The organism is Variovorax sp. GW821-FHT10B04 (genome assembly GCF_059415645.1).
The window spans coordinates 408,639-520,787 of record NZ_JBWKNQ010000002.1; the positions used below are offsets into that span (position 1 = coordinate 408,639).

Annotated in this window: 102 protein-coding genes (1 of these 102 cut by a window edge); 56 read left to right on the forward strand and 46 right to left on the reverse strand. The window is 67.9% G+C overall.

Annotated elements, in window-relative coordinates; translation table 11 throughout:
• Positions 1–9 precede the first annotated feature (9 nt).
• The 8 genes from sucD (at position 10) to AC07PZ_RS07035 (ending at position 8,615) form a co-directional block, all read left to right on the forward strand.
• Positions 10–903, forward strand: coding sequence for a succinate--CoA ligase subunit alpha (gene sucD / locus AC07PZ_RS07000; protein ID WP_495294325.1), 894 nt, complete (start codon positions 10–12; stop codon positions 901–903).
• Positions 904–999: 96 nt separating this feature from the next.
• The gene (locus AC07PZ_RS07005; RefSeq protein WP_495294326.1) at positions 1,000–1,680 is read left to right on the forward strand and encodes a TerC family protein; all 681 of its coding nucleotides are present in this window, start codon (positions 1,000–1,002) and stop codon (positions 1,678–1,680) included.
• A gap of 41 nt (positions 1,681–1,721) precedes the next feature.
• Positions 1,722–2,513 (forward strand): Stp1/IreP family PP2C-type Ser/Thr phosphatase, encoded by a 792-nt coding sequence (locus AC07PZ_RS07010; protein ID WP_495294327.1) that lies wholly within the window; start codon positions 1,722–1,724, stop codon positions 2,511–2,513.
• A gap of 96 nt (positions 2,514–2,609) precedes the next feature.
• Positions 2,610–3,041, forward strand: coding sequence for an FHA domain-containing protein (locus AC07PZ_RS07015; RefSeq protein WP_495294328.1), 432 nt, complete (start codon positions 2,610–2,612; stop codon positions 3,039–3,041).
• Between the two features lie 45 nt (positions 3,042–3,086).
• The gene (locus tag AC07PZ_RS07020) at positions 3,087–5,354 is read left to right on the forward strand and encodes a CHASE2 domain-containing protein (RefSeq protein WP_495294329.1); all 2,268 of its coding nucleotides are present in this window, start codon (positions 3,087–3,089) and stop codon (positions 5,352–5,354) included.
• A 15-nt stretch (positions 5,355–5,369) separates the two neighbouring features.
• The gene (locus tag AC07PZ_RS07025) at positions 5,370–6,176 is read left to right on the forward strand and encodes an MBL fold metallo-hydrolase (protein ID WP_495294330.1); all 807 of its coding nucleotides are present in this window, start codon (positions 5,370–5,372) and stop codon (positions 6,174–6,176) included.
• A 213-nt stretch (positions 6,177–6,389) separates the two neighbouring features.
• Positions 6,390–6,884 (forward strand): pilin, encoded by a 495-nt coding sequence (locus AC07PZ_RS07030; RefSeq protein ID WP_495294331.1) that lies wholly within the window; start codon positions 6,390–6,392, stop codon positions 6,882–6,884.
• Between the two features lie 81 nt (positions 6,885–6,965).
• Positions 6,966–8,615, forward strand: a complete 1,650-nt coding sequence (locus AC07PZ_RS07035; protein WP_495294332.1) for a PglL family O-oligosaccharyltransferase — start codon at positions 6,966–6,968, stop codon at positions 8,613–8,615.
• Between the two features lie 86 nt (positions 8,616–8,701).
• Here AC07PZ_RS07035 and moaC read toward each other — a convergent pair whose 3' ends face one another.
• A complete protein-coding gene (gene moaC, locus AC07PZ_RS07040) occupies positions 8,702–9,181 on the reverse strand; it encodes a cyclic pyranopterin monophosphate synthase MoaC (protein WP_495294333.1) in 480 nt (159 codons plus the stop codon).
• Positions 9,182–9,371: 190 nt separating this feature from the next.
• Between moaC and AC07PZ_RS07045 the strand changes: the two genes are divergently transcribed.
• Positions 9,372–10,916: a M48 family metalloprotease gene (locus AC07PZ_RS07045; RefSeq protein ID WP_495294555.1), complete on the forward strand. Its 1,545-nt coding sequence runs from the start codon at positions 9,372–9,374 to the stop codon at positions 10,914–10,916.
• 15 nt (positions 10,917–10,931) lie between these two features.
• Here the strand turns inward: AC07PZ_RS07045 and AC07PZ_RS07050 are convergent, their stop codons facing one another.
• The 3 genes from AC07PZ_RS07050 to AC07PZ_RS07060 all read right to left on the reverse strand — a co-directional run bounded on the left by AC07PZ_RS07050 (position 10,932) and on the right by AC07PZ_RS07060 (position 12,770).
• A complete protein-coding gene (locus AC07PZ_RS07050) occupies positions 10,932–11,285 on the reverse strand; it encodes a phage holin family protein (protein ID WP_495294334.1) in 354 nt (117 codons plus the stop codon).
• Positions 11,286–11,525: 240 nt separating this feature from the next.
• The gene (locus AC07PZ_RS07055) at positions 11,526–11,990 is read right to left on the reverse strand and encodes a hypothetical protein (RefSeq protein WP_495294335.1); all 465 of its coding nucleotides are present in this window, start codon (positions 11,988–11,990) and stop codon (positions 11,526–11,528) included.
• 45 nt (positions 11,991–12,035) lie between these two features.
• Positions 12,036–12,770, reverse strand: a complete 735-nt coding sequence (locus AC07PZ_RS07060) for a TerC family protein (RefSeq protein ID WP_495294336.1) — start codon at positions 12,768–12,770, stop codon at positions 12,036–12,038.
• Between the two features lie 412 nt (positions 12,771–13,182).
• Between AC07PZ_RS07060 and AC07PZ_RS07065 the strand changes: the two genes are divergently transcribed.
• Positions 13,183–13,641, forward strand: a complete 459-nt coding sequence (locus AC07PZ_RS07065) for a DUF3717 domain-containing protein (RefSeq protein WP_495294337.1) — start codon at positions 13,183–13,185, stop codon at positions 13,639–13,641.
• A 5-nt stretch (positions 13,642–13,646) separates the two neighbouring features.
• Positions 13,647–13,952 (forward strand): putative signal transducing protein, encoded by a 306-nt coding sequence (locus AC07PZ_RS07070; RefSeq protein ID WP_495294338.1) that lies wholly within the window; start codon positions 13,647–13,649, stop codon positions 13,950–13,952.
• Between the two features lie 15 nt (positions 13,953–13,967).
• Here the strand turns inward: AC07PZ_RS07070 and AC07PZ_RS07075 are convergent, their stop codons facing one another.
• Positions 13,968–14,528: a YaeQ family protein gene (locus AC07PZ_RS07075; RefSeq protein ID WP_495294339.1), complete on the reverse strand. Its 561-nt coding sequence runs from the start codon at positions 14,526–14,528 to the stop codon at positions 13,968–13,970.
• Positions 14,528–15,907 carry an adenylosuccinate lyase gene (gene purB, locus AC07PZ_RS07080; protein ID WP_495294340.1) on the reverse strand — a complete coding sequence of 460 codons (1,380 nt, stop codon included), beginning with the start codon at positions 15,905–15,907 and terminating at the stop codon, positions 14,528–14,530. Before purB ends, AC07PZ_RS07075 begins: the two co-directional genes overlap by 1 nt.
• A gap of 165 nt (positions 15,908–16,072) precedes the next feature.
• On the opposite strand from purB, the gene AC07PZ_RS07085 reads away from it, so the two are divergent.
• Positions 16,073–16,684, forward strand: coding sequence for a glutathione S-transferase N-terminal domain-containing protein (locus AC07PZ_RS07085; RefSeq protein WP_495294341.1), 612 nt, complete (start codon positions 16,073–16,075; stop codon positions 16,682–16,684).
• Between the two features lie 80 nt (positions 16,685–16,764).
• On the opposite strand, the gene AC07PZ_RS07090 is transcribed toward AC07PZ_RS07085, so the two are convergent.
• Positions 16,765–20,379: an indolepyruvate ferredoxin oxidoreductase family protein gene (locus tag AC07PZ_RS07090; protein WP_495294342.1), complete on the reverse strand. Its 3,615-nt coding sequence runs from the start codon at positions 20,377–20,379 to the stop codon at positions 16,765–16,767.
• Between the two features lie 183 nt (positions 20,380–20,562).
• Here AC07PZ_RS07090 and AC07PZ_RS07095 point away from each other — a divergent pair, with 183 nt between their 5' ends.
• Together AC07PZ_RS07095 and AC07PZ_RS07100 are read left to right on the forward strand one after the other, a co-directional pair.
• A complete protein-coding gene (locus tag AC07PZ_RS07095; RefSeq protein ID WP_495294343.1) occupies positions 20,563–21,060 on the forward strand; it encodes an Lrp/AsnC family transcriptional regulator in 498 nt (165 codons plus the stop codon).
• Between the two features lie 11 nt (positions 21,061–21,071).
• The gene (locus AC07PZ_RS07100; RefSeq protein ID WP_495294344.1) at positions 21,072–22,694 is read left to right on the forward strand and encodes an MFS transporter; all 1,623 of its coding nucleotides are present in this window, start codon (positions 21,072–21,074) and stop codon (positions 22,692–22,694) included.
• Between the two features lie 10 nt (positions 22,695–22,704).
• Here the strand turns inward: AC07PZ_RS07100 and otnI are convergent, their stop codons facing one another.
• The 7 genes from otnI to mltA form a co-directional block, all read right to left on the reverse strand.
• Complete coding sequence (otnI, locus tag AC07PZ_RS07105) at positions 22,705–23,505, reverse strand: 2-oxo-tetronate isomerase (protein WP_495294345.1); 801 nt, start codon at positions 23,503–23,505, stop codon at positions 22,705–22,707.
• A 20-nt stretch (positions 23,506–23,525) separates the two neighbouring features.
• Entirely contained in the window at positions 23,526–24,194 is a 669-nt protein-coding gene (locus tag AC07PZ_RS07110) for a class II aldolase/adducin family protein (protein ID WP_495294346.1), read from the reverse strand.
• Positions 24,191–25,474: a 3-oxo-tetronate kinase gene (gene otnK, locus AC07PZ_RS07115; RefSeq protein ID WP_495294556.1), complete on the reverse strand. Its 1,284-nt coding sequence runs from the start codon at positions 25,472–25,474 to the stop codon at positions 24,191–24,193. The genes AC07PZ_RS07110 and otnK overlap by 4 nt, the downstream gene beginning before the upstream one ends.
• Positions 25,475–25,533: 59 nt before the next feature.
• A complete protein-coding gene (gene ltnD / locus AC07PZ_RS07120) occupies positions 25,534–26,433 on the reverse strand; it encodes an L-threonate dehydrogenase (protein ID WP_495294347.1) in 900 nt (299 codons plus the stop codon).
• A 171-nt stretch (positions 26,434–26,604) separates the two neighbouring features.
• On the reverse strand, positions 26,605–27,390 hold the full coding sequence (locus tag AC07PZ_RS07125) for a FadR/GntR family transcriptional regulator (RefSeq protein WP_495294348.1): 786 nt from the start codon (positions 27,388–27,390) through the stop codon (positions 26,605–26,607).
• A 114-nt stretch (positions 27,391–27,504) separates the two neighbouring features.
• Positions 27,505–29,511, reverse strand: a complete 2,007-nt coding sequence (locus AC07PZ_RS07130) for a PhoX family protein (RefSeq protein WP_495294349.1) — start codon at positions 29,509–29,511, stop codon at positions 27,505–27,507.
• A 199-nt stretch (positions 29,512–29,710) separates the two neighbouring features.
• Positions 29,711–30,856: a murein transglycosylase A gene (gene mltA, locus AC07PZ_RS07135; protein WP_495294350.1), complete on the reverse strand. Its 1,146-nt coding sequence runs from the start codon at positions 30,854–30,856 to the stop codon at positions 29,711–29,713.
• Here mltA and AC07PZ_RS07140 point away from each other — a divergent pair.
• Positions 30,855–31,025, forward strand: coding sequence for a hypothetical protein (locus AC07PZ_RS07140; RefSeq protein WP_495294351.1), 171 nt, complete (start codon positions 30,855–30,857; stop codon positions 31,023–31,025). The two genes, mltA and AC07PZ_RS07140, sit on opposite strands and share 2 nt — an antisense overlap.
• Positions 31,026–31,284: 259 nt before the next feature.
• On the forward strand, positions 31,285–31,926 hold the full coding sequence (locus AC07PZ_RS07145) for a YiaD family glycine zipper/OmpA-like lipoprotein (protein WP_495294352.1): 642 nt from the start codon (positions 31,285–31,287) through the stop codon (positions 31,924–31,926).
• 28 nt (positions 31,927–31,954) lie between these two features.
• Here the strand turns inward: AC07PZ_RS07145 and AC07PZ_RS07150 are convergent, their stop codons facing one another.
• The 4 genes from AC07PZ_RS07150 to AC07PZ_RS07165 are packed head-to-tail and all read right to left on the reverse strand — an operon-like array spanning position 31,955 to position 39,555.
• The gene (locus tag AC07PZ_RS07150) at positions 31,955–32,581 is read right to left on the reverse strand and encodes a response regulator transcription factor (RefSeq protein ID WP_495294353.1); all 627 of its coding nucleotides are present in this window, start codon (positions 32,579–32,581) and stop codon (positions 31,955–31,957) included.
• Positions 32,582–32,588: 7 nt separating this feature from the next.
• Complete coding sequence (locus AC07PZ_RS07155; protein WP_495294557.1) at positions 32,589–34,643, reverse strand: two-component system sensor histidine kinase NtrB; 2,055 nt, start codon at positions 34,641–34,643, stop codon at positions 32,589–32,591.
• A gap of 47 nt (positions 34,644–34,690) precedes the next feature.
• Entirely contained in the window at positions 34,691–35,506 is an 816-nt protein-coding gene (locus tag AC07PZ_RS07160; RefSeq protein WP_495294354.1) for a carbon-nitrogen hydrolase family protein, read from the reverse strand.
• Positions 35,503–39,555 (reverse strand): YhdP family protein, encoded by a 4,053-nt coding sequence (locus AC07PZ_RS07165; RefSeq protein ID WP_495294355.1) that lies wholly within the window; start codon positions 39,553–39,555, stop codon positions 35,503–35,505. Before AC07PZ_RS07165 ends, AC07PZ_RS07160 begins: the two co-directional genes overlap by 4 nt.
• A 25-nt stretch (positions 39,556–39,580) precedes the next feature.
• Between AC07PZ_RS07165 and glnE the strand changes: the two genes are divergently transcribed.
• Positions 39,581–42,382: a bifunctional [glutamate--ammonia ligase]-adenylyl-L-tyrosine phosphorylase/[glutamate--ammonia-ligase] adenylyltransferase gene (gene glnE, locus AC07PZ_RS07170; protein WP_495294356.1), complete on the forward strand. Its 2,802-nt coding sequence runs from the start codon at positions 39,581–39,583 to the stop codon at positions 42,380–42,382.
• Between the two features lie 4 nt (positions 42,383–42,386).
• Complete coding sequence (locus tag AC07PZ_RS07175) at positions 42,387–43,499, forward strand: septal ring lytic transglycosylase RlpA family protein (protein ID WP_495294357.1); 1,113 nt, start codon at positions 42,387–42,389, stop codon at positions 43,497–43,499.
• A 28-nt stretch (positions 43,500–43,527) separates the two neighbouring features.
• Here the strand turns inward: AC07PZ_RS07175 and AC07PZ_RS07180 are convergent, their stop codons facing one another.
• On the reverse strand, positions 43,528–44,385 hold the full coding sequence (locus AC07PZ_RS07180) for a ferritin family protein (RefSeq protein ID WP_495294358.1): 858 nt from the start codon (positions 44,383–44,385) through the stop codon (positions 43,528–43,530).
• 118 nt (positions 44,386–44,503) lie between these two features.
• On the opposite strand from AC07PZ_RS07180, the gene AC07PZ_RS07185 reads away from it, so the two are divergent.
• From AC07PZ_RS07185 to AC07PZ_RS07235, 11 genes are all read left to right on the forward strand, one after another.
• Positions 44,504–45,124: a glutathione peroxidase gene (locus AC07PZ_RS07185; protein WP_495294359.1), complete on the forward strand. Its 621-nt coding sequence runs from the start codon at positions 44,504–44,506 to the stop codon at positions 45,122–45,124.
• Positions 45,125–45,414: 290 nt separating this feature from the next.
• Entirely contained in the window at positions 45,415–46,749 is a 1,335-nt protein-coding gene (locus AC07PZ_RS07190; protein WP_495294360.1) for an NAD(P)/FAD-dependent oxidoreductase, read from the forward strand.
• A gap of 56 nt (positions 46,750–46,805) precedes the next feature.
• A complete protein-coding gene (locus AC07PZ_RS07195) occupies positions 46,806–47,609 on the forward strand; it encodes a DUF1365 domain-containing protein (protein ID WP_495294558.1) in 804 nt (267 codons plus the stop codon).
• On the forward strand, positions 47,606–48,820 hold the full coding sequence (locus AC07PZ_RS07200) for a class I SAM-dependent methyltransferase (RefSeq protein WP_495294361.1): 1,215 nt from the start codon (positions 47,606–47,608) through the stop codon (positions 48,818–48,820). Before AC07PZ_RS07195 ends, AC07PZ_RS07200 begins: the two co-directional genes overlap by 4 nt.
• Positions 48,820–49,377 carry a chalcone isomerase family protein gene (locus tag AC07PZ_RS07205; RefSeq protein WP_495294362.1) on the forward strand — a complete coding sequence of 186 codons (558 nt, stop codon included), beginning with the start codon at positions 48,820–48,822 and terminating at the stop codon, positions 49,375–49,377. Before AC07PZ_RS07200 ends, AC07PZ_RS07205 begins: the two co-directional genes overlap by 1 nt.
• A gap of 9 nt (positions 49,378–49,386) precedes the next feature.
• Entirely contained in the window at positions 49,387–50,715 is a 1,329-nt protein-coding gene (locus tag AC07PZ_RS07210; protein WP_495294363.1) for an MFS transporter, read from the forward strand.
• A 34-nt stretch (positions 50,716–50,749) separates the two neighbouring features.
• The gene (locus AC07PZ_RS07215; RefSeq protein WP_495294364.1) at positions 50,750–51,559 is read left to right on the forward strand and encodes an SDR family NAD(P)-dependent oxidoreductase; all 810 of its coding nucleotides are present in this window, start codon (positions 50,750–50,752) and stop codon (positions 51,557–51,559) included.
• A gap of 208 nt (positions 51,560–51,767) precedes the next feature.
• Positions 51,768–52,097 (forward strand): preprotein translocase subunit YajC, encoded by a 330-nt coding sequence (gene yajC, locus AC07PZ_RS07220; RefSeq protein ID WP_495294365.1) that lies wholly within the window; start codon positions 51,768–51,770, stop codon positions 52,095–52,097.
• Between the two features lie 39 nt (positions 52,098–52,136).
• Complete coding sequence (secD, locus tag AC07PZ_RS07225; RefSeq protein ID WP_495294366.1) at positions 52,137–54,020, forward strand: protein translocase subunit SecD; 1,884 nt, start codon at positions 52,137–52,139, stop codon at positions 54,018–54,020.
• A gap of 12 nt (positions 54,021–54,032) precedes the next feature.
• Positions 54,033–54,986, forward strand: a complete 954-nt coding sequence (gene secF / locus AC07PZ_RS07230) for a protein translocase subunit SecF (protein WP_495294367.1) — start codon at positions 54,033–54,035, stop codon at positions 54,984–54,986.
• 58 nt (positions 54,987–55,044) lie between these two features.
• Positions 55,045–57,360 carry a DUF1631 family protein gene (locus tag AC07PZ_RS07235; protein WP_495294368.1) on the forward strand — a complete coding sequence of 772 codons (2,316 nt, stop codon included), beginning with the start codon at positions 55,045–55,047 and terminating at the stop codon, positions 57,358–57,360.
• A 12-nt stretch (positions 57,361–57,372) separates the two neighbouring features.
• On the opposite strand, the gene AC07PZ_RS07240 is transcribed toward AC07PZ_RS07235, so the two are convergent.
• The 3 genes from AC07PZ_RS07240 to AC07PZ_RS07250 all read right to left on the reverse strand — a co-directional run bounded on the left by AC07PZ_RS07240 (position 57,373) and on the right by AC07PZ_RS07250 (position 60,393).
• Positions 57,373–57,888: a Smg family protein gene (locus tag AC07PZ_RS07240; protein WP_495294369.1), complete on the reverse strand. Its 516-nt coding sequence runs from the start codon at positions 57,886–57,888 to the stop codon at positions 57,373–57,375.
• A gap of 79 nt (positions 57,889–57,967) precedes the next feature.
• The gene (gene dprA / locus AC07PZ_RS07245) at positions 57,968–59,119 is read right to left on the reverse strand and encodes a DNA-processing protein DprA (protein WP_495294370.1); all 1,152 of its coding nucleotides are present in this window, start codon (positions 59,117–59,119) and stop codon (positions 57,968–57,970) included.
• A 50-nt stretch (positions 59,120–59,169) separates the two neighbouring features.
• The gene (locus AC07PZ_RS07250) at positions 59,170–60,393 is read right to left on the reverse strand and encodes a LysM peptidoglycan-binding domain-containing protein (RefSeq protein ID WP_495294371.1); all 1,224 of its coding nucleotides are present in this window, start codon (positions 60,391–60,393) and stop codon (positions 59,170–59,172) included.
• 165 nt (positions 60,394–60,558) lie between these two features.
• Here AC07PZ_RS07250 and def point away from each other — a divergent pair, with 165 nt between their 5' ends.
• The 6 genes from def to AC07PZ_RS07280 all read left to right on the forward strand — a co-directional run bounded on the left by def (position 60,559) and on the right by AC07PZ_RS07280 (position 64,907).
• Positions 60,559–61,089, forward strand: coding sequence for a peptide deformylase (def, locus tag AC07PZ_RS07255; RefSeq protein WP_495294372.1), 531 nt, complete (start codon positions 60,559–60,561; stop codon positions 61,087–61,089).
• A 2-nt stretch (positions 61,090–61,091) separates the two neighbouring features.
• Entirely contained in the window at positions 61,092–61,583 is a 492-nt protein-coding gene (locus AC07PZ_RS07260; RefSeq protein WP_495294373.1) for a hypothetical protein, read from the forward strand.
• A gap of 16 nt (positions 61,584–61,599) precedes the next feature.
• Positions 61,600–62,550, forward strand: coding sequence for a methionyl-tRNA formyltransferase (gene fmt, locus AC07PZ_RS07265; protein ID WP_495294374.1), 951 nt, complete (start codon positions 61,600–61,602; stop codon positions 62,548–62,550).
• Positions 62,550–63,287, forward strand: a complete 738-nt coding sequence (locus AC07PZ_RS07270; RefSeq protein WP_495294375.1) for an AzlC family ABC transporter permease — start codon at positions 62,550–62,552, stop codon at positions 63,285–63,287. The genes fmt and AC07PZ_RS07270 overlap by 1 nt, the downstream gene beginning before the upstream one ends.
• Positions 63,284–63,622, forward strand: a complete 339-nt coding sequence (locus tag AC07PZ_RS07275; protein WP_495294376.1) for an AzlD domain-containing protein — start codon at positions 63,284–63,286, stop codon at positions 63,620–63,622. The genes AC07PZ_RS07270 and AC07PZ_RS07275 overlap by 4 nt, the downstream gene beginning before the upstream one ends.
• A 91-nt stretch (positions 63,623–63,713) precedes the next feature.
• Complete coding sequence (locus AC07PZ_RS07280; RefSeq protein WP_495294377.1) at positions 63,714–64,907, forward strand: phosphoglycerate kinase; 1,194 nt, start codon at positions 63,714–63,716, stop codon at positions 64,905–64,907.
• Positions 64,908–64,910: 3 nt separating this feature from the next.
• Here the strand turns inward: AC07PZ_RS07280 and AC07PZ_RS07285 are convergent, their stop codons facing one another.
• Positions 64,911–66,011: a fatty acid desaturase gene (locus AC07PZ_RS07285; RefSeq protein WP_495294378.1), complete on the reverse strand. Its 1,101-nt coding sequence runs from the start codon at positions 66,009–66,011 to the stop codon at positions 64,911–64,913.
• A 179-nt stretch (positions 66,012–66,190) separates the two neighbouring features.
• On the opposite strand from AC07PZ_RS07285, the gene pyk reads away from it, so the two are divergent.
• The 4 genes from pyk to AC07PZ_RS07305 all read left to right on the forward strand — a co-directional run bounded on the left by pyk (position 66,191) and on the right by AC07PZ_RS07305 (position 70,659).
• The gene (gene pyk / locus AC07PZ_RS07290) at positions 66,191–67,639 is read left to right on the forward strand and encodes a pyruvate kinase (RefSeq protein WP_495294379.1); all 1,449 of its coding nucleotides are present in this window, start codon (positions 66,191–66,193) and stop codon (positions 67,637–67,639) included.
• A gap of 145 nt (positions 67,640–67,784) precedes the next feature.
• Positions 67,785–68,762 carry an alpha/beta hydrolase gene (locus tag AC07PZ_RS07295; RefSeq protein WP_495294380.1) on the forward strand — a complete coding sequence of 326 codons (978 nt, stop codon included), beginning with the start codon at positions 67,785–67,787 and terminating at the stop codon, positions 68,760–68,762.
• A complete protein-coding gene (locus AC07PZ_RS07300) occupies positions 68,759–69,646 on the forward strand; it encodes a fructose bisphosphate aldolase (RefSeq protein ID WP_495294381.1) in 888 nt (295 codons plus the stop codon). The genes AC07PZ_RS07295 and AC07PZ_RS07300 overlap by 4 nt, the downstream gene beginning before the upstream one ends.
• A 107-nt stretch (positions 69,647–69,753) precedes the next feature.
• Complete coding sequence (locus AC07PZ_RS07305) at positions 69,754–70,659, forward strand: phosphoribosylaminoimidazolesuccinocarboxamide synthase (RefSeq protein WP_495294382.1); 906 nt, start codon at positions 69,754–69,756, stop codon at positions 70,657–70,659.
• Positions 70,660–70,678: 19 nt separating this feature from the next.
• Here the strand turns inward: AC07PZ_RS07305 and AC07PZ_RS07310 are convergent, their stop codons facing one another.
• The 3 genes from AC07PZ_RS07310 to AC07PZ_RS07320 all read right to left on the reverse strand — a co-directional run bounded on the left by AC07PZ_RS07310 (position 70,679) and on the right by AC07PZ_RS07320 (position 73,505).
• On the reverse strand, positions 70,679–71,119 hold the full coding sequence (locus AC07PZ_RS07310) for an META domain-containing protein (protein ID WP_495294383.1): 441 nt from the start codon (positions 71,117–71,119) through the stop codon (positions 70,679–70,681).
• Between the two features lie 125 nt (positions 71,120–71,244).
• Positions 71,245–72,543, reverse strand: coding sequence for an aspartate carbamoyltransferase (locus tag AC07PZ_RS07315; protein ID WP_495294384.1), 1,299 nt, complete (start codon positions 72,541–72,543; stop codon positions 71,245–71,247).
• 41 nt (positions 72,544–72,584) lie between these two features.
• Positions 72,585–73,505 carry a tetratricopeptide repeat protein gene (locus tag AC07PZ_RS07320; protein ID WP_495294385.1) on the reverse strand — a complete coding sequence of 307 codons (921 nt, stop codon included), beginning with the start codon at positions 73,503–73,505 and terminating at the stop codon, positions 72,585–72,587.
• Positions 73,506–73,541: 36 nt separating this feature from the next.
• Between AC07PZ_RS07320 and purE the strand changes: the two genes are divergently transcribed.
• Positions 73,542–74,051: a 5-(carboxyamino)imidazole ribonucleotide mutase gene (gene purE / locus AC07PZ_RS07325; protein WP_495294386.1), complete on the forward strand. Its 510-nt coding sequence runs from the start codon at positions 73,542–73,544 to the stop codon at positions 74,049–74,051.
• Positions 74,048–75,238, forward strand: a complete 1,191-nt coding sequence (locus AC07PZ_RS07330) for a 5-(carboxyamino)imidazole ribonucleotide synthase (protein ID WP_495294387.1) — start codon at positions 74,048–74,050, stop codon at positions 75,236–75,238. Before purE ends, AC07PZ_RS07330 begins: the two co-directional genes overlap by 4 nt.
• A gap of 215 nt (positions 75,239–75,453) precedes the next feature.
• On the opposite strand, the gene AC07PZ_RS07335 is transcribed toward AC07PZ_RS07330, so the two are convergent.
• Together AC07PZ_RS07335 and dacB are read right to left on the reverse strand one after the other, a co-directional pair.
• Complete coding sequence (locus tag AC07PZ_RS07335; protein ID WP_495294388.1) at positions 75,454–76,767, reverse strand: lipase family protein; 1,314 nt, start codon at positions 76,765–76,767, stop codon at positions 75,454–75,456.
• Between the two features lie 115 nt (positions 76,768–76,882).
• Positions 76,883–78,319, reverse strand: a complete 1,437-nt coding sequence (dacB, locus tag AC07PZ_RS07340; RefSeq protein WP_495294389.1) for a D-alanyl-D-alanine carboxypeptidase/D-alanyl-D-alanine endopeptidase — start codon at positions 78,317–78,319, stop codon at positions 76,883–76,885.
• Positions 78,320–78,402: 83 nt separating this feature from the next.
• Between dacB and AC07PZ_RS07345 the strand changes: the two genes are divergently transcribed.
• The 5 genes from AC07PZ_RS07345 to pyrF are packed head-to-tail and all read left to right on the forward strand — an operon-like array spanning position 78,403 to position 82,328.
• Positions 78,403–79,440, forward strand: a complete 1,038-nt coding sequence (locus AC07PZ_RS07345; RefSeq protein ID WP_495294390.1) for a DMT family transporter — start codon at positions 78,403–78,405, stop codon at positions 79,438–79,440.
• The gene (gene tsaB / locus AC07PZ_RS07350; RefSeq protein WP_495294391.1) at positions 79,433–80,143 is read left to right on the forward strand and encodes a tRNA (adenosine(37)-N6)-threonylcarbamoyltransferase complex dimerization subunit type 1 TsaB; all 711 of its coding nucleotides are present in this window, start codon (positions 79,433–79,435) and stop codon (positions 80,141–80,143) included. Before AC07PZ_RS07345 ends, tsaB begins: the two co-directional genes overlap by 8 nt.
• Entirely contained in the window at positions 80,127–80,630 is a 504-nt protein-coding gene (rimI, locus tag AC07PZ_RS07355; protein ID WP_495294392.1) for a ribosomal protein S18-alanine N-acetyltransferase, read from the forward strand. The genes tsaB and rimI overlap by 17 nt, the downstream gene beginning before the upstream one ends.
• On the forward strand, positions 80,627–81,466 hold the full coding sequence (locus AC07PZ_RS07360) for a uracil-DNA glycosylase family protein (protein WP_495294393.1): 840 nt from the start codon (positions 80,627–80,629) through the stop codon (positions 81,464–81,466). Before rimI ends, AC07PZ_RS07360 begins: the two co-directional genes overlap by 4 nt.
• A 34-nt stretch (positions 81,467–81,500) precedes the next feature.
• A complete protein-coding gene (pyrF, locus tag AC07PZ_RS07365; RefSeq protein ID WP_495294394.1) occupies positions 81,501–82,328 on the forward strand; it encodes an orotidine-5'-phosphate decarboxylase in 828 nt (275 codons plus the stop codon).
• A 43-nt stretch (positions 82,329–82,371) separates the two neighbouring features.
• On the opposite strand, the gene AC07PZ_RS07370 is transcribed toward pyrF, so the two are convergent.
• Positions 82,372–83,214 carry an IclR family transcriptional regulator gene (locus tag AC07PZ_RS07370; RefSeq protein WP_495294395.1) on the reverse strand — a complete coding sequence of 281 codons (843 nt, stop codon included), beginning with the start codon at positions 83,212–83,214 and terminating at the stop codon, positions 82,372–82,374.
• A gap of 120 nt (positions 83,215–83,334) precedes the next feature.
• Between AC07PZ_RS07370 and hmgA the strand changes: the two genes are divergently transcribed.
• Both hmgA and fahA read left to right on the forward strand, forming a co-directional pair.
• Positions 83,335–84,648, forward strand: a complete 1,314-nt coding sequence (hmgA, locus tag AC07PZ_RS07375) for a homogentisate 1,2-dioxygenase (RefSeq protein ID WP_495294396.1) — start codon at positions 83,335–83,337, stop codon at positions 84,646–84,648.
• Complete coding sequence (gene fahA / locus AC07PZ_RS07380; protein WP_495294397.1) at positions 84,645–85,922, forward strand: fumarylacetoacetase; 1,278 nt, start codon at positions 84,645–84,647, stop codon at positions 85,920–85,922. Before hmgA ends, fahA begins: the two co-directional genes overlap by 4 nt.
• A 24-nt stretch (positions 85,923–85,946) precedes the next feature.
• Here the strand turns inward: fahA and AC07PZ_RS07385 are convergent, their stop codons facing one another.
• The gene (locus AC07PZ_RS07385) at positions 85,947–86,390 is read right to left on the reverse strand and encodes an acyl-CoA thioesterase (RefSeq protein ID WP_495294398.1); all 444 of its coding nucleotides are present in this window, start codon (positions 86,388–86,390) and stop codon (positions 85,947–85,949) included.
• Positions 86,391–86,619: 229 nt separating this feature from the next.
• Between AC07PZ_RS07385 and AC07PZ_RS07390 the strand changes: the two genes are divergently transcribed.
• Positions 86,620–87,516 carry an acyl-CoA thioesterase gene (locus AC07PZ_RS07390; protein ID WP_495294399.1) on the forward strand — a complete coding sequence of 299 codons (897 nt, stop codon included), beginning with the start codon at positions 86,620–86,622 and terminating at the stop codon, positions 87,514–87,516.
• The gene (locus AC07PZ_RS07395) at positions 87,513–88,625 is read left to right on the forward strand and encodes an NADH:flavin oxidoreductase/NADH oxidase (RefSeq protein ID WP_495294400.1); all 1,113 of its coding nucleotides are present in this window, start codon (positions 87,513–87,515) and stop codon (positions 88,623–88,625) included. The genes AC07PZ_RS07390 and AC07PZ_RS07395 overlap by 4 nt, the downstream gene beginning before the upstream one ends.
• A 3-nt stretch (positions 88,626–88,628) precedes the next feature.
• Here the strand turns inward: AC07PZ_RS07395 and AC07PZ_RS07400 are convergent, their stop codons facing one another.
• From AC07PZ_RS07400 to andAc, 8 genes are all read right to left on the reverse strand, one after another.
• Entirely contained in the window at positions 88,629–89,345 is a 717-nt protein-coding gene (locus AC07PZ_RS07400) for an ABC transporter ATP-binding protein (RefSeq protein WP_495294401.1), read from the reverse strand.
• A gap of 61 nt (positions 89,346–89,406) precedes the next feature.
• Entirely contained in the window at positions 89,407–90,162 is a 756-nt protein-coding gene (locus AC07PZ_RS07405) for an ABC transporter ATP-binding protein (RefSeq protein ID WP_495294402.1), read from the reverse strand.
• On the reverse strand, positions 90,159–91,151 hold the full coding sequence (locus tag AC07PZ_RS07410; protein ID WP_495294403.1) for a branched-chain amino acid ABC transporter permease: 993 nt from the start codon (positions 91,149–91,151) through the stop codon (positions 90,159–90,161). The genes AC07PZ_RS07405 and AC07PZ_RS07410 overlap by 4 nt, the downstream gene beginning before the upstream one ends.
• Positions 91,152–91,182: 31 nt before the next feature.
• A complete protein-coding gene (locus AC07PZ_RS07415; RefSeq protein WP_495294404.1) occupies positions 91,183–92,103 on the reverse strand; it encodes a branched-chain amino acid ABC transporter permease in 921 nt (306 codons plus the stop codon).
• Between the two features lie 114 nt (positions 92,104–92,217).
• The gene (locus tag AC07PZ_RS07420; RefSeq protein ID WP_495294559.1) at positions 92,218–93,357 is read right to left on the reverse strand and encodes an ABC transporter substrate-binding protein; all 1,140 of its coding nucleotides are present in this window, start codon (positions 93,355–93,357) and stop codon (positions 92,218–92,220) included.
• A gap of 88 nt (positions 93,358–93,445) precedes the next feature.
• Positions 93,446–93,799, reverse strand: a complete 354-nt coding sequence (locus AC07PZ_RS07425; protein WP_495294405.1) for a non-heme iron oxygenase ferredoxin subunit — start codon at positions 93,797–93,799, stop codon at positions 93,446–93,448.
• Positions 93,800–93,802: 3 nt separating this feature from the next.
• Complete coding sequence (andAd, locus tag AC07PZ_RS07430) at positions 93,803–94,306, reverse strand: anthranilate 1,2-dioxygenase small subunit AndAd (protein ID WP_495294406.1); 504 nt, start codon at positions 94,304–94,306, stop codon at positions 93,803–93,805.
• Positions 94,307–94,427: 121 nt separating this feature from the next.
• On the reverse strand, positions 94,428–95,714 hold the full coding sequence (gene andAc, locus AC07PZ_RS07435; protein WP_495294407.1) for an anthranilate 1,2-dioxygenase large subunit AndAc: 1,287 nt from the start codon (positions 95,712–95,714) through the stop codon (positions 94,428–94,430).
• Between the two features lie 240 nt (positions 95,715–95,954).
• On the opposite strand from andAc, the gene andR reads away from it, so the two are divergent.
• Complete coding sequence (andR, locus tag AC07PZ_RS07440) at positions 95,955–96,971, forward strand: anthranilate 1,2-dioxygenase regulatory protein AndR (protein WP_495294408.1); 1,017 nt, start codon at positions 95,955–95,957, stop codon at positions 96,969–96,971.
• 37 nt (positions 96,972–97,008) lie between these two features.
• On the opposite strand, the gene AC07PZ_RS07445 is transcribed toward andR, so the two are convergent.
• The 5 genes from AC07PZ_RS07445 to uvrA form a co-directional block, all read right to left on the reverse strand.
• Positions 97,009–97,788: a TerC family protein gene (locus AC07PZ_RS07445; RefSeq protein WP_495294409.1), complete on the reverse strand. Its 780-nt coding sequence runs from the start codon at positions 97,786–97,788 to the stop codon at positions 97,009–97,011.
• 100 nt (positions 97,789–97,888) lie between these two features.
• Positions 97,889–98,767, reverse strand: a complete 879-nt coding sequence (locus tag AC07PZ_RS07450; RefSeq protein ID WP_495294410.1) for an ABC transporter permease subunit — start codon at positions 98,765–98,767, stop codon at positions 97,889–97,891.
• Positions 98,760–99,548, reverse strand: coding sequence for a taurine ABC transporter ATP-binding protein (locus tag AC07PZ_RS07455; RefSeq protein ID WP_495294411.1), 789 nt, complete (start codon positions 99,546–99,548; stop codon positions 98,760–98,762). Before AC07PZ_RS07455 ends, AC07PZ_RS07450 begins: the two co-directional genes overlap by 8 nt.
• Positions 99,549–99,574: 26 nt before the next feature.
• Complete coding sequence (tauA, locus tag AC07PZ_RS07460; RefSeq protein WP_495294412.1) at positions 99,575–100,570, reverse strand: taurine ABC transporter substrate-binding protein; 996 nt, start codon at positions 100,568–100,570, stop codon at positions 99,575–99,577.
• A gap of 195 nt (positions 100,571–100,765) precedes the next feature.
• A complete protein-coding gene (gene uvrA / locus AC07PZ_RS07465; RefSeq protein WP_495294413.1) occupies positions 100,766–103,900 on the reverse strand; it encodes an excinuclease ABC subunit UvrA in 3,135 nt (1,044 codons plus the stop codon).
• Between the two features lie 111 nt (positions 103,901–104,011).
• Here uvrA and ssb point away from each other — a divergent pair, with 111 nt between their 5' ends.
• The 3 genes from ssb to AC07PZ_RS07480 all read left to right on the forward strand — a co-directional run bounded on the left by ssb (position 104,012) and on the right by AC07PZ_RS07480 (position 107,519).
• A complete protein-coding gene (gene ssb / locus AC07PZ_RS07470) occupies positions 104,012–104,584 on the forward strand; it encodes a single-stranded DNA-binding protein (RefSeq protein WP_495294414.1) in 573 nt (190 codons plus the stop codon).
• 216 nt (positions 104,585–104,800) lie between these two features.
• Positions 104,801–106,477 carry an FxLYD domain-containing protein gene (locus tag AC07PZ_RS07475; RefSeq protein WP_495294415.1) on the forward strand — a complete coding sequence of 559 codons (1,677 nt, stop codon included), beginning with the start codon at positions 104,801–104,803 and terminating at the stop codon, positions 106,475–106,477.
• A gap of 46 nt (positions 106,478–106,523) precedes the next feature.
• Positions 106,524–107,519, forward strand: a complete 996-nt coding sequence (locus tag AC07PZ_RS07480; protein WP_495294416.1) for an LLM class flavin-dependent oxidoreductase — start codon at positions 106,524–106,526, stop codon at positions 107,517–107,519.
• 19 nt (positions 107,520–107,538) lie between these two features.
• Here the strand turns inward: AC07PZ_RS07480 and AC07PZ_RS07485 are convergent, their stop codons facing one another.
• Complete coding sequence (locus tag AC07PZ_RS07485) at positions 107,539–108,690, reverse strand: alpha-hydroxy acid oxidase (protein WP_495294417.1); 1,152 nt, start codon at positions 108,688–108,690, stop codon at positions 107,539–107,541.
• 125 nt (positions 108,691–108,815) lie between these two features.
• Between AC07PZ_RS07485 and mnmA the strand changes: the two genes are divergently transcribed.
• Positions 108,816–109,925 (forward strand): tRNA 2-thiouridine(34) synthase MnmA, encoded by a 1,110-nt coding sequence (gene mnmA, locus AC07PZ_RS07490; RefSeq protein WP_495294418.1) that lies wholly within the window; start codon positions 108,816–108,818, stop codon positions 109,923–109,925.
• A gap of 31 nt (positions 109,926–109,956) precedes the next feature.
• On the opposite strand, the gene AC07PZ_RS07495 is transcribed toward mnmA, so the two are convergent.
• Complete coding sequence (locus AC07PZ_RS07495) at positions 109,957–110,469, reverse strand: NUDIX hydrolase (protein ID WP_495294419.1); 513 nt, start codon at positions 110,467–110,469, stop codon at positions 109,957–109,959.
• A 60-nt stretch (positions 110,470–110,529) separates the two neighbouring features.
• A complete protein-coding gene (locus tag AC07PZ_RS07500) occupies positions 110,530–111,261 on the reverse strand; it encodes a response regulator transcription factor (RefSeq protein ID WP_495294420.1) in 732 nt (243 codons plus the stop codon).
• A gap of 219 nt (positions 111,262–111,480) precedes the next feature.
• On the opposite strand from AC07PZ_RS07500, the gene AC07PZ_RS07505 reads away from it, so the two are divergent.
• Positions 111,481–112,149: the 5' portion of a Re/Si-specific NAD(P)(+) transhydrogenase subunit alpha gene (locus AC07PZ_RS07505; RefSeq protein ID WP_495294421.1), read on the forward strand. It continues 474 nt past the right edge of the window; 669 of the gene's 1,143 nt are visible here — the first part of the coding sequence; it begins with the start codon at positions 111,481–111,483; its stop codon lies off the right edge, out of view.

Below are 112,149 nucleotides of genomic sequence, written 5' to 3' on the forward strand. Positions count from 1 at the left end.
GGATTAGTCATGTCGATCTACATCAACAAAGACACCAAGGTCATCACGCAAGGCATTACCGGCAAGACCGGTCAGTTCCACACGGAAAAGTGCCAGGAATACGCGAACGGCAAGAACGCCTTCGTGGCCGGCGTGAACCCGAAGAAGGCCGGCGAGTCGATCTTCGGCATTCCAATCTTCGGTTCGGTCAAGGAAGCCGCGTCGCAAACCGGCGCCACCGTGTCGGTGATCTACGTGCCGCCACCCGGCGCGGCCGCCGCGATCTGGGAAGCCGTCGAAGCCGACCTGGACCTGGCGATCTGCATCACCGAAGGCATTCCGGTCAAGGACATGCTCGAAGTGCGCAACAAGATGAAGGCCAAGGAAGCTGCCGGCGGCAAGAAGACGCTGCTGCTCGGCCCGAACTGCCCCGGCCTGATCACGCCCGACGAAATCAAGATCGGCATCATGCCCGGCCACATCCACCGCAAGGGCCGCATCGGCGTGGTCTCGCGCTCGGGTACGCTGACCTATGAAGCCGTGGCCCAGTTGACCGAAATCGGCCTCGGCCAATCGTCGGCAGTCGGCATCGGTGGCGACCCGATCAACGGTCTCAAGCACATCGACGTGATGAAGGCCTTCAACGACGATCCGGACACCGACGCGGTCATCATGATCGGCGAAATCGGCGGCCCGGACGAAGCTGACGCAGCCCGTTGGTGCAAGCTGAACATGAAGAAGCCGGTCGTCGGTTTCATCGCAGGCGTGACCGCGCCTCCCGGCAAGCGCATGGGCCACGCCGGCGCGCTGATCTCGGGCGGTGCCGACACGGCCGATGCCAAGCTCGCCATCATGGAAGAGTCGGGCTTCACCGTGACGCGCAACTTCTCGGAACTGGCCAAGTTGCTGAAGGCAAAGCTTTGAGCCCCTTGGGCCGCTAAGATCCGTTACTCCAACAGAGCAGGGCGCTCGCAATGCAAATTGCGGGCGCTTTTTGCCATACAAAAATGAGGGAAGACAATGGAATTACTGCAGACATCGGATTTCTGGATCGGTCTGATCAAGATCGTCTGGATCAACATCATTCTTTCCGGCGACAACGCGGTCGTGATCGCGCTGGCTGCCCGTTCGCTGCCGCCAGCCCAGCAGAAGAAGGCCGTGCTGATCGGCTCCGGCGCCGCCGTCGTGCTGCGCATCGTGCTGACCGTGGTCGCCGCCAAATTGCTGGCACTGCCTTATCTGCAGATTGCAGGCGGCGTGCTGCTGCTCTACATCGGCGTGCAGTTGCTGAGCGAAGAAGAAGACGGTGAGGGTGAGAGCAAGGAATACGGCAGCATGTTCGCGGCCGTACGCACGATCCTGATCGCCGACCTGGTGATGAGCCTGGACAACGTGATTGCCGTGGCCGCTGCGGCACAAGGCAACACCACGCTGTTGATCCTCGGCCTTGCGATCAGCATCCCGCTGGTGATCTTCGGCAGCACGCTGATGATCAAGCTGATGGAGCGTTTTCCGATCATCGTCATGCTTGGTGCCGCGCTGATCGGCTGGGTGGGAGGCGAAACCATCGCTGGCGACGTCGTGCTGCACGACATCGTGACCGCCACGCCTTGGCTGCACTACGCGGCAGCGACCGTCGGGGCCGTGTTCGTCGTGCTTTTTGGCCGCTGGTTGCAGTCGCGCGCGAAGCACGCGGACTGATACGAAGTCGTCGGTAAGCAGCAGACGGCGACACGACCCAGATGCTGCTATTCGGCCGACGACCACATCCCACCGAGACGGTGGGTTCGTGGGATTTCGCGGCGCTCACCGATGCCGGCCGCGTGCGCGGCAACAACGAGGACGCAGTGGCCTTCGACGCCGAGCTCGGCCTTGCGCTTCTTGCGGATGGCATGGGTGGCTACAACGGCGGCGAGGTCGCCAGTGACATGGCGATCAGCTTGCTGCGCGCCAATTTCAGCCGATGGATTGCACGCACGGGCCGGCCGGCATCGCCACGCGCGCTGCGGCGTGCCTTGCGGGCCGGCGTCGACGAAGCGAACGGCGCCATCCTGAAAACGGGCATGGGCAGCCAGCTTCTGTATGGCATGGGGACCACGCTCGTGTTGGCGGCGTTCGGCGAGCGATCGGTGCTTGTCGGGCACATCGGCGACTCGCGTTGCTATCGCTTGCGGGGCGGACGGCTCGACCAGCTCACCCATGACCACTCGCTGCTGCAGGAGCAACTCGACGCAGGCCTGCTGACACCTGAACAGGCTGCGTCATCGAACCAGCGCAATCTGGTCACGCGTGCGCTCGGTATCGAGAGCTCCGTCGATCTCGAGTTGCACGAACATGCCGCGCAGCCCGAGGATCTCTATCTCCTGTGTTCTGACGGGCTCACCGAAATGGTGCCGGATGTGGAGCTTTTCACACTTTTGAACAGAGATATCGACCTCCCGTCCCTCGCGACACTTTTGGTTGCAAATGCAAATGACAATGGCGGCCGGGACAACATCTCAGTTGTTCTTGCGAGAGCGGTCAGGCGCGGATAACGCGGCACGCTCCGGAATAACGCTCCCATGACATGGCAGCGTCGACAATCCGGTGCACTCTGCTTCCCCTACTGATGCTGGACCCAGGAGTCGGTCGTGCGGATATTGATCATTTCGTTGGATGGGTCCGTCATCGAGGAAGTACCGTTGGTGAAGGCGCGAACGACACTCGGCAGGAGGCTCTACAACGACATCGTGGTGGACTCCCTGACGGTCAGTGGTGAGCACGCCGTGTTCCATCTGGTCGGCAACGAGGTTCAGCTCGAAGACCTGAACAGCACCAACGGCACCTATATCAATGCGCGCGCCATTCAGAAGCGCCCGCTCGAGCCTGACGATCTGGTCGAGATCGGCGAGTACCGGATGCGCTGCATCCTCCGCGACGACCCATCGGCTGCCGATGCATCTGCCGCACTCCAAGGCGCCGGAATGGCCGAGCCGCCGGATCGCCCCGACGACACGGTGTCCTCGCTGCCAGGCGAAACGCAGCGCACGTCGTTGTTCAAGCGTCTTCGCACCAGTGGCTGATTCTGCAATGCGCGCTGCTCGGCACGCCATACGGGCGAGGCCGTCATGAGTCCCTGGCGCCGGCACCGCGTTCGAATCGCCCTGACTCTCCTGCCGGTCGTGATCGCGCTCATGCATGCGATCGGCATCTGGCGGCTGGGGTTCGTCGATCGCCTCGATCATTTCATCTACGACGTGCGGTTGAGCGCGACCATGCCACGGACGCTGGACCCGCGCGTCGTGATCGTCGACATCGACGACGCCAGCCTGCGTCAGTTCGGCCAATGGCCCTGGAGCCGCGACAAGCTGGCGCGGCTCAGCACCGAATTGCTGAAGCGCCAGGAGGTGACGGTGCTCGGCTACGACGTCCTGTTCGTCGAGTCCGACGACAGCGCCGGTCTGGCGAGCCTGCGGGAACTGGCGAGCGGCGCGCTTCGGGGCGTGCCGGCCTTTGCCGCCGAAGTCGAGCGCCTGGCGCCGACGCTGGACCACGACGCCGCATTCGCGCGTGCGCTCGTCGGGCAGCCCGTGACGCTTGGCTACTATTTCACTCAGGATCCGTCGCCCAGCACCAAGGGGCGATTGCCCGAGCCGGTGCTTGCCGCCTCGGCATTTCCGCAGGGCCGTCGTTATGCGCCGCGCTGGAATGGTTTTGGTGGCGGTATCGCCCCACTGGCGCAGGCGGCACCGTCGGCCGGCTTCTTGAATGTGCTCGTCGAGGACAGCGAGGACGGTGTCGTGCGATCGGCGCCGCTGCTCGGGCGCTACGAAGGCGACGCGGCCCGGCCTGGCTACTACGAATCGCTCGCGCTGTCGGTGTTCCGGCTGTCCGTCGGGTCGCCGCCGATCACGCCGCTGCTGGTCGAGGATTCCTGGGCGCTTGGTGCCCCGGTGCTGGAGGCGCTCCTCCTGGGGCGTGGCGGTGCGCAGCGGCGCGTGGCGGTCGATTCGCAGGCCGGGGCGCTGGTGCCGTACCGCGGGCCCGGCGGCGCCAAAGGCGGATCGTTTCGCTACGTCGCGGCCGCCGATGTGCTCAACGGCAAGCTGGCACCTGGCGAGCTGAAGGGAAAGATCGTGCTGGTCGGTGCAACGGCGCCAGGCCTGCAGGAATTGCGCACGACACCCGCAGGGCCGGCTTTCCCCGGGGTGGAAATACACGCCAACATCATCTCCGGCTTGCTCGATGGGCGCCTGCCTGCGATACCTGACTACGCCCAGGGCTACGACGTGGTCGTCGTTCTGGTCGCGGGCTTGCTGCTGGCATTCGGCCTGTCGCTGCTGTCGGCCTCGCGCGCAGTGCTGTTCGGTTTCGCGGTCGGCGCCGCGCTGATCGGCCTCAACAGCTGGCTCTATCTGGGCGCCGGCCTCGTCATGCCGCTGGCCGCGGCGCTGCTGATGACCGGGCTGGCCTTCATGCTCAACATGAGCTGGAGTTATCTGGTCGAGGCGCGCGGTCGGCGCGGCCTGGCGCGCTTGTTCAGCAGTTACGTGCCGCCGCAGCTCGTTGCGGAAATGCTCGAGCAACCGGAGCGCTACAGCATGCGCGCCGAGAGCAAGGAGCTGACCGTGATGTTCTGCGACATGCGCGGCTTCACCCGGCTGTCGGAGCGCATGGCGCCGGTCGAATTGCAGACCTTGCTGAACGGCGTGTTCAGCCGTCTGACCGAGATCATCACGCGCCACCGCGGCACGGTCGACAAGTACATGGGCGACTGCGTCATGGCTTTCTGGGGCGCACCGGTCGATGCGCCCGACCATGCGGTGCTGGCGGTGCAGGCGGCCATCGAGATGGCGGCTGCGGTTCGCGAGATCGATCAGGTTCATCGTGCGAATGGACGGCCGGGCATCGGCGTTGGCATCGGCCTGAACACCGGCGTGATGAGCGTCGGCGACATGGGCTCGGCATTGCGCCGCAGCTATACGGTCGTCGGCGATGCCGTCAATCTGGCGTCGCGGCTCGAAGGACTGAGCAGTCAGTACGGCGTGCAGATCCTTGCAACCCAGTCGACCTGCCTCGCCGCGACCGGCCATGTCTGGCAGGAGCTCGACTCGGTCTACGTGCGGGGGCGCGAGGCACCGGTCGCGATCTTCACGCCCGTGGCCGTTGCCGGCCAGCTCGACCCGGAGCGTCTTGCCCAGTTGGACCGTTGGGCCAAGGTGCTGGCAGCCTATCGCGCGCAACGCGCGGAAGAGGCGCAGGAATTGCTCGCGCCTTTGCTGACACGACATGGTGAAAAAATTCTTTACCGGGTCTACGCGCAGCGGCTAGCCTCCATGGCTGTCCGTCCCCACGATCCCGGTTGGGACAGCAGTACGCGCTTCGAAAACAAATGACAGAAAGGTGCCGGAATGCAGGTCCGCGTGTTGGGTTGCTCCGGCGCCATCGCCAAGGGCTGCCGGACGACGTCTTTTCTCGTCGATGACGATCTGCTCATCGACGCAGGCACCGGCGTAGGCGATCTCGCACTCGACGAGATGGCCCGCATCGATGAAGTGCTGCTCACGCACTCCCATTTCGACCACATTGCCTCGCTGCCGTTGATGCTCGACGCGGTGGCTGGCCGTCGCTGCCGGCCGCTGCGGGTGTATGCGCAGCGTGCCACCATCGACGCGCTGCGGCGGCATGTCTTCAACGACGTCATCTGGCCGAATTTCGAGCGGATCCCGAGTCCCGACGAGCCTTTTCTGAGCTTCCACGACATCGCCGTGGGCGAGTCGATCGTGCTGGGCAGTCGTGTGGCAAAACAGGTCGAGGTTCTCCCGGCCATTCACACCGTACCGGCTTGCGGGTTCGCGGTGCGCTGCGCTTCGGGCGGGGCACACTGGGTTTTCAGCGGCGATACAGGGCGCAATCCGGCGTTCTGGGCGCGCGTGAACGCCCTGGACGTCGCCATGCTCGTGATCGAGACGGCTTTTGGCGACAGCGAGCAGGTGCTGGCCGATCGCAGCCTGCATCTCGTGCCCGCGAGCCTCTATGAGGAACTCGCGCGAATTTCGGCGGGCTCGCCTTATCCGATCTATATCACCCACACCAAGCCGGCCGAAACCGAGGAGATCATGGTTCAGATCGATGCCCTTGCCGCTGCGCAAGGCGTGCCGAATGGCGGCAAACACGATATCCGGATGCTGAGCGCAGGGCAGATCCTGCAAATCTGAGGCCACGCCGGCGTGGCCCATTCCTGTCGCTTGCCGTCGACCGTGACGAGTTTTGTCAGCGTCTGTGACGCGAAAAGACACACTTCGTCACGACAGGTAACGTTGTGGGGCGTCAGATGCGCAAACGAAGGGCTTCATCGGCTGGCACGGTTGCTGCGGACAATGCGGGGTGCAGCGGGCGTTCCGGCTGTCAATTTTTCTGGAGTTAAATAAATGAATCGTCATTCCATTGCGCGAAATGCGCAAAAGGGTTTTACGTTGATCGAATTGATGATTGTTGTGGCAATCATCGGGATTCTGGCTGCGGTTGCATTGCCGGCTTATCAGGATTACGTGATAAAGGCGAAGATCAGCAATGCGATGTCTTCGGTCGATAGTTTGAAGACGGCGGTTGCGCTTGCAGCACAAGAAGCCGGTGCTACATCTAAGGTTGATGACACGGCAATTGCGACTATGCCGGTATTCACACCAACAAAAGAAGTGTCGGCTGCATCCGTTACAGCGGGAACTGGCGCAATAGTGGCAACGCTTCAAAATTTCGGAAACACGGATATCGATGCCAAGACGATCACTTGGAAGCCATCGCTTGGCTCCAGCAACGTGACATGGGAGATTACGACCACCATCACGTCGACCACGGGCACCGGCGCACAAGCAAAGGCCGCAGTCATCAAAAATAGCACGCCCGCGAGTGGAGCCAGCAGCTGATCTTGCAAAAGCCTGAGTGAAAAGCGGTGCGTTGGCACCGCTTTTTCTTTTATGTGGCCAGTCTTCTTTGGCGATTCACCTGTGATTGATGCCTTCCTGATCGGCATTCCATTCATCTCCCCGATCGTCGCCGGCCCATCTTCAAGCGCATGGCAATTGCTCGGCGCCTGGAGTTGCGCCGCGCTGCTGTTGCTGCAAGGAGGCAGGGTGCCATCACGCGGCATGTTGCTCTGGCTCGCTCTCGCGGCGGGGTTGATCGCTACCAGCGTCGGCCCGCATCACGCCCTTCAGGCAACCGCTGTCGCAGCCATCGTCGTCACCGCGCTCGCCGCGTGTGCTGGCGCTGCGATCGTTGCAGATCCACGCCGATCGTCTTCTCTTGCCTGGGGCGTTCTCGTTGCCGGTGCTGTGAGTGCGGTCTTCGGCCTCTTTCAGTACTACGGCGCCGCAAAGGCGCTGTTCCCCTGGACTTCCGCGCCCGAGATCGGCCAGGCCTACGGCAATCTGCGCCAGCGCAACCAGTTCGCCACCTTGATCAGCATGGCGCTCGTTGCCGCGCTCTGGCTGCACGGTCGTTTGTCCGACCGCGCCCGCGCGGGGCTGCTTCCTGCCGCCGTGCTGCTCACGCTCGCCGCCGCGGCCTCCACCTCGCGCACCGGTCTGCTGCAGTGGCTGTCGATCAGCCTGGTCGCCGCCTTCATTGCGTGGCGGGAGCGGCGCCTTCCCATGCCGGATCGCCGGTATCAATTGCCGCATCCCTCGTGGTTGCTCGCGCTCATTCCCGGCTATTTCCTCGCTGCCTGGGCCTTGCCGCAACTGGCCGGCGCGGCGGTCGAAGGCATGCTGCTGCGCTTGCGCGAGGGGGCGCCCGAAGGCCACAGCCGATTGTTGCTCTGGCGCAATGTGCTCGACCTGATCGCCGCACATCCATGGCGCGGCTGGGGCTGGGGGGAACTGAGCTTCGCGCACTACAGTTTTCCGTACACCGGTGCGCGCTTCGTCGAACTGCTCGACAACGCACACAACCTGCCGCTGCAACTGGCGGTAGAGCTCGGCATTCCGGCCGCGTTGCTGATCTGCGGTGGCTTTGCCTGGCTGGTGCTCACGGCTCGGCCGTGGCGCGAGCGCGATCCGTTGCGGCTGATGGCCTGGGCGATGCTGGGTGCGATCGTGCTGCACAGCCTGCTCGAATACCCGCTCTGGTATGGACCGTTTCAACTGGTGTTCGGCGTCTGCCTCGGCATCCTCTGGCCGGGCCGTCGGCTTGCCAAGGCGGCGCCAGTGACAGCTCCGGCCGGCGCACCGCGCGGCGCGGCGTGGTACCAGGTCGCCGCGTTGCTGCTGGTCGTCGCGATCGGCTATGCCGGTTGGGACTACACGCGCATCAGCCGCCTCTACATGGCGCCCGACGAGCGCCCCTCCGTGGGGAGACAGCCCGACACGACGCTGGACGACGCAAGCGCCTCCTGGCTGTACATGCGCTATGTGCGCTTTGCCGAGCTCGTGCTGACGCCCGTCGATCGAGGCAATGCCGCGCACGTGTACGAACTGGCGCAGCGCTCGCTGCACTTCTCGCCCGAGCCGCGCGTGATCGGCAAGCTGGTCGACAGTGCGACGTTGCTCGGCGACGATCGGGAGGCATCTGCGCAGTCCGCACTGTTCCGGCGGGCCTATCCCGACGAGTACGCGGCGTGGCGCGAGACCAAGCCCTCCAGTGCACCGCTGCACTGAGGCATGCGCCGGACCCGTGAATGAGCGCGGCGAAGCGCGTTGTGGTCCGCGGCTGCGCCTCGATGCCTCAGCAGCGCATCAACCCCTCACTCGGCGATGTAGCTGCCCGACTTGCCGCCATGCTTCTCCAGCACGTGGACGTCGTTGATCGTCATGCCGCGGTCGACCGCCTTGCACATGTCGTAGATCGTGAGCAGTGCGACCTGCACGGCCGTCAATGCTTCCATCTCGACGCCGGTCGGGCCCACCGTCTCGACCGTTGCCGTGCAAGCCACCTGCGGCACGCTGCCATCGGCGAGCGCGAAGGCCACTGCGACGCGGGTGAGCGCGAGCGGATGGCACAGCGGGATCAGGTCGCTCGTCTTCTTGGCCGCCTGGATGCCGGCGATGCGCGCGATACCGAGCACATCGCCCTTCTTGGCGGTGCCGGACTCGATCAGCGCCAGCGTCGCGGCCTGCATCTCGATGCGGCCGGTGGCGATGGCCACGCGGTGGGTTGCAGGCTTGGCAGCCACATCGACCATGTGGGCCTGGCCCTGGGCATCAAAATGGGTAAGGTTGCTCATGGTGAACGTTCGGCAAGGGTGTGCATCATAAGAGGCCGAGCCACCATGAGGAATGCAACGCCCGATGCCTCTGATGCCTGAAAACCGTCCCGACCGAGCCCGTTCGCCCGGCGCCCTTCGGCCCGCCGGGCCGAAGCTGCGTCCGCTGCGAGCCCTGTGTGCAGCCTTGGTGATCGGCAGCCAGTTGCTGATGCTGCCGGCCGCTCGCGCGCAACTGCTGCCCGGCATGGGCGACGGCGGCGAGATGACCGCCGCTGCCGAACGCCGGCTCGGCGACCAGATCGCGCGCGAGTTGTACCGCGACCCCGACTTCATCGCCGACCCGGTCCTTGAGGCGTACGTCCAGGACATCTGGCAGCGGCTGCTGGCTGCGGCGCGCGTGCGCGGCGAGCTCACGCCGGAGCTCGACGAGCGCTTCGCCTGGACCGTGCTGCTGGGCCGCGACCGGAGCATCAACGCCTTCGCCTTGCCGGGCGGCTATCTGGGCCTTCATCTGGGCCTGATCGCGGCGACCGACAGCGCCGACGAACTCGCCACCGTGCTGGGCCATGAGCTGTCGCACGTCACCCAGCGCCACATCTCGCGCATCATGAGCAAGCAGAGCCGGCAGATGCCGCTGCTGCTGGCGGCGATGGTGCTGGGCATGATCGCCGCCGGCAAGAGCCGCAACGGCGACGCGGGCCAGGCCGTGCTCATGGGCAGCCAGGCCATGGCGATGCAGAACCAGCTGAGCTTTTCGCGCGACATGGAGCGCGAGGCCGACCGCATCGGCTTCGGCGTGATGACGCAGGCCGGCTTCGCGCCGCAGGGTGCCGCCTCGATGTTCGAGAAGCTGCAGTACGCCTCGCGGCTCAACGACAACGGCTCCTATCCGTACCTGCGCAGCCACCCGCTCAACAGCGAACGGATCTCGGACATGCAGGGGCGCTTCCAGTTCCGCGCGACCGAAGGTCCGGCGCCCGATGCGCCATCCGCCGCCGCCGGCACGGCGCCCGCCGCACCCGCCGCACCCGCCGCACCACGCAGCCCGGTGGTGCGAGCGCTGCGGATGGATCACGCCATGATCGCCGCACGTGCGCGCGTGCTGTCGCGTCCCGGTGTCGACGTGCTGCGCCTGGGCGTTCAGGCGGCCTCGGGCCCCGACTTCGCACGGGCCGCGCCCGCCCAGCAGGCCGGCATCCTGTATGCCGCCGCGCTGGCGGCCTGCACGCAACGCGACTTTCCACAGGCGCAGGCACTGGCCGAACGGCTGAGCGCACGCGTTGCCGGCGATGCCGCCGCCACGAGACTGGCCCGTCTGTTGGCGGCCGAGATCGACCTGGCCGCCGGTGCGCCGGCACGTGCCGCCGCGCGGCTCGACCCGAAGTCGAAGGACGAGCCTGAAATGCTGCTGGCTGCGCAGGTGGCGGTTGCGATGCGCGACCCTGCGCCGATGGTTCCGCCGCTGCGCGACTGGGTTGCCGTCCACCCGAAAGATGCCAGCGCCTGGCACGCGCTCGGTGCGCTCTACACGGCGCAGAACGACACGCTGCGCGCAGTACGTGCCGATGCCGAGGCGAACGTTGCGACGCTCGACTACGCCGCTGCGCGAGATCGTTTTCGCGCAGCCCAGGAACTGGTGCGCCAAGGCGGCGGTCCTGCGGGCGTCGACCACTACGAAGCATCGATCATCGACACCCGCGCCCGCGCGATCGACGCGTTGCTGAAGGACCAGCAGGACGACCCGCCGCCATAGCGGCGGTCGGCGGCGCTACTTGCGCTGGAACAAGCCGCCCAGCGCCGATTCGATGAGCAGGCCGAGCAGCGAGTAGATCAGCGAGCCGATCAGCGCCGCGCCGAAACCCGTCACGTTGAAGCCGCCGAGCAGCCCCGACGCCGACCAGAACATCAGCGCGTTGATCACGAACAGGAACAGCCCGAGCGTCACGATCGTCACCGGGAGCGTGAGCACCACGAGCACCGGTCGCACGATCATGTTCAGCAGCCCGATCACCGCGGCGGCGATCAGCGCCGAACCGAAGCTCGCGACCTGCACGCCGCTGTAGAGATAGGTCACCGCCAGCAGAGCCAGCGCGCTGAGAAGCCATTTGAGGATGAGTCGCATGGCTGCAGGATATCAGCGCGCGCGGGCCGGGCGCGTGAAAAGCTGGGGGGCGACGCGGCCGCCGCCGGGCCGCCCCAAGGCGGCCGCGCCTCCCCCTCGGGGGGTGGCGAATTACACGCGCGAAGCGCGTGAAAAGCCGGGGGGCTACGCGGCTGCCGCCGGGCCGCCCCAAGGCGGCCGCGCCTCCCCCTTGGGGGGTGGCGAATTACACGCGCGGAGCGCGTGAAAAGCCGGGGGGCCTCATTCCGCGAGTTCGTTCGCCAATATCAGCAGCGCACCCATGCCCATCACCGCGCCGGGCAATGCCCAGCCCGAGTGGCTCGGCACCTGGTCCGGCGTCACCGGCTCCAAATCGACGCCGATCTTCGGACGGCGCGCATCGACCACGCGCGTCGCGGCGCCGTGCTCCATCTTCAGGCGCTGGGTCAGTTCGGTCAGCGTGCCCTGTGCCAGCACCGGCGTGACGGCGTCGCCGGCCTGCTCGAACAGCGGCAGCATCTGCGCCTGCGTCTTGGCGAACCATTTGGCGCGCCAGTTGGCCCGCGCGCTGTGGCTGACCCACTTGCTGATGCGCGCCGTCATGCGCGGCGCGCACGCGACCATCACCCAGTGGCGTGCTCCGCCGCCTGCGGCCTCAGGCGTGCTGCGGGCGAGGAAATCGCGCGCATAGGCGGTGTCGTCGACGTAAAGAATGATCTTCTCCATGGCGTGCTCCTTCGTGGTTGAACGTGACAAGGTCGTTGACGGCGATCAGGCCGAGGCCGGCGACTTGGCCGCATTGCGGCTCGCCGCCCATTTGCCGATGGCCAGCACCAGCAGCGCACCGAAGATGCCTGCGGCATAGCGCACGGTGTCGGTCTGGGGCACCTTCGGCACCCAGGTCCATGCGGCCACGTTCGCGACCGCGGGGTCGGACACCGCCATCGTGCCGGCGATCCAGCCCAGCAGCATGCCGCCGAGCGTGATGATCATCGGGAAGCGGTCCATCAGCTTGATGACCAGCTGGCTGCCCCAGACGATGATCGGAATGCTCACCAGCAGGCCGAAGATCACGAGCGGCATCTGGTGGCCGTCGCCGGCACCCTGCGCGGCGCCGGCGATGGCGATCACGTTGTCCACGCTCATCACCAGATCGGCCACGATCACGGTCTTCACGGCAGCCCACAGCTTGTCGCTGCCGGCGATGTTGCCGTGCGGGTCGTCGTGCTCGGGTGCCAGCAGCTTGACGCCGATCCACACCAGCAGCGCCGCACCGACGATCTTCAGGAACGGGATGGCGAGCAGCGTGAGCGCGAAGAAGATCAGGATCACCCGCAGAACGATCGCGCCCGCAGTGCCCCAAAGGATGCCCTTGGTGCGTTGCGCCGGTGGCAGCTTGCGGCAGGCGAGCGCGATCACCACCGCGTTGTCGCCGCCCAGGAGAATGTCGATCATGATGATCTGACCGACTGCGACCCAGAATTCCGGGGTCATGAAGGCTTCCATAGTGTCCTCAGTTCGTTGCTAATCAATCCACAGGTGGATGAGGCGAATGAACGGAACCGGGAACACATTCCGGGATTGGCAATCGCTTCGATCAAACCTGCGCGGGTTCAAATCGAAGGTCTTGCTCGGCAGCGCGATGCTGCCCGACAGGCCGGAAGTTGTTGTGCTTCGTATTGACGACCTGCCGATACCCGTTGCGTGGCAGCGGGCGGGAGCTACTCCCCTTCGTGGCGCGGATTAGAGCATCCCGGCGTGCCTGCTGGCAAACGCCATGACTGAATGCTTAAAGAAAACAGTGCTGAAGACGTTGCAGCGACTGGCCTGGATGCTCTGCAATTGATAGCAGGCCCAAATCCTTCAGCTTCGGCAGGGCTTTGGGAGACTATGATTCCGGCTCGTTTTTTCGTTCCCCATGGCCGCCATTCACATCACCGACATCGAGGCCGCCATCAACTACTGGCGGGAGAAGAAACCGTCGCCCGACGGCATCACGCTGGCCCCCGAATTGCGTGCGCTGGCCGAGGTCTACGCGTTGATGGTCTTCCATCACGAGGACGAGGTCGCCGACGTCGGCTTCCCGGCCGAGGCCTGGGCCGCCTGGCTCGGCTGGTACGAGAGCACACCCGACACGCCCTGCATCGCGATCTGCTCCACCAGCCAGGGCGATGACGAGTGCAAGGGCTGCGGTCGCAGCTTCGAGGAAGTGCAGCATTGGCCCGCGATGACGCCGGCCGAGAAGCGCGTCACGTGGCGCCGCATCACGATGGAAGACAAGGCCTGGCGCTTCAATACCTATGCCGAACGCGCCCGCGAATCGCGGGACGTGCCGGCGCAGGATGCGCCAACGCCAGAAGCCGGCGACAGCCGCTGAGCGCCATGCGCCGCCTCGCCCAGGCTCCGAATCTCGCGATCGCGACGCTTTGGGTGCACGCCCTGCGCGAGGACGGCGTCGAGGCCACGGTGCAGCGCGAGTTTCTCGGCGCGGTGGTCGGCCAATTGCCGCCCGACCAATGCCTGCCCGAAATCTGGATCGACGACGAGACCCAGTTCGACAGCGCCAGGCGCCTGTTGCAGGCCCTGCAGGATCGGCCGCAGCGCCGCTGGCACTGCCGCTGCGGCGAACTGGTCGAAGGCGGTTTCGAGCAATGCTGGCAGTGCGGCCAGATGATGCCTTCGGCCTGAATCAGGCGCGCAGGCTCACTTCCATTTCACCAGCTCGATGTCGATGCTGGTCTTTCCGTCGCCCAGCATCAACGCACCTTCCTGCACCGTCGCCTGCAGCTGCATGCTGCGCTGGGCCAGCGCAGCCAGCGACTGCGACGCCAGCGTCGGCACGCGGAACACGCTCAGGTTCTGCGGCCGCGACAGCTTGTTTTCCATGCCGCGCCACCAGATCTCGGCGGCATGGTTGAAGCAGTAGAGCAGCACCTCGTCGGCCTTGCCGCAGGCCTTGATCAGCGGCTTGTCCTCGGGCTGGCCGACCTCGATCCAGACGCGAGTGCGGCCGGTGAAGTCGCGCAGGAACACGTCCGGATCGTCCGGATTCGAGAGTCCCGCGCCGAAGCCCAGCACGCCGTCGCCGTCGCACACGCTCTGCAGCTTGTGGGCGTTCAGCGCCAGCGCGATCAGCCGCATCATCATCCGCTCGTCGTTCTCGCTCGGATGCCGTGCGAGCGTCAGCGCGTGATCGGCGTAGTAGCCGTTGTCGATGTCGGCGACCGCGAGGTTCGCCTTGAAGATCGTCGACTTGAGGGCCATCAGACGCGACGTGCCAGTTCCGCCGCCTTGCCGATGTACGTGGCCGGCGTCATGGCCAGCAGCCGTTCTTTTTCCTCTTCGGGAATCGCGAGCGAGCGGATCAGGCCGTGCAGGGCCTCGGCCGTCACGGTCTTGCCGCGCGTCACTTCCTTCAGTTGCTCATAGGCACCCTGCACGCCGAAGCGGCGCATCACGGTCTGGATCGGCTCGGCCAGCACTTCCCACGATGCGTCGAGGTCGTCGGCCAGCGCTTCCTCGTTCAGTTCGAGCTTGCCCAGGCCGGTCGACAGGCTGGCGTAGGCGAGCACCGCATAGCCGAAGGCCACGCCGATGTTGCGCAGCACGGTGCTGTCGGTCAGGTCGCGCTGCCAGCGGCTGATCGGCAGCTTTTCGCTCAGGTGGCGCAACACCGCGTTGGCCAGGCCCAGATTGCCTTCGGCGTTCTCGAAGTCGATCGGGTTGACCTTGTGCGGCATCGTGCTGGAGCCGATCTCGCCCTTCTTCAGGCGCTGCTTGAAGTAGCCGAGGCTCACGTAGCCCCAGATGTCGCGCGAGAAGTCGATCAGGATGGTGTCGGCGCGCGCCACGGCGTCGAACAGCTCGGCCATGTAGTCGTGCGGCTCGATCTGGATGCTGTACGGCTGGAAGGTCAGGCCCAGGCCCAGCGGCGCCGGCGTCTCGATCACCTTGCGGCTGAATCCTTCCCAGTCGAATCCGGGCCAGGCGGCGATGTGCGCGTTGTAGTTGCCCACCGCGCCGTTCATCTTGCCCAGCAGTTGCACGCCGGCGATCTGCTCGCGCGCCTTGGACAGGCGCATCGCCACGTTGGCGATCTCCTTGCCGACGGTGGTCGGGCTGGCGGTCTGGCCGTGCGTGCGCGACAGCATCGACACGTCGGCGAATTGGTGCGCCATTTCGCGCAGCTTGGCGATCAGGCCGTCCAGCGCGGGCAGCACGACCTTGTCGCGCGCGGCCTGGATCTGCAGCGCATGGCTGGTGTTGTTGATGTCTTCGCTGGTGCAGGCGAAGTGCACGAATTCGGACGCGCCGAGCAGTTCGGGCCGGGCCTCGAATTTCGACTTGATCCAGTATTCGACCGCCTTCACGTCGTGGTTGGTGGTCTTCTCGATTTCCTTGATCGCCAGCGCGTCGGCTTCCGAGAAGTTGGCCACCAGGCCCATCAGGTACTTGCGTGCGCCGGGCGTGAGCGGCTTGAACTCGACGAAGCCGCAGTCCGACAGCGCGATGAACCAGGCGACCTCGACCTGCACGCGCCGGTGCATGTAGCCCTGCTCGCTCATCAGGGGCCGCAACGCGGCGAGCTTGGCGGCGTAGCGACCGTCGAGGGGGGAGAGGGCGGAAACGGTGGAGAAACTCATCCCCCGATTTTAGGTGGCCCCCGAAGGTGGCGGCTTTTGGGGCCGTCCGACGGCGGGCGGAGCTTCGTCCTTATGGGGGGATGCACACGTGACTGGTAACTGTCACATTCCACATAAAATCAAAATGCTACAAACAGAGCCTTGATAGGGAAGAGAGAGAAACGAATGAAACTGATTGGATCCGCCGCGAGCCCGTACGTGCGCAAGGTGCGCGTCGTCATGGCGGAAAAGCGGCTCGACTATCAGTTCGTGATCGAGGACGTCTGGTCCGACACCACTGCGATCTCGGCATCCAACCCGCTCGGCAAGGTGCCTTGCCTGGTGATGGAGGGCGGGGAGGCGATGTTCGATTCGCGCGTGATCGTCGAGTACCTCGACACGCTGTCGCCGGTCGGCAAGCTGATTCCGCAGCAGGGCCGCGAGCGCGCCGAGGTCAAGACCTGGGAAGCGCTGGCCGATGGCGTGATGGACGCTGGCGTGCTCTGGCGCATGGAAGCGACCTGGGCACGCCGTGCCGATGGCGAACGCAGCCAGGCCTGGATGGACCGGCAGCAGCGCAAGGTCGTTGACGGCATCGCCGCCATGGCCAAAGGCCTCGGCGACAAACCCTTCTGCAGCGGCATCCACCTGAGCCTGTCGGACATCGCGGTCGGTTGCGCGCTGGGCTGGATCGGCTTTCGATTCCCCGAGATCGACTGGCGCGGCGAGTACCCGAACCTGGTCAGGCTCTACGACAAGCTGATGCTGCGGCCCAGTTTTCTGGACACCAAACCGTAAAGAACAAAAAGCGCCGCGAGGCGCGTTTTTGCATTCGGGCGCGCCCTTCAACCGCACGGGAGCGGCTGCAGGCGGCTTGTTCAGGCCGCGGCGCGTTCCGCCACGGGCGCCCGCCACTTGGCCATCAAATCGGCCCAGCGCTGGCGGGCCGCCACCAGATTGCGTTCCTTCACGTGACCGTAGCCGCGGATCTGCTCGGGCAGCTTCGCGATCTCCAGCGCGGTGTCGTGGTTCGCCGCGGTCAGGCCGCGGATCACCTCTTCGACGCTCGCGCGGTATTCGCCGATCAGCGCGCGCTCCGTCCTGCGTTCTTCGGTGCGGCCGAACACGTCGAAGGCGGTGCCGCGCAGTCCCTTGAGCTTCGCCAGCACCTTGAAGCCGGTCAGCATCGCAGGGCCGAACTTCTGTTTCTGCAGTTCGCCCTTGGCGTTCTTCTTCGCGATCATCGGTGGCGCGAGGTGGTAGTTGAGCTTGAAGTCGCCCTCGAACATGCCGTTCACGCGGTCGAGGAAGCTGCGGTCGGTGTGCAGGCGCGCAACCTCGTATTCGTCCTTGTAGGCCATCAGCTTGAACAGGTAGCGCGCCACCGATTCGGTCAGCGTGGTCTTGCCGACCGCGGCCGTCTCGGCCTTCTGCACCTGGGCGACGAAGGCCTCGTACTGCGCCGCATAGGCGGCGTTCTGGTAGCTCGTGAGGAAGTCGACGCGGCGCTTCACGAGGCTCTCGACCGTCTCGCGCTTCTTGAACTCGATCACCTGGCCCGGCGACACCAGCTTCAGCACCGACGCGAGCTCGTGCGCTGCGCGGCGGCCCCATTCGAAAGCCGTCTTGTTGTTGTCGATCGCGACGTCGTTGAGCTCGATCGCGCGCATCAGCGACGCGTATTCGAGCGGCAGCCAGCCCTTCTGCCAGGCGTAGCCCAGCAGCATCGGGTTGGCATAGAGGCTGTCGCCCATCAGCGAGGTCGCGGCCGCGTCGGCGTCGAAGCTGCCGAGGCCGTCCGCACCGACGAGCCGCACGATCTGGCTGGCGCAGTCGTCCTGCGGGTTCTGCCAGTTGGCGTTGCGCACGAAGGCCGCGGTCGGCGTGCTGTGGCTGTTGAGCGCGACGTGCGTGCGGCCTTCGCGCATGCGCGCCAGCGTCTCGGCGTTCACCGCGACCAGCGGGTCGGCCGCGAGGATCAGGTCGGCCGCCGCGGTGCCGACGCGCGTGGTGCGGATCGCGTCCTGCGATTCGCCGATCAGCGCATGGCTCCAGGTCGCGCCGCCCTTCTGCGCGAGGCCGGCGGCGTCCTGCGTGACGATGCCCTTGCCTTCGATGTGTGCAGCCATGCCGAGCAGCTGGCCGATCGTGATGACGCCCGTGCCGCCGACGCCGGCGACCACCACGCCCCAGACCTGGTCGCGCGCCAGTTGCGGCACGGCGGGCTCCGGCATCGCGCCCCATTCGGAGGAAGCGAACGGCGAGTTGGCCTTGTTCTTCGCCTTCTTCTTGAGCGCGCCGCCCTCGACCGTGACGAAGCTCGGGCAGAAGCCCTTGAGGCAGCTCATGTCCTTGTTGCAGGTGCTCTGGTTGATGGTGCGCTTGCGGCCGAATTCGGTCTCGAGCGGTTCCACCGACAGGCAGTTGCTCTTCACGCTGCAGTCGCCGCAGCCTTCGCAGACCAGCTCGTTGATCACCACGCGCTTGGCCGGGTCGACGGCGGTGCCGCGCTTGCGGCGGCGGCGCTTCTCGGTCGCGCAGGTCTGGTCGTAGATGATGGCCGTCGTGCCCTTGATCTCCCGGAACTCGCGCTGGATCTCGTCGAGCAGGTCGCGGTGCTTGACCTCCGGGTCGCCGGCCACCTTCACGCCCTGGTACTTCTCGGGCTCGTCGGTGACGATCACGACCTTCACGGCACCTTCGGCCTGCAGGCTCTGCGCGATCTGCAGGACCGAGTGGCCTTCGGGACGCTCGCCCACGGTCTGGCCGCCGGTCATCGCGACCGCGTCGTTGTAGAGGATCTTGTAGGTGATGTTCACACCGGCCGCGATGCTTTGGCGGATCGCGAGCAGGCCGCTGTGGAAGTAGGTGCCGTCGCCGAGGTTCGCGAAGATGTGCTGGTCGGTCGTGAAGGGCTGCTGGCCCATCCACGGCACGCCCTCGCCGCCCATCTGCGTGAAGCCGATCGTGCTGCGGTCCATCCACGTCGCCATGAAGTGGCAACCGATGCCGCCCATGGCGCGCGAACCTTCGGGGACGACGGTGCTGGTGTTGTGCGGGCAGCCCGAGCAGAACCAGGGCTGCCGGTCGGCGCCCTGGACGCCGCCGAGCTTGATGACCTCCATCGAGCGCTCCTTGGCCTCGAGGATGGCGAGCTGCGCGTCGATGCGCGCGCGCATGTCGGCGCCGATCTGGTCGAACAGGCCGATCTTCTTCAGCCGTGCCGCGATCGCCTTGGCGATCAGCGCCGGGTTCAGGTCGGCGTTGGCGCGCAGCAGCGTGTGCGAGGTCGGGTTGGGCATCGACCATTCGCCGCCGGCATAGCCGTCGGCGTTCGTGACCGGGCCTTCATCGAACTTGCCGACCACGTTGGGCCGCACGTCGGAGCGCCAGTTGTAGAGCTCTTCCTTCAGCTGGTATTCGATGACCTGGCGTTTCTCCTCGACCACCAAAATCTCTTGCAGGCCGGTGGCGAACTCGCGCGTCAGCTGCGCTTCGAGCGGCCAGACCACGCCGACCTTGTGCAGCCGGATGCCCAACTGACGGCAGGCCGCATCGTCGAGGCCGAGGTCGATCAGCGCCTGGCGCGTGTCGTTGAATGCCTTGCCGCTGGCCATGATGCCGAAGCGGTCGTGGTCGCCTTCGATGACGTTGTAGTTCAGCCGGTTCGCGCGGATGTAGGCGAGCGCGGCGTACCACTTGTAGTGCATCAGCCGCGCTTCCTGCTCGAGCGCATGGTCGGGCCAGCGGATGTGCAGGCCGCCGGGCGGCATCTCGAAGTCGGTGGGGATGACGATGTCGACGCGTTCGGGGTCGATCATCGTGGTGGCGCTGGACTCGACGATCTCCTGGATCGTCTTCATGCCCGACCACACGCCGGAGAAGCGGCTCATCGCGAAGGCGTGGATGCCGAGGTCCAGGATTTCCTGCACGTTGGCCGGAAAGAAAACCGGCGTGCCACAGGCCTTGAAGATGTGGTCGCTCTGGTGCGCGGCGGTCGAGCTCTTGGAGATGTGGTCGTCGCCGGCCACCGCGATCACGCCGCCGAATTCGGTGGTGCCCGCCATGTTGGCGTGCTTGAAGACGTCGGAACAGCGGTCGACGCCCGGACCTTTGCCATACCAGATGCCGAACACGCCATCGAACTTGTTGGTGCCCTTGGGCGAGAAGCCGAGTTGCTGCGTGCCCCATAGCGCGGTGGCCGCCAGTTCCTCGTTCACACCCGGCTGGAACACGATGTTCTGCGCCTTCAGGTACTTGCTGGCCTTCCAGAGCGCCTGGTCGTAGCCGCCGAGCGGGGAGCCGCGGTAGCCGCTGATGAAGCCGGCGGTGTTGCGGCCATTCTGCTGGTCCCGCAGCCGCTGCAGCATCGGCAGCTTCACGAGGGCCTGGACGCCCGACATGAAGGCGCGACCGTAGTCGAGGGAGTATTTGTCGTCGAGCGTGACCGTTTCGAGGGCCTTGCGGATGTGCTCTGGAAGTGGCGCATTCATGTCTGTCTGTCTCCTTGCCTGGCTGGCCTCGTGGGCCGATGAGCTGGGTGGTGGGTCTGTGCCCGGGTCGGGCGCGAAGCCCATGTTGCTCGCAAAGTGTATGTCTGCGTTCCCGACAGGTGTTTGCGTTCTTTGCCCTGTAAACCGATCGTTCTGGAAGATCCTTTCTTAAAATGGCGATCCATGGAAAGCCTTGATAAGTTCGATCTCGCCATCCTGAAAGAACTTCAGGCCGACGGCCGCCTCACCAACGCCGAGCTCGCGCAGCGCGTCGGCCTGTCGGCGGCGCCCTGCTGGCGGCGCGTGCGCGCGCTGGAGGAGTCGGGCTTCATCAAGGGCTACTACGCCGAGATCGACCGCCGCAAGATCGGCCTCGGTGTGCTCGCCTTCGTGCGCCTCGACACCGAGCGTGCCAACAGCGAGGTCACCGGCAAGATCGAGGAGGCGATCCGCAAGCTGCCCGAGGTGATCGCCTGCCACTACATCAGCGGCACCGGCATGTTCGAGCTGCAGGTGGTGGCGCAGGACCTGGACGCGTTCTCGCGCTTCGCGCTGAACAGCCTCATGCATCTGCCGAACGTGAAGGACCTGCACACCAGCTTCTCGCTGGGCGAGGTGAAGGCGAGCCATTCGCTGCCGCTGGGGCATCTGGCTGGCAAGGGCACGCGCGGCACCACGTGACAATCGGGCCAATGCCACCGATTTCCCCCGACGAATCACCCATCCCCCCGAAGCGCGCCGAGCCGGTCCGCATCGGCGCCCTGACCCCGCTGAAATTGCCCGTGTTCCGCATGCTGTGGACCACCTGGCTGATCGCGAACATCTGCATGTGGATGAACGATGTGGCCGCGGCGTGGATGATGACCTCGCTGACCACCACGCCGATCTGGGTGGCGCTGGTGCAGTCGGCGTCGACCTTGCCGGTGTTCCTGCTCGGCTTGCCGAGCGGTGCGCTGGCCGACATCCTGGACCGGCGGCGCTGGCTGGTGGTCACGCAGTTCTGGCTCGCCGCGGTGGCGATCGTGCTGTGCGTGGCCGTCGCGCTCGACTGGATGAACGCGCCGCTGCTGCTGGCGCTGACCTTCCTGAACGGCATCGGCCTCGCGCTGCGCTGGCCGGTGTTCGCGGCCATCGTGCCCGAGCTGGTGCCGCGCGCGCAGCTGCCCGCCGCGCTCGGGCTCAACGGCATCTCGATGAATGCGTCGCGCATCATCGGTCCGCTCGTCGCGGGCTTCCTGATCGCGAGCGCCGGCACGCTGTGGGTCTTCATCCTGAATGCGGTGATGTCGGTGATCTCCGGCTTCATCGTGCTGCGATGGCGCCGCGAACACACACCCAATCCGCTGGGCCGCGAGCGGCTGGTGAGCGCGATGCGCGTCGGCGTGCAGTTCGTGCGGCAGTCGCAGCGCATGCGCGCGGTGCTGTTGCGCGTGTCGATCTTCTTCCTGCATTCGACCGCGCTGCTGGCGTTGCTGCCTCTGCTGGCGCGCGGCCTGGAGAACGGCGGCGCCGGTACCTTCACGCTGCTGCTGGCCGCGATGGGTTCGGGCGCGATCATCGCGGTGCTGTTCCTGCCGCGGCTGCGCCAGGCCTACGTGCGCGACCAGCTCGTGCTGCGCGGCATGCTGCTGCAATCCGCGGCCACGGCGGTGATGGCCGTGGCACCGAACGCCTGGGTCGCCGTGCCCGCGATGTTCCTCGGCGGCGCGGCCTGGATCACGGTCGCCAATTCGCTGTCGGTGTCGGCGCAACTGGCGCTGCCGGACTGGGTGCGCGCGCGCGGCATGTCGATGTTCCAGATGTCGATCATGGGCGCGAGCGCCGTCGGCGCGGCGCTGTGGGGCCAGATCGCGACGCTGAGTTCGATGCAGATGGCGTTGCTGATCGCCGCCGTCACCGGCACCTCGTCGATGTGGCTGGCGATCCGCTACGTGGTCGACGGCGGCATCGACGACGACGTGAGTCCCGCGCGGCCCGGCTGGGCCGATGCGCCGGTCCATTCGGCGCCCGGAGAAGGGCGACTGGTGATCACGGTCGAGTACGTCATCGACCCGGCGCGCGCCGCCGCCTTCCACCTGGTGATGCACCAGACGCGCCGCACGCGTCTCAGCGAGGGTGCGATCGGCTGGGAGCTGCTGCACGACATCGCGGAGCCGTCGCGCTACGTCGAGCAGATCGTCGACGAGTCATGGACCGACCACCTGCGGCGCTTCCACCGTGCGACCGCGGCCGACCTCGCGCTGCGCGAGCGGCGGCTGGCCTTTCACGTCGGCGAAGGCGCGCCGAAGGTCACGCGCTACATCGTGCAGCGCTGATCGGCGCCCGTCAGCGCATCCAGCCCAGTCCGTCCGAGGTGCCGTTCGGGACCGCGCCGCGCGCCGGCCGGTACTCGCAGCCGATCCAGCCGTCCCAGCCGCATGCGGCCGACACTTCGTCGATCACCTCGAACAGATAGGGATGGTTCAGCTCGCCCAGGTCGGGCTCGTGGCGCATCGGCACGCCGGCGATCTGCAGGTGGCCGACACGGCCGGTCGGAAGGTACTTGCGCACCTTCATCGCGATGTCGCCTTCGACGATCTGGCAGTGGTACAGGTCCATCTGCACCTTGAGGTTGAGCGCGCCCACGGTCTGGACGATCTCGTGCGCATGGTCCTGCCGGTTCAGGAAGAAACCGGGCATGTCGCGCGTGTTGATGGGCTCGATCAGCAGGTCGACATGCACCTTTGCAGCTTCGACCGCGGCCCATCGAAGGTTCTCGACATAGACGGCCTGTGCGGCCTCGCGCGCCACGCCCGCGGGCACCAGGCCGGCCATCAGGTGGACGCGCGGGCAGTCGAGTGCCGCGGCATAGTCCAGCGCCTTCGCGATGCTGTCGCGGAATTCGTTCTGCCGGCCGGGCAGGCAGGCCAGGCCGCGCTCGCCGCCGTCCCAATTGCCGGGCGGCGCATTGAACAGCACCTGCTGCAGGCCGTTGGCGTTCAGGCGCGCGGCGATCTCCGCCGCGGGGAATGCGTAGGGAAACAGGTACTCGACGCCCTTGAAGCCGTCCCTGGCAGCGGCATCGAAGCGATCGAGAAAGTCGTGCTCCGGGTAGAGCATCGAGAGGTTGGCGGCAAAGCGGGGCATGGGTCGTCTCCGGTACGTGGTTACCAGCGCGCACCGAAGGTGCGGCGCAGTTCGTCGATCTGTTCCTCGCCCAGCGGCAAGGGTTCCGAGGCGGCCAGCAGCCGCAGCCGCGCCGTCTCCTCGAGCTCCTCGAGCACGGCCATCGCCGCGGCGGGCGAGTCGTGCCACACGTTGGGACCGAGCCGGCTCAGCATGACGGCGCGGATCGGCGTGCCGCGGCTGCCGTAGTGCGCGATGCGTTCGGCCACCGCTTCCGCCGCCTCGGGCGCGCCCGGCCGGTGGTACGGAACGACCGGCACACGCCCGACCTTCATCACGAAGTAGGGTGTGAGCGCGGCCAGCAACTCGTCGCGCTGGGGCTGCGGTTGCAGCGTGAGCGCGACGCAGTGCGTGCTGTGCGTGTGGATCACGCAGCGTGTGCCGGCATCGAAAGGCGCGGCTGCGGCGTAGATGCGCCTGTGCAGGGCGATCGTCTTGCTCGCGCGGTCGCCGCCGGTCTGCTTGCCGTCGGCATCGAGCCGTGCGAGCTTGGCCGGGTCGAGGAAGCCCAGGCAGGCGTCGGTCGGGGTGATCAGGAAGCCGTCGTCGAGCCGCACGCTGATGTTGCCTGCCGTCGCATGCACGTAGCCGCGCGCGAACAGGCTGCGCCCGACGCGGCAGATCTCTTCGCGCGCCTGGTCTTCCGTCATGCGAGCATCCCGAAGGCCTTGGTGAAGAAGTCGTCGGCACCGAAGTTGCCCGACTTCAACGCGATGTGCACGCCGGCGCCACCCGCCGCCCCGGACGGCGCATGGCACCACGGCACGCCGGGATCGATCTGCGGACCGATCTGCATCTGCGTGACGCCCAGCGCCTGCACGCAGGCGCCCGACGTCTCGCCACCGGCAACCACCAGTTGGCGCACGCCAAGCTGCACCAGGCCGCGCGCGATCGCCGCGATGGTGCGCTCGACCATGGCGCCGGCTTGCTCCACGCCGAGCCGGCCCTGCACCGACTTCACGGCGCCGGTGTCGGCTGTCGAATAGACGAGCACCGGCCCGTCGGCCAGCAGCGGCGCGGCCCAGGCCAGCACCTCGGCCGCGACGTCGATGCCGGACGCGATGCGCAAGGGGTCGATCGCCATCGCGGGCCGGCCTGCCTGGATGAAGTCCAGCACCTGGCGGTTGGTCGCCAGCGAGCAGCTGCCCGACACCACGGCCTGCAGGCCGTCCGGCGCCGGCAGTGCGCTGGCCTGCGACGACGGCGCGATGCCGAAGTTGGCCGGCAGCCCGATCGCCACGCCCGAGCCGGCCGTCACCAGCGGCATCGCCGCGAGCGCCGGGCCGAGGCGCAGCAGGTCGTCGTTCGACACCGCGTCGACGATCGCAATGCCCGTACCGTCGGCACGCAGCTCGGCGATACGTTCGCGCACGGCGTGTTCACCGCGCGCCACCACCGTGTGGTCGATCAGGCCGACCTTGCGCTTCGACTGCGCCTGCAGCACGCGCACCAGGTTCGGATCGGTCATGGGCGTCAGCGGATGGTTCTGCATGCCGCTCTCGTCGAGCAGCACGTCGCCGACGAAGAGATAGCCCTTGAAGACCGTGCGCTTGTTGTCCGGGAAGGCCGGCGTGGCGATGGTGAAGTCGCTGTCCAGCGCGTCCAGCAGCGCCTCGGTCACCGGGCCGATGTTGCCGGCGGCCGTGCTGTCGAAGGTCGAGCAGTACTTGAAGTAGATCTGCTGCGCGCCTTGCGCCTGCAGCCAGGCGAGCGCTTCGAGCGATTGCGCGATGGCTTCGGCCGCGGGAATGGTGCGCGACTTGAGCGCGACGACCACCGCGTCGACGTCGGCCGCGAGCGGCACGGCCGGCACGCCGATGGTCTGCACCACGCGCATGCCCGCGCGCACCAGGTTGTTGGCGAGGTCGGTCGCGCCGGTGAAATCGTCGGCGATGCAGCCGAGCCGGATCGGGCTCGCGTGCCGGGTCACCGGCGCACCTTCGGCTCCGTCGTCGGCGCGAGCTTGCTGCAGGTTGCCCGGCACCGCGCTCACGCCTTCTTTCCTTCGGGCAGCGTGATGCCCGGGAAGATCTTGATCACGGCGCTGTCGTCTTCCTTGGCGAAGCCGGCGGTCGACGCCTGCATGAACATCTGGTGCGCGGTCGAGGCCAGCGGCAGCGGGAATTTGCTGGCGCGCGCGGTGTCGAGCACCAGGCCCAGGTCCTTCACGAAGATGTCCACGGCCGACAGCGGCGTGTAGTCGGCGGCCAGCACGTGCGCCATGCGGTTTTCGAACATCCAGCTGTTGCCGGCACTGTGCGTGATCACCTCGTAGAGAGCGGCGGCGTCCACGCCTTCGCGCAGGCCGAGCGCCATGGCTTCGGCGGCGGCCGCGATGTGCACGCCGGCCAGCAGCTGGTTGATGATCTTCACCTTGCTGCCGGCGCCCGCGCCGTCGCCCAGGCGGTAGACCTTGCCGGCCATCGCGTCGAGCACGGCGCCGGCCGCGGCATAGGCGGCGGGCCGGGCCGAAGTCATCATGGTCATCTGGCCCGACGCGGCCTTGGCGGCACCGCCGGAGATCGGCGCGTCGATGTAGTTCACGTCCAGCGCGGCCAGGCGGGCTTCGAGCGCGATCGACCAGTTCGGGTCGACCGTCGAGCACATCACGAAGGTGCTGCCGGCCGGCATCGCGGTGGCGGCGCCGTCGTCGCCGAACAGCACCGCCTCGGTCTGCGCCGCGTTCACCACGACCGACACCAGCACCGGGCAACTGGCGGCAAGCGCCGCCGGGGAGGCGCAGGCCACGCCGCCTTCAGCGGCAAAGGCTTCGGCAGCGCCGGGGCGCACGTCGCACACGTGCACGTTGAAACCGTTGTGGCGCAGGGTCTTGGCGATGCCGAGGCCCATGGCGCCGAGGCCGATCACGCCGACGTTCTTGGAGGTCATGGAAGATGGATCTTGTTCGATGGAAGTGGACGGACCTGCGTGCCGCGGACACCGGACGGGTGTCGAGAGACGCGGAAATACGCGAAGAAACCGCCGTAATTTATCAGGTTGTCATACAAATTCAATGGCCTGGCGGCGTGGCGTGGCGCGGCGCGTTGCGATGCCGGCCGCTCAGCGTCCGGCGGGCGACCTGCCGGATCGACCTGTCAGTGGCCGCGCCAGCACCTCGCCTTCCTGCTGCCAGAACGCGGGATCGGCCAGCCTGATGCGCCGGACCGCGTTGTCCATGTGGCCGGCGGCCGCGAGCCGGGCGCGCGCCGGGTCGCCCGCTTCGATGGCGTCCACGATGGCACGGTGCTCGTCGGCGACCTGCGCGGCGAAATCGATGCGCCGCGCCTCGTTGGCACGCGTCACGCGTGTCGCGCCCATGAGGTACTGGCTCAGGTACTGCAGCGTGTCGAGCAGGAAGGGGTTGCGTGCCGCATCGGCGATGCTGCGGTGGAAGGCCACGTCTTCCGCGACGCCGTCGCCACCCCCGGCCACGGCCTTGGCGAGCACGGCGATGGCCTGGCGGATGCGGCGCACGTCCGCCGTCTTGCGGCGCTCCGCGGCCAGCGCGGCCACCTCGGCCTCCAGGCCGCGTCGCACTTCGACCATCTGGATGACCGCCGAGAGCGAGCCCGCGTAACGGGCATCGAAGCTCAGCGGCGAGAAGCCCGCGTCGCGCACGTACATGCCGCTGCCCTGGCGCGAGTCGACCAGGCCGAGCGACTTGAGGCGCGACACGGCCTCGCGCACGACGGTGCGGCTGACGCCGAACTGCTCGGCGAGCGCGACTTCGGTGGGGAGCTTGAGGCCCGTGGCGAGCCGGCCTGCGCGGATCTCGGCCTCGAGCGCGTCGGCCACGCGGTCCGACAACCGCGCGCCGGGAAGGAGGGACTGGAAGCGTGCAGTCATGCCATGCGGAAAGTCATCGCACGACTCTAGCGCATGCCCTCGCGGCCGCGAGGGCCGCGGAGGGCATGGCAAAGCATGTGCCCGCCGCGATGGCTGCGGCGGGCGAAAGGCCGATCAGGCCTTGGTGAGCTTCGGCTGCACCGGGTCGCCGGTGATGTAGCCGACCGAGGCGCCGTAGGCGTCCTTGTAGTTCGCCTTGATGAGCGGATCGAGAGGGCCCTTCACCACGTTGTGCAGCGGCGAGCTCCAGTCGCCCGGATGCTGGAAGTTGCTCATGATGTACGTCCAGCCATTGATCTCGTCGACCGCGTGCAGGCCGGTCGACTCGGCGCCGGCCGGCGTCGACAGGACGCGCGACAGCGTCTTGGTGTCGACGTTGTAGGCCCACAGGAAGTTGTTGACGTGGTTGCCGCTGTCCTCGCCGATGAACAGCGTGCGCATCTTTTCCGAGAACTTCAGGTTGTCTGCACTGGCGATGTTGTTCGCGTCGGAGGTGTTGCCCAGCGCGTCCGCCGTGACGAGGTCGGTGCCCATCATCAGCATGTGCGACTGCGACGGTGCCCAGTCGCTGTTGATCGCATTGCCTTCGCTGTCCTTCAGGCCGCCGGTCAGCGTGTGCTCGACGATGCCGCCGGCCTTGACCGTCTTCGAGAAGGTCACGTTGCGGCTGGCCGCCCAGCTCGCGTCGCCCGTGATCATCGAGGCCTGGATGTTGGCCAGGGCCGAGTAGGCGACCTTGTCCTTGGCGTTGACCGTCGTGCCTTCCATCTTCGTGAAGGCCATGCTGGCGCCCTTCAGGTTGGCGTAGCGATGGGTCTCGAGGAAGGCCGCGGCCTTTTCCTTCTTGGTCTTCAGGCGCACCCAGTTGGCCTTGCCGTCGCAGTACATCTTGGTGTACGTCGCGTCGGACGGATCGGCGTAGGCCACGTCCATGATGTCGGTCGGCACGAGCGAGTCGGCCAACGCCTCAATCTCGTCGCTGGTCGCGTGGCCGAGCTTGATCCAGGTCAGCTTGGCGGTCGAGGTTTCGGTCAGGACGTCGTCGTAGCGCGCTGCGTATAGCCTGCCGGCGGACAGGTCCTTCTCCTTGTCGGCCACGAACATGAAGAGGCCGCCGTTCGTGTAGTCGTCGCCCATCAGCGCGGTGCGGTTGTCGGGCATCACCTGGATCAGCTCGTGCGAGATGCGGCCCAGGCAATAGTGCTTCTTCACCGAGCCCGTGCCGTCCGGGTTGACGGTGATCTCGGGCAGATGGCCGTAGTGGTACGGGTTGGCGGTGGTCTCGCTGCCGAACACGTTCTTGCTGTAGGCCTTGAACTGCGTGTTGGTCGAGGCGGTGAAGGCGTCGGGTTCGTACTCTTCGCTCGACAGGTGGGTGTTCCACGGCGACAGGCTGGCGCCGCAGGTGATCCACAGGCCGTGTGCGCTCGACATGTCGACGTTGTGGTACTTCACCAGCGACAGCTTGCCGGTGCTCTGGTTCTGGTCGAGGGTGAGCACGGCGATCGGCGACGGCAGCGTGCCGTAGGTGCTGGTGCCTGCGAGGTTCTTCGTCGCGTATTCGAACTGGACGACCGCGAACACGGGCTTGCCGGTGACACCGCTGACCGATGCGTTGTCGAGGTGGATCAGCGACGAGCCGTCCGGGCAGTCCGAGAAGAACTGGCGCTCCTTGCCGACGACCGACGCATCGATGATCGGCTTGTTGTTGATGTCGACGTAGCCGCCGGCCAGGATCGTGCCGCCGCTGCCGTTGGGCACCATGTCGCCGGTCATGAAGTACGGCTGGTAGGCCAGCTTGTATTCCTGGACGCTGCCGTCGTCGTAGCTCACGCGCATCGTCGAGTTGACGGTGGTGGTTGCCATGGCGGCCAGGTTGCTCAGGTCGGGTGCGGCCATGCTGGAGAAGGTCGTCGACACGTAGTTCGGCACGGCAGGTGCGGGTGCCGGTGCAGGGGCCGGAGCGGGCGCCGGTGCCGGTGCCGGGGCGGGCGCGGACACGCTGTCATTGCCGCCGCCACAGGCGGTCAGCAGCGCGACGCCGCCGAGGGGCAACAGGGGAGCGCTGAAAAGCTTGAGCGCGCGGCGGCGCGATGCATCGTGAGCAACGAAATCGGACATGTGGTTTTTCCAGAACGTGGGGTTGTTTCCGGACGCCGATAGAAGTCAGCATCCGGTCAGGTTCCGAACCATAGGGACCGTCGATGACGATCCTGTGACGCGTGCGGCAGCGGCGCCACACCGCGTGCGCCGTTGCGGCGTCCCTTGCGCCTCTTTTTTTGCGGCCCTTGCGCCGCTTGCCGGCCGCGCCCTCAGGCGCTCATTTCGGCCAGAGTGCCCACATCCGGAGCGGCTGGTTCACCGTGGCGGCGACGCGGCCCGCGTCGATGCCGGTGCCCGCGAAGTAGTCGGCGCGCACCGCACCCAGGATCGCGCTGCCGGTGTCCTGTGCGACCACGAGCTTCTGCAGCAGCACGGTCGGCCCCGGCGATGCGAGCCAGACCGGCGTGCCGTAGGGAATGCTCTCGCGGTCGACCGCGATCGAACGGCCCGCCGTGAGCGGGACGCCCTGCGCGCCGCGCGGACCGAAGGCCGCATCGAGATCGCTGAGCGCCTCTTCGCGGAAGAACACGTAGCGCGGGTTGCTCCACATCAGTTGCTGGACGCGCTGCGGGTTCTGCGCGACCCAGGCCTTGGTGTCGTCCGGCCAGCGGCTGACGCGCGGAAAGCCCTGGCTGATCAGCCATTGCTGGATGCTTCGATAGGGCTGGTCGTTGGTCCCGGCAAAGGCCACGCGCACCAGGTGCCGGGTGCCGTCGGCCTCGGTCATCTGCAGCCGGCCGGAGCCCTGGATGTGCAGCATCATGGCGTCGACCGGATCGGCCATCCACGCGATCTCGCGACCGCGCAGGGCGGCCTGCGCTTCGGGCAGCGTCTCGATCTGCTGGCGGGTGAACCACGGGCGCCGCGGTACCAGTCCGTCGGGCGGCGCATAGAGCGGCACATTGAACTGGGCGCTGGGTCGGCGGGAAGCCTCGTAGATCGGTTCGTAGTAGCTGGTGAGCTGGCCGTCGCTCTGGCCGGTCAGGGACTCGACGCGGTAGGGCTGCAGGCGATCCACCATCCACTGGCGCTGCATGTCGCCATCCGCGATGGCAAGCTGGCGCACTTCCTGGCACAGCGGCGCAAAGGCGGCGTTGGGCCGTGCGCAGTTGGCGATCATCGCGATCCAGCCCTCATGCAGGGGGTCGTCCGCGAAGCCGGGGAGTTCGGCCCAGGACACGGGCGTCCAGCGGCTCTTCGGGTGGGTGAGCGAACCGGTCAACGGCCCGGGTGCGACGGGAATGCTGGCTGCGGGCGCAGAGAGCGGGGTGGTCTGTGTCTCGGGAGCGCGAGGCCCCGTCGAGCAGGCGGCCAGCGTTGCTACGATCGCAAGCGCCACCAGCCACCGGAGTGCTTTGTTCATGGGTCTGATTTTGCTTGAAGCCTTTGCCGCCCTCGCGGCGCTCGTGCTCATCGTGTGGTGGACCATGTTCTCGGGCCGCCGCCGCGGCGAGATCGACGATGCACCGGAGACCGACGACGCGCCTTCGCGTGCCCGCACTTCCGACAAAGACCGTACGCCGCGCAGGTGATGCCTGCGCGTCCGCTGTCGGCCAAGCGCTTGTCCTGCTGTGGGGAGGCGGTGGCCTGCTCCTGAATCGATAGCACTCGGTGACGCCCTGGCGGGCATTTTCGGGAACGGGGCTGTCGAACCCGTTACATCGGGACACGGCTGCGACACCGCCGGGCACCGATTTCGACCGAGATAATCCGCCGACGCGCTGCATGGCCGTACCGCCCTCCGGGACGGTCGGCGCGGCATGTTTCCCAATCGATCCCAAGGAGCCAACCATGAAAAAACTCGTCCTCTCCACCGCTGCGCTGGCCGTCTTCCTGACGGGCTGTGCCGGAATGACCGACACGCAGCGCAACACCGGCATCGGTGCAGGCGCCGGCGCGCTGGGTGGTGCGGCCATCGGTGCGGTGACGGGTGGCCGGGCCGGCACGGGTGCCGTCATCGGGGCCGGCGTGGGCGCCCTGGGTGGCTATCTCTGGTCGCAGCGCATGGAGAACCAGAAGCGCGAAATGGAAGCCGCCACCCGCGGCACAGGCATCAACGTGACGCAGACGGCCAACAACGAGCTCAAGCTCGCCATTCCAAGCGACGTGTCCTTCGATACCGGCCGCTCGGCGATCAAGCCGAACTTCGCGCCCGTGCTGAACCAGTTCGCCAACGGCCTGCGCAACAACCCGAACGCCGAAGTGCGCATCATCGGCCACACCGACAGCACCGGCTCGGACGCCATCAACAACCCGCTGTCGGTCGACCGCGCCGCCAGCACGCGCGACTACCTGATCGCCCGCGGCGTGCCGTCGACCGCGTTCCGCATTGAAGGCCGCGGCTCGCGCGAACCGGTGGCGGACAACGGCTCCGACGCCGGCCGCGCCCAGAACCGCCGCGTCGAGATCTACGTCGGCGAGCGCCAGGGCTGATCGCCCGGCAACGGCCGCAGCCTCGCCGCTAGGCCGTGCGCAGCAGGTTGGCCAGTTCCACGGCCGACCTGACGTCCATCTTCTCGAACACGCGTGCGCGGTGGACTTCCACCGTGCGCACGCTGATCGCCAGCTGATCGGCGATCAGCTTGTTCGGCAGGCCCTCGACCACCAGCCGCATCACGTCGCGTTCGCGGTCGGTCAGTTCCTCGATGCGCTGGTGCAGGCGCTCGCGCGCCTGTCGCCGGCCGATCGCGCGCAGCGATGCCCCGAGCGCTTGTTCGATGCGGTCGACGAGCGCGTTGTCCGAGAAGGGCTTCTCGCAGAAATCGAATGCGCCCCGCTTCACCGCGTCGACGGCGGTCGGCACGTCGGCATGTCCGGTCAGGAAGATCACCGGCATCTCGTCCAGCAGGCCGCGTTCGGCCAGCCGGTCGAACAGCACCAGTCCGCTGGTGCCCGGCATGCGCACGTCGAGCAGCAGGCAATGCGGCTGCTGCGGCTGCGGCTCCTCGGCCAGTCGCAGTTCGAAGGCTTCGGCGCTGGCGTAGTGCTCGCTCGCCAGGCGGCGCGACCGCAGGAGCCAGGCCAGGGCTTCGCGCACGCTGGCGTCGTCGTCCACGATGAAGATCAGACCGTCGATCAGGGGTTGCATAGGTTCGTCATGTCACAGGCAGCGTGAAGCGGAACACCGTGCCGCGCGGAAGGTTCGGCTCGAACACGAGCGCGCCGCCGTGCTGCTCGACCACGGTCCGGCACAGGCTCAGCCCGAGTCCCATGCCGTCGGCGCGGGTGGTGAAGAAAGGCGTGAACAGCTGGGCGGCCACCTCGTCGGCGATGCCGCTGCCGACATCGGCCACGCAGAATTCGAGCCAGCGGCGGGCGTCCGGCGCCACGCCGTCGACCGGCGGCTCGGGCGAACGCGTCACGCGCAGCACCAGCACGCGCGATCTGAGCTCGGGCAGGTCCATCGCCTGCATGCCGTTGCGCGCCAGGTTCAGCAGCACCTGCTCGACCAGCGTTCGGTCGCAGAACACGCGCGGCAAGCCTTCGTCGAGCAGCACGTCGATGCGCACGCCGGTCTTGCGCGCCTGCAGGCGCACCAGCGGCAGCACCGCCTCGATCAGCGCCTGCGGCGCCACGGGCTCGCGGGTGCGGTCGCGCCGCCGCACGAAGTCATGCACGCTGCGGATCACCTGCCCTGCGCGATCGGCCTGTTCGGCGATGCGGCGCACGGCCATCGCGACCTGCGCCGCGTCGCTGTGCGGGTCGGCGTCCGCGCCGTCCTGCAACAGGTTCAGCGAGCCGCTCGCGTAGCTGGCGATCGCAGCCAGCGGCTGCGTCAGTTCATGGCTCAGCAGCGAGGCCATCTCGCCGACCGTGGCCAGCCGTGCGCTGGCCTGCAGCCTTTCCTGGCTGGCGCGCGAGATCTCCTCGATACGGCGCTGCTCGCTCAGGTCGATGAAGGCGCTCATCCAGCCGGTCTGCGTGCCGTGGGCATTGATCAGCGGCGCCTCGAAGATCAGCACCGGAAAGCGCGAGCCGTCCTTGCGCATGAAGACCGACTCGAAACCCTCGCGCGGCGGCATGCCGCCGGCCAGGCGCAACGCCTGGCGCTTCTCGTACTCATGCGCGAGCTCGGTCGGCCAGTAGGGCGAGGCGCCTTCCACCGCCGTGAGTTCCTCGGCGCTGAAGCCGACCATCTCGCAGAACGCCGGGTTGACGTAGGTCGTGCTGCCGCGCAGGTCGCGTGCGCGCAGGCCGGTGATGACGGAGTCCTCCATCGCCTTGCGGTAGGCCAGCGTGTCCGCCAGCTCGCCCTCGGCGCGCAGCCGGCGCCGCGTGTCGCTCGCCAGCAGCACCAGCACCGAGACCAGCGCAATCGACATCGCCGTGACCAGGCCGGTCAGCAGGTTGGGAAACACGTCGGGGGCGCCGCGCCAGCCATCGACGCGCAGCACCATCGTTGCGCCCGGCAGTTCGACGGGTTGCTGCGCCGTGAAGACGCGGCTGCCGGCACGTCGCGCCGTGCCGATCGACGCGAGGCGCGTGCCGTCGGGTTCGGTCAACGACACCTCCTGGCCACGCCGCATCGTGGGTGTGACCAGTTCGGTCAGCATGTCGCGCAACGCATAGCTCGCGATCAGGTAGCCGCCGCTGTCGGTGCGCAGGCACAGCTCCATCACTTCGAGCCCGCGGTTGTCGGGCTGCGGCACGTAGTGGCTGGACGAATACGCCGCGGCGTTGAGCTTGACGGCATCGGCGCAGGCCAGCTCGATCTCGCCCTGCGCCGCGGTGCGGGACGCTTCGTCGAAGATCCTCACGTGATAGGGCGTGTCCGCCACGGCCACGGTATGCAGCGCGGCGTCCCGCCATTCGAGCCGCAGCCATTCGCGATGGCCTCGCATCAGCGGCGTGACGTCGGTGCTCCAGCGGTCGCTGTCGAGCCCGCCCGCCTGCAACGCCTGCAGGTTCTGCACGTTGCGCTGCAGGCCGCTGCGCAGGTCGGCCACCGCGTCGGCGGTGTCGCGGTCGAGCGCCGCCTGGACCTGTTCGGCCTCATGGCGGCCGGCCAGCCAGACCACCGTGACGAGCAACCCCAGCACCAGCGCCGCCAGCAGCACCCAGAGAAACCAGCGCTGCCAGACCGAGCGCAGCAGCGCCAGCGCCTGCTGCACGGAGGCGGGCAGCAGGTCGTTCAGTGCGGCCTTCAGCAACTGGCGGCGCGGCGGACGGTGAAGCGGCGCGGGCGTCGACACGTTGTTCAGAGCACCTGGTGCGACAGCGCCGGCAACTGCGTGCGCGCGGCGGCCGTGCGGGCGGCGTCCAGCTCGAACAGCACCACGCCTTCGTCGCTCGACTGCTGGGCCACCACCGTGCCCCATGGGTCGGCGATCAGCGACTGCCCCCAGGTCTGGCGGCCGTTTTCGTGCGTGCCGCCCTGCGCGGGCGCGACCACCCAGGCCAGGTTCTCGATCGCGCGGGCGCGCAGCAGGACTTCCCAGTGCGCGGCGCCGGTGGTGCGCGTGAAGGCGCTCGGTACCAGCAGCAGCTCGGCACCCTGGCGCGACAGGGCGCGGTAGAGCTCGGGAAAGCGCAGGTCGTAGCAGACCGACATGCCGATGCGCCACAGGTGGCCGTCCCGCGACGGCAGATCGAACACGACGGGCTCGCTGCCGGGCGCGATGACGCGGCGCTCGTCGTAGCGCTCGCGGCCGTTGTCGAAGAAGAACAGGTGGATCTTGTCGTAGCGCGCCACGCAGCGGCCGTCCGGCGCGAAGGCCAGCGAACTGTTGAACACGTGCGCTTCGTCGGCCGTCTCGACCGGCAGCGTGCCGCCGACGATCCACAGGCCGAACTCGCGTGCCGCATCGGCCAGGAAGGCCTGCACCGCGCCGTCGCCCGGCCGTTCGCGAAGCGCCAGCTTGTCGGTGTCGCGGGCGCCCATCAGGCAGAAGTATTCGGGCAGCACGGCGAGTTCGGCGCCGGCGGCCGCGGCCTGGGCCAGCAAGGCGTGCGCGTGCGCGAGGTTGGTATCGCGCGAGATGGCCGAGACCATCTGGATGGCGGCAACTTTCATGGCGGGATCTCCTTGGGATTGTTCTGGCCGGCAGGCGGCAGGTTGCTGCGCGGCACGCGGGCGATCTTCGGGTCGGCCCAGGTGCCTTCGATCATGAACTCCTGCGTGGTCGCGGCCGACAGCGGCTTGCTCAGCAGGGCCTGGGCGAGGAAGGTGCCCAGGCCGATCACCGGGTTGATCGCGGTCGCGACCAGCGCCGCGGTGCCGGCGTTGATCTCGGGCACCACCACCACGCGCAGGCTCTGCGTCTCGTGTGCGATGTCGGCCGAGCCCTCCATCAGCGCAGCGGCGTTCACGCCCTTCATCTGCAGGTTGTTGGTGCTTGCGGTGCCCTGGAGGATCTTCGCGTCGCCACGGATGAAGTCGAAGGCAAAGCCCTCGCTGAAGACGTCGCGGAAGTCGAGCGTGAGCCGGCGCGGCAAGGCCTGCAGGCTCAGCACGCCCAGCAGTTTGGCCAGGCCGGGGTCGGCCTTGAGGAACTGGCCCGCGCCCACGTCCACGTTGAGCTGGCCGTTCATGCTCGGATAGTCCAGCGCGAAAGGCGAGCCACGCCAGTCGACGTTGCCCTGCAGCTTGCCGCGGCCGCCGCGCAGCACGCCGCCCATGCCGAAGCGCGTGAGGAGCGCGCCGGCATCGGCGATGTCGAGCTTGAAGTCGAGTGCCGTGCGGCGCGGGTCCGCACGCGGACCCGTGTTGCCCGCGTTGCCGGCCGCGGCGGCCCAGCTTCCCTGCGCCGAGAAGCTGGCTTCGGCCATCGTCAGCGCGAGCTTGTTGAGCCGCCATTCGCGTCCGCCGCGATTCACCGCGTCGATCTCGGCGCGGCCGAGCCGTTTGCCGAAGAGCTCGAAATCGTCGATCACCACGTCCAGCGCGGGCAGCGTGCCGGGCTGTTCGTCGAGCAGCGATTCCACCTCGGTGGCTTCGCTGCGTTCTATCTTCAGCCGCGACAGCCGCGCGAACACGCGGCCGTCCTGCGTCTGGCGGTATTCCGCGTAGCCGTTCAGCTCGTCGGCGTCGACGTTGGTTCGCCACTGCGGGCCTTCGCGCGTGCCGCCCAGCACGACGTTGTGAAGCGTCCGGCCGCCGAAGATCATCTCCTTCGCGCGGATCGCGATCAGCGTCGGCAGGTAGGCGAGCGGATCGCTCGCGTCCTGTGCGTCGGTGGTGGACTGCGGCGCGCTGCCGGTCGCTTCGCTGAAGAGCGACTCCCACAGCGGGATGTCGAAGCGCGTGAACGACAGGTTGGCCATCACGCCGTGCTCGGGCGGCACCGCCGCCGCGACGGCGTCGGCGCCGAGACCGATGGCGCCGCGCAGCACGCGTGCGTCGGCTTGCGAGATGTCGCGCACATAGACGATCGACGCGCCCTGGCCCAGCGTCAGCGACACCTGGTCGTGCAGCGCGGGGAGGGCGTCCGCCCGGCGCTCGTTCAGCACGAGTTTCTTCTCGATGCGCAGCGGCATCGGTTCGTCGGCCGTCTTGGTAAGCGGCGCCGGCAGCGCGAGCGCGAGCCCTTGCAGGCTGCTGGCGACGGAGAACTCGGGCACGCCGTCGCGCATCGTCAGTGCGGCGCTGTAGCTGGTGCTGCCGCTCATCCTGGCGGCGACGCGCGGCAGCCAGTCGACCTCGTCCATCGCGCGCAGGCCGTCGGCCGTGACCGTTCCTTGCGCCTTCAGGTTGAGCGTCTCGCCGGTGTCGGCGAAGCGCCCCTGGCCTTCGACGCGGACTTCGCCGCCGGCCACGCGCGCCTGGGTGCCGGCCAGCGAGAAGCCGGTCTCGGTGATGTTCACGGTGCCGCGTGCGCGCGTCAGCGGCGGCGCTTCGGGCGTGAGCTTCAGCTCGTTGTCGTTCAGCACCACGGTGGCCTGCACCTTGGTCTTGTCGACCGCCTCGATCGGCAGGTCGAGCCGCAGGCGGTAGTCGGCGTTGCCCGTGGCGCGCGCCGCGGCCAGGCTGGCGGCCGCATCGCCAGCGAGCGGTGCGCCGGCGCTCAGCAATTCGCCGAGCGGGCCCCTGGCCTGCGCGTCCACCTTCAACAGCGGCGAGTGCTGCGACATGTCCGCGATTTCGACATCCGCCTTCGTGACCTCGATGTTCGGCGCGCCGACGATGCGCCCGCGGGCGTTGCGCACCTGCATGCCGGAGCGCTCGAAGATCAGGTCGCCCGAGACGCCGGTCAGTGGCGGCCAGACCGGACCCGCCGCCTTGCCATTGGCGGCCGGTTCGGGCGGCGCATAGGCGTAGCGCACGTCCGACACCCTGGCCGCGATGCGAAAGTCGCCATCGCGCGGGTCGGTGAACGGCATGTCGTGCAGATCGCCCCGCACCCGGAAGTCGACCGAGCTCGCGGTGCCCTTGGTCACGGCGTCGCGGACGTAGTCGCGTGTCGCCTTCGGGATCGTCAGCGGCAGATAGCGGAAGACGCGCGTGCCGTCGGCCCGGGTCAGCTGGCCTTGCAGGTCGAGCACGCCGGGATACCGGTCGCGGCCGTGCGAGACGGCCGGATCGCTGGTGCGCCAGCTGGCCTGCGCGTGGCCTTCGGCGTCGGCATTGGCGAAGCGCAGGTTGGGCAGCTCCAGTTGCGCGGCGCCCCTGTCGAGCTTCCACTTCAGGCTGGTGGACAACTGATCGATCGGGATCGTCGGCTCGTCGAACACGCCGGGAAATTCGAGCGTGCCCTGCGCGATCGACAGCATGGCGCTTCCACCGGCCTGCGTGGCGTCGAAGTCGACCGTGGCCCCGCGCAGGCCGGGCGTGCCGGCCGGTTGCGACGCGATGCTCAGGCCGGTGATCCGGCCCTTGGCCTGGTAGCTGTCGGGTGCGCCGGCCGAACCCTGCCAGTTCAGGTCGACGCGTTCGACCACGCCGCGCGGCGCGTAGGCGGTGAGCGCCTTGTGCGTCGCATCGCCGAGCGGCAGCCGGCCGGCGATCAGCGCGAGTGCGGCCAGGTCGAGCCGGTCGGCGCGCAGGGCGCCGCGTTCGGGCGTCCGGCCTTGCGCGGGCGTGTGCTGGAACCACAGGTTGCCGCCGGGCCAGCGCAGGCCATCGGCCGTGTCGAACTGCAGCGCCGTGGTCGAGAACTCGAAAGTCCGGTCCTTCAACTGGCTGGACAACCGGCCGGTCACGCCGCGCAGCACCAGCGGTTCGAGGTCGGCGTCGAGCGACGCGTCGATGCGCGCGAGGGCCAGGTCGGCCGCACCGCCGCGCAACTGGCCGTCGCGGACATCGGCCCAGGCGCGCAGTGCGCCGTTGCCTTCGCGGATGCGGGCGTCGAGCGTCACGTAGCGCCCGAGGCGGCGCACGTCGATGTAGGGCAGGTCGGCGTAGAGCTGGCCGTCCCAGGTCTGCCAGTTGCCGGTGCGCACCGACAGCAGCGGCTGCCGGAACTGCCCGCGAACCGTGAAGCGCTCGCCCCAGCCGTCGGGCGGCGTGGCGTCGAGCCGCATCGCGTGGCGCCGTCCGCCGTTGCGCGCGACGAAGCTGACGTCGGTCAGCAGCAAGGGATCGGAATGGCGGCGCTCGTCGGTCCAGCGCACCGTCCCGCCCTGGATGACGAACTCGCGCTGCGCGAAAAACCAGTCGGCGACACGCGATTCACTGCTGCCTTCGCCCGACATGTCCAGGCCGGCGACATGGAATCGCCCCGCCATGTCGAGCCGCACGTCGAGCTGCGGCTTCTCGATGTAGAGCTGTTCGAAACTCAGCCGCCAGACCGAGCGGGGCGACACGCTGGCCACCACCCGTGCCAGGCGCAGCGCCTCGCGCTGCTGCGCATCGAGAAGCACGACGTCGTGCAGCTCGAAGGTCGGGAACAAATTAACAGAACTTGCGCTGATCGAACCGATGCGCACGGGTACCCCGATAGCCCTGCTGGCTTGTGCCTCCAGGGCACCACGGTAGTCTCCGATTCGCGGCACAATCCAGCCGTGTAGGACAACGACCGACAGCGCGAACAGCAGCCACGCGCCGATCAGCAGACCCAGCAGCCAGCGCGCCGTGACAGCGGTGATCTTGAGCAGACGTGAAGGGGGAGACGCCGGGTCGTTCATTGGGGATCGCGCTGTGTCAGGAATTATGACCGCCACCATTCACACGGGTTCCGCCGAAGCCGGTGCGCTTGCGCATCAACCCCCCGCGACTGCACCGTCCGGGGCGCCGCAGCCGTCTTCGTTGCTTTCCGCCCACTCCCGTTTCGTCCAGCGCCTGCGCCGGCGCTATGCGGGCGAGCTCGCTCTGCTGCCGCCGGGCGAGCCGTTGCGTGCGCACATGGTGGAAGCCTTCGGCGCGCTGCGCGCCCGCGGGCACAGCGTGGCCGATGCACTGCGCATCGTGCGGCAGCTCGTGATGGAGCGCCTCGTCGTACTCGACTGCGACCATCAGGCGCCACTGTCGGTGGTGACCACGGCGGTCACGCTGCTGGCCGAGTTCGCGCTCGACGAGGCGTGCCGGTGCGCCGTCGACGAACTCGAGGTGCAGCACGGTGCGCCGATGGGCCTGAACGGAGAGCGTGCGCAGCTGTGGATCGTGGGCATGGGCAAGCTTGGCGCCCGCGAACTCAACGTTTCAAGCGACATCGACCTCATCTACCTGTACGACCAGGACGGCGAAACCGTCGGCGATGCGGATGGCCGGTCGCGTCTGGCCAACCAGGAATTCTTCGGCCGCGTCGTCAAGCGCATCTATGCGTTGGTGGGCGACGTCACGGAGCACGGCTTCGTGTTCCGCATCGACCTGGCACTGCGGCCCAACGGCAATTCGGGGCCGAGCGTGGTGTCGCTCGACGCGCTGGAGGAATACCTGCAGGTGCAGGGGCGCGAGTGGGAGCGCTTCGCCTGGATGAAGAGCCGCGTGGTCGCACCGGCCTCGGTGGTTGCCAACGGGTCGGCGCTCGCGTTGCGCGGCGTGGTGCTGCCTTTCGTGTTTCGCCGCTATCTCGACTACAGCGTGTTCGATGCGCTGCGCATCCTGCATCGACAGATCCGCGAACAGGCGGTGCGCCGCAGTGCCGGCCGGCCCGAGCGGGCGAACGACGTCAAGCTGTCGCGCGGCGGCATCCGCGAGATCGAGTTCACCGTGCAGCTGCTGCAGGTGGTGCGCGGTGGCCAGTTCCCCGAACTGCGCACCCGGCCGACGCTCGATGCATTGCAACGGCTGGCGCGCGCCGGCCTGATGCCGCAGGAGACCGCCGATGCGCTGGCCGCGGCCTACGAGTTCCTGCGCCGCGTCGAACACCGCATCCAGTACCTGGACGACCAGCAGACGCACGTGCTGCCCGTGAACGACGACGACGTGCGCTGGATCGGCGAGTCGATGGGCTATGCCGACTGCTGCGACTTCCTGGCCCAGCTCGACACGCACCGCGAGTTCGTCGCCGAGGAATTCGACAAGTTGCTGGGCGGCGCCAAGCCCTGTGTTCGCTGCAACGGCGGCGGCAAGTCGGCCGCGCCGCTGGAACTCGTCGACCTGCTGCCCGAACTGCCGCCGGCCTTCGCGCAGCGCGTGCAGCGCTGGTGCGACCATCCGCGTGTGCAGTCGCTGCGCGAAGAGGCGCGCGCGCGCCTGAGCCTGCTGGTTCGGCGCACCGGCCGCTGGTTGCAGGAGCCCGACGGTGAGGCGCCCGGCCAGACCGCCCATCACATCGAGGCGGCGCTGCGCTGGGCCGATTGGCTCGAATCGCTGCTGCGGCGCGAGAGCTATCTGGCGCTGCTGGTCGAGCGGCCGGCCGTGCAGGAGCGGCTGCTGCGCCTGCTCGGCGCCGCCAAATGGCCGGCGCGCTACCTGATGCAGCACCCGGGCGTGATCGACGAGCTGGCCAGCGACGAGATGCTCGCAGGTCGTTTCGTGGCCGCCGAGTACGAGCGCGACCTGGAAGACCGCCGCATCTCGCTGCGCCGCACCGGCGAGGACGACGAGGAACGCCTGCTCAACCTGCTGCGCCACGCGCACCACGCGGAGCTGTTCCGCACGCTGGCCCGCGACGTCGACGGCCGCATCACGGTGGAGCAGGTGGCCGACGACCTGAGCGCGCTGGCCGACGCCACCTTGCGCGTGACCGCGCGCTGGTGCTGGCCGCACGTGCGCAACCGGCACCGCGAGCAGCCGCAGTTCGCGATCATTGGCTACGGCAAGCTGGGCGGCAAGGAACTGGGCTACGGCAGCGACCTCGACATCGTGTTCGTCTATGAGGACGAGGACGACAACGCGGGCGAGGTGTACGCCAACTATGTGCGCAAGCTGATCAACTGGCTGACCGTGAAGACGCGCGAGGGCGACCTGTTCGAGATCGACACCGCGCTGCGTCCCAACGGCAATTCGGGCCTGCTGACCACCAGCTTCCTGGCCTACGAGAAGTACCAGCTCGGCCGCGGCAGCAACACCGCGTGGACCTGGGAACACCAGGCGATGACGCGCGCGCGCTTCGTGCTCGGCGACCCGGCACTCGAGGCGCGCTTCGATCGCGTGCGCGAGGCCGTCGTCACGGCGCCGCGCGACGCCGAAGCGCTCAAGGCACAGATCGTCGAGATGCGCGACAAGGTGCGCCATGCGCGACCCGTGAAGCCGGGCTTCTTCGACGTGAAGCACAGCGCGGGCGGCATGGTCGATGCCGAGTTCGCGGTCCAGTTCCTGGTGCTGTCGGACGCGCAGACGCACCGCGAACTGATCGCCAACGTGGGCAACATCGCGCTCCTGCTGCGCGCCGAGCAGGCCGGACTGCTGCCGGACGGCGTCGGCCGGCATGCCGCCGCCGCCTACCGCGAACTGCGCCGCGTGCAGCATCGCGCGCGGCTGAACGAGGAGCCCACGCAGGTCGCGTTGCCGGCACTCGCCACCGAGCGCGAGGCGATGCTTGCGCTCTGGAAGGCGGTCTTTGGCTGAGCGCGTGCTGCGTCGACCGGGTCGGCCCGTTGCACTGCCGTTGGCGTGCGTGGCGCTCGCGGTGCTTGCCGGCTGCGCCAGCGGCCCGCGCAGCGGCCGCGACGGCCCGCCAGCCAATCCGCCGGCCGGACTGTCGCAGGTGCCGGACGCCGAGCCGCGCATCGAAGCGGTCCGTCGCAGCGGCGGCACCAGCAAGCCCTACACCGTGCTCGGCCGCTCCTACGTGCCGATCACCGACGACCGGCCGTTCCGCGAGACCGGCCTCGCGTCCTGGTATGGACGCCAGTTCCACAGCCTGTCGACCGCCAGCGGCGAGCCTTACGACATGTATGCGATGACCGGCGCGCACAAGACGCTGCCGTTGCCGAGCTACGTGCGCGTGCGCAACCCGGCCAATGGCCGTGAGGCGATCGTGCGGGTCAACGACCGTGGCCCGTTCCATGACGATCGCGTGATCGACCTCAGCTATGCGGCGGCGCTGAAGCTCGACCTGCTGCGCGGCGTGGCGCCGGTCGAGATCGAGCGCATCACCAACGAAGACATCCGAACCGGCGCCTGGCGGCGCGATGGGGGCACGGCCTATGCCGCCGCGCAGCCGGCTGCTGCTGCGCCCGCTGCATTCGCATCGCCGATCGTTTCAGGTGCCGGCGCTCAGCCTCAGCCCGCGGCGCCCGCACCGGTGGCCGTAGCGCAGAGCGTGGCGGTGCCCGAGGCGATGACGACACCGGTGGTCAGCGCGCCGCGCAGCCAGGTGGTGGACCTGCCGCCGCTTGCGCCCGCACCCACGCCGTGGTCGCCGCCGCCGGCAGCCTCATCCGGCAGCGCCGCATTGCCGGCCGCGTCCGTCGAAATTCCGGCGGCACTCGAAGGCGTGATCGCCGCACCCGGCTTCTGGGTGCAGCTCGGCGCCTTCAGCCAGCGCGAAGGCGCGATGAATTTCCGGCAGCAGGTGGCGCGCAGCCTGCCTGCCCTGGCGCCGGTGCTCAACGTGTTCAGCGAACGGGGAACGCACCGCCTGCAGGCCGGGCCCTATGCCTCGCGCGACCTGGCGCGTGAAACGGCGGAGCAGGTGCGCAGCGGATTGCAGCTCGCGCCGATGATCGTCGAGCGGCGTTGAGGCGCGGCGCCCGACCGGGCGCCGCCGTTCAGGCGCCCTGGTAGGCGGTCTTCGAGACCACCGCGGCGCTGACTTCCTTGCGGTAGCGGTTGAGCTCCTGGACGGTCTTGAAGCTGCGGTTCATCAGCAGGCTCAGGTTGTGCAGGATGCGGTCGCCGACCTTGTTCTCCCAGACCGCATCGAACTTGATCTGGTTGTCCAGCCAATGCTCGAGCCAGTCCGGATCGGGCATGCGGCTCTGGATCGTGTCGTTCGGGAACAGCGCCTTGCTCACGTGCAGGTTGGTCGGATGCAGGGCCTGCGCGGTGCGGCGGGCGCTCGCCATCAGCACGCCGACCTTGGTGAACGCCGCGCGTGCTTCGTCACCGAACTTCTCCAGCGCACGCTTCATGTAGCGCAGGTAGGCGCCGCCATGCCGCGCCTCGTCCTGGCTCAGCGTGGTGTAGATGTGCTTGATGACCGGCTCGGTGTGCCATTCGGCTGCGCGCCGGTACCAGTGGTTCAGGCGGATCTCGCCGCAGAAATGCAGCATCAGCGTCTCCAGCGGCGGCGCCGGGTCGAAGTCGAAGCGGATGTCGTGCAGTTCCTGCTCGGTCGGTGCGTGCTCGGGGCTGAAGCGCTTGAGGTATTCCATCAACACCAGCGAATGCTTCTGTTCCTCGAAGAACCAGATCGACATGAAGGCCGAGAAATCGCTGTCGTGGCGGTTGTCGCGCAGGAACATCTCGGTGGCCGGCAGCGCGGCCCATTCGGTGATCGCGTTCATCTTGATCGTCTGGGCCTGCTCCGGCGAGAGCTTGGCACCGTCGAAAGACTGCCACGGAATGTCCCGGTCCATGTCCCAGCGGACGGATTCGAGTTGTCTGAAGAGTTCCGGGTAGAGCATCGTTGTCTTTCGTAGCCGATAAATTTTAGGAAGTGCCGGGGACGCGCCTGTGACAGGCGCGCGATGATGTGAGTACGCGCACCGCCTTCTTGCGGATGCGCTTCTGGACGGAGAACCCATGCCACTTCGAACCCTTGTCCGACGGACCGCTTTCCCCCCGATGCGCTGGGCGCTATGTTCCGCAGTCGTCTGCGGTGCAGCATCCGCGCTGGCGCAGACTGCGCCTCTCACGGTGCCGCAGGCGACGTCTGCCTCTGCGTGCCCCGCCATCCTGCAACATACCTTCGCTCGTCTGCAAGACGAAAAGCCCCAGCCTCTGTGTCAGTACACGGGCAAGGTGGTGCTCGTCGTGAACACCGCGAGCTTCTGCGGCTTCACGCCGCAGTACCAGGGACTGGAGGCGCTGGACCGCAAATACCGCGCGCGGGGCCTCGTCGTGCTGGGTTTCCCGTCCAACGATTTTTCGCAGGAATCGGGCTCGAACCAGCAGATCGCCGACTTCTGCGAGAACACCTTCGGCGTGAAATTCCCGATTTTCGCGAAGTCCTCGGTGCGCGGCAACGACGCCAACCCGCTCTTCCGGGCGCTGGCTGCCCAGTCGGGCACGACCCCGAAATGGAACTTCTACAAGTACCTGATCGGCCGTGATGGCAAGGTCGTCGGGGCATGGTCGAGCATCACGGAGCCCACCGACCGTGACTTTCTGCGCGAAGTGGAAAAGCAGCTCGGGTCAATTTAATACTGATCAGTTCACAAAAAGACGAATCGGTACTAATATCGACCGATGCGTCCAACGAGTCCGAACCCAGTCGTCACAAATGCTTACCACTGCACGGGGAACCGTGGGCGTGGCGCCACGCTCATAACGGGCTCGGGCAGCAGATGTCCGCAGGTTTTCATGTTGCGAGGTCTTCCAGGCGTCTGTCGCCCGGTTGAAATCCCGAGGCGATTCTTCTCCTCCTCCCTCCCTCCCTCCTTCGCGTCGGGGCGCCTCGCAACATTTTTGTCTTCGAGCACCTGGAGCGTCGCGTGAGGAGCGCGCGCCCCACGGTCGCCGTCATCGGGGCCGGTATTTCCGGCCTGTCCGCGGCGCACGCACTGCGCCACGACGCACAAGTCACCCTTCTCGAGGCCGGCAGCTACTTCGGTGGACATGCGCACACCGTCGATGTGACGCTGCCCGGATCGCCGGCCGACCCGACACCGGTGCGCCACGGCGTCGACACCGGCTTCCTGGTCTACAACGACCGCACCTACCCTGGGCTGATCCAGCTGTTCGACGAGCTCGGCGTCGAGACGGCCGAATCGGACATGTCCTTTTCCGTGCAGGCCGCTCGGCCGGACGCGAGCCATCTCGAGTGGAGCGGCAACAACCTCGCCACGGTGTTCGCGCAGCGACGCAACCTGCTCGATGGCCGCTTTCTCGGCATGCTCCGCGACCTGCTGCGCTTCAACCGGCTGACCACGCGCATCGCGCTCGCCGGCACCGAGCAGCAACTGGCGCAGCCGCTCGGCGATTTTCTGGACGCGCACGGTTTCGGCGCCGCTTTCCGCGACTGGTACTTCCTGCCGATGATGGGCTGCATCTGGAGCTGCCCGACGCAGCAGATGCTGTCGTTCCCGGTCGCGACCATGATTCGCTTCTGCCACAACCATGGGCTGATCCAGATCGCCAATCGCCCGCAGTGGCGTACCGTCCGCGGCGGCTCGCGCAACTACGTGGCGAAGATCGTCGCCGGGCTCGACGATGCGCGCCTGTCGACGCCGGTGCGACGGGTTACGCGCACGGCCTACGGCGTGCTGGTCGACATGGATTCCGGCACCGAGCGCTTCGACCACGTCGTGATGGCGACCCATTCCGACCAGACGCTGGCGCTGCTCGCCGATGCGTCGCCGGACGAGGCCGCCACGCTCGGCGCCATCCGCTACCAGCCGAACCGCGCCGTGCTGCACACCGACGCATCGGTGCTGCCGCAGCGCCGCGCGGCCTGGGCCGCATGGAACTACGAGGCGACGCCGAAGGTGCCGGGCGCTGCGGAAGGCGGCGTCTGCCTGCACTATCTGCTCAACCAGTTGCAGCCGTTGCCTTGGGAGCAGCCGGTGGTCGTGTCGCTGAATCCGATCCGCCCGATCGCGCGTAGTCAGGTCATGGCCGAATACCACTATGACCACCCGATCTTCGATCTGGCCGCGATCCGTGCGCAGCTGCACGTCCCGTCGCTCCAGGGCGTGCGCAACACCTGGTTCGCCGGCGCCTGGATGGGCTATGGCTTCCACGAGGACGGCTTGAAGGCCGGCCTGGCTGCGGCATCCGGATTGCGCGCGCAGTGGGCCGCTTCGCAATCCGACAGGCGCGCGGCATGACGGCGACGAGGTCGGCGCCGCCTCCCGCGGTGCAGCGACGCGGACTGCGCAACGCAATGCACACCGTGCAGCCGCCGGCCGCCGCGCCGCTGCTCGGTTTCGGCGAGGTTCGGCATTCGCGCCTGCGGCCGGCGCGCAATGCGTTCGTCTACCCGACCTATTTCCTGATGCTGCCGATGCGCGCATTGCGTGCCGCCGACGGCGGCGGTCCGCTGGCCGTGAACCGCGCCGCGGCGCTGTCCTTCTACGACCGCGACCATGGCGACGGCCGTGGCCCCGGCGATGGCGGCGCGCTGGGCTGGCTGGACGAACTGCTGGCGGCGCACCACATCCACGACGCCACCGGCGAAGCCTGGCTGCACTGCTATCCGCGCGTCTTCGGCTACACCTTCAAGCCGGTCAGTTTCTGGTATTGCCATACCGACGATGGCGCGCTGCGCGCGATCGTCGTCGAGGTCAACAACACCTTCGGCGAACGGCACTGCTACCTGCTCGACCGGCCGGTCTACGGCATGGAACTGCGTGCGCCGAAGGAATTCCATGTCTCGCCGTTCTGCCTGGTCGCGGGCGGCTACCGCTTTCGCTTCTTCGTCGACGAGGAGCGCACCCGCACCGTGGTGCGCATCGACCACGACGACGCCGACGGGCTGCTGCTGCAGACCAGCGTCAGCGGCGACCTGGTGCCCTTCGACACGGCCAGCGCGCGGCGTGCGCTGTGGCGCTATCCCGCGATGACCTTCGGGCTGATCGCCCGCATCCACTGGCAAGCCGCCAAGCTCTGGCTGCGGCGCGTGCCTTTCATCCCCAAGCCGGCGCCGCCCGAGCGCTTCGTCTCCAACGAACAGCCGCCCCAGCCATGACCTCGACCACCACCGCGCCCCATTTCGCCGTGCCGCACGATGCGCCGGCCGCCGCCCGAACCGTGCTCGGCCTGCTCCAGCGGCTGGCGCATGGCTCGCTGACCGTGAGCCTGCCCGACGGCACGGTGCGCCATTTCGGCGCCACGCCCGGCAGCGGGCCGACCGCATCGCTCACGCTGCGCAACTGGAACCCCTGCCGCGCGGCGCTGAAGTCGGGCGACATCGGTTTCGCCGAAAGCTACATCGCGGGCGACTGGACCACACCGAACCTCACCGACCTGATCCAGGTCTTCATCGCCAACCGCCGTGCGATCGAGGACGTGGTGTATGGCAGCTGGTTCGGCCGGCTGCTCTATCGCGTGCGGCATCTGTTGCATCGCAACAGCAAGACAGGCAGCTCGCGCAACATCCACGCGCACTACGACCTGGGCAACGCCTTCTACAAGCTCTGGCTCGACGACACGATGAACTACTCGTCGGCGCTGTTCGAGGGCGACCACGGCAAGCCGATGCGCGAAGCGCAAATGGCCAAGGTCGAGCGTGCGCTTCATCTGGCGCATGTCCGTCCCGGCAGCCGCGTGCTGGAAATCGGTTGCGGCTGGGGCGCACTCGCCGAGATGGGCGCGAGCAGCTTCGGTGCCGCGGTCACCGGCGTGACGCTGTCCACCGAGCAGCTCAGCTACGCGCAGCAGCGCACGGCCGGGTTGAACGTCGACCTGCGTCTGCAGGACTACCGTGATGTCGACGACGGGCCCTACGACGCCATCTGCTCGATCGAGATGGTCGAGGCCGTCGGCCGCGAATACTGGCCGACCTATTTCGGCGCCGTGAGCCGGCTGCTGAAGCCGGGCGGACGTGCCTGCATCCAGAGCATCGTGATCGACGATGCGCTGTTCGATCGCTACATCGACTCCACCGACTTCATCCAGCAGTACATCTTTCCGGGTGGCTGCCTGCCATGCCCGCGCGAATTCCGGCGCGAGGCCGAGGCGGCCGGGCTGGAGGTGATCGACGAGTTCGCGTTCGGGCAGGACTACGCCGAAACGCTGCGGCGCTGGCGTGTCGACTTCCTCGCGGAACGCAACCGCATCCTGCAGCTCGGTTTCGACGAAAGGTTCATGCGCATATGGGAGTTCTACCTGGCGTATTGCGAAGCGGCCTTTGCGCAATCGAACATCGACGTCGTCCAGTACACCTTGCGGAAGCGCTAGTGGCGGCTGTGTTGTGGGGCGCTTGCGGTGCGTTGTCCGCCGTGCCGGCGCGGGTGGCGGCACAACCCGTGGCGCCGTCGGTGACGCCGGCCCCGCCCGCGCAACTGCGCGACGTGCTGTCCGATGCCCAGCGGCTCGGCACCGCGCGTCTCACGGTCTGGGGCTTCCAGGTCTATGACGCGGTGCTCTGGGTCGGCAGCGGTTTCCAGGCAACCGCCTGGGCGCAGCAGCCATTGGGCCTCGAGCTGCGTTATCTCCGCGACTTCGACGCAGCCGCCATCGCCAAGCGCTCGATCGACGAGATGCGCCGCAGCGGGCCGATCGACGCGGCGCAGTCGGCACAGTGGCTGCAGGCGATGCAGTCGGCTTTTCCGGACGTGAAGAAGGGCGACCGCCTGCTCGGTGTCTACGAGCCTGCCGTGGGCGCACGCTTCTTCCACAACGGCAGGCCTTCGGGTGCCGTGCGTGACCCTGCCTTCGCCGAGCGCTTCTTCGCGATCTGGCTCGGTGCGCAGACCTCCGAGCCGGCGATGCGTGACGCCTTGCTGGCGCGCTGATCGCCGTCCATGTCCGACACCCTTCACTTCGGCCGGCTCGACGGTCTGCGCTATGGCCTGCTCGGCCTGCCGCTGGCCTTCGTCGCACTGCCGCTCTATGTGCTGCTGCCGAACCACTACGCGCTGGCCTTCGGCGTGCCGCTGACGGCGTTGGGTGGTGTGCTGCTCGGTGCGCGGCTGCTCGATGCGCTGGTCGACCCGTGGCTTGGACGGCTCAGCGATCGGCTGTTCGCGCGATCGGCGGCGGCCGTGCTTGGCGCCGCGCTGGGCGTGGCGATACTGCTGGCGCTGGGTTTCGGGCTGTTGTTCTTTCCGCAACTGCTGGTCGACCCGTCTCGCCATGGGCCGTTGCTGCTGGTGGCGGCCTTGCTGCTGGCGCTGACCTGTGCGGGCTACAGCGCACTGGGTATCGCACACCAGTCCTGGGGCGCGCGGCTCGGTGGCGACGCGCTGCAACGCAGCCGGATCGTCGGCTGGCGCGAGGGACTGGGCCTGCTCGGCGTGGTGCTCGCGTCGGTGACGCCGACCGCTGCGGGGCTGGGCGCGATGGTTGCACTGTTCGTTTTCGCGCTGGTCGTCGGCTGGCTGGCCTGGACGCGTGCGCCGCGGCCGATACCCGATGCCGTACACGATGCCGCACCCGATTTCCCGCCCGATCGGTCGAACGCGACGCCGGGGGCCATGCGGCGACCGTTGCGCGACGCGGCCTTCCGCCGCCTGCTGGCGGTCTTCATGCTCAACGGCATCGCCAGTGCGGTTCCCGCCACGCTGGTGCTGTTCTTCGTGCAGGACCGGCTGGAGGCGCCGGCCTCGCTGGCTCCCGCTTTCCTGGGCTGCTATTTCGTCTGCGCGGCGCTTTCCATACCGCTCTGGCTGCGCGCCGTGCCGCGTTTCGGCCTGGCGCGCACCTGGCTGGCCGGCATGGCGCTGTCGATCTGCGTCTTCGGCTGGGCGGCTGCGATGGGTGCCGGTGACGCAATGCCCTTCCTCGCGGTCTGCGCGCTGTCGGGCGTCGCGCTCGGCACCGACCTCGTGTTGCCCGGCGCGTTGCTGGCCGGGGTGATCGCCGATGCGCGCGAGCGGCCGAATGCCGGGGCCTACTTCGGCTGGTGGAATTTCGCCACCAAGCTGAACCTGGCGCTCGCTGCCGGACTCGCGCTGCCGTTGCTGGGATTGGCCGGCTACGCGCCGGGTGCGCGCGATGCCGTCGCGCTCCAGGCGCTGACGCTCGCGTATTGCCTGCTGCCCTGCGTGCTGAAACTGCTGGCCGGTGTGGCGCTCTGGACGCTGGTGATCCGCGCGCCGTCCTTGTCTTCCTCGCCGAAAGCGTTCTCATGACTTCCCGTTTTCGTGCGGTGACGCCGCCCTCGGCATGAGGCTGCTCTCTCCACTCAATCCGCCGATGGCCGACTGGCGCGGCAAGCGCGTGTGGATCGTCGGTGCCTCCTCCGGGATCGGCCGTGCCACCGCTGAAGCGCTGCTCGCCCGCGGCGCCCTGGTGGCGGTTTCGGCACGTCAGCGCGAGGCGCTCGATGCACTTGCTGCGCCGTATGAAGGCTGCGGGGGTGCCGGCGGCGCGCCGCCGGTCACCGTGCTGCCGCTGGACGCGACCGACGCCGATGCCGTGCGCGACGCCCATGCGATGCTGGTGTCGCACGGTCCGCTCGACTTCGTGCTCTATTGCGCCGGCACCTACCAGGCGCTGCGCGCCGACGCGTTCTCTCTCGATGTCATGGTGGTGCACCAGCGGGTCAACTACGTCGGCGCACTCAACGTGCTGGCCGCGGTGTTGCCGGCGCTGGTGGCGCGCGGCGCGGGGCACGTCGCGCTGACCGCCAGCGTCGCCGGCTTCCGCGGGCTGCCGCAGAGCCTGGCCTACGGGCCGACCAAGGCCGCGCTGACGAACCTGGCCGAGGTGCTGTATGCCGACCTGCACCGGCTCGGTATCGGGGTCAGCGTGGTGCAGCCGGGTTTCGTCGAGACGCCGCTGACCGCGCAGAACGCGTTCAGGATGCCGGCGCTGATCACGCCGGCGCAGGCCGCCGACGCGATGCTCGCCGGCTGGGCGCGCGGGGACTTCGAGCTGCATTTTCCGAAGCGCTTCACCTTCTGGATGAAATTGCTGCGCCTGCTGCCCTACCGTGCGTACTTTGCGGTGGTGCAACGGGTCACCGGCCTGTAGGGCTGGCGGCGGGAGCCCGCAGTGGACGGTCGAAATGTCCTGATCCCCTCGGCGGGTTAGGCGCCGACGGCCGCCAGAGCGCCGAATACAATGCCGCGTGCTGCGCGGCCCTGCTCGCGCCCATCGGCCGCATCCGGCGGCCGCGCAAGCGGGTCATGCCCGCCACCGCTGCCATCCTGTCCTTCTCTCTCTTCTGTTGGAGACTCCCTTGTTCATTTCCTCTGCTTTCGCCCAGACCGCACCTGCTGCCGCCGGCGGCGACATGCTGTCTTCCCTCGGCAGCATGCTGCCGCTCGTGCTGATGTTCGTGGTGCTGTACTTCGTGATGATCCGGCCCCAGATGAAGCGCCAGAAGGAAGCCCGCGCGATGATCGAGGCGCTGGCCAAGGGTGACGAGGTCGCAACCTCGGGCGGCATGCTCGGCAAGATCACCTCCATCGGCGACCAGTACCTGGGCCTGGAGATCGCCAATGGCATCGAAGTCAAGGTCCAGCGCAGCGCCGTGGTCCAGGTCCTGCCCAAGGGCGCGATCAAGTAAGTTGTTTTCCTCTGCGGCATTGCCGCACAAAGCGCGATCATGAACCGTTACCCGGTCTGGAAGTACGCGATCCTCGTGATCGTGCTGTTGGTGGGACTCATCTACGCCCTGCCTAATTTCTTTGGTGAGGCGCCCGCGGTACAGGTTTCCGCGGCCAAGGCGACCGTCAAGGTCGACGCCGGCACGCAAGCCCGCGTCGAAGAGGCTCTCAAGGCCGGCGGCCTGACGCCGGACATGCTCACGCTGGACGCCACGTCCGTGCGTGCCCGCTTCGGTGGTACCGACGACCAGCTCAAGGCCCGCGACGTGCTGCAGCGCGCGCTGGTGCCCGACGCGAACGACCCGTCGTACACGGTGGCGCTGAACCTGGTGTCGCGCTCGCCAACCTGGCTCACGGCGCTGCACGCGTTCCCGATGTACCTGGGCCTCGACCTGCGCGGCGGCGTCGACTTCCTGCTGCAGGTCGACATGAAGGGCGCGATCGACAAGAAGGCCGAGTCCTTCGCCGGCGACCTGCGCACCGCCTTCCGCGACAAGGGCATCCGCGGCAGCGCCGTCACCCGCAACGCGCAAGTCCTCGAAGTCACCTTCCGCGATGCGGCCAGCCTCGAAGCCGCCAAGGGCATCGTGCAGGACCAGTTCCCCGACCTGAGCACCACCGACAGCCAGGACGGCAGCAACTGGAAGCTGACGGCCACCATCAAGCCCGAGGCCGCGCGCCGCCTGCAGGACTCGGCGCTCAAGCAGAACATCACCACGCTGCACAACCGGATCAACGAACTCGGCGTGGCCGAACCGGTGATCCAGCAGCAGGGCATCGACCGCATCGTCGTGCAGCTGCCCGGCGTGCAGGACACGGCCAAGGCCAAGGACATCCTGGGCCGCACCGCGACGCTCGAGATGCGCCTGGTTGACGAGAGCACCGAAGGCCATGCGGCCGAGTCGGGCACCGGCCCGGTTCCCTTCGGTTCCGAGCGGTTCATGGACCGCAACGGCCGCCCGGTGATCGTGAAGAAGCAGGTGCTCGTCACCGGCGAGAACCTGACCGATGCGCAACCGGGCTTCGACTCGCAGACGCAGCAGCCTAAGGTCGACCTGACGATGGACGCCAAGGGCGGCCGCATCATGCGCGACGTGAGCCGCGACAACTTCAGGAAGCGCATGGCCATGCTGATCTTCGAGAAGGGCAAGGGCGAAGTGCTCACGGCTCCCTCGATCAACGGCGAACTGGGCAACCGCTTCCAGATCTCCGGTTCGATGAGCGTGGTGGAGGCCAACGACCTCGCACTGCTGCTGCGCGCCGGCTCGCTGGCCGCACCGATGGAGATCATCCAGGAACGCACCATCGGCCCGAGCCTGGGTGCGGACAACATCGACAAGGGCTTCAAGAGCGTGATGTACGGCTTCATCGCGATCATGGTGTTCATGTGCATCTACTACGCGCTGTTCGGCGTGTTCTCGTCGATTGCGCTGGCGGTCAACCTGCTGCTGCTGGTGGCGATCCTGTCGATGCTGCAGGCCACGCTCACGCTGCCCGGCATCGCGGCCATGGCGCTCGCCATCGGCGTCGCGATCGACTCCAACGTGCTGATCAACGAGCGCATCCGCGAGGAACTGCGCAGCGGTGCCTCGCCGCAGGCCGCCATCCATGCCGGCTACGACCGCGCCTGGGGCACCATCCTCGACTCCAACGTGACCACGCTGATCGCGGGCATCGCGCTGTTGGCGTTCGGCTCGGGCCCGGTGCGCGGTTTCGCGGTGGTGCATTGCATCGGCATCGTCACCTCGATGTTCTCGGCCGTGTTCTTCTCGCGCGGCCTGGTGAACTTCTGGTACGGCAGCAAGAAGAAGCTCAAGACGGTGTCGATCGGCACCGTGTGGCGGCCCAAGACAGACGGCACGGCCATGGCCGAAGCGAAATAAGGGGCCAACGCCATGGAATTCTTCCGCATCCACAAGACCATCCCGTTCATGCGCCACGCGCTGGTGCTGAACGTCATTTCCTTCGCGACCTTCGCGCTCGCCGTGTTCTTCCTGCTTCACCGCGGGCTGCATCTGTCGGTGGAGTTCACCGGTGGCACGGTGATGGAAGTCGCCTACCAGCAGTCGGTCGACGTCGGCAAGGTCCGCGAAACGATCGGCAAGCTCGGCTACCAGGACGTGCAGGTGCAGAACTACGGCACCTCGCGCGACGTGCAGATCCGCCTGCCGGTGCAGAAGGGCCAGACCTCGGCGCAGCAGAGCGCCCAGGTGATGGACGCGCTCAAGGCCGCCGAGCCGACGGCCACACTGCGAGGCAACGAGTTCGTCGGCCCGCAGGTCGGCGAGGAGCTCACCACCAACGGGCTCAAGGCGCTCGGCATGGTGGTGGTCGGCATCATGATCTACCTGGCCTTCCGCTTCGAGTGGAAGTTCGCTTTGTCCACCGTGCTGGCCAACCTGCACGACGTCGTGATCATCCTGGGCTTCTTCGCCTTCTTCCAGTGGGAGTTCTCGCTGGCGGTGCTGGCGGCGGTGCTGGCGGTGCTGGGCTACTCGGTGAACGAATCGGTCGTGATCTTCGACCGCATCCGCGAGAACTTCCGCCGCTACCGCAAGCTGAACACGCAGGAGATCATCGATAACGCGATCACCTCGACCATCAGCCGCACCATCATCACCCACGGCTCGACGCAGCTCGTGGTGCTGTCGATGTTCTTCTTCGGCGGCCCGACGCTCCACTACTTCGCGCTGGCACTGACGATCGGCATCTGCTTCGGCATCTACTCGTCGTGCTTCGTGGCTGCGGCGATCGCCATGTGGCTCGGCATCAAGCGCGAAGACCTCGTGAAGGTGCCGGTCAAGCGCGAAGGCGATCCGGACGATCCGAACGCCGGCGCCACGGTCTGAGCGTTCACTGGCAATTCCAGGCGCTCGCACAGGCAAAAGCGGATCGCGAAAGTCTTGAATGAACAGCGTGCCGCGCTCGGCCACTTCGCTTGCGCTGGCGCGTGAAACCCGCGAACGTTTCCTGGCCGCGACCGGCGGCGTGATCCGGCCGCTGTCGCGCGCCGTGGGCGATCGGCTGGCGGCGCAGGCGAGCCTGACCGGCAGCGCGCGGGACATGCAGGAGCGCCGCGACGATTTCCTCGCTTTCCACGAGCGCGCGTCGAACTGGATCGCGCTGACGCAGGCCAGCTGGCGCCAGTCGCCGCCGGCCGCTGGCGAACGCCGTGGCGACACGCCACCCACGTCGGTGCGCTCGCCGCTCGCACTGGTCGGCGACGACGTCATGGAAAACAAGCTCCTGTCCTCGCGGCTCGCCGAGGCGATCCGCAGCCGGGCCGGTTTCGAGTTCAACGACCTGCGCCTGCGGATCCAGCACCTCGAAGGCCGGATCGAGCTGGACACCGAAGACGTGCTCCGGCCCGAGACGCTGGCGGGAATCCTGGTTTCGCAGTGGCTCGCGAGCGGCCTGGCGCGCACGGTCTGGGCGCATGTGCAGGACGTGATCCAGCAGGAAGTGGTCGAGACTTTCGCCGGGGCCTATCGGAGCGCCAATACTTTCCTGGTCGAGGCCGGCGTGATGCCCGAGATCGAGCTCAAGGGCCTCGTTCGGCGTCCGCAGGATTCGATGCCTCGAAATGCTGCGCCGATCGACGGCGGCCGCGCGTCGCCGGCGCCGCCCGCGGGCTGGCGGAATTCCATCAATGCCATCCTCAGCCACGTCGAACGGCGGGTCGGCGCATCCGTCGGCCTGGGGTCGCCGCTGCAGATCGCGCGCCAGCGCGCCCAGACGGTGCTGGCCAGCCTGAAGCGATTCGTCGCGACGCGCGTGGGCGGCGATCTCGCGCGCTCACCTGCCGGCGAAGAGGCCGTCGGCGAACGGGCCGAGCATTCGCGAGCCTTCTCCGCCGCGCTGTCCAGTGCCGAGGTGGGTTATCGCCGGATGGCGCTGCAGTACCCCGCCAACGGCAACGCGGCCATCGTCATGCAGCATTCGGCCGCCGATCTGCGCCGTCGCACCAGCGAGCTCAAGCGGCGCGCGCCGACCACGGCGGACAAGGCGACGGTCGAGATCGTCGCGCTGATGTTCCAGTCGATCCTTGCCGAGGAACGCATTCCCTTTTCCGCGCGCGTCTGGTTCGCGCGGCTGCAGATGCCGGTGTTGCGCGTGGCCATCGCCGAGCCCGAATTCTTCGGCACGCTGCAGCATCCCGCACGCATGCTGATCGATCGCATGGGGTCGGTCGTGATGGGATTCGACGCCGCGGCCATCTCCGGCAGTGCACTGGAAGGCGAGATCCGCCGCGTGGTCCAGGTGATCGAGCAGTATCCCGAGACGGGGCAGCGTGTTTTCAGGCTGGTGCTGGACGAGTTCGTCGTCTTTCTCGACAAGTACCTGACCCAGAGCGACGCGACGCAGCGTGTCATGAGCGTCGCCCAGCAGATCGAGCAGAAGGAAACGATGGCGATCCAATACACCATCGAATTGCGCAAACTGCTCGACGACATGCCCGTGCGCGAGGAGATCCGCGAGTTCCTGTTCAAGGTCTGGGCCGAGGTGCTGGCCATCGCGGCACTCAAGTTCGGGCCGAACGACGAACAGACGGTGGCGCTCAAGCGCGCGGCGTCCGAGCTGGTCTGGGCTGCCAGCGCCAAGCCGCACCGCGCCGACCGTGCGCGTGTCATCCAGGACTTGCCGCGGCTCCTGCAACGGTTGCGCTCGGGCATGACGCTGCTCAATGTGACGGGCGCACCACAGGAGGCGCACATCAAGGTCATCGGCGAAACGCTGGCGGATGCCTTCCTGTCGAAGACCGAAGCCATCCCGCAGGCAAAGATCGAGGCGATGGCGTTGCGGCTCGCCAACCTCGAGGACTTCGTGAGCGTCGAAGGCGACGTGGCGATGCCGCTGGACCCGGCGAGCATCGAACTGCTGCTGGGCGCGGACGCGGCCACGCTGGAAGTGATCCCCGACACCGGTTTGCACGTGAGCGACGACATGCGCGCCTGGGTCGACGAGCTTCAGGCCGGCCACTGGTTCATGCTCGACCACAACGGGCGGGTGACGCAGGTCCAGTTCGTCTGGCGCAGCGAGCGTCGTCAGCTGCACCTGTTTGCGTCGAACGATGGCCGCGGCTTCCTGATTCAGGCCGGTCGGCTGGCCTCCTGCCTGCAGACGGGCCTGCTGATTCCGGCGGAAGAGGAATCGCTCACCGCGCGCGCCACCCGCGAGGCGCTTGCCAAGCTGGACGCCAATCCCGAGAGGCTGCTGGACTGAGCGGCGCGATGTTCAGTGTGCGATGCGGCCCGTGCGGTCGTCGCACAGTTCGTCGAGCACCAGCGCATCGGGCTCGGTGCCGGTACTCCAGTGCACCATCAGCATGATGATCTTGAGCTCATCCAGGGCGACCGGAGAGCCCGGTGCAGCCATGGCGCGTTCGATCACGATCTCTCGCATGTCGCTGGAAAGCACCTGCGACGCTTCGAGGAAGGTGATGAAGCCGAGGCAGTCTGCGCCCAGGTGGTCCTGCTCCGCGGTGGAGTAGACACGCAGCGAATCAGGAGACTGCGGCAGCGCCGCAACCGTGCTGGATGGCGGCCCGACCACCACGCCGGCATCTTCCGGAAGCTGGGTCAGCGTCACGCCATTCGTCGCGAGGCTGAGCCCGTCGAGCCACTGGAGCGCATCGCGGATTTCTTCCGCATCGAAGCCGTGCGCGCTGAGCTTGCGGCCCAGTTGCTCGGGTTCTGGGCACGCGTCACCGCGCCAATAGTTTTCGTAGACGAACACGAGCACATCGAACATGAAGGCAATATAGCCCACTCCAAGCGGCTCGCCGCGTTTGGCGCAGCACACGGCTCGTGTAAATCGCCCGGCGCCGCGTTCAGCCGCGGACGACGCGCTGGAACAGCCCGCCCGGCAGCCGGGCGATGTGGCCGTCCAGCTCGAATTCAAGCAGTCGTGCCTGCAATGCCGCAGGCGAGAAGCCGGTGCGTGCGCAGAGTGCATCGAGGCTGACGGGGTCGAAGCCGATGCCGTCCAGCACGCTGTTTTCCTCGGTGGCCTGCGTCTCGTCTTCGGCATGGGACGACTGCGGTGCTGGCGTCGAAGATGCCATCGTGCCGTGCAGCGGTAATTCCTCCAGCACGTCCTGTACCGACTCGACCAGTTTCGCGCCTTGCCGGATCAGCGCGTGGCAGCCGCGCGACTGGGCCGAGTGGATCGATCCGGGGATCGCGAACACCTCGCGGCCTTGTTCGGACGCCATGCGCGCCGTGATCAGCGAGCCCGATTTCAGGGCGGCTTCGACCACCAGCGTGCCTTGCGACAAGCCCGCGATGATGCGATTGCGCTTCGGGAAGTTCTGGTTGAGCGGCGGCGTGCCGAGCGCGAACTCGCTGACGATCAGGCCTTGCCGGGCGATGTGGTGCGCGAGCGCGCGATGCCGGGCCGGGTACACGCGGTCGAGCCCGGTGCCGACCACTGCCACCGTCGCGAGCGCATCTGCCGCCGCGCCGTCGAGGGCGCCCTGGTGTGCCGCACCGTCGACGCCCAGTGCGAGGCCGGAAACCACCGGAATGCCGAGTTCGGCAAAGGCGCGTCCGAAGGCCTGCGCGTTGGAGGCGCCCTGTGGCGTCGGATTGCGGCTGCCGACGATCGCCATGCTGCGTGCGAGGTCCTTCAGGCCGAAGCGCGCCGCGCCGATGACATACAGCAGTGCGGGTGGATCGGCGGTTTCCAACAGGGACACGGGATAGTCGGCGTCGGCCAGCGTGACGATGCGCCGCGCCACCCCGTCGGCCTCGACCGTCTGCAGCCACGCCCAGGTCTGTGCGATCTGGGCGTCGAGCCCGGCGGGTTGCCCCTGCAGCGCCTGCGCCTGGGCCGGCGTCACCACCTCGCACAGCGCCTCGGCCGGCTGGGCGAAGATGGCTGCCGGCAGGCCGAAAGCCGCCAGAAGCCGACGCGCGGCCATGTCGCCGATGCCGGCGGTCAGCGTGAGCCGCAGCCAGCCGGCGAGTTCGTCCTGTTCCATGCGTGTTCGCCGGTGTGGAGTAGTGATGGAATGCCCAGCGGGTCGGCCGCTCAGGGGCTGACGAGCAGATCGCCGACGCGGGGGGTGTCGTTGATTTCGAGCACCAGCGCATACGACACCTTCTCGAACGGCCGGAACACCATCAGCAGGCCGATCCGCTCGTCGGGCAACTTGATGCTCTCCCGGGTGCCGGCAGTCTTGTCCATCAGTGTTTCGCCGTTCTTGAGAATCGCGAGCACGTGGCCGTTCTCGATGCCGTCCCGCGTGCCCTTGTTGATCGCCACGATCTGGTTCTGGCTGGCGAACTGCACCGCGTTGCCATAGATCGAGACGATCCGGCCTTCGATGCGCTGCGTCGGCGCGTGCGGCACGTAGCTCGTGAGCTGCCGAGGCGGCTCGGGCAGGAGCCGGTCGCCCGCGCGCATTTCCTCGCGCGCGGCCACGATGTCGATGGTTGCCGGTGTGATGGTGGCGACTTCCCGGCCGCCCGGTGCCGGCCGACTGACGGATTCGCCGCGCTGCAGCACGACGCGGCCGATGTACTGTGCTTCGTAGCCGAGGATCTCCCCGGTGCCCGGGTCCTTCAGCGGCGTCGCGTTGCGGAATACCCGGAAGCGGCGGTTCGCCTCGGTCGGTTCGCCCAATGGCGTCGTCGCACTGCCGCGCGCATAGGCGCGGTCACCGCGCGCGAGGAGCACCCGGTCATCGTTGCCCGCCACGATGCGGGGCGACGCGGCAAGGGTCTGTTCGTCGACCACGATCGGCTCGCTCAGGAAGGGCTCGATCGCACCCGGGCTCAGCGTCGACAGCGCCATGTCGGACAGCGATTCGTAGCGCGTGCGCGGCGACAGCTTGACGGTGGTTTCGGCCGTGCTTGCACCTTGCCGTGTGGCCAGCCGCGCGCGGCCATTGGTTTTGTCCAGGTACAGCGTCTGTCCGGGATAGATGCGATGCGGGTTCGCGATCTCGTCCAGGTTCATGCCCCACAGTTCCGGCCAGCGCCAGGGCTGGCGCAGATAGAGCTGCGAGATGGCCCACAGCGTGTCGCCGGTTCGTACCGTGTACTCATCGGGCGCGTCCGGCGCGAGATCGCCCAGGGCGACACCGGTCTGTACCGTCTGCTGCGCCGTCGCACGCTGTCGCGGCGTGACGGGAAGGTCCTGGGCCGATGCGATCAGCCAGGGGCTCATCCCGATGCATGCGGCGATGGCCGCTGCGAGGCGGACGGGCCGCGATGGGTCAGGCTGTCGGGTCACGTGTCGGAGGGGCTTCATCGGCAAGGTTGAAATGCAGCACAAGGCCACACGAAATGTATGAAAACTCACAATTTGCTACGAATTCTCCACTGAAGCCCTGCGCAGGGCAATGCAAAAGAGACATGGCCTCCAGGCCGGCCACTCAAATTGGCGAAAATGGAGACACAACCTACCTCCCCCGCCATGGCCAAAAGAACCATCCTTAGTTTTCCAGACAAGCGCCTCCACACGGTCGCCAAGCCCGTGCAGGGCGTCGATGCGCGGATCAAGGCGCTGGTGGCCGACATGCTGGAGACCATGTACGACGCGAACGGCATCGGATTGGCCGCCACGCAGATCGACGTGCATGAACGCCTGGTCGTCATCGATGTTTCGGAAGAGCGCGACAAGCCGCTGGTTCTGATCAATCCCGAGATCGTCTGGGCCAGCGACGAGAAGGTCCTGAACGAAGAGGGCTGCCTGTCGGTGCCCGGTATCTACGACGGTGTCGAGCGTTCCACGGCAGTCCGGGTGACCGCACTGGACGCCGAGGGCGAGCCGCAGACCATCGAGGCGGACGGTCTGCTCGCGGTGTGCATCCAGCACGAGCTCGATCATCTGCTTGGCAAGGTCTTCGTCGAATACCTGTCGCCGCTCAAACGCAACCGCATCAAGAGCAAGCTGCTCAAGCAGCAGCGCGAAGACGAACGCGACGCGCGCGACGGCCGGCGTTGAGCATGCCGCGCGCGCTTGCATCGGCAGCCTGTGGCGCACTCATGCTGCTGCTGGCCGCCTGCGCGAGCGAGCCGACGCGCCTGCCCCTGGGCACGTCGCGCGACGACACCTTGCGGCGGCTGGGTCAGCCGACCGCCGTCTACCCGCTGGGCAACGGCGAGCGCCTGCAATATTCGCGCGTGCCGGCCGGCTTCGAGGTCAACAACGTCGACCTCGGTGCAGATGGCCGCGTGCGGTCGATCCGCCAGGAGCTCGACGAGCGCCTGTTCGCGAGCACCATCCAGCCCGGCGTCTGGCGCCAGGCCGACGTGCTGCGCACCTACGGACGGCCGTTCGAGATCGACCGCGTGAGTTCCTTCGACGGCACCGTCTGGACCTGGCGCTACAAGGCGATCAACGAACGCCGTCTGCTCTATATCTATATCGACCCCGACGGCCTCGTCGAGCGTTACCACACCGGTGACGATCTGCGGCTCGAGCGGTTGCCGTCTTGATCTGTCTGGGGAACGTGTGAGGCTTGCATTTGCGGGGACACCCGAGTTCGCGCGTGTCGCGCTGGAAGCGCTGCGCGACGCCGGTCACGACATCGTGCTGGTGCTGACCCAACCCGACCGGCCCGCCGGCCGTGGCATGAAGCTGCAGGCCTCGCCGGTCAAGCAGTTCGCGCTGCAGAACGACTGGCCCGTGGCGCAGCCGAGGAGCCTTCGCCTCGACGGCAAATACCCGGACGAGGCCACGGCCGGCCGCGATGCGATCTTGGGCGCCGGCGCCGACGTGATGGTGGTCGCGGCCTACGGGTTGATCCTGCCGCAGTGGGTGCTCGACGCGCCTCGGCTCGGCTGCCTCAACATCCATGCGAGCCTGCTGCCGCGCTGGCGCGGCGCGGCGCCGATCCATCGGGCGATCGAAGCCGGTGACGGCGAGACCGGCGTCACCATCATGCAGATGGACGCAGGCCTGGACACCGGCGACATGCTGTTGCGCGAGGCGCTGGCCATCGGCGACGACAGCACCGCGCAACTGCACGACCGGCTGGCCGCGCTGGGCGGCCGGATGATCGTCGACGCGCTGCGGCAGGCCGAGGCCGGTGCGCTGGTCCGCACGCCGCAACCGGCGGAGGGCGTCACTTATGCGCACAAGGTCGAGAAGCACGAAGCACAGGTCGATTGGGCGCAGGACGCGGTGGCGATCGTTCGCCGCATCCGCGCTTTCGACCCGTTTCCGGGCGCCACCAGCCTGCTGGACGGCGAGTCGATCAAGCTCTGGTCGGCGCAGGTGCAGGCCGGTTCGACCACCGAAGCGCCAGGCACCGTGCTCGGCGCGGGACCGGCGGGCATCGACGTCGCGGCACAGGGTTCGGTCGTGGCGCTCACGCAACTGCAGCGGGCCGGCGGCAAGCGCCTGGCCGCGGCCGACTTCCTGCGCGGCTTCGACATCAAGGCCGGCCAGGTCTTCGGCTGATGTTCTTCCTTCCCTCGATCCACCGGCGCCCCGAGTTCCGCGAAGGCGCACGCGTGATGGCGCCGATGGCGCTCGGCATCGGCGCCTGGGGCCTGATGACCGGCGTCGCCATGGTCAAGTCGGGCATGAGCGGGGTCGAGGCCATCGCGATGACGCTGCTGGTCTACGCCGGCAGCTCCCAGCTCGCGGCCATCCCGTTGCTGGTGGCGGGCGCGCCGGCCTGGGTGATCCTCGCGACCGGCTTCTGCGTGAACCTGCGCTTCGTGGTGTTCAGCCTGCACCTGCGGCCCTACCTGATGCACATGCCGCGATGGCGGCGCCTGGTGCATGGCTACATGACGGCCGACCTGAGTTACGTGCTCTTCACGGCGCGCTATGCACAGCCGCCGGCGACGCCGGAGGAGGGGCTGGCGCAGGAGGCTTATCTGGCCGGTGGCTATTCGGTCACCTGGGCCGCCTGGATGGTGATGAGCATGATCGGCATCGCGCTCACCAACTTCATTCCGCAGTCCTGGGGTCTCGGCTTTGCCGGCGTGCTGAGCCTGCTCGGCATCCTCTGCTCGATGTCGACCACCCGGCTGCGCGTGCTGGCCGCAGGCATCGCAGGCGCCACCGCGGTGGCCGCCTATTCGCTGCCGCTCAAGCTCAACATCGTGACCGGCATCGGCGTCGCGGTGCTGTTGTGCTTCTGGCTCGAGAAGCAGTTCATCCGCCATCCTGCGGAGGCCGACGCATGAACGGCGAGACCGATTTCTGGACGATGGCCGTCATCGTCGGCCTGGCGGTGGTGACCGTGGTCGCGCGCTGCTTCTTCTTCATCCTCGACCGGCCCTGGGGCATGCCGGACTGGGCGCACCGGGCGCTGCACTACGCGCCGGTCGCGGCGCTGGCAGCGGTGATCGCGCCCGAGATCGTCATGACGCAAGGCCACCTGATCCCGACCTGGCAGGACGCCCGCATCTACGGTGCGCTGGCGGGTGGTGCCTGGTACTTCTGGCGACGCGGCGTGCTCGGCACCATGGTGGCGGGCATGGCGGTCTACATGCCGCTGCATCTGGTGCTCGGCTGGTAGGGCGTCGACGTAGCGCCCGTGTCTTCTGCGCGAGAGGCGCGGCTCCTAGAATCGTCGGAACTCCGATTTTTCAACTCCCCAGCCTCTCTCCATGAACGTCATCCGCTTTACCGATCTGTGTGCCCAAGGCAAGGTTGCCGGCCAGCGCGTCTTCATCCGCGCCGACCTCAACGTGCCGCAGGACGACGCCGGCCAGATCACCGAAGACACGCGTGTGCGGGCGTCCGTGCCCTGCATCCAGCTTGCGCTCGACGCGGGCGCGGCCGTGATGGTCACCTCGCACCTGGGCCGCCCGACCGAAGGTGCCTTCAGGCCCGAGGATTCGCTCGCTCCCGTCGCCGCGCGCCTGGCCGAGCTGCTGGGCCGCGAGGTGCCGCTGGTCGCCGACTGGGTCGACGGCGTCGACGTCAAGCCGGGCCAGGTCGTGCTGCTCGAGAACTGCCGCGTCAACAAGGGCGAGAAGAAGAACGATCCGGCGCTGGCCCAGAAGCTGGCCGCGCTGTGCGACATCTACGTGAACGACGCCTTCGGCACCGCCCACCGCGCCGAAGCCACCACCTACGGCATCGCGCAGTTCGCGAAGATCGCCTCGGCCGGCCCGCTGCTGGCGGCCGAGATCGACGCCATCACCAAGGCGCTCGCGCAGCCGCAGCGTCCGCTGGTCGCGATCGTCGCGGGTTCGAAGGTCAGCACCAAGCTGACCATCCTGAAGAGCCTGGCCGAGAAGGTCGACCAGTTGATCGTCGGCGGCGGCATCGCCAACACCTTCATGCTGGCGGCGGGCCTGTCGATCGGCAAGTCGCTGGCCGAGCCCGACCTGCTGGACGAGGCCAAGGCCGTGATCGAAGCGATGCGCGCGCGCGGCGCCGCGGTGCCGATCCCGGTCGACGTGGTCACGGCCAAGGCCTTCTCCGCCACGGCACCCGCGACCGTCAAGGCGGCCGACGCGGTGGCCGAGGACGATCTGATCCTGGACATCGGCCCGAAGACCGCCGAGATCCTTGCCGCGCAATTGCGCGAAGCCGGCACCATCGTGTGGAACGGTCCGGTCGGCGTGTTCGAGTTCGAGGCCTTTTCGCACGGCACCGAGGCCATCGCGCGTGCCATTGCGGCAAGCAAGGCGTTCTCGATCGCCGGCGGCGGCGACACGCTGGCCGCCATCGCCAAGTACGGCATCGAGAAGGACGTGGGCTACATCTCGACCGGCGGCGGTGCGTTCCTGGAAATCCTCGAAGGCAAGACCCTGCCCGCCTTCGAGATCCTCACCAAACGCGCGGCGGGCTAATCCTCAAACCGGCAGGGCGCGCGGCTCGCTGGTCGCGCGGCCCTTGAAGTCGGTCCAGCAGCGGCGCGTGAAGTCATAGAGCTTGCAGCTGCGCGCCGTGCTGAAGTACCAGCGCCACGAGAAGCGCTGGATCACGATGCGGCTCGGCAGCATCTCCTCGATGCGCTGCTGGGCGGCCTTCAGCTTGTAGAGCGGAATGCTCATGTCCACGTGGTGCGCGGTGTGCTCCATGATGTGGTGCATCAGCGAACCGATCCGGAACGGGAAGGTCAGGTGCACCGTCGTCGACACGAAGGGCTGGGCACGCTGCCAGGCCGAACGCTCGTCGTGCCAGGACACCTTCACGTGGGTGTGGTGCACGTACACCACGAAACCGATCATCGCGAACCAGAACAGCAGCGGCACCACGAAGGCGGTCGCCACCAGCAGCAGGATCGACTGATCGGTCGCCAGGGCGGCACCGATCACGCCCGCGAGCCACAGCGTGCCGTAGCTGCCGACCAGCCAGCAGTCGCGCGAGAACACGGGGCGCTCGGCGTTGGCGGTGCGGTCGCGCGCCACCATGCGGCGCCACCAGATCTCGACCATGTAGTACACGCCCGGCGCCCAGCCGCTGCGGTACATGCGTTCCATGAAGCGGCGTGCCGGCGGCAGGCCTTCGTACTCGGCCTGCGTGAGCGGCGCCCAGACGAAGTCGACGCCCTTCAGGTTCGTGAAGCCGTGGTGCACGACGTTGTGGCCCATGTCCCAGAGGCTGTAGGGCGTGAGCGATGGCATGAAGGCGATCCGCCCGAGCCATTTGTTGAGCCGGCGGTGCGGCGTCAGGCTCTGGTGGCAACCGTCGTGCCCGATGATGAACAGGCGGCCGATCACGAAGCCCGTGACCAGGCCGAGCAGCAGCTTGAGCCATCCCGAGTCGACCGCCACGATGCCGACCAGAAGGGCGGCGTACAGCGCGTAATCGAAAGCCAGCAGCACCAGGGCGCGCCACGTGCTGCGCTCCGACAGCGGCAGCAGCCACGAGCGGATGACCTTGCGATGCGGAAGCGGAACGTCCGGCGGCAGGGGCGTGAGATCGACAACAGGTTCGGAAGGAGTCTGCATAAAGGGAAGCTAAAAGGAAGGACGACGGCGCACCAGGGGGCACCGTACCGCATTCATCGCAAGGGGAGTCTGACCGGAGTCAAGTGAACGGCGCGCCGTCTTCCGCGGGCTTGCCGTATCGTGCGGTGTCATCTCCGCATGTGAGAATTGTGCCAAAACCCGAATACAAGGTCATGTCAATGGATCCCGTCCGACTTCCCCGTCACGCCACCAAGATCGTCGCCACGCTCGGGCCGGCCTCCAACACGCCTGAATTGCTCGAGCAGATGATCCTCAGCAAGGTCAGCGTGGTGCGCTTGAATTTCAGCCACGGCACGGCGCAGGACCACATCGATCGCGCCGCCATGGTGCGCGAGGCCGCGCGCAAGACCGGCCGCGAAGTCGCGATCATGGCCGACCTGCAGGGGCCGAAGATCCGCGTCGGCAAGTTCGCCGGCGGCCGCGTCTGGCTCGAGCCCGGCGCCAAGTTCGTGCTCGATGCGTCGCGCACCGAACTCGGCACCGTCGACGAAGTCGGCCTCGACTACAAGGACCTGCCGCGCGACGTGAAGGCGGGCGACCGGCTGCTGCTCAACGACGGCCTGATCGTGCTGAAGGTCGACGCCGTCAAGGGCGAAGCGGTGATCACCACCGTGGTGCTGGGCGGCGAGCTCTCGAACAACAAGGGCATCAACAAGGAGGGCGGCGGCCTCACTGCGCCGGCGCTCACGGCCAAGGACATGGAGGACATCAAGACCGCGATGAGCTTCCAGGCCGACTACGTCGCCGTGAGCTTTCCGAAGAACGCGACCGACATGGAAATGGCGCGCCAGCTGTGCAACGTGGCCGCGGCCGAATACGGCCACCGTCCCGGGATGATCGCGAAGATCGAACGCGCCGAGGCGATCCCGAAGCTCGAGGAAATCCTGCGTGCCAGCGACGGCATCATGGTCGCGCGGGGCGACCTGGCGGTGGAAGTCGGCAATGCCGCCGTGCCGGCGCTGCAGAAGAAGATGATCCGCATGGCGCGCGAGATGGACAAGGTCGTGATCACCGCCACGCAGATGATGGAGTCGATGATCACCAACCCGGTGCCCACGCGTGCCGAGGTCAGCGACGTGGCCAACGCCGTGCTCGACGGCACCGACGCGGTGATGCTCTCCGCCGAGACCGCATCGGGCCGCTACCCGCTCGAGACCGTGCGCGAGATGAGCCGCATCTGCGAGGCCGCTGAGGCCGCGGAAGACAAGCAGCTCGATGCCGATTTCAGCGGCAAGAACTACAGCCGCATCGACCAGTCGATCGCCATGGGCGCGCTGTTCACCGCGCATCACCTGGGCGCCAAGGCGATCGTCGCATTGACGGAGTCCGGCTCCACCCTGCTCTGGATGAGTCGCCACCGTGCCCATATCCCGATGTATGCGCTGACCTCGCGGCTTGCGACCCAGCGCAAGCTGGCGCTCTATCGCAACGTGCGGCCGCTGCTGATGGACTCGCAATCCGATCGCGACGATGCGCTGGCCCAGGCCGAGGCGCATCTCAAGAAGCGGGGCATCCTGCAGAGCGGCGACGTCTATGCCATCACCTGCGGCGAGCCGATGGGCGCGCCAGGCGGCACCAACATGCTGAAGATCTGCCGGGCGGACTGATCGGCCTGGGCTGTCGCACGCTGGCTGCGGCGTCCTACCGCTCGCGTCGCCGGGCATGCGGCATCCTCGCGCCGCGCCGGCTGCCTGGGAAGCGCGTGTTTCGGACCGTCCGAAACCAGTCCCTCGCCGGCTGCGTACAGTCTTCATGCCCATTCCTCGCCTGTTCCGGCGGCAGCGCGCGCTGCTCACCGCCTTCGCCGTGGTGGCCATCGCCGCCGCCTTGCCCGCCTGCTCGCCGACCAAGCTCCTGAACCGCATGGTGCCCGACAGCACCTATGCGTTCGAAGGGGATATCGCCTATGGCAGCGAGCCCCGTCAGCAGCTGGACACCTATGCGCCGCTGTCCGACGCCAGGCCCGCGCCCGGTGGCCGGCCGATGGTCGTCTTCTTCTACGGCGGCGCCTGGACCACCGGCGACCGTGCCACCTTCAAGTTCGTCGGCGAGGCGCTGGCCTCGCGTGGTGCGGTGGTCGTGATCCCGGACTACCGGCTGTCGCCCGAGGTGACCTATCCGGTGTTCGTGCGAGACAGCGCGCGCGCGATGAAATGGGCGTTCGACAACGCCGCACGCCTGGGCGTGGACCCGAAGCGGATCTTCGTGATGGGCCACAGTTCGGGCGCCTACAACGCGGCGATGCTCGCGCTCGACCCGCGCTGGCTGGCCGACGTCGACGCCAGCCCGAAGCAGTTGGCCGGCTGGATCGGGCTGGCCGGGCCCTACGACTTCCTGCCGATCGGGAACCCCGACGCGCAAGCCGCGTTCAACTGGCCGCGCACGCCGAAGGATTCCCAGCCGATCGTCCACGTTTCCTCTGCATCGCCGCGCGCGCTGCTGATGGCCGTGACCAAGGACAACCTGGTCGATCCGGTGCGCAACACGGCCCAGATGGCGCAAAAGTTGCGTGCCGCCGGCGTGCCGGTCGAGACGCACGAGTTCGACAACCTGAGCCACGTGACGCTGATCGGCGCGGTCGCCAAACCGCTGCAGTGGTTGGGCGGCCCGGTACTGCCGCCGATCGTGTCGTTCATTGGCCTGGCGCCAAAGACGGCCGATACAATCTTTGACGATCCCCCATCCCCTACCGCCGTGTCTACGGCCATGAACGAGAGAGCGACACAGTGAATCAGGAACAACTGAACAAAGTCTCCACGGGCAAAGGCTTCATTGCCGCGCTGGACCAGAGCGGCGGCAGCACGCCGAAGGCACTCAAGCTGTATGGCGTCGAAGCCAGCGCCTACAAGAACGATGCCGAAATGTTCGATCTGGTGCACGCGATGCGCAGCCGCATCGTGACCAGCCCGGCCTTCGACGGCAAGCGCGTGCTGGGCGCCATCCTGTTCGAAGCCACGATGGACCGTCAGATCGACGGCATCGATGCAGCCGAATACCTCTGGGCACGCAAGCAGGTCGTGCCTTTCCTGAAGGTCGACAAGGGCCTGGCCGACGAGGCCGATGGCGTGCAGTTGATGAAGGCCATGCCTGAACTCGACGCGCTGCTCAAGCGCGCTGCAGCCAAGGGCATCTTCGGTACCAAGATGCGCTCGGTGGTCAATGCGGCCAACGAAAAGGGCATCGCCGCGGTGCTCGACCAGCAGTTCGCGGTCGGCCAGCAGATCCTGGCTGCCGGCCTGATGCCGATCCTCGAGCCCGAAGTCTCGATCGGTGCCGCCGACAAGAAGGAAGCCGAAGCCATCCTGAAGGACGGCTTCCTGAAGCGCCTCGACGCGCTGACCGGCGACGCCAAGGTCATGCTCAAGCTCACGCTGCCGACCGTCGAAGGTTTCTTCGGCGAACTCGTTGCCCATCCGAAGGTGGTGCGCGTGGTGGCACTGTCGGGTGGCTATCCGCGCGACGAGGCCAACGTGCATCTGGCACGCAACCCCGGCATCATCGCCAGCTTCAGCCGCGCCCTGACCGAAGGCCTGAGCGCCCAGCAGTCCGACGCCGAATTCAACGGCGCACTGGACAAGGCGATCGAGTCGATCTACCAGGCGTCGATCACCTGATTCGCTGACGCATCGGGGCCTGCGCCCCCTCGCAACGGCCACCGCTCGCGGTGGCTTTTTTCTGCGCGCACAATCTGCGCCTGTTTTCGCTTTTTTCCGAGCATCCCATGACGACCGTCCACACATCCTCCATCGAAAGCCTTCCCCTGCTTGCGCGCGGCAAGGTGCGCGACAACTACGCGGTCGGCAGCGACCGCATCCTGATGGTGGCGAGCGACCGGCTCAGCGCGTTCGACGTCATCATGGGCGAGCCGATCCCGGGCAAGGGCGTGATCCTCACGCAGATGGCGCTCTGGTGGTTCGACCGCCTGGGCCACATCTGCCCGAATCACCTGACCGGCGATGCGCCCGAGAGCGCCGTCACGGCCGCCGAGGCGCCGCAGGTCACGGGCCGCTCGATGCTGGTCAAGCGCCTGAAGCCGATCCCGGTGGAAGCCGTGGTGCGCGGCTATCTCGCCGGCAGCGGCTGGAAGGAATACCAGGACAACCAGGCGGTCTGCGGCGTGCCGCTGCCGCCGGGGCTGACCAATGCGAGCAAGCTGCCGCGCCCGATCTTCACGCCCGCCGCCAAGGCAGCGGCCGGCGAGCATGACGAGAACATCAGCTACGACCGCGTGGTCGAGATCGTCGGCCCGCTGCTCGCGCAGCAGATCCGCGAGACCAGCATCGCCATCTACGAGACCGCAGCGAAGATCGCGCTGGCCAAGGGCATGATCATTGCCGACACCAAGTTCGAGTTCGGCCTCGACGAAGCCGGCACGCTGGTGCTGATGGACGAGGTGCTCACGCCGGACAGCTCGCGCTACTGGCCGATCGAAGGCTATGAAGAGGCGCTGCGCACCGGCACCAATCCGCCGAGCTACGACAAGCAGTTCGTGCGCGACTGGCTCGAAGCCACCAAGATCAACGGCAAGCCCTGGGACAAGACGCCGCCTGCGCCGCGCCTGCCGGCCGAGGTGATCGAGAAGACCGCGGCCAAGTACCGCGAAGCGCTGGAACGTCTGACCGGCTGAGCGTCCAGCCGCCCGGTGTTCAGCGGCCCGAGTCGAGCACCGCGAGCGTGCGGCCGCCGCTGTCCGTCAGCGTGAGCAGGCGGCCGGCCTTGCTGTAGCCGGTCGTGGCCTGCAGTGCGGTCAGGAAATTGATCTCCAGCGCAGTGCGCCCCTGGTCGGCACAGGCCATCCGGGTGGAGGCCAGCGGCCCCAGTTTCAATGTTCCACCCGCGCGCTGGTAGGGCCCCGACAGCTGGTTGCAGCCGCCGAAGCCCGACACGCGCGTGCCGTCGAAGCGCAGTTGCGGGTCGCGTTGCGGATCGCCGCCCCAGATCACCTCCTGTTCGTTCAACGTCGTCAGGCGCCAGGTGCGTGCTTCGATCGGCTCGTCCAGGCTCACGCTGGTGCCGCAGCCGGCGAGCAGCGCGGTGGTGGCGACCAACAGGGCCGCGAATGCGGCGGAACGGGCGGAGAAACGCATGGTGGATCCTTCAGGCAAGTTCGAGCGGGTGTGAGCGCGGAGAGACGCCGCGGTGATGCGGGCGCCGTCATGGTAATGCGCTGTTGCAGGACTTTCACCCTCTACGTACATGTGTCCGCGGCGTATCAGGCGTCGAGCGCGTCGAAGGCCGCGTCGTCCGGGCCGATGGCGGCGGGCGGGCGCCAGCCGGCGTCGCGCAGCGAATGCGCCACCTGGTTCTCCACGCCCATCAGCACCGCGAACAACGCCATGCGCACCGGAATCCCGTTGTCCGTCTGGCGGAAGATCGCGAGCCGCGCGTCGTGGTTCAGGTCGGTGCTCAGGTCGTTGGCGCCGGGGCGGCTGTCGCGCGGCAGCGGGTGCATCACCAGCGTCTGCGGCGTGCAGTACGCGTCGACGATCGCCTGGTTGATCTGGAAGTCGGGCGTGTAGCCCTCGAAAGCTTCCTGTTCGGTGAAGCGCTCCTTCTGGATGCGCGTGGCGTAGACCACGTCGGCGCCGCGCAGTCCGTCTGCCAGCGACGACGTCTGCTCCACCACATGACCGTGCCGGGAGATCTGGTCGAGCAGGTAGGCCGGAAGTTCCAGCCGCTGCGGTGCAACCAGCGTGAACTTCATGCCGCTGTACAGCGCCAGCAGCTTGACCAGCGAATGCACGGTCCGACCGTACTTGAGGTCGCCGACGAAGGCGATGTGCGCGCCGTCGACGATGCGCCCGAGCCGCGAGAACTCGCGCTGGATCGTGTACAGGTCGAGCAGCGCCTGGCTCGGATGCTCGCCGGCGCCGTCGCCGCCGTTGATCACGGGGATGTTCGTGGCCCGCGCGAATTCGGCGACCGAGCCCTGATCGGGATGGCGCACGACCAGCGCGTCGACGTAACCGCTCATCACACGGCTGGTGTCGTAGATCGACTCGCCCTTGGCCATCGACGAAAAGGTGAAGCCGGTCGTGTCGCAGACCGAGCCGCCGAGCCGGCAGAAGGCCGCGCCGAAACTCACGCGCGTGCGGGTGCTGGCCTCGAAGAACAGATTGCCCAGCACGGCGCCTTCCAGCACGCGGCAGATCTTCTGGCGGCGCGCGATCGGCTGCATGGTGTCGGCGACGCGAAACAGCGCCTCCACCGACTCGCGCGAGAACTGGTCGACCGACAGCAGCTGCGGACGGCCTTCGAAGAGGATGCGATCGCGCAGTGCCGTCGAATATACGCTTTGCGTAGATTCCGTGCCGGCTTGCTGCAACGCCAGAATCTCGGAGACGAAGCGCTGCACGATCTCCGGCATGCCGCGCGACTCCTGCGAGCCTTCAGGCAGAAGCCAGGTGTCCAGCGCACGTCGACTCACGCCGATGCGCTGTGCGAAGGCTTCGCGGGTGAGATTGAGACGCCGCATGGCGTCGCGAAGAAAGCTTTGCTGTGGGATCGTCATGCATGAAATGTACGCGATGCGTACATCTCATGCCAACCACATCAACTCAACACGACGGAGCTGAGCCGGCGGCGGTAGGTCGCGACCGTCGGATCGTCGGGCGGGATCTGGCCATCGGCGACCTTGACCTTGGGCGGCTCGATGAGTTCGAGGATCGCCACGTACGTCTTGCGTGCGGCTTCCTCGTTCCAGCTCTTGTCGCGCATCAGGATTTCGAGCAGTTCGTCCATCGCATCGGTCCAGCGCTGGTCGTTGATCAACAGCTGCGCACGGCCGAAGCGGGCGTCGAAGTCGCGCTTGGCGGCGGCGATCTTCGCGTCGAAGCCGGCCAGCGTGGGCGTCTCGCCGGTCGCGGGCGTGGCGAAATCGACCGCGTTCATCCAGCGCTGCAGCGCGTCGAAACGGCGCACCAGTGCGGTCTTGGAGATCACGGGCGCGAATGCGACCTTGGCGTCGTCCGTGCGGCCGAGCTGCATCAGCAGCTTGACGTAGTCGAAGCGTGCATCGTCGTTGGCGGGATCGGTCGCGACGGCATGCTGGAGCTTTTCGAGCGCGCCTTCGGTGTCGCCCTCGGCCAGCGCGTCCTGCGCCGCCTCTTCCTCGGCGGCGGCCTCGAGCTCGGCCGCGGCCGGCACGTGCTTGTCGAGGAACTCGCGGATCTGCTCGGCCGGGATGGCGCCGACGAAGCCGTCGACCGGTTGGCCGCCGACGAACATCACGCAGAACGGGATGCTGCGCACGCCGAACATCTGCGACAGCTGGCTCGAGATCTGCGGCACCTTGTCGGCGTCGAGCTTGGCGAGCGTGAAGCGGCCGGCGTATTCGGTCTCGAGTTTTTCGAGCACCGGGCCGAGCTGCTTGCACGGGCCGCACCATTCGGCCCAGATGTCCAGCAGCACCGGGGTGGTCGCCGAGCCTTCGATCAGCTCGGCCTGGAAGTTTTCGAGGGTGATGTCGATCATCGGGTGCAGTTGGGGGTGAAACGTAAAATTGGAACCATGAACCAAACAATCCAGGTCGGCGTGGTGATGGGATCGAACTCCGACTGGGAGACGATGCGTCACGCGGTCGAGATTCTCCAGCAATTCGGCATCGCCCACGAAGCCCGCGTGGTCTCGGCCCACCGCATGCCCGATCAACTCTTCGCCTATGCCGAAAGTGCCGCTCCGCGCGGGCTTGCGGCCATCATCGCGGGCGCCGGCGGCGCTGCGCACCTGCCGGGCATGCTGGCGTCGAAGACCACCGTGCCGGTGCTCGGCGTGCCGGTGGCGAGCCGCCATCTGCAGGGCGTCGATTCGCTCTACAGCATCGTGCAGATGCCCAAGGGCGTGCCGGTCGCGACCTTCGCCATCGGTACGGCGGGCGCCGCCAACGCGGCGCTGTTCGCCATCTCGATGCTCGCGGTGAACGACCCGGCGCTGCGCGCGCAGCTCGACGCCTTCCGCGCCCGCCAGACGGCGGCGGCCGAGGCGATGGAACTGCCGCCCCCCGGCGGAGGCTCGCTGTGAGCGGCCGCGTCCCGCGTTCCGGTCCGCCGCTGTTGCCCGGCGCCACGCTCGGCGTACTCGGCGGCGGCCAGCTTGGGCGCATGTTCGCGCACAGCGCGCAGCGCATGGGCTACTTCACGGCCGTGCTCGACCCGGACCCTGCCAGCCCGGCCGGCCGCGTCAGCCACCACCACGTCCATACCGCCTACGACGACATCGACGGCCTCGCGCGCCTTGCGGGGCTGGCGGACGCCATCACGACCGAATTCGAGAACGTGCCCGCGCCATCGCTCGAACACCTGGCGGTGGCACGGCCGGTGGCGCCGGCCGGATCGGCCGTCGCCATCGCGCAGGACCGGATCCGCGAGAAGGCGCATTTCGTGCGCTGCGGCGTCGAATGCGCGCCGTATGCGGTCATCGAGAGCGCCGATCAGCTGGCCGCCGTGCCTGAACACCTGCTGCCCGGCATCCTGAAGACCGCCCGGCTCGGCTACGACGGCAAGGGCCAGCAGCGCGTGCGCACGGCCGCCGAACTCGCCACCGCCTGGCATGCGACCGGCGGCGTGGCCTGCGTGCTCGAGAAGCTGCTGCCGCTCGACTTCGAATGCTCGGTGATCGTCGCGCGCGGCCACGACGGCGACATGGTGTCGCTGCCGGTGCAGCGCAACCTCCACCGCGACGGCATCCTCGCCGTGACCGAAGTGCATCCGGACAACCTGCCGGCCGAACTCGCCGCGCGCGCCACTGCCGCCACGCGCTCGATCGCCGAGGGCCTGGGCTACGTCGGCGTGCTGTGCGTCGAATTCTTCGTGCTGGCCGATGGCTCGATGGTCGTGAACGAGATGGCGCCGCGCCCGCACAACAGCGGCCACTGGTCGATGGATGCAAGCGACGTGTCGCAGTTCGAACTGCAGGTGCGCACGCTCGCCGGCCTGCCGCTGACCGTGCCGCGCCAGCACAGCCCGGCGCTGATGCTCAACCTGCTGGGCGACCTGTGGTTCGTCGACGGCGACACCGCCGTCGAGCCGCCCTGGGCCGACGTGCTGGCGCTCGACGGCACCCACCTGCACCTCTACGGCAAGACCGAGGCACGCCGCGGCCGAAAGATGGGCCACCTGAACATCACCGGCCCGACCATCGAGGCCGTGCGCGCCACGGCGGATTTCACCGCCGCGCTCCTCGGCCTGCCGATCCCCCTGTCGGAATAGGCGCACCGGGTCCCTCTCATACCAAAGACACCGCGGAACCGGCTTCGCCGGGCCGCAGGTGTCGCCCCCGGAAGGGGGGTTGGCGGGAGGCGACACGAAGTGCGCCGAAGCCTGGGGGAGAGCCAAGTGCTTCGGCTTCGCCGGGCCGCAGGTGTCGCCCCCGGAAGGGGGTTGGCGGGAGGCGACACGAAGTGCGCCGAAGCCTGGGGGAGAGCCTACTTCACCGTGTCGAACAGGGCGCGTGCCCGCGCATGGCAGAACGGTGGTTCATAGCTGCCGTGGTAGTTGCCGTAGTAGATCGCGAAGGCCGCCGACGTCGGGTCGGTCGGTGCCACGCCGCCGGGTCCGTAGGCCGCCTGGACCTGCGCATCGACATCCACCGTCGACACCGTCGTGACGCCGCGTGCGTCGAAATCGGCCTTCATCGGAACCAGATGCTGCGCCGGCGGCACGGTCGGATCGCCGGCGCCGCCGCACAGCAGGGTTGCGGCGCGTGGCGTCCAGCCGAACATGTCGTTCTTCTTCGCGTCGATGTAGAGGCCGTTGTTGTCGTTGGTCTGGACATCCGCCAGGAAGCTGGCCTGGAACAGCTTGTCGCGGGCCTGCGCCGGCGTTTCGCCGCTGGCGCCGGGCAAGGCGCCGGTCGTGACGAGCGTGGTGGCGGTCAGCGTGGGATTCGGCAACAGGTTCTCGATGCCCGCCGCATAGGGCGCCTTGAACACCGCGTTGACGTCGCTGTAGACGTTGCCGTAGACCTTCTGCCACGACGTGACGATGAAGGGCACGAAATACTGGTAGCCCGCAATGGCGACCGGACTGCGGAACGAGCCCGACAGGTTGTAGGGCCCGGCCAGGTGGGCGCCGGCCACGACGTTGAATTCGCCGGCGTTGGCACTGCTCTCCGCGGCGCGATGCGCCGCCATCGACGAATGACCGCCCTGCGAATAACCCGTGAACATCACCTTGCCCGACAGCGTGCCGCCCGTCGTGGGCATCGCGAGGCGCGCGGCGCGGACCGAGTCGAGCACCGAGCGCGCCTCCGAATCCGCGTGCAGGTAGGGGTGGTACGGGAACGCCGACTTGGCATAGCCGAGGTAGTCGGTGGCCACCACCGCATAGCCCTGCGCCGCGTACATGGCGGCCAGCAGGAAGGTCTCCGGGTCCTGCGGATTGGCCAGCGTGCGCGGCTTCTGGAAGTCGGTGCCCTTGGCGTAGGCCACCAGCGGCGCGGCGGCCGTGCAGGCGCCGGTCGGCAGCAGCAGCACGCCCGACGCATTGGTGTGCTCGTCCTTCGGCCCGCGCGTCGTGTAGTCCAGCGACACCACCTTGACGTCACAGCGCGCCTTGCCGCTGAGCGCCTGCAGGCCGCTGGTGGCGGTGCTGGCGTCGATCTGGGCGGTCGTCAGCGTCGTGAGTGTCACGGGCGTGCTCTGGAGCGTGCCGCTGCTGTTGTTGTCGTCGCTGCCGCCACCGCAGGCGGCGAGCAGGCAGGCTGCGGCGACGGCGGTCGCCTGGTGGAATCGCTTCATCGACATGTCTCCTGGGATGTGAACCCTTGTTGGGCAGCCATCCTAGATTCGCACCGCGCTGGTGCGATACCGGGTAAGCCCGCGCCGCTGTCGCCGATGAGCGTGGGGCTTCGTTCTAGTCCTGTGCCGCCCAGTCCACCAGCGCGTCGAAAGCCTGCCGCGCCGCGCCCGCATTGGCATGGTTCGCGATCGCGACCACCACGTAGCGCCGCCCGTTGCCGCCGTCGACGTAGCCCGCCACGCCGGCCGCGTCCCGCAGCGTGCCGGTCTTGAGGTGCGCCGTGCCGCCCGAGCGCAGCGCGCGCCTTTTGAGCGTGCCGTCGACGCCCGCGGCCGGCAGCGACGACATCAGTTCCGACATCGCGGGCGATGCCCAGGCGACCTGCAGCATCTTGGCGAGTGCGGCTGCGCTGATGCGCTCGTCGCGCGACAGGCCGGAACCGTTGTCGAACACCGGCTGGCCCTCGCCGGTGCCGATGCGGTTGTTCCACCACTGGCGCAACGCCGTGCGCGACGCGTCCAGCGTGCCGCGTTTCTTCTGCTGCAGCCCGAGCGTGAGGAAGAGCTGCTGCGCCATCACGTTGTTGCTGTATTTGTTGATGTCGCGGATCACCTCGGCCAGCGGCGGCGATTCGGCCTCGAACACCGGCTTGAGCTCGGCCGGCACGCGGCCGTCGCGTGCCTGGCCGTCGAGCTGGTTGCCCATTTCCGCCCACAGCCCGGCGAAGGCGCGGGCCGCGTAGCTGCGCGGGTCGGCATAGGCCACCGCCCAGGTCTTCTCGCCGCAGGCCGCGGGATAGCCGCCGGCGAAGCGCAGCCGCGCCGGGTCGGCCACGTCGGGCGCGATCGTGGTCTGCCAGTCGCCGCATTCGCCGGCGACCAGCGGCACGCCGGCCTGCATCGCGACGCCGGCCAGCGCGGGCGCGTAGCCCACCTGGGCGGTCTGCGTGGCGCGGTTCGGCGTGAAGGTCATCACGACCGACTTGAAGTTGACCAGCAGTGCATCCGGCGCCGCGTTGTAGGGACGCGAGCCCTCGCCGTCGAAGGCGGCCGGATCGGTCTCGGGCAGATCGAAGGCGCTGCGGTCGACCACGATGTCGCCCGCGATGCGCCGGATGCCCAGCGCCTGCACGCGGCGCAACAGCAGCCAGGCGCGCTCGATCACCAGCTTCGGATCGCCTTGGCCCTGGATGTAGAGGTTGCCTTCGAGCACGCCGTTGCGCACCGGCCCGTCGGTGAAGACGGGCGTGCGCCAGGTGAAGGCGGGGCCGAGCATGTCGAGCGCGGCATAGGTCGTCACCAGCTTCATGATCGAGGCCGGGTTCACCGGCACCTGCGAGCGCCAGGCAAGCCGCGGCGGGCGCTGGCCATCGGCGTCGGCGACCAGCATCGTCACGGCGTCGCGCGGCACCTTGGCGCGGGCCAGCGCGGCGTCGACTTCGGGTGGCAGGGCCTGGGCGTGCGCGAAGACGGCAGTCCAGCCGAGGGCGGCCAGCGCGACGGTCCGCGCGAGCAGGAACCGGCGCGCGGCCGGCGAGAAGGCGAGAGGCATCGGGCCATTATCCCGAGCGCCACAGCCGGGTGCGCAAGCCCCCAGCCGGGCGCATTCCGTCGGAGCGCCTCGATAATCGCGGCATGTCCGCTGAACCCGCCCGTCCGCTTCGTCCCTCGCGCCTGCCGCGCCTTTCGGAGCGAACCACGGGGATCGCCGCTGCCGTGGCCGCGGTGCTGGCCTGGACCGCCTTCATCCTCATCGCGCGCGCTTCGGCGACCCGCTCGCTCGGTGCCTTCGACCTGGGCTTCCTGCGCGTCTGCGGCGCCGGCGCCGTGCTGCTGCCCTGGGGTGCGTGGCTCGCGATGCGCGATCGCCGTGCGGACCCGGCGACAGCCCGAAGCGCGCTGTTCGGCCTGTCGCCGCTCGGGCTGCGCGTCACCGTCACCGCAGGTGCCTTCGGCGGGCTGGGCTATGCGCTGATCGCGTACACCGGTTTCTTCTTCGCGCCCGCAGCACATGCCTCGGTGCTGCTGCCCGGCAGCCTGCCGCTGTGGACCTCGTTGCTGGCCATCGTCGTGCTGCACGACCGCATCACGCGTGTGCGAGCGCTGGGGCTGGGCCTGATCCTTGCCGGCGACGTCATGGTCGGCGGCCGCAGCCTGATGGCCGCCTTCGACGGCGGCGAAGTCTGGAAGGGCGACCTGCTCTTCATGTGCACGTCCTTCTGCTGGGCCGTCTACACGGTGACGGCGCGGCGCTTTCGTCTCGAGGCGGTGCGCGCCACCATCGCGATCACGGTGTTCGCCTTTCTGACCTACGTCCCGGCCTATACGGTGCTGGTCGCGGGCGGCTGGGCCGCCAGCCGGATCGGCAGCGCGCCGTGGAGCGAAGTGCTGTTCCAGATGGCCTTCCAGGGCCTGCTGTCGGTCGTGGTGGCGGGCATCGCCTTCACGCGGATGATCCAGTACTTCGGGCCGGTGCGTTCCACCATGATCACCGCGCTCGTGCCCTGCCTGTCGGCGCTGGGCGCGGTGCTGCTGCTCGGCGAGCCGATGCACTGGAGCCTGCTGGCGGGTCTCGTGCTGGTGACGGCGGGCATCCTGTTCGGCGTGCGCGCGGCGCGCGCCTTGCCGGCCATGCCGGCGCGCGCCATGGCTGGAGGAAGCTGCAATGCCTGAACGACTGCTCGCCTTCGACACCAGCACCGAGGTGCTGTCGATCGCCGTTCGACACGGCGACCGGCTGTTCGAGCACAACGGCGAGGGCGGCGCGCGCGCGTCCGCCACGCTCATCCCGCTGATCGGCCAGCTGCTGCGCGATGCCGGGCTGGCGCTCGGCGAACTCGACGCCATCGTGTTCGGCCGCGGCCCCGGCTCGTTCACCGGCCTGCGCACGGCCTGCTCGGTCGCACAGGGCCTGGGTTTCGGCGCCGGGCTGCGGCTGCTGCCGATCGACACGCTGCACGCGGTCGCCGAAGAAGCGCGCGCGCGGTTCGGCACGCGGCAGGTGGTGGCGGCGCTCGACGCGCGGATGGACCAGGTCTACGCCGCCGCCTACGATTTCGACGTGCCGCAGCGCAGTGTCGAGCCCGAGCTGCTGGCGCCCGAGGCGCTCGCCGTACCGGCGGGCTGGGCGCTGGCCGGCAATGCCTTTGCCGCCTATGGCGAACGGTTGCCGGTGGCTGCCGCACGCCACGAGGTGCTGCCGACCGCCGCTGCGATGCTGCGGCTCGCGCCTGCGCTGCTGGCCGCGGGTTTCGACGTGGCGCCGGCCGAGGCCTGGCCGCTCTACGTTCGCGATAAAGTTGCCCAGACCACCGATGAACGCGCGGCCCTCAAGGCCGCATCCACCGCGTCCGCTGACCATGAGCGCCGTCCTTGAACCCGAAGAAGTCCGCCTGGAATCTCTCAGCATCGAGCGACTCGATGCGCTGTGTGCGGTCGAGGATTCGGCCTACACGCACCCCTGGTCGCGCGCGAACTTCATCGACTCGATGGCCGCCGGCTACCGCTGCCAGTTGCTGCTGGGCGGCGAGACCCTCATCGGCTATTTCATCGCGATGATGGGCGTCGACGAAGTGCACCTGCTCAACATCACGGTCGCGCCGGCCTTCCAGCGCCAGGGCTGGGCGGCGATGCTGCTCGACGCGCTGGCCGGCTGGTCGCGCGCGCAGGCCGCGCAGTGGCTGTGGCTCGAGGTGCGCAAGAGCAACCAGCGTGCGCTCGACGTGTACGAGCGCCACGGATTCCGGCGCGTCGGCGTGCGCAAGGGCTACTACCCGATGCATGTCGGCCCGCGCGAGGACGCGATCGTGATGAGCCTGAGACTGGATGAGCCGGGCCGTGCCCACGGAGGACTGACCGCATGAATCTCGATGCGCGCCAACGCGCGATGCTCGAAGAGATGGGCATCAAGGTCTGGTGGCCGACCGCTGCCGTCGCCACGGTCGCGGCCGATGCCAGATCGCCCGGATCGCTTGAGTCGCTTGAATCGGCTGGCGCAGTGGCGCATGCCGACGGTGCCGTCGTTCGCGCACGCACCGACGCACCGCCGTCCCGCGTGGCGCCGACGGCCGCCGCCCGGCCCGCCGCACCTGCGGCAACGGGCGCGCCGGCCGCACCCCCGATGGCACCGCCACCGGCGCGCCGCGCCGAAGCCGCGCCGGCCATCGGCGCTGGCGTGCTGGTCGAAGCGCCACGCCGGCTCTACGCCGGCGAGGGCGCCGACACGACGCAGGGCGGCTGGCTCATCGTGGCCGACATGCCGCCGGACGTCGACGGCCGCCATGGCGAAGCCTTCGCGGGCGATGCCGGACGGCTGCTCGACAACATGCTGCGGGCGCTGCAGCTGCACGCCGGTGCGCTGCCGGTGCACCTGATGCGCACGCACCGCGGCGTGGCGTCGGGGCGCGAGGGCAGTCCGCAGCCGTTCGCCAGCGTGTTCCAGGCGCAGGCCGGGGCGCTGGCACCTCGCGTCGTGCTGGCCATGGGGCCGCTGGCGGCGCAGAGCCTGCTGGCGCGGGGCGAGCCGCTGGGCAAGCTGCGCGGGCAGGTGGGCGAGGCGGCCATCCTGAACGGCGCACCGGTCGTTGCGACCTACCATCCGGCCTATCTGCTGCGCACGCCGGCCGACAAGGCGCGCGCGTGGGCCGATCTCTGCCTGGCCGCCGATGCCGCGGAGCCCGTGGCGCCCGACGCGGTCTGAGGCCTGCGGAAGCCGCCAACTAAAATCGCGGCACATGACCTTCATCGAACAACTGCACGCCGCCGAGCGGCAAAACCGCTCCCTGCTGTGCGTGGGGCTCGATCCCGAACCCGCCAAGTTCCCGGCCCGGTTCAAGGGCGACGCCAACAAGATCTACGATTTCTGCGCGCGCATCGTCGACGCGACGGCCGACCTCGTGATCGCCTTCAAGCCGCAGATCGCCTACTTCTCGGCACACCGGGCCGAAGGCCAGCTCGAGCGCCTGATGGAACACATCCGCCGTGTCGCGCCGCAGGTGCCGATCATCCTGGACGCCAAGCGCGGCGACATCGGTTCGACCGCCGAGCAGTACGCGATCGAGGCCTTCGAGCGCTACGGCGCCGACGCCGTCACGCTGTCGCCGTTCATGGGTTTCGATTCGGTCGCGCCTTACCTCAAGCACGAAGGCAAGGGCGCGTTCCTGCTGTGCCGCACGAGCAACCCCGGCGGTGACGACCTGCAGAGCCAGCGCCTGGCCAGCGTGCCCGGCGAGCCGCTGCTGTATGAGCACGTGGCGCGCCTGGCGCAGGGTCCGTGGAACCTCAACGGGCAGCTCGGCCTGGTGGTCGGCGCGACCTATCCGGCGGAGATCGAGCGCGTGCGCGCGCTGGCACCCACCGTGCCGCTGCTGATCCCGGGCGTCGGTGCGCAGGGCGGCGATGCCGTCGCCACGGTGCGCGCCGGCTGGCGCGGCGACGCGCCGATCATCGTGAATTCTTCGCGTGCGATCTGCTACGCCTCGGCCGGCGACGACTTCGCCGATGCCGCGCGGCGTGAGGCGACGCGCACGCGCGACGCGCTGGAAGCGGCCAAGACGGCCTGACGCCGACGAGCGTCTCCGGCTTCGGCGCCGGCGACGTGTGCGCTCAATCGGGTTTCATGCGCGGCGCGCCGAGCTGCTCCGACACGCTGCGCGCGCACGCGCCCAGCGCCTGTGCCAGCGTGCCGTCCCAGCGTGTGTCGAACACGCCGGTCGGCCCGATCGCGGTGACCGCCAGCACGATCGCGCCGCTGTGGTCGAACACCGGCGCGGCCATCGCGCTCACGCCCGGAATCACCTCGTTGGTCGAGCGGCTCGCGCCGTGGGTGCGCACCTCGTCCAGCTCGGTTTCGAATGCGCTCCACGAGGGCAGCGGCTGCGGCGTCGGCATGCCGGCCCGTGACGCCTCGTCGTCCCCATTGCCCTTGCGCTGCTTCTCGCGGCGGCGCTCGTCCTCCAGCATCGCACGCACCTCGGCGGGTGGAAGGTAGGCCGCGAACAGCTTGCCCGAGGCCGTTCGCGTGAGCGAGAACACCGTGCCGTGGCGCAGGCTCACGTGCACCGGCGAGGGCGCCTGTGCGATGTGCACCATGGTCGCGCCACGCGCGCCCCAGACGGCGAGGCCCACGGTCTGCCCGATCTGCCGGGCGAGCGGGCCGGTCAGCGGTGTCGCGATGTGCACCGGGTTCGCCTGCTGCAGGCCGATCAGCCCCAGTTGCAGCGCGAGCGGGCCGAGGCGGTAGTGGCCGCTCGCGCCGTCCTGCTCGATCAGGCCGAGCCGGCCGAAGCTCACCATGTACGGATGCGCCTTGGCCGGCGTCATGTCGGCCTCGCGCGCCAGGTCCTTCAGCGCCATCGGCCGGCCGTGGTGCACCAGCGCGCGAAGCAGCTGGCCGCCCACTTCGATGCTCTGGATGCCGCGCTGCGTGCGGTCGTTGTCGATGGCCATGGTGCTTTCCCGAGATTCTTTGCGACGCCCGGATTAGACATGAAGCACGTCGCCGCCTACACTTGCGTCATTCGTCCTGAGCGAATAGATTCAGTTTAGACAAATTTTATGGAGACATCCATGACCAGCGAATCCTCCACCGGGCGGCGCTACCAGAGCGGCTTCGGCAACGAATACGCGAGCGAGGCCGTGCCCGGCGCGTTGCCGCAGGGCCGCAACAGCCCGCAACGCGCGCCCTTCGACCTGTACCCCGAACTGCTCTCGGGCACGGCCTTCACGGCGCCGCGCCACGAAAACCGCCGCACCTGGCTGTACCGCCGGCAACCGTCGGTGGTGTCGGGCCGCTATGCGCCGTACGCGCAGCCGAACTGGACGACCGGCGCCGACCGCGACATCGCGCTGCCGCCCGAGCCGATGCGCTGGCATCCGATCCCGCTCGACGGCGTGGACTGCGACTTCGTCGACGGCATCCAGACCCTGGCCGCGAATGGCGACGCCGAAGCGCAGGTCGGCGTCGCCGCGCTGGTCTACCGCGCGAGCCGGTCGATGGCGCGCCGTGCCTTCGTCAACGCCGACGGCGAGATGCTCCTCGTGCCGCAACAGGGCCGGCTGGTGCTGACCACCGAGATGGGCGTGCTCGACGTGAAGCCGGGCGAAATCGCCGTGGTGCCGCGCGGCGTGGTCTTCAAGGTCGAACTGCCCGACGGCCTGTCGCGCGGCTATGTCTGCGAGAACTACGGCGCCCAGTTCCGCCTGCCCGAACTCGGCCCGATCGGCTCCAACGGCCTGGCCAACGCGCGCGACTTTCTCGCGCCGGTGGCGGCGTTCGAGAGCGATGAAGGCGGCGACGCCGGCTATGAGCTCGTCAAGAAATTCGGTGGCCGCTTCTGGCGCGCACCGACGAAGCAGTCGCCCTTCAACGTGGTCGCCTGGCACGGCAACCTGTCGCCCGTGAAGTACGACACGGCCAACTTCATGACCATCGGATCGATCAGCTTCGACCATCCGGACCCGTCGATCTTCACCGTGCTGACTTCGCCCAGCGACACGCCCGGCACGGCCAACTGCGACTTCGTGATCTTCCCGCCGCGCTGGCTGGTGATGGAAGACACCTTCCGTCCGCCGTGGTACCACCGCAACCTGATGAGCGAATTCATGGGCCTGGTGATCGGCGAGTACGACGCCAAGCCCGGTGGCTTCAAGCCGGGCGGCGCGAGCCTGCACAACGCGATGGTGCCGCACGGCCCCGACGAAGAAGCCTTCGACAAGGCCACGCATGCCGACCTGCAGCCGCGCAAGCTCGACAACACCCTGGCCTTCATGTTCGAGAGCCGCTACCGTTTCATTCCCACTGCCTGGGCGTTGCAGACCCCCGCACTCGACACCGATTACGCCGATTGCTGGGCCGGCCTGAAAGACCAATTCAAACCATGACCACCCTGAACACCACCCACGACCCGAAGCGCCAGAGCTGGGTCGCTTCCGCCAACGTCGCCGGCTGCGACTTCCCGATCCAGAACCTGCCCTTCGGCCGCTTCCGCACCGCCGGCAGCGCCGAGGCCTTCCGCATCGGCGTGGCGATCGGCGACCAGGTGCTCGACCTGAAGGCCGCCGGCATCGTCGACACCGACGACATGAACGCGCTGATGGCCGCGAGCCCCGCCGAGCGCCAGGCGCTGCGCGCCACGCTGTCGAACGGCCTGAGCGAAGGCAGTGCGCAGCAGGCCGCGTGGTCGAAGGCGCTGGTTGCGCAGTCGGCGGTCGAGCTCACGGTGCCTTGCCGCATCGGTGACTACACGGACTTCTATACCGGCATCCACCATGCGACCACGGTCGGCAAGCTGTTCCGTCCCGACCAGCCGCTGATGCCCAATTACAAGTGGGTGCCGATCGGCTACCACGGCCGCGCCTCGTCGATCGGCGTGAGCGGCCAGCAGTTCAAGCGGCCCCAGGGCCAGACCAAGGCACCGGGCTCCGACCCGGCCGCGCCGCCGAGCTTCGGCCCGTCGAAGCGGCTCGACTACGAGCTCGAACTCGGCTTCCTGATCGGCCAGGGCAATGCGCTCGGCGAGCCGATCGCCATCGCCGATGCGGAACAGCACCTGTTCGGCCTGACGCTGCTCAATGACTGGTCGGCGCGCGACCTGCAGGCCTGGGAATACCAGCCGCTCGGCCCTTTCCTGGCGAAGAACTTCGCGTCGACGCTGTCGCCGTGGATCGTCACGATGGAAGCGCTCGCGCCCTTCCGCGCGGCGTTCTCGCGGCCCGAAGGCGATCCGCAGCCGCTCCCGTACCTCGACTCGGCCGCCAACCGCGACGGTGGCGCGCTCGACATCACGCTCGAGGTCTGGCTGCAGACCACGAGGATGCGCACAGCCGGCGAGCCCGCCACGCGCCTGACGCGGGGCAACACCACGCAGGCCGCCTACTGGACGGCCGCGCAACTGGTCGCGCACCACACGGTGAACGGCTGCAACCTCCAGCCGGGCGACCTGCTGGGCTCCGGCACGCTGTCGGGCCCGACGCTGGCCGAGGCCGGCTCGCTGCTCGAACTGACCTATGGCGGCAAGCAGCCGCTGACGCTGCCCAACGGCGAGACGCGCACCTTCCTGGAAGACGGCGACACGCTCACGCTGCGCGGCTACTGCGAGCGCGACGGCGCGGTGCGCATCGGCCTGGGCGAGGTGTCGGGCACCGTGATCGGCTGACCAGCTCGGGACGTGCGGCGGGCTTCAGTGGCCCGCCGCGCGGCTCGCATCGAGATGCGCCTTGGCGCGCTCGGCCAGGGCGACCTGCTCGGGCGTCGCCGGCACGAAGGCCTCGACCGGGATCGGACGCCCGTCCGGGTCGACCGACACGAAGACGATCAGGCATTCGGTCGTCTTCTGCATGTCGCCGACCTTCATGTCGCCGCTGCGCACTTCCACCGAGATGTTCATGCTGGTGCTGCCGGTGTAGACCAGCTTTGCTTCGACCTCGACGATGTCGCCGATCTTGATCGGGCGGTGGAAGCGGATGCTGCCGATGAACACCGTCACGCAATAGCGCTTGGACCAGCTCGTCGCGCAGGCGTAGCCGGCCTCGTCGATCCATTTCATGACGGTGCCGCCGTGGACCTTGCCGCCGAAGTTGACGGTGCTCGGCTCGGCGAGAAAGCGCAGGGTGATGGAAGACATTCGTGGGGCCTCGGGCGGTAGTGGATCGTGGGTCGCGGCGATTATGCGAGGACCTTCCGGCGGTCCTTGCACGGCGCGTGCCCGCACCGGTCCGATGCCTGTCCGCAGCTGCGTGCACCTGCCCGCATGTCCGGCCGCAGCGCCCCTCGCCCGCCGTGGGGCAAGTGGCCGCGCGACCGCCGGATGGACCGGTCTTTGCTATCGTGCCCGATTGCCCAGGTATTGCCCCATGACCACGATGACCGACCCCGATCCCGCCACTGCATCCCGTCTCATCGACGAACTCGTCGAGCTCATGCGCCTGGAGCCCACCGGCACCGACCGCTTCGTCGCGCAGAGCGAAGACCTCGGCACGCCGGCCGTCTTCGGCGGCCAGGTGCTCGGCCAGGCGCTGCGTGCCGCCAGCCTCACGGTCGACGCCGACCGCCCCGTGCATTCGATGCACGCCTATTTCCTGCTGCCCGGCGAGCATGCGCCGATCGAGTACACGGTCGACCGCGTGCGCGACGGCCGCAGCTTCACGACGCGGCACGTGGTCGCGCGCCAGGAAGGCCGCACGATCTTCGAGATGTCGGCGTCGTTCCAGACCGCCTCCGACGGCGTCGAGCACCAGATCGCCGCGCCCGAGGTGCAGGCGCCCGAAGGGCTGAGGAACGAGCTGGCCCAGCGCATGGCGGTGCGCGACCGGTTGCCGGCCGTCTGGCGCGACAAGGGGCTGGTGCCGCACGGGCTCGAATTCCGCCAGGTCGAGCCGCTCGATCCGGTGAACCCGGTGCCGCGCGCGTCCGCCAACCAGATGTGGGTGCGGGCGATCGCGCCGCTGCCGGACGATCCGCTGCTGCACCGCGCGTTGCTGGCCTATGCGTCCGACCACGGCCTGCTGCGCGCCGCGATGCTGCCGCACGGCCTGAGCTTCTTCAGCGGCCAGGTGCGCGTGGCCAGTCTCGACCACGCGATGTGGTTCCACCGCGATTTCCGGATCGACGACTGGCTGCTCTACAGCACCGATTCGCCCAACGCCAACGGCGCCCGCGGCCTGTGCCGCGGCAGCTTCTTCACACGCGACGGCCAGCTCGTCGCATCCACCGCGCAGGAAGGCATGCTGCGCCTGAAAGACCGTCGATGAGCCACCTGTTCACTCCCTTCGCGCTCGGCCCGCTGACGCTGCCCAACCGCATCGTCATCGCGCCGATGTGCCAGTACTCCGCCGAAGACGGCAACCCGAGCGACTGGCACACGATCCACCTGGGCCAGCTGGCGCTCTCGGGTGCGGGGCTGTTGATCATCGAGGCGACCGCGGTCGAGGCCATCGGCCGCATCACGCCGGGCGACGTCGGCCTGTATTCGGACGACAACCAGGCCGCCTTCGCACGCGTGCTGAAGGCGGTGCGCAGCCATTCGCGCATGCCGGTCGCGGTGCAGCTCGCGCATGCCGGCCGCAAGGCGTCGAGCCATGTGCCGTGGGAAGGCGGCCAATGCCTCGGCCCCGATGAAGGCGCCTGGCAGACGGTCGGCCCGTCCGCGCTGCCGCACGCGCCGGATGAGCCCGCGCCCCTGGCGCTCGACGCGGCCGGCCTGGCGCGCGTCAAGGCGGCTTTCGTGCAGGCGGCGCGGCGTGCCGAGGCGCTCGGCATCGACGCGATCGAACTGCACGGCGCGCATGGCTACCTGCTGCACCAGTTCCTGTCACCCATCGCCAACCATCGCGACGATGCCTACGGCGGCTCGCTCGAGAACCGGATGCGCTTTCCGCTCGAGGTGTTCGAGGCGGTGCGTGCCGCGGTGCCGGCGCGCATGGCGGTCGGCGTGCGCATCTCGGCCACCGACTGGGTCGAGGGCGGTTGGGACACCGAGCAGAGCGTGGTCTTCGGCCAGGCGCTGGCGGCGCTTGGCTGCAGCTTCATCCACGTGTCCTCGGGTGGCGTGTCGCCGCTGCAGAAGATTCCGGTGACCGCGGGCTACCAGGTGCCGATGGCCGAGCGCATCAAGGCCGGGTCGGGCCTGCCGACCATCGCGGTCGGGCTGATCACCGAGCCGGCGCAGGCCGAGGCGATCGTTGCCGGCGGCCAGGCCGATCTGATCGCCCTGGCCCGCGCGATTCTGTTCGAGCCGCACTGGCCCTGGCGCGCGGCGGCCGAGCTCGGTGCGCAGGTCGAAGCGCCGCCGCAGTACTGGCGCTCGCAGCCGCGCGAGCTCAAGGCCCTGTTCGGCGACGCCCGCATCGGTGCACGCTGAGCTTCAAACGCCCAGGTAGCGCGACCAGATCGTCCGGTCGGCGTCCAGCGCGGCCGAATGGCCCTGCCACACCACGCGGCCGCGTTCCAGCACGATGTGGTGGTCGGCCAGCTTGAGCAGGCGGTCGATGTACTTGTCGACCACCAGGATGGTCTGGCCGGCTTCCTTCAGCTGGCGCAGGCAGCGCCAGATCTCCTCGCGGATCACCGGCGCCAGGCCTTCGGTGGCCTCGTCGAGGATCAACAGGCGCGGGTTGGTCGACAGCGCGCGGCCGATCGCCAGCATCTGCTGCTCGCCGCCCGACAACTGGTTGCCCATGTTGTTGCGGCGCTCCTTCAGCCGCGGGAACAGCGCATAGAGGCGTTCGAGGTCCCAGGCGTCGCGCAGGCCGTTGCGGTGGTCGGCGAAGGCGATCAGATGCTCCTCGACCGTGAGGTTCGGAAAGCACTGGCGGCCCTCGGGCACGATCGCCACGCCGAGCCGCGCGATCGCATCGGCGCGCAGGCCCTTGAGGTCGGTGCCGCCGAAGCGCACGCTGCCCTTGCGCAGGCCGAGCGCGCCGATCAGCGTCTTGATGGTCGTGCTCTTGCCCATGCCGTTGCGCCCGAGCAGCGTCGTGACCTGGCCGGCCGGGATGTCGAGTTCGACGCCGAACAGCACCTGGCTGGCACCGTAGCCGGCCTCCAGGCCGCGTGCTTCCAACAGAGGTGGTGCGCTCATTGAAATACCTCCGTGCGCCGCACTGCGGTGCGCGCTTGCTTGGGGCGGCCCGGCGCGACGCTCATGCTGCGGCTCCTTCTTCGGTCCCGAGGTACACCGCCTGCACCTGCGGATTGCCGCGAATCTCGTCGACGCTGCCCGACACCAGCACCTTGCCGTAGACCAGCACCGAGATGCGGTCCGCCAGTTCGAAGACGGCCTTCATGTCGTGCTCGATCAGCAGGATGGCCATGTCCTTTTTCAGCGTGTGGATCAGTTCGGTCATGCGCTCGGAATCTTCCGGGCCCATGCCGGCCATCGGCTCGTCGAGCAGCAGCAGCTTGGGCCGCGCGGCGAGTGCCAGCGCCACGTCGAGCTTGCGCTGCGCGCCGTGCGACAGCGTGCCGGCCGCGCGGTCCATCTCGCGCGCCAGGCCGACGCGTTCGCCCAGCGCCTGCGCGATGTCGACCAGCGGCTTCTCGGCGCCGCGGTCCTTGAAGAAGCGCAGGCTGCTGCCCGAATGGGCCTGCGCGGCGAGCAGCAGGTTGTCGCGCACCGAGGCCTCGCGGAAGATGCTGGTGATCTGGAAGCAGCGCGACAGCCCGTGGCGCACGCGCGCATGCATCGGCAGCGGCGTGAGGTCGACGCCGCCGAGCGTCACCCGGCCGGCGTCGGGCTGGTGCAGCCCCGAGATCAGGTTGACCAGCGTGGACTTGCCCGCGCCGTTCGGCCCGATCAGCGCATGGATCTCGCCCGCGTTCACGTCGAGCGTGACGTGGTCGGTGGCCAGCAGCGCGCCGAAATTCTTGACCAGTCCTTCGACCTGGAAGAGGCTCATGCGAGGTCTCCGGTGGCGGCCGTGGCCGATGCTGCGGGTTCTGCCGCCGCGGGCGTCTTGCGCGTCCAGCGGTCGAACACGCTCGCCAGGCCGCGCGGTGCAAGGAACACGATCGCGATCAGCAGCAGGCCGAGCGGCATGTGCCAGTACTCGGTGAACTGCTTGACGATCTCCTCGAGTCCGATCCACACGGCCGCGCCGATCGGCCCACCCCAGCGGCGACCCACGCCGCCGATGATGATCATCACCATCAGCGTGGCCGACTGCGTCCAGTGCATGGCCGACGGGCTTACGAAGTTGTTGTGCGACACCAGCAGCGCACCGGCCAGCCCGGCGAATGCGCCGGCCACCATGAACGCCACCAGCTTCAGCCGGAACACCGGGAAGCCCATCGCCTGCATGCGCGTCTCGTTGTCGCGGATGCCGGTCAGCGCATGGCCGAAGCGCGACACCGTGGCGCGGTTCAGCGCCAGCATCGACAGCACGAAGAGCAGCAGCACGGTCCAGTAGAAGGTCGACTCGTCGGTGCTGTCGAGCCCGAGGCCGAAGGTCGGCCGCGCCGCCAGGTTGTAGCCGTCGTCGCCGCCGTAGGTGCGCAGCGACACCGCGATGTAGTACAGCATCTGCGCGAAGGCCAGCGTGATCATGATGAAGTACACGCCGCGAGTGCGCAGCGCGATCAGGCCGATCAGACCGGCCACCAGCCCGGCGACCACCATCGCCGCGGGCCACATCGCCCAGGCCGACGTGGCGCCCGCGTCGGCCATGGCGACCAGCGTGTACGCACCCACACCCAGAAAGCCGATATGACCCAGCGCGGCCATGCCGCCGAAGCCGAGGATGAAGTTGAGGCTCGCCGCCGCCAGCGCGAAGATCAGCGCGCGGCGCACGAAGCTCACGTAGAAATCCAGCCCCAGCGACGGCGCCACCAGCGGAAACACCGCCAGCAGCGCGATCACGATCCAGGGCAACCAGCGCTCAAACTTCATGGACGTCGCTCATTTCGAAACACACGATGGATCAGCCCCTTGCGGGGACCAGGCCGGCCGGCTTGAACGCCAGCACGCCGGCCATCAGCGCATAGGTCGCGAGGCCCGCGATCACCGGGCCGAGGTCGGACACCAGCGTCGGCGGCAGGAAGCTGCGCAGCGCCACCGGCACGAACGCGCGGCCGATGGTGTCGACCATGCCGACCAGCATCGCTGCGACGAAGGCGCCGCGGATCGAGCCGATGCCGCCGATCACCAGCACCACCAGCGACGGGATGATGATTTCCTCGCCCATGCCGATCTGCACCGCCGTCAGCGGGCCCATCAGCGCACCGGCCAGCGCGGCCAGCGCCGCGCCGAGCAGGAACACCAGCGAGAAGATCCGGCCCACGCGCACGCCCATGAACTCGGCCATCGGCCGGTTCGACGCGCCTGCGCGCACCAGCATGCCGACGCGCGTGTGGTTGACCAGCAGATAAAGGCCCAGCGCCACCAGCAGGCCGGCGGCCAGGATCACGAGACGGTAGGCGGGGTAGGGCAGTTCGGGCAGCAACTGGATCGGCCCCGACAGCGCGGCCGGTGCCGACGCCATGATCGGCGCCGGGCCCCAGATCATCTTGACCGCGTCGTCCGCGACCAGGATCAGGCCGAAGGTCGCGAGCACCTGCGACAGGTGATCGCGGCCATACAGGCGCCGCACCAGCAGCCATTCGAGCAGCACCGCCAGCAGCACGATCACCACCAGCGCCGCGAGCACCGCCGCCACGAAGGAGCCGCTCTGCGTATGCACCTGCGCCGCCACGTAGGCGCCGCCCATGAACAGCGACCCGTGCGCGAGGTTCATCACGTCCATGATGCCGAACACCAGCGTGAGCCCCGCCGCGAGCAGGAACAGCATCAGCCCGTAGCCCAGGCCGTTGAGCATCTGCTCGATGAAAAGAATCAGCGTCATGTCTCTATCTACTCAATGCCAGGAACCCCACGGAACCGGCTTTGCCGGGCCGTAGGGGTTGCCCCCGGAAGGGGGTTGGCGCTGCTACGCGAAGCGAGCAAGCCTGGGGGAGAGTCAAGACAATTTGCACTGGTCGTGATAGGCGTCCCGGTAGCCCTTCAGCGGCGTCGACAAGGTCTTGTTGGTGATCTTGCCTTCGGCGTTCTTGCCGATCACGCGCAGGTAGTAGTCCTGGATCGGGAAGTTGTTGTTGTCGTACTTGAACGGGCCGCGGATCGATTCGAACTTGGCGGCCTTCAGCGCCTTCAGCACGGCCGGCTTGTCCTTCACGTTGCCCTTGACGTCGCGCACGGCGGCGTCCATCGCGAGGATGGCGTCGTACGCTTGTGCGGCGTAGAAGGTCGGATAGCGGTTGTAGGCCTTGCGGAACTCGCTGACGAACTTCGCGTTGGCGGCGTTCGGCAGGTCATGCGACCACTGCGAGGTGCTGAACAGGCCGAGCATCGGCTCGCCCACTGCGCTGATGGTGTCCTCGTCGGCAGACGCCGGGCTGGTCACCAGCGTGATGTCCTTCGACAGGCCCGCGCCCACGAACTGCTTGATGAAGTTGATGCCCATGCCGCCCGGCAGGAAGAAGTACACGGCGTCGGGCTTGAGCGCGCGGATCTGCGCGAGTTCGGCCGCGTAGTCGAGCTGGCCGACCTTGCTGTAGACCTCGGCGCCGATCGCGCCCTTGAAGCGGCGCTTGAAGCCGGTCAGGTGGTCGCGGCCGGCAGGGTAGTTGGGCGCGATGATGAAGGCGTTCTTGAAGCCCTTGTCGCTCGCGTAGGCGCCGGCTGCTTCGTCCCAGGTGTCGTTCTGGTAGGACTGGCCGAAGAAGTACGGGTTGCACTGCGCGCCCGCCCATTGGCTGGGGCCGGGGTTGCTGGTGATGAAGGGCACCTTGGCCGCGAACAGGCCGGGGCCGACGGCCAGCGCCACGTTCGAGGGCGTCGGGCCGGTGAAGAAGTCGATCTTGTTCTGCTGGATGAAGCGGTCCACCACCTGCTTGGCCTGGTCGGGGCTGCCGGCCGTGTCGGCCTGGATGAATTCCGCGGGGTAGCCGCCGAGCTTGCCGTCCAGGAGCTTGATCGCCAGGTTGATGGCGTCGCGCGTTTCGGCACCGCCGGATGCGAACGGCCCCGAGATGTCGAGCGCCAGGCCGACCTTCACGGGGTCGGCGGCCAGGGCGGACCCTGCGGCTGCCACGGTCATCGCGGCGAAGACGCCGGCGGCGCGGGCAACGAGGGAAATTCGGAAAGCAGTCATGGATTCTCCAAAGGGGAACGAAACGGAACGGGACTCACGCCTTGCGCTGAACGGCCACTTCGACGCGGCCTGCGCGCACCTGGACCGGAAAGCTGCGAACCGGCTCGGTGACCGGGCCACCCCGCGTCTCGCCGGTGCAGATGTCGAAAAGCCCCTGATGCAGCGGGCATTCGACGCAGCCGTTCTCGATGTAGCCGTCGGAAAGCCGCGCATTGCCGTGGGTGCACAGGTCGTGCAGCGCGTGGAGCGAATCCCCCTGGCGGAACACAGCAATCGCCATGCCACCTGCAATCACGGGCCAGACGGCGCCGTCCGGAAAGTCGTCGGGTTCGCCCACGTCGTGCCAGGCGGCGTCGGTGTCGGTGGCTGTATCGGTCATGGTCTGCATCGGTCAGATCGGGGTCGCAAGAAGGGTGATGACGCGGGAGGTGTCGTAGATCACGCGGCGCTGGGCATAGCGCCAGCCGGCCGGCGTGCGCACGATGCGGTCGATGTAGCGGCCGGCCTGGTACACGAAGGACTCGCCGTTGGTGCGCGTCTGGATCACGACGTAGCTCGACTCGGCGGTCACGGTGTCGGCGTCGACCGGCGTGACCGTCAGGCCGTTGGTCATGTGGCGGCAGGCGTGCTCTTCGTAGATGCTCGCGTGGCGCAGCGACAGCACGCGGTCGCGCAGCATGCGCTGGTTGTTGCAGTAGATCAGCCCGATCGGCAGGCCGAGGTCGGCGTTCTCCTTGGGCACGATCTCGTACAGGCAGTCTTCGGTGAACAGCGTGGCCCACTCTTCGAGCCGGTCGTTGTCGAGCGCCGCGCAGTAGCGTTCCTGCAACTGGTGGATCTCGAACCAGCGCAGCATGTCGGTCAGGGTGTCGGTCGTGGGTCGTTCCAAAGTCATGTCGTTCATTTCAGTTTTCCAGGAACACCGCGGAACCGGCTTTGCCGGGCCGCCGGTGTTGCCCCCGGAAGGGGGTTGGCGAAAGGCGACACGCTGTGCGCCGAAGCCTGGGGGAGAGCCATCAATACCCCATGAGCTGTTGGTAGCCGGTCCAGAAGCGGCGAATCAGGTTCTCCGTGATCATGGTGTCCTGCCGCATCGGGTCGGAGCGGCCGAGTTCGATCACCGAGGTCGATTCGCCATCGCGCGCGGTGCCGCGCTGCACCAGCTCGGTGGCTTCGGTGTCTTCCATCGAGATGTAGCCGGCCGGGCCGACCAGGTTGGCCTGCTTGATGCGCAGTGCGCGCAGCTCCGGCGTGTCGTCCTCGTAGCCGAAGAAGTGGAAGATCAGCTCGAAGTTGTCCGGGCCCTTCGGCAGGATCTGGCGCGCCACCAGCGTGTTGTGGATCTGCTGGAGCACCAGCTGCGGGAACAGCGTCTGGATGTGGTTGGTGCAGTCTTCCTCGAACTCCGAGATGAAGCCCAGCACCGTGTCGTCTTCCAGGTGGAAGCCGTCGTCCATCGAGCGGATCTGCTGCTGCTTGTAGGCGCTGGCGGTGTCGCTGTCGTCCACCTTGGTCGACGTGATGATGCTGTGCAGCCCGTTGCGCGCGTCGGGGATCGAGCGCGCCTTCATGCCCACGCGGAAGATGTTGAAGGTCGTGTGGAACAGGTGCAGCAGGCTCGCGTGGTACGGGTCCTTCACGTTCTCGTAGTAGAGCTTCCAGTTGGAGCGCGAGTACTGCCGCGTGCAGCCCAGGTAGACGATCGGCTTGTGCATGATGCGGTCGATCCACGGCAGCATCTGTTCGCCCAGGTACTCGGGCAGCGGCGGCGTCTGGTCGCTGAAGGTCGCGAAGACCAGGCCCTTGTAGCTCTCGGCGCGCAGCGTGTGCAGGCCGTGGTTCTTCGGATTGAAGTCCGCCGGCATGCCCGGCGCACCATTTTGGCCACGACGGAAGGGCACGCCCTGCAGGTTGCCCTTGGTGTCGAAGCTCCACTGGTGATACACGCAGGTGTGCGACTTGGCATTGCCGCGCGCATTGCGGCACAGCGTGGCGCCGCGGTGCGAGCAGCGATTGACCCAGGCGGCCAGGCTGCCGTCCTCGGTGCGCGTGACCACCACCGGCGTGTCGCCGACGAAGGTGCTCTTGTAGTCGCCCGGGTTCGGGATCTCGGCTTCGAGCGCGACGAAGTTCCAGGTCGGGCCGCGGTAGATGCGCTCCTGTTCGCGCTCGTAGACCTCCTGCGAGCTGAAGACCTTGTACGGGATGCGTGAGCCGTCCGGGTTCGGGAAGTGCACCAGCCTGTCATCGGAGGCCGGCCTGGCGGACGCCTTCAGGGCGCTGATGTCGACGGTTTGGTTCATGTGGGGTTCCTTGTTCAGCGGGGCATCGGCACCGGTGCGCGGTCTGCTCGATGTCCCTGCCAGCGATTCTTAGCAGCCGGACGGACCGCCGCTATCCGTTTCGCGCAGACCGCGGCGCGGCTGTCCGTTTCACGCAGGAATCGGGGTATTCCCTGACGCGGCACAAGCCCATTGCCGGTTTCCGGCTCGGCTTGGCGCGTTTCTTGCGCGCCTTTTTCCCAATCCGAACCCCAGCCAGACATGCGTCCAGCCACCACTTCCGCACCTTCCAGCCCCGCTGGCGGTGCGCGTGCGTTCGAGCCCAGCCTGCTGCGCGCGAACCGGCTGTTCGAATCCTGCGACCTCGACGACACGCGCGAGCGCATCTCGCGCGTCATGCAGCCGCACCACCTGCAGCCGCTCGGGCGCACCGGCGGCGGGCGTTCGCACATGGATTTCGTCCGGCTCGGCGGCATCGGCCTGGGCACCATCGACTTCGGCGAGGCGATGCGGGTCGACGTCGACCACATCGAGGACTACCACCTGCTGATGTTCTGCCTGCGCGGCCAGGCCCAGGCCTCGGCCGCCGGCCGGCCGGTGCAGGCCGACCAGAGCAACGGCATGATCTGCGCGCCCGGCAAGCGCTTCCTGGCGGACCTGTCGCCCGATTGCGAGCAGTTCGTCGTGCGGCTCGACCGCCGCATGGTCGAGGCGCATGCGGGCCGCGCGATCCAGTTCAGCGAGACGCTCGACCTGCGCCGCCCCGAGCTTCAGGCCTGGCTCGACCAGCTGCGCGTGCTGGTCACCTCACCGACGCTGATGCAGGCGGCGCTGCGCAGTCCGCTGATCGCGGTCGAGATGGAGCGCCTGCTGGTGCACCTGCTGCTCGACGGCCAGGGCTGGAGCGACGCATCGCCCGCGCCGGAACCTGCTGGTACGCGCCTGGGCCTCGCGCCGGCTTGCGTGCGCCGCGCCGAGACCTTCATGCAGGCGCACGCCGAAGACCCGCTGCGCCTGGCCGACATCGCACGCGCGGCCGAAGTGCCCGCGCGCACGCTGCTCGACGCCTTCCGCCGCTTCCGCGACTGCAGCCCGATGCAGTACCTGCGCGACATGCGGCTCGATGTTGCGCATCGGCGGCTGAGCGACCCGGATGCGCAGACGACCGTCGCCGTGGTGGCGATGGATTGCGGATTCACCCACCTGGGGCGCTTTGCGCAGAGCTACCGGGAGCGCTTCGGGCAGGCGCCTTCGGTGACGTTGCAGCAGCGGAGTTGAGGACCGGCGCCCGGCTGAACGCCAGCGTGGCGCCGGCTCAGGAAGACCGGCCCTTCGCGCGTCGCGACAGCATGTTGAGCACTTCGACCAGCGTGGAGAAAGCCATCGCGGCGTAGATGTAGCCCTTCGGCACATGCACGCCGAAACCGTCCGCGATCAGCACGGCACCGATCATCAGCAGGAAGCCCAGCGCCAGCATCACCACGGTCGGGTTGCGGTTGATGAAGTTCGCGAGCGGCTCGGCGGCGATCAGCATGACGGTGACGGCGGTGATCACGGCGATCACCATCACCGCCAGGTTGTCGGTCATGCCGACGGCCGTCAGGATGGAGTCCACGGAGAACACCATGTCCAGCAGGACGATCTGGACCAGCACCGACGAGAACGCGATCGTCGCCACGGCGGCGCCGCTGGCCGCGCCGGTTGCAGGTGTCGGATCGACGTGGTGGTGGATTTCCTTCGTGGCTTTCCAGATCAGGAAAAGACCGCCGGCGATCAGGATCAGGTCGCGCCACGAGAACTGCGTCTCGAAGCTCGGCGTTCCGTTGGCATCGAGCGTGCCCTTCAGGCCGAGATCGAACACCGGTGCCGTCAGCCCGACCAGCCAGGCGATCATCGACAGCAGCGCGAGCCGCATGATCAGCGCGAGGCCGATTCCGATACGGCGCGCCCGCTTGCGCTGGTGCTCTGGCAGCTTGTTCGACAGGATCGAAATGAAGATCAGGTTGTCGATGCCGAGCACGACTTCCATGATCACCAGGGCGACCAGCGCGGCCCACGCGGTCGGGTCGGAAAACAGGGCTTGGAGACTCTGCACGGCATTTCTCGGCGGTTTGGATGGCCGGATGATGCCCGTCGCTCGCGCCGCCTTCGTCGATTTCCGGCCTTCGTCGGGGCCTTTCGGTGCCGGCGCAGGATTACATTCGCCCCTTCCAGGGCACCACCTTGCGTTCGATCCACCGCATCAGCAGATCGAACAGATATGCCACCACGCCGATCACCACGATCCCCATGATCACGATGTCGGTCCGCAGGAAGTTCGACGCGTTCAGCACCATCTGCCCCAGCCCGACGTTGGCGGCCACCATCTCGGCCGCGACCAGCGTGGTCCAGCCGAACCCGATCGCGATGCGCATGCCGATCAGGATGTCGGGCATGGCCGCCGGCAGGATCACGTGGCGAATGACCTGCATGTAGCTCGCGCCCATCGAATAGGCGGCGTTGATCTGCTCCGATGACGCGCTGCGCATGCCCGAGCGCGCGGCGAGTGCGAGCGGCGCGAAGCAGCTCAGGAAGATCAGCAGCACCTTGGGCACTTCGTCGATGCCGAACCAGATGATGATCAGCGGCAGGTAGGCCAGCGGCGGCAGCGGCCGGTAGAACTCCAGCGGCGGATCGAAGATGCCGCGCACCACGCGCGACATGCCCATCGCGATGCCGATCGGGATCGCGGTCGCGCAGGCCAGCAGGAAGGCCGAGAACACGCGCAGCATGCTCGCCAGGAAGTGCTGCCACAGCGGCTTGTCGTTGGCCTGGCCTGTCAGGTACTCGTAGAACTGCTGGAACACCGCCTGCGGGGTGGGCAGGAACAGCGGCTTCACCAGGCCGAGGTTGGTCACCCCGAACCACACCGCGATCAGCACGATCACGGTCAGCACGCTGATGCCTGCGCTGTTGCCTTCGCCGGGCACCTTGAAGCGCGTGGTCTTCGGGGCCGCAGTCGACGTGGGTGTTGCCGCTGCCGCTGGTGGTGTCGAGGCCGCAACCGCTTTGGCGTCGATGGCGAGATCAGGCATGCGTCGACTCCCGCTGATGAATGATGGCGAGCACTTCCTCGCGCATGCGGATGAATTCCGGCTCCGACTTGACCTTGCGCGCGTCGCCGTGCGCCAGGAATTGCCGCGAGAAGGGCACGTCGTCGTAGACATGCGAGATGCGTCCCGGGCTCGGGCTCATCACGATCAGCCGGGTGCCGAGGAACAGCGCCTCTTCGACCGAGTGCGTGATGAAGAACACCATCTTGTTCGCCTGTGCCCAGGCGTGCAGCAGGATCTCCTGCACCGTCTCGCGGGTGAACGCGTCGAGTGCGCCCATCGGCTCGTCCATCAGCAGCACGGCCGGGTCGCTGGCGAGCGCGCGCGCGATGCCCACGCGCTGCTGCATGCCGCCCGACAGCTCGTACACCGCGCGGTCGGCGTACTTCTCGAGCCCGACCAGCGCGAGCTTCTGCGCGGCGACGGCATCGCGTTCGGCCTTGCCCATGCCGGCGAGCTGCAGGCCGAGCGCCACGTTGTCGCGCACGTTGAGCCAGGGCATCAGCGCGTGCTTCTGGAACACGACGCCGCGGTCGGCGCCGGGGCCGGTCACGGGTCGGCCGCCCAGCAATATCTGTCCGCTCGACGGCGGCAGGAAGCCCGCGATGCAGTTGAGCAGCGTGCTCTTGCCGCAGCCCGAGGCGCCGAGCGCAACGACGAAGTCGCCGTCGTGCATCGTCAGGTTGACAGGCGCCAGCGCCTGCAGCGAGCCGCCTTTGACGGCGTAGTGGACCTCGAGGTCGCGGATGTCGAGCGTGGGCATGTGGGCCTCCTGCGTCGCTGGCCGCCTTACTTGCCCATCGCCTTCTGCACGTACGCGGTGGTCACGAAGGCGCCGTAGTTGGGCTTGAGTTCCTGCACGCGGCCTTGTTCCTTCAGGAAGGTCGCGGTGTCGGTCAGCGCCTTGGCCGCGCCGCCGCCCAGCCAGGTCGGCGATGCCTGCTCGGCCAGCGTCGGGAAGCGGTAAAGCGCCATCGCCGGCGGCACCGCCTTGGCGTCGGCCTTGGTCCACTTGGCCACGGCCTTGACGGGGGCCGAGTCGGCCGTCCATTTGGCTGCGTTGTCGCGGTAGTCGGCGTCGGCCTTGGCCAGCGCCTTCACCAGCGCGACCATGAAGGCTTCGTTCTTGGCGGCCCATTCGGCGTTGACCACCAGACCGTCGAAGGTCGGATAGCCCTTCTTGCCGATCGCGCCCGAGGTCGTGATGACCTTGCCGTTGGTCTTGATCTTCGACAGCACCGGGTCCCAGATGAAGGCGGCATCGATGTCGCCGCGCTCCCAGGCGGCGGCGATTTCCGGCGGGCGCATGTTCATCACGTTGACGCTCTTGGGGTCGACGCCCTGCGCCTTGAGGTCGACCATCAGCTGGTAATGCGATGTCGACACGAACGGCGTGGCGACCTTCTTGCCCTTCAGGTCCTTCATGCTGGTGATGCCGGCGCCGTCGCGTGCCACCAGCGCCTCGGCATCGGCGATGTCGTCGAGCACCCAGAACAGCTTGATGTCCTGGCCCTGGCTCGCCGCGGCGGCGATCGGGCTCGAGCCGGCCTCGCCGATCTGCACGTCGCCCGAGGCCATCGCGCGGATGACGTCGCCGCCGCCGCCGAACATGCGCCAGTTGATCTTGTAGCCGGTGGCTTTCTCGAGCTCGCCGGACTCCATCACGGTCCGCAGCGGCACCAGCATGTCCTGGTGCGCAAAGGTCACTTCCTTGGCCTGGGCAAACACGCCGCCGCTCAGCACGCAGGCTGCAACGACGATCGAAAGGCGCTGGATCAGCTTCATGGGTCACTCCTGGAGGTCGACATCGCAAATGCGGCATCCCGGGGATGGGGCCGCGCTGAAGTCGACTGTGCAGGCAAGGTGCGCGCCCGTTAAGTGCCAGCGCTTCGCCGCCGCTGGAGCCAGTGGCAGCGGCCGTGCATTCGTTCTGGTGCGCGGCGGGTGAGGCGCACTTGGGCGGTGCGCTTCAATCTGGTTCTACAGCAGCCGCTTCAAGTACCGCCCGGTGTGGCTCGCCTCGTTCGCCGCGATGTCCTCCGGCGTGCCTTCGCCCACCACGGTTCCGCCGCCGGCGCCGCCTTCCGGCCCCATGTCGATCAGCCAGTCGGCGGTCTTGATGACGTCGAGGTTGTGCTCGATCACGACGATCGTGTTGCCCGCGTCGCGCAGCTGGTGCAGCACCTTCAGCAGCAGCTCGATGTCGGCGAAGTGCAGGCCGGTGGTCGGCTCGTCCAGGATGTAGAGCGTGCGGCCGGTGTCGCGCTTGCTGAGCTCCAGCGCGAGCTTCACGCGCTGCGCCTCGCCGCCCGACAGCGTGGTCGCCGCCTGCCCCAGCTTGATGTAGCTCAGGCCGACGTCGAGCAGCGTGTGCAGCTTGCGTTCGATGGTCGGCACCGCCTTCAGGAACTCGTGCGCCACCTCGACCGTCATGTCCAGGATCTGCGCGATGTTGCGGCCCTTGTACTGGACTTCCAGCGTCTCGCGGTTGTAGCGCTGGCCGTGGCAGACCTCGCAGGGCACGTAGACGTCGGGCAGGAAGTGCATCTCGACCTTCACCATGCCGTCGCCCTGGCAGGCCTCGCAGCGGCCGCCGGCCACGTTGAAGCTGAAGCGGCCCGGGCCGTAGCCGCGCTCGCGTGCGGTGTTGGTCTCGGCCATCAGCTCGCGGATCGGGGTGAACAGTCCGGTGTAGGTCGCCGGGTTGCTGCGCGGCGTGCGGCCGATCGGCGACTGGTCGACGTTGATCACCTTGTCGAAATACTCGATGCCCTCGATCGCCTCGTGCGCCGCTGGCTCCTCGTGTGCGCGGTACAGCGTGCGCGCCACGGCGGCGTACAGCGTGTCGTTGACCAGCGTCGACTTGCCCGAACCCGATACGCCCGTCACGCAGGTCAGCAGGCCGACCGGGAAGGCGACGCTCACGTCCTTCAGGTTGTTGCCGGTCGCGTGCAGCACGCGGATTTCCTGCAGGTCGGTCTGCGACGCCAGATGCGCGGCCTCGCGCGCGGCGCGCCGTTCGGCGGCCGGGCTCTGCGGGAAGCGCGACGGCTTCTTGCCCTCGTTGAAGGCCGGCTTGGACACCACCGGCAGCCAGGCCGTGCGGTGCTTCGGCACCGCGATCTTCTTCACGCCCGACAGGTACTGGCCGGTCAGCGACTTCGGGTTGGCCGCGACCTCGGCGCAGGTGCCTTCGGCCATCACGTGGCCACCGTGCACGCCGGCACCCGGTCCCATGTCGATCACGTGGTCGGCGGCGGCGATCATGTCCTCGTCGTGCTCGACCACGATCACGCTGTTGCCGATGTCGCGCAGATGCTTCAGCGTGCCGATCAGCCGGTCGTTGTCGCGCTGGTGCAGGCCGATGCTGGGCTCGTCGAGCACGTACATCACGCCGGTCAGGCCCGAGCCGATCTGCGATGCGAGCCGGATGCGCTGCGCCTCGCCGCCCGACAGCGTTTCGGCGCTGCGGTCCAGGCTCAGGTAGTTCAGGCCGACGTCGTTCAGGAACTTGAGGCGCAGGCCGATCTCGCGCACGACCTTGTCGGCGATCTCGGCCTTGGCGCCGTGCAGCTTGAGTTTCTGGAACCAGGCCAGGCTGTCGCGCAGCGTGACGTGGCTGACCTCGAAGATCGCCTTGCGCTCGGGTTCGGCGCCGGACTCGTCGACCAGGAACACGTTGCGCGCCTCGCGCCGCAGCCGCGTGCCGCCGCAGTCGGGGCAGGGCTGCATGTTGCGGAAGCGCGCGAGCTCGTCGCGCACCATCGCCGAATCGGTCTCGCGGTAGCGCCGCGCCATGTTCGGGATGATGCCTTCGAAAGGATGCTTCTTCGTCAGCTTCTTGCCGGCCGACTGGCCCGACTCCATCGTGTAGCTGAACTTGATCTCTTCCTCGCCCGAGCCGTGCAGCAATGCGTGGCGCACTGCTTCGGGCAATTCCTCGAAGGGCGAATCGATGTCGACCTTGTAGTGCTTCGCCACGCTCTCCAGCATGCTGAAGTAGTAGCCGTTGCGGCGGTCCCAGCCCTTGATGGCGCCGCTCGCGAGCGACAGCGACGGGAAGGCGACCACGCGCGCCGCGTCGAAGACCTCGCGGTGGCCCAGGCCGTCGCAGCTCGGACAGGCGCCGACCGGCGAGTTGAAGGAGAACAGCCGCGGCTCGAGTTCGGCCAGTGAGTAATGGCAGATCGGGCAGGCGAATTTGGCGTTGAACAGGTGCTCGCGCGGCGCGGTCGGCAGGCTGGTCGCCGTGGCGGTGCCGCCGTCGGCCGGCGCGTCCATCTCGAACGCGATCGCGCGGCCATCGGCCAGGCGCAGTGCGGCCTCGAAGCTCTCGGCCAGGCGCTGCTGCACGTCGGGGCGCGCGCGCAGCCGGTCGATTACCACGTCGATGTCGTGCTTCTCGGTCTTCTTGAGCTTGGGCAGCTCGTTGTATTCGTAGATCGTGCCGTCGACCCGGAAGCGCACGTAGCCCGATGCCTGCATCTCGGCGAAGAGTTCGACGAACTCGCCCTTCTTCTCGCGTGCCACGGGCGCCAGGATCATGATGCGCGGCTCGCCCGGCAAGGCCAGCGTGGCGTCAACCATCTGCGACACCGTCTGCGCCTGCAGCGGCAGATGGTGGTCGGGGCAGTAGGGCGTGCCGGCGCGTGCGTACAGCAGGCGCAGGTAGTCGTGGATCTCGGTGACGGTGCCCACGGTCGAGCGCGGGTTGTGGCTGGTGGCCTTCTGCTCGATGCTGATGGCGGGCGACAGGCCTTCGATCAGGTCGACGTCGGGCTTGTCCATCAGCTGCAGGAACTGCCGCGCATAGGCCGACAGGCTCTCGACGTAACGCCGCTGGCCCTCGGCGTAGAGCGTGTCGAAGGCGAGGCTCGACTTGCCCGAGCCCGACAGGCCGGTGATCACCACCAGCTTGTTGCGCGGAATGTCGAGGTCGACGTTCTTCAGGTTGTGCGTGCGTGCGCCGCGGATGCTGATGCGCTGCTGAGCGAGCACGGCGCCGAGGTAGGCGTCATCGGTTGGGGCGTTCACTTGGGGCGTCGGTCCGTTCGAGGCAACCGGACATGATAGACGCCCGGGCGGTTCGGCGTGTGGCCGTCCGTTCTGCGGCATGCCGGGGAATCCGGATCTTTCTCGTGGCGCCCATCCCGGGCGGCCGCGGGGCATGGATAATCTCCGGTTCTCTTTTTCCTTCCCTTTCATCCTTTATCAGGGGCAGTGCACATGGCATCGGTCAACAAAGTCATCCTCGTCGGCAATCTCGGCCGTGATCCCGAAACACGAACCTTCCCGAGCGGCGATCAGGTGTGCAACGCGACCCTTGCCACCACCGACAAGTGGAAGGACAAGCAAAGCGGCGAAATGCGCGAGGCCACCGAGTGGCACCGCCTGGTCTTCAATGGCCGGCTCGCCGAAATCGCCGCGCAATACCTGCGCAAGGGCTCGCAAATCTACATCGAAGGCCAGATCCGCACCCGCAAGTACACCGACAAGGACGGCGTCGAGAAGTACGCCACCGACATCCGCGTCGACCAGATGCAGATGCTGGGCAGCCGTCAGGGCATGGGCGCACCGTCGTCCGGTGGCAGCGACGACGACGGCTACGGCCAGGGTGGCGGCGGCGGTGGCGGTGGCGGTTACGGCGGCGGCCGGAACGAAGGCGGCGGTGGTGGCGGTGGCGGTTACGCCCCCCGTGCCGCGGCTCCAGCGCCGCGTGCACCCGCTGCGCGCCCGGCACCTGCGCCGGCCAAGTCGTCGTCGGGCTTCGACGACATGGACGACGACATTCCGTTCTGATCTTTCCCGACCGACGTGCCTCGGCGCCGGCGGCTGAGCATGCCGGTTCGCTCGGCGCCTTGGCGCTCCGCGGCGAGCGCCCAGTCCGCGGAGGTGCGGCCTCGTCCGTCATTGCTGGTGGCCTGAGGCCTTCGCGCCGTCCTGCGGCGTCGTGCGAATCTGGCTCTTCGAGCCCTCGGCTCGTGCTGCCCCAGACGCCGAAGGACCACCGCCGACATGACCATCAACCTCCAGACCCTCAAGTGCGCCGAGTGCGGCAGCGGTGTGCTCAAGCGCATCGGGCTCAACCAGTACGTCTGCGCGCACTGCGGTTCCGTGTCGGTGGTCGAAGACGATGTGTCCGACCGGCTCGACCGGGTGCTCGATCAAGTCAAGGATGCCGCCGGCCAGCGGCTGGCTGCCGAGCAAGGCGCTCGCAACCGGCAGGCAGTGCGCATGGCGGGCATCGCGGTGGCGGCGGTCTTCGGCTTCGTCGCGCTGACGCTCATCGTCAGCACCTTCATCGGCAACAACAAGCGCAGCGGAGCGGTCACCGCATCGCTCGCCGACAGGCCGATTCCCGTCGAAGGCCTCAAGCTGGAGCCGCCGCGCCAGGTGCTGGTCGGCCGCGGCAGCTCCGCCAAGCCGCAACTGCTGGTGGTGGCGCGCAATGAAACCGGCAAGCCGCTCGACAGTCCGCGCGTCAACGCGGTGTTCTTCGATACCGAGAACAACAAGCTGGGCGATCGCAACGAATCGCTGCCTGTCGGCATGCTCGCAGCCGGCGAGAGCGCGCCGGTGCTGATCGACCTGCCCGGCGGCGACAAGACCGTGGCGCGCCAGGAACTCGCCGTGGAGCGCCTGTCGACGCCTTACCGCGTGACGGATGGTCCGCGTCTTGCGTTCTCGCGCGTGCGCCTGGTCGAACAGGGCCGCAATGACACGCGTCTGGTCGGTCGGCTCGTCAACGAGCGCAAGGACGTGAAGCTGGCCGGCGTGGGCGTTCTGGCCACGCTTTACGACGATGCGGGCGCCGTGATCGGATTCGGCCGGGGCTATGCCCAGGCGTCCGAACTGCGGCCGGGCGAACGCACGGCGATGGACGTGCACCTCACGCGTTTCGGCGGCACGGCCGAAGTAGCCGCGTGGGACTACCGCATCGACTACAGCGTGCTCGACGCCGACACCGGCCGCACGGCGGTGCTCAGCAGCGATCGCGTGATCCGCACGGCCGGCAAGCCCGAATCCTTCAACCCCGAGCTGCGCATGAGCACCGAGGACCTGCTGGCGGACGACAGCGAGCGCTTCGACCTCGCGCAGCTCGAACTGCTGCCGCTGATCCCGGGGCTCAACACCATCCGGCAACGCACTTACATGACCGAGCTGGTGAACCACAGCAAGGACATGATCGCGGTCACCCCGGCGGCGGTGATCTCGCGTTTCGATGGCAGCCAGCTCGACGGCACGACGCGCCTGGACGGCCTCGCCTACCTGTACCCCGGCGAGCGCTTTCCGGTGCAGGTCGACCCGAGCCGTGCCGACCGCATCACGCAGACGCGGGTCGAATGGAAGCCGCTGCGTCGCGCAGCGCTGCCGGGCGTGCGCGTGCCGCTGGAGGTGAAGGTGGACGGCACCCAGGCCGAAATGGGCAGCGTGCTGCTCAATTTCAGCCAGCGCTTTGCCTACAAGGCGGTCGTGGTCCGGGGCAGCGTGAAGAATCCGGGCGCCGGCATCGTGCGCAAGACCCGGCTCTGGGTCAGCCTGCGCGATCGCGATGGCAAGCTCACCGGCTTCAAGTCCGTCGAGAACCTGCCGGCGATCGCAGCGGGCCAGAGCGTGCCTTTCGAGGTGCGCATCGAGCAGCAGGGGCGCGACTTCGCGACCGTCAGCACCTTCTACCAAAGCACGGAATAGCCTGCCCGAAGCACGAAAAAGCCGATCGCGCCATCATGGCGGCACCATGCCCGCGTTCTCCATCCTCGACCTGTCCCCGATCTGCGAAGGCAGCGATGCCTCGCAATCCTTCCGCAATTCCCTGTCGCTCGCCCAGCATGGCGAGAAACATGGCTACCGGCGCTACTGGCTGGCCGAGCACCACGGCATGCCCGGCATCGCCAGCGCGGCCACGGCGGTGCTGCTGGCCTACGTGGGCGCGGGCACTTCGACCATCCGCATCGGCGCCGGCGGCGTGATGCTGCCGAACCATTCGCCGCTGGTGATCGCCGAGCAGTTCGGCACGCTCGAGTCGCTGTATCCCGGTCGTATCGACCTCGGGCTGGGCCGCGCGCCGGGCTCCGACCAGCGCACCGCGCAGGCGCTGCGGCGCGACCTGCAGTCCGATTCGGACCAGTTCCCGCAGGATGTGATCGAGCTGATGGACTTCATGTCGAAGACGCCGCGCCAGCCGGTGATGGCGGTGCCTGGCCGGGGGCTCGAAGTGCCGATCTGGATCCTCGGGTCGAGCACCTTCGGCGCACAGCTCGCCGCGCACCTGGGCCTGCCGTACGCCTTCGCGTCGCACTTCGCGCCGCAGCAGATGATGCAGGCGATCCGCATCTACCGCGAGAGCTTCAAGCCGTCGGCGCAACTCGACAAGCCTTACGTGATGCTGGGCTTCAATGCCTTCGCGGCCGAGACCGACGAGGACGCCGAATTCCGCGCGAGCTCGTGGCAGCAGGCCTTCGTCAATCTGCGCACCGGCCGGCCGGGCCGGTTGCCGCCGCCGGTCGCGGGCTACCGTTCGACCATCGGCGCGCCGGAGCGCGCGATGCTCGATTCGGTGCTGTCTTGCTCCGCCGTCGGTTCGCGCGACACCGTGCGCGCCGGCCTGAAGGCCTTCCTGGAACGCACCGGTGCCGACGAACTGATGATCACCTCGCAGGTGTTCGACCACACGGCCCGCCTGCGCTCCTATGAGATCGTGGCCGAGCTGCGCGAGGAGCTGGCCGCGGCCTGATCGGTTTTTCTCGGGCGGGTCAGCCTGGATACGTTCCAGGCAGGAGGATCCGCTTGTCGACGTTCTGGATGTTGGTGTGGCCGCAGAAAGCCATCGTCACGTCCAGCTCCTTGTGGATCAACTGCAGCGCCTTGCTCACGCCGGCCTCGCCCATCGCGCCCAGGCCGTAGGCCATCGCGCGGCCGATCATGGTGCCGCGTGCGCCCAGCGCCCAGGCCTTGAGCACGTCCTGGCCGCTGCGGATGCCGCCGTCCATCCAGACCTCGAGCTTGCTGCCGACCGCATCGACGATCGGTGGCAGCGCCTCGATGCTGGACGGCGCGCCGTCCAGTTGCCGGCCGCCGTGGTTGCTGACCACGATCGCATCGGCGCCCACGTCCGCGGCCAGCTGTGCATCCTCGGCCACCATGATTCCCTTGAGGATCAGCTTGCCGCCCCACTGCCTCTTGACCCATTCGATGTCCGCCCACGACAGCGTCGGGTCGAACTGCTCGTTGGTCCAGGCCGCCAGCGAGCGTGTGTCGCTCACGCCCTTCACATGGCCGACCAGGTTGCCGAAGGTACGGCGCCTCGTGCCCAGCATGCCCATGCACCAGGCAGGCTTGGTCGCGAGATTGAGGATGTTGCGCAGCGTGGGCCGCGGCGGCGCCGTCAGGCCGTTCTTGATGTCCTTGTGGCGCTGGCCGATCACCTGCAGGTCGAGCGTGAGCACCAACGCGCTGCAGCGGGCGTTGCGGGCCCGCTCGATCATCCGTGCCATCGATTCGCGGTCGCGCATCATGTAGAGCTGGAACCAGAACGGTGCCGTGGTGTTCGCCGCGATGTCCTCGATCGAGCAGATGCTCATGGTCGACAGCGTGAACGGGATGCCGAACTTCTCGGCTGCGCGCGCCGCATGGATTTCGCCGTCGGCATGCTGCATGCCGGTCAGGCCGACCGGCGCGATCGCGACCGGCATCTTCGCGGCCTGGCCGACCATCGTCGTGGCGGTGGTGCGGCCCTCCATGTTCACGGCGACGCGCTGGCGCAGCCGGATCTTCTGGAAGTCCTCGCTGTTCGCGCGGTAGGTGCTTTCGGTCCAGGAGCCCGAATCGGCGTAGTCGTAGAACATGCGCGGCACGCGCCGCTCGGCCAGGACGCGCAGGTCCTCGATGGTGGTAATGGCGGTCATGGAAACGGATTCTCCGGGTGATCGAGACAGGGCGGCCTGGATTGTGGCCGGGCCGGCCGCATTTCGGCCCCGCCGATTTCCCGCATTCCGGCGATGGCCGGCCGAGGCTGGGACAATCGCCACCTATGAAAAAGCAGCGCATCGTGGTCGGCCTGAGCGGCGGAGTCGACTCTGCCGTTACCGCGCACCTGCTCAAGCAGCAGGGCCACGAGGTGGTCGGCATCTTCATGAAGAACTGGGAAGACGACGACGACAGCGAGTACTGCTCGTCGAACATCGACTTCGTCGACGCCGCCAGCGTGGCCGACGTGCTGGGCATCGAGATCGAGCACGTCAACTTCGCGGCCGACTACAAGGACCGGGTGTTCGCCGAATTCCTGCGCGAGTACCAGGCCGGCCGCACGCCCAACCCGGACGTGCTGTGCAACGCCGAGATCAAGTTCAAGGCCTTCCTCGATCATGCGATGCGCCTGGGCGCCGAGAAGATCGCTACCGGCCACTACGCGCGCGTGCGCCTGAACGAGGCAACCGGCCGGCACGAACTGCTCAAGGGCCTCGATCCGGCCAAGGACCAGAGCTACTTCCTGCATCGCCTGAACCAGGCGCAGCTGTCGAAGACGCTGTTCCCGGTCGGCGAGCTGCACAAGACGGAGGTGCGCCGCATCGCCGACGAGATCGGCCTGCCCAATGCGAAGAAGAAGGACTCGACGGGCATCTGCTTCATCGGCGAGCGGCCTTTCCGCGAATTCCTGAACCGCTACATCTCCAAGGAGCCGGGGCCGATCAAGGACGAGCGTGGCCGCACGCTGGGCCAGCATCAAGGCCTGAGCTTCTACACGCTGGGCCAGCGCCAGGGCCTGGGCATCGGCGGCGTCAAGGCCAGGGGCGCGCAGCGCGGCGCGGGTGACCATTCGCCCTGGTTCGTGGCGCGCAAGGACATGGCGAGCAACACACTGTGGGTCGTGCAGGGCCACGATCATCCGTGGCTGTTGTCCCCCGGATTGACCGCCGACGACACGAGCTGGGTGGCGGGGCAGCCGCCTGCGCCTGGCGATTGCGCCGCCAAGACGCGCTACCGGCAGACCGATGCGCCTTGCCGGCTGGGTGTCGACGCGGGCGAGGCGTTTCGGCTGGATTTCGCCGACCCGCAATGGGCCGTGACGCCCGGCCAATCGGCCGTGCTCTACGACGGCGAGGTCTGCCTGGGCGGCGGCGTCATCTCCAGCGCCGCCTGAGCGGAAGAGTGCGAAAGGGCGCCAGCCGGCCTCAGGCGGCGGTCGGCGTTTTCACCGACGGGTCGACGTGGATCAGGTCCAGCGGGTATCGCTGGCCTGCGAGGAAGTCCTCGATGCATTGAAGCAGCAGCGGGCTGCGATGCCGCTCGACGCTGGCGCGGATCTCGTCGGGCGTCATCCAGACCGTGCGCACGATGCCCTCGTCCAGCGCACGGTCGGGTTCGAAGGCACCCAGCGTGCCTGCAAAGGCCATCCGAAGATAGGTGACGTCGGCGTCCTGCGCGTCTTCGACGGTGGCTGCGGCGTCGGTCGGCCGCTGGAAGCGCGCCATGTAGATACCGACCAGCGTCGTCGGTACGAAATGATGTGCGGTTTCTTCGAGCGCTTCGCGTGCGCATCCTTCGACTGGCGATTCGCCCGCTTCCAGATGGCCGGCCGGTGTGTTGAGCCGCAGTCCGGCCGCAGTGTGTTCCTCGACCAGCAGAAAGCGTCCGTCGTGCGGGATCACCGCGGCGACAGTGACATTGGGCTTCCATCGGCGCATGCGATCTCCTTTTTCGTGGGGCGATCGGCAACTGTAGCGCGCCACGCGCCGATGGACGGGCTATGCGGCGCTGGCCGCCAGCGGGTCGTTCAGCGCAGCGAGCACGCCGTTGTCGAGAGCCTCCAGCCGGTAGCCCAGGCCGTAGATCGCGGACAGCAGGAAGCCGTTGGTCGGCCGCAGATCGAGCTTGTTGCGCAGGCGCGAGACGTGCGTGTCGAGCGAGCGCGATGGCGAATCGTTGCTCGGTCCCCAGACCGCCTCGCGCAGGTGCTCGCGCGACAGCAGGCGCCCGATGTTGCGGAACAGGAAGTGCGCAAGCTCGTACTCGCGATGCTTGAGGTCGACCACTGCGCCATCGATGCGCAGCGTGCGTGAACGTGGATGGAAGTGATAGGCGCCGAACACCAGTTCGACCTCCTGCTGTGCAGGGTAGGCGCGGCGCAGCAGGGCGCTCACGCGTGCTTCGAATTCGCCGACCGCTGCCGGCCGCACCAGGAAGTCGTCGGCGCCGGCCTCGAGCGCCTCCACCATGTGCGGCCGTTCGGTGCGGCTGGTGGCGATCATGATCGGCAGGCGGCTGTTCAGGTCGTTGCGGATCCATTTCACGACCGTTTGCCCCTGCACGTCGGCCAGGTTCCAGTCGAGCACCAGCAGGTCGTAACTCTGGAGCTTGAGCTCCCGCAGAAGACTGCGGCCGTCGGCGAAACAGTGGCACTCATGTCCGATGGCGTCCAGCGACTGTCGTGTCCATTCGAGCTGGATCGGCTTGTCGTCAAGTATGGCGATGCGCATGACCTTCCCTTTCCGTGTTGTTCAGCGGATCGAGTCTAGGGAGCGTGCAGTTCGGAGGCCAGCGCCCTAGTTGCTGTCAATGTCAACTAAAGCACGGGATCCGATTCGCAATAGTGAATAAATCTAATTAACTCGACGAAACGGACGCGACAGCCAATCCGGGCGCTTCGGGTAAGCTCCGCCCGCACATCCAAATAACAATTGTTGCGAGGAGACACCATGCAGATAGGCGTGCCCGCCGAGACGATGGCCGGCGAAACCCGCGTGGCCGCGACACCGGAGACGGTGAAAAAACTGGTGGCGCAGGGTCATGAGATCCGCGTCCAGTCGACGGCCGGTCTTGCGGCGAGCGTGCCCGATGCGGCCTACGAGGCCGCCGGCGCCCGGATCACCGATCGGACGAGCGCCTTTGGCGCGCAGATCGTGCTCAAGGTGCGCGCCCCCGACGCCGCCGAAGCCGCGCTGATGCAGCCCGGCACCGTCGTCGTCGGCATGCTCAACCCCTTCGACGCGGCTGGCCTGCAGCGCCTGGCGGACGCCGGCCTCACCGCCTTTGCCCTCGAAGCCGCACCGCGCACCACGCGCGCCCAGAGCATGGACGTGCTCTCCTCGCAGGCCAATATCGCCGGCTACAAGGCCGTGATGATCGCGGCCGACCAGTACCAGCGCTTCTTCCCGATGCTGATGACCGCCGCCGGCACCGTGAAGGCCGCGCGCGTCGTCGTCCTTGGCGTGGGCGTCGCAGGCCTGCAGGCCATTGCCACGGCCAAGCGCCTGGGCGCCGTCATCGAGGCGAGCGACGTGCGCCCGAGCGTCAAGGAGCAGGTCGAATCGCTCGGCGGCAAGTTCATCGAGGTGTCCTATGACACCGACGAAGAGAAGGAAGCG

Bases quoted from the DNA above. Each gene is read 5' to 3' on its own strand.
- uvrA (WP_495294413.1), bottom strand. From the start codon at position 103,900: ATGCCGCAGAACGGACGGCCACACGCCGAACCGCCCGGGCGTCTATCA.
- AC07PZ_RS07320 (WP_495294385.1), bottom strand. From the start codon at position 73,505: ATGATCGACATCACCCTCGAAAACTTCCAGGCCGAGCTGATCGAAGGC.
- AC07PZ_RS07185 (WP_495294359.1), top strand. From the start codon at position 44,504: ATGCCACTTCGAACCCTTGTCCGACGGACCGCTTTCCCCCCGATGCGC.
- dacB (WP_495294389.1), bottom strand. From the start codon at position 78,319: ATGCCTCTCGCCTTCTCGCCGGCCGCGCGCCGGTTCCTGCTCGCGCGG.
- AC07PZ_RS07310 (WP_495294383.1), bottom strand. From the start codon at position 71,119: ATGCGTTTCTCCGCCCGTTCCGCCGCATTCGCGGCCCTGTTGGTCGCC.
- AC07PZ_RS07150 (WP_495294353.1), bottom strand. From the start codon at position 32,581: ATGCAACCCCTGATCGACGGTCTGATCTTCATCGTGGACGACGACGCC.
- secD (WP_495294366.1), top strand. From the start codon at position 52,137: ATGAACCGTTACCCGGTCTGGAAGTACGCGATCCTCGTGATCGTGCTG.
- fahA (WP_495294397.1), top strand. From the start codon at position 84,645: ATGACCACCCTGAACACCACCCACGACCCGAAGCGCCAGAGCTGGGTC.
- hmgA (WP_495294396.1), top strand. From the start codon at position 83,335: ATGACCAGCGAATCCTCCACCGGGCGGCGCTACCAGAGCGGCTTCGGC.
- rimI (WP_495294392.1), top strand. From the start codon at position 80,127: ATGAGCGCCGTCCTTGAACCCGAAGAAGTCCGCCTGGAATCTCTCAGC.
- AC07PZ_RS07500 (WP_495294420.1), bottom strand. From the start codon at position 111,261: ATGCGCATCGCCATACTTGACGACAAGCCGATCCAGCTCGAATGGACA.
- AC07PZ_RS07145 (WP_495294352.1), top strand. From the start codon at position 31,285: ATGAAAAAACTCGTCCTCTCCACCGCTGCGCTGGCCGTCTTCCTGACG.
- AC07PZ_RS07055 (WP_495294335.1), bottom strand. From the start codon at position 11,990: ATGGAGAAGATCATTCTTTACGTCGACGACACCGCCTATGCGCGCGAT.
- AC07PZ_RS07455 (WP_495294411.1), bottom strand. From the start codon at position 99,548: ATGCCCACGCTCGACATCCGCGACCTCGAGGTCCACTACGCCGTCAAA.
- otnI (WP_495294345.1), bottom strand. From the start codon at position 23,505: ATGCCCCGCTTTGCCGCCAACCTCTCGATGCTCTACCCGGAGCACGAC.
- AC07PZ_RS07020 (WP_495294329.1), top strand. From the start codon at position 3,087: ATGAGTCCCTGGCGCCGGCACCGCGTTCGAATCGCCCTGACTCTCCTG.
- AC07PZ_RS07060 (WP_495294336.1), bottom strand. From the start codon at position 12,770: ATGGAAGCCTTCATGACCCCGGAATTCTGGGTCGCAGTCGGTCAGATC.
- AC07PZ_RS07180 (WP_495294358.1), bottom strand. From the start codon at position 44,385: ATGCTCTACCCGGAACTCTTCAGACAACTCGAATCCGTCCGCTGGGAC.
- AC07PZ_RS07195 (WP_495294558.1), top strand. From the start codon at position 46,806: ATGCACACCGTGCAGCCGCCGGCCGCCGCGCCGCTGCTCGGTTTCGGC.
- AC07PZ_RS07200 (WP_495294361.1), top strand. From the start codon at position 47,606: ATGACCTCGACCACCACCGCGCCCCATTTCGCCGTGCCGCACGATGCG.
- AC07PZ_RS07045 (WP_495294555.1), top strand. From the start codon at position 9,372: ATGCTGCCGGCCGCTCGCGCGCAACTGCTGCCCGGCATGGGCGACGGC.
- purE (WP_495294386.1), top strand. From the start codon at position 73,542: ATGAACCAAACAATCCAGGTCGGCGTGGTGATGGGATCGAACTCCGAC.
- AC07PZ_RS07370 (WP_495294395.1), bottom strand. From the start codon at position 83,214: ATGGCCATCGACAACGACCGCACGCAGCGCGGCATCCAGAGCATCGAA.
- AC07PZ_RS07110 (WP_495294346.1), bottom strand. From the start codon at position 24,194: ATGACGGAAGACCAGGCGCGCGAAGAGATCTGCCGCGTCGGGCGCAGC.
- AC07PZ_RS07070 (WP_495294338.1), top strand. From the start codon at position 13,647: ATGCGCCGCCTCGCCCAGGCTCCGAATCTCGCGATCGCGACGCTTTGG.
- AC07PZ_RS07275 (WP_495294376.1), top strand. From the start codon at position 63,284: ATGAACGGCGAGACCGATTTCTGGACGATGGCCGTCATCGTCGGCCTG.
- AC07PZ_RS07360 (WP_495294393.1), top strand. From the start codon at position 80,627: ATGAATCTCGATGCGCGCCAACGCGCGATGCTCGAAGAGATGGGCATC.
- pyk (WP_495294379.1), top strand. From the start codon at position 66,191: ATGGATCCCGTCCGACTTCCCCGTCACGCCACCAAGATCGTCGCCACG.
- AC07PZ_RS07075 (WP_495294339.1), bottom strand. From the start codon at position 14,528: ATGGCCCTCAAGTCGACGATCTTCAAGGCGAACCTCGCGGTCGCCGAC.
- AC07PZ_RS07160 (WP_495294354.1), bottom strand. From the start codon at position 35,506: ATGAAAGTTGCCGCCATCCAGATGGTCTCGGCCATCTCGCGCGATACC.
- mltA (WP_495294350.1), bottom strand. From the start codon at position 30,856: ATGAACAAAGCACTCCGGTGGCTGGTGGCGCTTGCGATCGTAGCAACG.
- AC07PZ_RS07315 (WP_495294384.1), bottom strand. From the start codon at position 72,543: ATGACGATCCCACAGCAAAGCTTTCTTCGCGACGCCATGCGGCGTCTC.
- tauA (WP_495294412.1), bottom strand. From the start codon at position 100,570: ATGAAGCTGATCCAGCGCCTTTCGATCGTCGTTGCAGCCTGCGTGCTG.
- AC07PZ_RS07270 (WP_495294375.1), top strand. From the start codon at position 62,550: ATGTTCTTCCTTCCCTCGATCCACCGGCGCCCCGAGTTCCGCGAAGGC.
- tsaB (WP_495294391.1), top strand. From the start codon at position 79,433: ATGCCTGAACGACTGCTCGCCTTCGACACCAGCACCGAGGTGCTGTCG.
- AC07PZ_RS07475 (WP_495294415.1), top strand. From the start codon at position 104,801: ATGACCATCAACCTCCAGACCCTCAAGTGCGCCGAGTGCGGCAGCGGT.
- AC07PZ_RS07010 (WP_495294327.1), top strand. From the start codon at position 1,722: ATGCTGCTATTCGGCCGACGACCACATCCCACCGAGACGGTGGGTTCG.
- AC07PZ_RS07335 (WP_495294388.1), bottom strand. From the start codon at position 76,767: ATGAAGCGATTCCACCAGGCGACCGCCGTCGCCGCAGCCTGCCTGCTC.
- dprA (WP_495294370.1), bottom strand. From the start codon at position 59,119: ATGGAACAGGACGAACTCGCCGGCTGGCTGCGGCTCACGCTGACCGCC.
- AC07PZ_RS07005 (WP_495294326.1), top strand. From the start codon at position 1,000: ATGGAATTACTGCAGACATCGGATTTCTGGATCGGTCTGATCAAGATC.
- AC07PZ_RS07405 (WP_495294402.1), bottom strand. From the start codon at position 90,162: ATGAGCCTCTTCCAGGTCGAAGGACTGGTCAAGAATTTCGGCGCGCTG.
- AC07PZ_RS07025 (WP_495294330.1), top strand. From the start codon at position 5,370: ATGCAGGTCCGCGTGTTGGGTTGCTCCGGCGCCATCGCCAAGGGCTGC.
- ltnD (WP_495294347.1), bottom strand. From the start codon at position 26,433: ATGACCTCCAAGAACGTCGGCGTGATCGGCCTCGGCGCCATGGGCCTC.
- AC07PZ_RS07125 (WP_495294348.1), bottom strand. From the start codon at position 27,390: ATGACTGCACGCTTCCAGTCCCTCCTTCCCGGCGCGCGGTTGTCGGAC.
- AC07PZ_RS07250 (WP_495294371.1), bottom strand. From the start codon at position 60,393: ATGAAGCCCCTCCGACACGTGACCCGACAGCCTGACCCATCGCGGCCC.
- AC07PZ_RS07345 (WP_495294390.1), top strand. From the start codon at position 78,403: ATGTCCGCTGAACCCGCCCGTCCGCTTCGTCCCTCGCGCCTGCCGCGC.
- AC07PZ_RS07420 (WP_495294559.1), bottom strand. From the start codon at position 93,357: ATGACCGTGGCAGCCGCAGGGTCCGCCCTGGCCGCCGACCCCGTGAAG.
- AC07PZ_RS07235 (WP_495294368.1), top strand. From the start codon at position 55,045: ATGAACAGCGTGCCGCGCTCGGCCACTTCGCTTGCGCTGGCGCGTGAA.
- def (WP_495294372.1), top strand. From the start codon at position 60,559: ATGGCCAAAAGAACCATCCTTAGTTTTCCAGACAAGCGCCTCCACACG.
- AC07PZ_RS07485 (WP_495294417.1), bottom strand. From the start codon at position 108,690: ATGACCGCCATTACCACCATCGAGGACCTGCGCGTCCTGGCCGAGCGG.
- glnE (WP_495294356.1), top strand. From the start codon at position 39,581: ATGACCGCCACCATTCACACGGGTTCCGCCGAAGCCGGTGCGCTTGCG.
- AC07PZ_RS07395 (WP_495294400.1), top strand. From the start codon at position 87,513: ATGAGCCACCTGTTCACTCCCTTCGCGCTCGGCCCGCTGACGCTGCCC.
- sucD (WP_495294325.1), top strand. From the start codon at position 10: ATGTCGATCTACATCAACAAAGACACCAAGGTCATCACGCAAGGCATT.
- AC07PZ_RS07130 (WP_495294349.1), bottom strand. From the start codon at position 29,511: ATGTCCGATTTCGTTGCTCACGATGCATCGCGCCGCCGCGCGCTCAAG.
- ssb (WP_495294414.1), top strand. From the start codon at position 104,012: ATGGCATCGGTCAACAAAGTCATCCTCGTCGGCAATCTCGGCCGTGAT.
- andAc (WP_495294407.1), bottom strand. From the start codon at position 95,714: ATGAACCAAACCGTCGACATCAGCGCCCTGAAGGCGTCCGCCAGGCCG.
- AC07PZ_RS07390 (WP_495294399.1), top strand. From the start codon at position 86,620: ATGACCACGATGACCGACCCCGATCCCGCCACTGCATCCCGTCTCATC.
- AC07PZ_RS07495 (WP_495294419.1), bottom strand. From the start codon at position 110,469: ATGCGCCGATGGAAGCCCAATGTCACTGTCGCCGCGGTGATCCCGCAC.
- AC07PZ_RS07305 (WP_495294382.1), top strand. From the start codon at position 69,754: ATGACGACCGTCCACACATCCTCCATCGAAAGCCTTCCCCTGCTTGCG.
- AC07PZ_RS07140 (WP_495294351.1), top strand. From the start codon at position 30,855: ATGGGTCTGATTTTGCTTGAAGCCTTTGCCGCCCTCGCGGCGCTCGTG.
- AC07PZ_RS07165 (WP_495294355.1), bottom strand. From the start codon at position 39,555: ATGAACGACCCGGCGTCTCCCCCTTCACGTCTGCTCAAGATCACCGCT.
- AC07PZ_RS07450 (WP_495294410.1), bottom strand. From the start codon at position 98,767: ATGCCTGATCTCGCCATCGACGCCAAAGCGGTTGCGGCCTCGACACCA.
- AC07PZ_RS07280 (WP_495294377.1), top strand. From the start codon at position 63,714: ATGAACGTCATCCGCTTTACCGATCTGTGTGCCCAAGGCAAGGTTGCC.
- andR (WP_495294408.1), top strand. From the start codon at position 95,955: ATGCGTCCAGCCACCACTTCCGCACCTTCCAGCCCCGCTGGCGGTGCG.
- AC07PZ_RS07410 (WP_495294403.1), bottom strand. From the start codon at position 91,151: ATGAAGTTTGAGCGCTGGTTGCCCTGGATCGTGATCGCGCTGCTGGCG.
- AC07PZ_RS07295 (WP_495294380.1), top strand. From the start codon at position 67,785: ATGCCCATTCCTCGCCTGTTCCGGCGGCAGCGCGCGCTGCTCACCGCC.
- AC07PZ_RS07100 (WP_495294344.1), top strand. From the start codon at position 21,072: ATGCCACCGATTTCCCCCGACGAATCACCCATCCCCCCGAAGCGCGCC.
- AC07PZ_RS07385 (WP_495294398.1), bottom strand. From the start codon at position 86,390: ATGTCTTCCATCACCCTGCGCTTTCTCGCCGAGCCGAGCACCGTCAAC.
- andAd (WP_495294406.1), bottom strand. From the start codon at position 94,306: ATGACTTTGGAACGACCCACGACCGACACCCTGACCGACATGCTGCGC.
- AC07PZ_RS07480 (WP_495294416.1), top strand. From the start codon at position 106,524: ATGCCCGCGTTCTCCATCCTCGACCTGTCCCCGATCTGCGAAGGCAGC.
- AC07PZ_RS07050 (WP_495294334.1), bottom strand. From the start codon at position 11,285: ATGCGACTCATCCTCAAATGGCTTCTCAGCGCGCTGGCTCTGCTGGCG.
- AC07PZ_RS07215 (WP_495294364.1), top strand. From the start codon at position 50,750: ATGAGGCTGCTCTCTCCACTCAATCCGCCGATGGCCGACTGGCGCGGC.
- AC07PZ_RS07425 (WP_495294405.1), bottom strand. From the start codon at position 93,799: ATGCAGACCATGACCGATACAGCCACCGACACCGACGCCGCCTGGCAC.
- AC07PZ_RS07285 (WP_495294378.1), bottom strand. From the start codon at position 66,011: ATGCAGACTCCTTCCGAACCTGTTGTCGATCTCACGCCCCTGCCGCCG.
- AC07PZ_RS07095 (WP_495294343.1), top strand. From the start codon at position 20,563: ATGGAAAGCCTTGATAAGTTCGATCTCGCCATCCTGAAAGAACTTCAG.
- secF (WP_495294367.1), top strand. From the start codon at position 54,033: ATGGAATTCTTCCGCATCCACAAGACCATCCCGTTCATGCGCCACGCG.
- purB (WP_495294340.1), bottom strand. From the start codon at position 15,907: ATGAGTTTCTCCACCGTTTCCGCCCTCTCCCCCCTCGACGGTCGCTAC.
- moaC (WP_495294333.1), bottom strand. From the start codon at position 9,181: ATGAGCAACCTTACCCATTTTGATGCCCAGGGCCAGGCCCACATGGTC.
- AC07PZ_RS07090 (WP_495294342.1), bottom strand. From the start codon at position 20,379: ATGAATGCGCCACTTCCAGAGCACATCCGCAAGGCCCTCGAAACGGTC.
- AC07PZ_RS07260 (WP_495294373.1), top strand. From the start codon at position 61,092: ATGCCGCGCGCGCTTGCATCGGCAGCCTGTGGCGCACTCATGCTGCTG.
- AC07PZ_RS07030 (WP_495294331.1), top strand. From the start codon at position 6,390: ATGAATCGTCATTCCATTGCGCGAAATGCGCAAAAGGGTTTTACGTTG.
- AC07PZ_RS07415 (WP_495294404.1), bottom strand. From the start codon at position 92,103: ATGACGCTGATTCTTTTCATCGAGCAGATGCTCAACGGCCTGGGCTAC.
- AC07PZ_RS07065 (WP_495294337.1), top strand. From the start codon at position 13,183: ATGGCCGCCATTCACATCACCGACATCGAGGCCGCCATCAACTACTGG.
- mnmA (WP_495294418.1), top strand. From the start codon at position 108,816: ATGAAAAAGCAGCGCATCGTGGTCGGCCTGAGCGGCGGAGTCGACTCT.
- AC07PZ_RS07240 (WP_495294369.1), bottom strand. From the start codon at position 57,888: ATGTTCGATGTGCTCGTGTTCGTCTACGAAAACTATTGGCGCGGTGAC.
- AC07PZ_RS07400 (WP_495294401.1), bottom strand. From the start codon at position 89,345: ATGAGCGCACCACCTCTGTTGGAAGCACGCGGCCTGGAGGCCGGCTAC.
- pyrF (WP_495294394.1), top strand. From the start codon at position 81,501: ATGACCTTCATCGAACAACTGCACGCCGCCGAGCGGCAAAACCGCTCC.
- AC07PZ_RS07210 (WP_495294363.1), top strand. From the start codon at position 49,387: ATGTCCGACACCCTTCACTTCGGCCGGCTCGACGGTCTGCGCTATGGC.
- AC07PZ_RS07085 (WP_495294341.1), top strand. From the start codon at position 16,073: ATGAAACTGATTGGATCCGCCGCGAGCCCGTACGTGCGCAAGGTGCGC.